The organism is Flavobacterium sp. DW-iso2 (assembly GCF_058725285.1).
On sequence record NZ_JBZXDY010000015.1, the window covers coordinates 715 to 86,792 of the forward strand.

Below are 86,078 nucleotides of genomic sequence, written 5' to 3' on the forward strand. Positions count from 1 at the left end.
GAAATTGTAGTCCGTGGGGGAATCGAACCCCCCTTTCCTGGATGAAAACCAGAGATCCTAACCGATAGATGAACGGACCATTTCCTTTTAAAGTTCAGGAATACTTTTTAGCAAGACAAAAATTGTAGTCCGTGGGGGAATCGAACCCCCCTTTCCTGGATGAAAACCAGAGATCCTAACCGATAGATGAACGGACCGTGCTTCTGTATTGCGGATGCAAAAATACAACTATTTTTTAGATGTACAATAGCAGAGGCAAAAAAAATATTTTTTTTTAATACGCCTTAGCAAACAGAACCCTTCTAACAGAAGGATTACCAGTGAGAATACAGCTTCCCGAGGCTAACACGCCATCTAAAGGAATACATCTGATAGTAGCTTTAGTCAGATCCTTGATTTTCTCTTCAGTCGCTGCTGTCCCATCCCAATGCGCTGATACAAAACCACCTTTGTCATCTAAAACCGATTTAAACTCTTCAAAACTGTTCACTTCAGTGATATGAGTGTCTCTATAATTTAATGCTTTATTAAACAAATCTGCTTGAATTTCTTCCAACAAATCGCTGATATAAGTTGCAATTCCATCTTTAGATTGTACTTCCTTTGTTAAAGTATCTCTTCTAGCTACTTCAAAAGTTCCGTTTTCTAAGTCTTTTGGTCCAACTGCAATTCGAATAGGCACCCCTTTCAATTCCCATTCTGCAAATTTAAATCCAGGTTTTTGAGTTGTTCTATCATCGTATTTCACCGAAACATGCAGTTTTTTCAACTCTGCCATTAAAAAATTGACCTCAGTAGTGATTTCTGCTAACTGCTCGTCCGTTTTATGTATTGGTACAATTACAACCTGAATAGGTGCTAAATTAGGTGGCAAAACCAATCCTTTATCATCAGAATGTGTCATTACTAAAGCTCCCATCAATCGTGTTGAAACTCCCCATGAAGTTCCCCATACATATTCTTGTTTCCCTTCGGCATTTGCAAACTTAACATCAAAGGCTTTTGCAAAATTTTGCCCCAAGAAATGCGAAGTACCTGCTTGTAATGCTTTTCCGTCTTGCATTAATGCTTCAATACAATAGGTCTCTTCTGCTCCAGCAAAACGCTCTGTCTCCGTTTTGATTCCTTTTATAACTGGAATAGCCATGAAATTTTCGGCAAACTCAGCATATACGTTCATCATTTTCTCTGATTCTTCAACAGCCTCACTTCTTGTAGCATGTGCCGTATGCCCTTCTTGCCACAAAAACTCAGCAGTTCTCAAGAACAATCGAGTTCTCATTTCCCACCGAACTACATTAGCCCATTGATTGATTAACAAAGGTAAATCTCTATACGATTGCACCCATCCTTTGTAAGTAGACCAAATAATCGCTTCACTTGTAGGTCGAACAATTAGCTCTTCTTCTAGTTTAGCGTTAGGATCTACCATTAACTTACCTGGTTTGTCAGGATCGTTCTTTAACCTGTAATGCGTGACGATCGCACACTCTTTTGCAAATCCTTCTGCATTCTTCTCTTCTGCCTCAAACATGCTTTTAGGAACAAATAAAGGGAAATAGGCATTTTCATGACCTGTTTCTTTAAACATTCGATCCAACTCTGCTTGCATTTTTTCCCAAATGGCATACCCGTATGGCTTAATCACCATGCAGCCTCTAACTCCCGAATTCTCAGCTAAATCAGCTTTTACAACCAGTTCGTTATACCATTTTGAATAATCTTCTGATCTTGTAGTAAGGTTCTTACTCATATTGAATAGTTTGGCACAAATTTTGCATTAATTTATTTATCTAAATAGTTTAGCAAAACTAACTATTTTTGTACTTCACAACAATAAAAAACCTTACAGATATGAAAACTATTATTTTTTCATCCAAAAAAGCCTTCCTTTTCGCTCTTATTGGAATTTTGAGTCTTTTGACAGTCTCTTGTGGCTCTTATCAAAACAGCTCTTACTACGAAAGAGATGGGATTTACGATAACACTTCAAATCGAGCAGTGAATATGGAACCCCAAAGAACCCAGAGCAATCAATACAAAGATTTTTTTGGATCTTTGCAAAACAACGATCAAAATACTGAGATTTTTACAGATATAGACAATTACAGCGATTATAACCCTGGAAACTACTCTACGCAAGATAATACCAATTATGCTGGTTGGGGCAGTAACTCTCAAAGTGTAAGTATCAATGTTTATGATAACAATTGGGGCATGAACAATTGGTATGGAAACAATTGGGGATGGAATGGTGGTTTCGGCTGGGGTATGAACAATTGGTACGGAAACAACTGGGGATGGAATGGTGGTTTCGGCTGGGGCATGAACAATTGGTACGGAAACAACTGGGGTTGGAATGGCGGATATGGATTTAATAACTATGGCTGGAACAATTGGTACGGAAACAACTGGGGGTATAATAATTACTACACCAATCGTAATTACTCTAACAATACAAGCAGAAGAGGTTCTTCCTATTCAAATTCTACAAACACAAGCAGAAATTACAACCCAACTTCAAGAACTTTTTCTCAGGACAGAAGCAGAACCAATAGAAGTTCTAACAACATTGATTTTAGAAGAAGTACAAATACAAACAGAACAAACGGTAATTTTAATAGAAGTAATACAAACCAGAACAACTCTTATAATACTCCTAGCAGAAGTAGAACCAATACAAATAGTTCTAGAAGAGAAAATACGGCTCCAACTAGAACATACACTCCTGCATCTAATAGTTCCAGAAACCAAAGCTACTCTCCGAGCAGATCTAGCTCTTCAGGTTCCAGTAGCGGCAGATCATCTGGAGGAAGTTCAAGACGAGGTGGGCGTTAAAACACGATGATCTTTAGACTTTTATATTAAAAACTTTATTTGTAAAAAAAAATGAAAAAATATTTATTTATATTAATCGTAGGTTTGACATTTAGTACTGTAAAATCACAAGAGGTTACTGACGCATTGCGTTACTCTCAAGATAACCTAAACGGAACAGCTCGCTTTAGAGCAATGGGAGGTGCATTTGGCGCTCTTGGAGGTGACCTGTCTTCTTTAAATGTTAATCCTGCGGGATCGGCAGTTTTCATCAATAACGAAGTCACCGTCACTTTAAGCAATAACGACATAAAAAACAATTCCAATTATTTCGGAACAACAACTACTGATAATAGTAATTCCTTTGACTTAAATCAGGCTGGAGGCATTTTTGTTTTCAACAATCAAAACCCAAGTAGCGACTGGAGAAAGTTCTCAGTGTCCGTAAATTATGAAAACACCAATAATTTTAATAATTCTATTTTCTCAGCAGGTACCAACCCAAACAATTCTGTTGACGGTTATTTTTTAAACTACGCCAATGGTGTTCCGTTAAGCACTCTTGAAAATTCAAGCTATGGCAGTTTAAATAATGGCGCACAACAAGCGTTTCTAGCATACAATGCTTATATTATTAATCCATTAAGTAATGATCCAAACAACACCGCCTACAGTTCAAATGTACCAGGAGGCGGAAACTATTACCAAGAGAACTCAATTACCACTGAGGGCTACAACGGAAAACTCTCTTTTAATGCCGCTACCTCCTATAAAGATAAACTATATATAGGTATAAACTTGAATTCGCATTTTACTGATTTTAGAAAATACAGTAGTTTTTACGAAGACAATAACGCTCCTTTAACTCCTGATTATACTGTCTCTAAATTGCGATTTGATAATGATTTATATACTTACGGAACAGGATTTTCTTTTCAACTGGGAGCAATTGCAAAAGTTACTAATGAAATTCGCTTAGGTTTAGCATATGAATCTTCAACATGGTATCACTTGAGCGATGAATTATCTCAGAAACTGGTTTCTGTAAGCAGCAGTTCAACAGCAGATGACATCAATGATGTTTCAGATCCAAGAATCACTAATGTTTATGCCCCATACAAGTTACAAACACCAAGCAAACTTACAGGAAGTTTTGCCTATGTTTTTGGAACAACAGGTTTAATAAGTATTGATTATGCTATAAAAGATTACAGTAAAACGAAATTCAAACCTGAAAGCGATTTGTATTACAATGGTTTGAACAACTATATGATTAACACACTGGACAATACGGGAGAGTTAAGAATAGGTGCTGAATATAAAATTGAAAAATTGAGTTTAAGAGCCGGATACCGTTTTGAGCAAAGTCCCTATAAGAATAAAACAACCGTAGGTGATTTAACTGGATACTCTGGAGGTTTAGGTTATAATTTTGGCTCGACCAAAGTTGATTTATCTTACGCTTACGCAAAAAGAGATTCACAACAAGGGTTCTTTGCACAAGGTTTTACTGATGGACCCACTATCAATACCATCACAAATAATGTAGCATTAACATTACTATTTGAACTGTAATTGATCGCTCAAAAAAAGAATATTAAACCGTCTTGTTCCTTTTTTAGCAAGACGGTTTTTTTTTAGCCCTAATAGAATGATATCCAACGCATTTTTTTTGCGTGGATATAGCGTATAGCAGGAATAGCTCCATAAATATATACTAAAAGAAAGTCAAACAAAGTTCTGTTTGAATAAAAAACCGTAATTTTGCACTCCAATTTACAAATCTATGAGAACCAAGTCATTAAAAAAGAATAAAATAAACGTGATCACTCTAGGGTGCTCTAAAAACATATACGACAGCGAAGTGCTGATGGGTCAACTACGCGCAAACGGAAAGGATGTTGCACATGAAGCTCCAGTTGCCGAAGAAGGAAACATTATTGTTATTAATACCTGCGGATTTATTGACAATGCAAAGGCTGAATCAGTAAACATGATTTTAGAATATGCAGATAAAAAAGAAAGAGGATTAGTAGATAAAGTATTTGTTACCGGATGTTTATCAGAACGCTACAGACCTGATTTAGAAAAAGAAATACCTAATGTAGATCAATATTTTGGCACGACTGAATTGCCTGCATTATTGAAAGCTTTGGGTGCTGATTATAAACATGAGCTATTGGGAGAACGGTTAACCACTACTCCAAAAAATTATGCCTATTTAAAGATTGCCGAAGGTTGCGACAGACCATGTAGTTTTTGTGCTATTCCAATTATGCGAGGAAAACACGTATCGCAAACTATTGAGAAACTAGTCAAAGAAGCCGAAGGATTAGCAAGAGATGGCGTAAAAGAGTTGATCTTAATTGCACAGGACTTAACTTATTATGGTCTTGATATTTATAAAAAACGTAATCTTGGCGAATTGCTGGAAGCCTTAGTAAAAGTAGAAGGAATCGAATGGATTCGTTTGCACTATGCCTTCCCGACCGGTTTCCCTATGGATGTTTTGGAAATCATGAAGCGCGAGCCTAAGATTTGTAATTATATTGACATACCTCTGCAACATATTTCAGATTCTATATTGAAATCAATGCGTCGTGGAACAACGCAAGAGAAAACAACTAAATTATTAAAGGATTTCCGTGCTGCAGTTCCAGAAATGGCAATTCGTACGACTCTAATCGTAGGATACCCAGGAGAAACACAAGAAGATTTTAACATCTTAAAAGACTGGGTTCAGGAAATGAAATTTGACAGAATGGGTTGTTTTGCTTATTCTCATGAAGAAAACACGCACGCATATTTGTTAGAAGACGATGTTCCAGCTGATGTAAAACAAGACCGTGCAAATGAAATAATGGAATTACAATCTCAAATTTCATGGGATTTAAACCAATTAAAACTAGGTAAAACATTCAAATGTATTATCGACAGAAAGGAAGGTAGTCATTTTGTAGGAAGAACGGAATTTGACAGTCCCGATGTAGATAACGAAGTACTAATTGACGCCTCAAAACATTATTTAAAAACAGGAGACTTCGCAATGATAAAAATCATTGAAGCCACTGAATTTGATTTATACGGAGAACCTGCTTAAATTTTAATTATTCCGTAACAGCCGCTATTTAACAATCTTTTTTTTAAAATAACTATGAAAACAATTCAAATATTATTCGTTTTGACATTTATGTTATTATCCATCGATACTGTTTCGGCACAATATGGAAACAACAGCTATGGTGGTGGTGGTTATGGAAACAACGGATATGGCGGCAATGGAAGAATGAACCAAATGAATCAAGGCCAAAGTCAGGAAAAACCCAAAGAAATTCCTGTCGAGGTAACTGTCGGCAAGATAATGGTCAAATTAACTCCAGAACTTACGCTGGATGCATTGCAAGAAATTGCCATATCAAATGTTTTAAAAGAAAGCATCAGATCACAAGGTATTTTATTAAATGCCGAAACTGGACAAGAACAAAAAACAAAAGAAATTCAAGCCCTTTCAGAAACTACAGACCGCAAAATTAATGAGTTTTTAAATGAGGATCAAAAAATAAAATACAAAGCATTGAACGAAGAAAGTAGTACTAAAAAAAAATCAAGAAGAAATAGATAATTATTTTTTCAACCGAAAAAGCCCCTTTACCCTTTTATAGTATGCAAAAATATTTTTACTCCCTAATCATTGCTGTTGTTATTGCTTCATGTTCTACGAATCCCTACAAGGCAAGCGAAAAAGAATATGACACTAAACTAAAGACTTTTAAAGAAGCAATTTCAAATAAAGAGCCTGAGCCGTTACCCATCGTTTCAAAAACAATAATAAGTATAGATAATGTATACACAAAACAACTGTATACCTTTAAGGACACTATTTCCAAAATGGGATCTACCGCTTTAGACAACGGCATCCATACTGAATGGATAGGCACCGTAAATTTCAATTTACGAAAACCCAATTACATTATCATTCACCACACAGCACAAGACTCTATTCAACAAACGATAAAAACGTTTACTGTGACCAGAACTCAAGTAAGTGCACACTATATTATTGCAGATGATGGTAGCGTAGTACAAATGTTGAATGATTATTTGCGTGCATGGCACGCCGGAAGAGGTTCATGGGGTAAAGACACAGATATCAACTCCTCATCGATAGGAATTGAACTTGATAATAATGGAACCGAAGCTTTTTCTGAAGCTCAAATTACCAGCTTAATGTCTCTTTTAAGCAAATTAAAGAAAGAGTATAACATTCCAACTCAAAATATCATAGGTCATTCAGACATCGCTCCTACCCGTAAAAATGATCCAAGTGCACTATTCCCATGGAATATATTAGCTGAAAACGGATTTGGTGTTTGGAAGAGTGACACCTTGGAAACAGCTCCACTTAATTTCAATCCAGAACTAGCACTTCGAATCATAGGATACGACACTAAAAATCTTCCCGCCGCTATTAAAGCATTTAAGTTACATTTTGTCCAAACAGAAGTTGATTCAATTTTAAACGAAAATACTATAAATACCATTTACTCGATTTACAACAAACAGTAAATAGTAATTAAAATACATCCTAAAACAGTTCTATGACAGCTCAAAGAACTGTTTCTTTTATATCTGAGTTTATATCGTCCCTTATCAAAATTAAGTTATTATAATAAAAAAACTGCCAACATACTAATTAGAGTACCTTGGCAGTCAAAAAAAAAATTATAAATTTAGAATCCGTAGACCATTGCTAAAGCAAATTGAGATGCAGATTTTGTAGGATCTCCACTAGATTTTTCAAAAATCTCTTCAGAACCGCTATCTAATCTAAACTCAGGAATAAAAGTCAAGCCACCCGCTTTTAAATTAGCTGAAAATGTTAACGCAGTTACTGAATCATCCCCAGAACCTTCTTTGAATTTAAAATACTCACCCCGTAAACCTAAACTAAATTTATCGCTTACATCTACTGCAGGATATAAAGCTACACCTGTATAACCGACTTTACCATCATTTGAGAAATCAGCAGCATTTAAACCTAATTTGAACTTATCAGCCAATTTGAAAGAAGCCGTTAAGTCAATTATAGTGCCACTAACAGAACCATCCATAAAGTTAAGATAAGCACTTATTCCTTCAGTTGGGGCAAAAGATAATTGAGCTCCGAATGCGTTTAAACCTTTAATTGGGTCTGCTTTATAAGAATTCCAAGAATCGTTAAAAGCTCCCACCATTAAACCTACTTTATCAGAAATTGCGTAATTTGCTTTAACTCCTGCATTTTGAAATGGTCCATTAGTAAACAAATACGAGGTTGAATAATGAAAATTTGCCAATGGTGATATTACTTCATATCCAATAAAAGTACCCATATAACCCGCTGTGAAACTTAATTTCTCAGTTGCAGCATAAGTTGCATATAAGTTTTGAATGTGAAAAGTATTTCCATCAGTTCCATCACCATTAGGTATAGACTGAAATTGACCTCTTGGACCAAAAGAAACTTCACCCACAAAAGATGCTTTACCCGTAGTTTTTTTCAAAGCGATATCAAGCATCCCTAAAGAAACTGAATTTTGATCAGTTGCAAAACTCGTTCCTATATTTTCCTTCTTAGCAAAATCATATTTATAATAAACGTCTGCAGAACCTGAAATTTCTAGTGGAGTATCCTGTGCAAATGCTATGTTCCCCGTCAGCGCTAAAGCTAAAATTACAATTACTTTTTTCATCATCATTTTGTTTTGGTTATTTATTATTTTGGTTATTCATTATACTTAAATTGCCATTTATCGGCTCTCTTCTGGGACGAATTTATTAACTTTTATTATACTTGAATAAATTAATTATGACTTTTTGATTTGATTTTGAAAGAATTATAGATAACAAAAAATCACTTCGAAAAAACAAGAAATATCTAATTTTGCCGATATAAAACTACTAAATTCACAATCTCATTTTTACAAAAAACATCACTATTTTATATTTATTAATACGACACCCCCTATTTTACCTGTATTAAAATAATTAAAAACAACATTTAACCGTACATAACCCCTATTAAATTACACCTTAATAAATAATATTATAATATCAGTGACGTTAAAAATATTCGAATTTAGATACAGAAAAATAAAATCACACAGCTATTAAATTTCATCTTCAGCTCTAAATTGAAAGAAAAAATAAAATATACTATAGTGTTAAACTGTCACATTGATCATTAAAACACGACACATAAAACACCCGTGGAAACCATCCTATTGAATTACATTTCAAAGACTTTCGATACTTCTAAAACCACAAATAAATTATATAAGTTTCTGATACTAGATCAGTATAGAAAATTCAAATTGCGAGTTGTAAATTCAGTTCTATATTGCGAGATTCATCGAAATTATTCCAAACCAAGCGCTTAATTATGGTTTTTGATACTCCGAAAACCATTTTACATGGGAAAACTGTTAATGCTGTGAAGAAAACATCAAACCCATTTTTTAATTTGCAAAAAAAATAGTACGCACGAAAAAAGCGATTGAGAATAGAATTTACCCTATTCAACAATCGCTTATCATATAAATTCATGTCGTAGCTTTACTTTATTTAAAAATACCCTCAAACATACAGTAGCTTAATTACGATTTCTCTGACTCTATAAATTAAAAATATTATAAACAATAATCCGATTTCCGTAATTAATATATAGTTGCTTTCTATTATCCTGATTTTTCCTTGTTATTATAGAAAGAGTACAATCATCTCCATTATTATCCTTACAGGTAAAGGAATAAACAACATCTGTATCATTTTCCTCAATTGGCTGATACGATATAATTTCAAATAATTGAATAATTTCCGAGTAAATTACGATTCTATTTTTATTGGTATCTAATGAAACGACAACATTTACCAATTGTAAGTCAGACCATTTTACCCATTTCCCTTTTTCGTTTTTTTCCAAAACACTAACGCCTGAAGTTTTGAATTTGTAATTCTGACAATAGACCTGTGGTAACCCTATTCCTAAGAATAATAAAACTATATACAATTTAATTTTCGTCATTATTTCACTAATTAAAAATCAAGAGCTACTATTTCTTTTCTTGCCGCATTATAATCTTCCATCATTTCTAAAATGATTCCTTCTGCTGACTTTATTTCATATATCAAGCCCGCAATTTGACCAATTTCCAGCTCACCTTCAACTAGATCCCCTTCAAACATCCCTCGTTTTGCCCTTGCTCTACCTAACAATGTCACTAATTCATCCTTTGTTGGACATTTCTCATATAAATTTTGCAAATCCTGAAAGAATTTGTTTTTTATTAATCGGACTGGCGCCAATTCCTTTAACGTAAGCTGGGTACCCCCTTCTTTCGTTTCTATTATCGTTTTCTTAAAATTGTCATGTGCCGATGATTCTATCGATGCCGCAAACCTACTACCCACCTGAACACCATCTGCTCCCAATACCATTGCTGCAAGCATACCGCGCCCGTTTGCAATACCTCCTGCTGCAATAACAGGAATTTTTATTTGCTCTTTTACCATCGGAATTAGCGTAAAAGTAGTAGTTTCATCCCTTCCATTATGACCTCCCGCCTCAAAACCTTCGGCAACTATAGCGTCAACACCAGCGTTTTGTGCTTTTAAGGCAAATAAAGTACTACTAACTACATGCACTACCGTGATACCATTTTCTTTTAAATACGGAGTCCATGTTTTTGGATTTCCTGCCGAGGTAAAAACAATTTTAACTCCTTCTTCGACAATAATTTTCATGATTTCTTCAATGTTGGGATACAACATCGGAACATTCACTCCAAAAGGCTTGGATGTTTCTTTTTTACATTTCTGAATGTGTTCACGTAATACTTCCGGATACATAGACCCCGCTCCTATCAATCCTAATCCTCCCGCATTACTTACCGCACTGGCGAGTTTATGTCCACTTACCCATATCATTCCTGCTTGAATAATCGGATATTTTATATTAAAAAGTTTTGTAATTGTATTCATTTACTAGCTTGTATATTATTGTTTTATTATTTTTTCGATTTTCGAAAAAGTCTCTGATTCAATTTTATAAATATAAATTCCGTTGCTTAATGACTTCAATGAAAAAGTATCCACTTTATTATTCACTTGATGTTCTAAAACTTTCTGTCCTAAAACAGTATAAAAAACAACCATTCCTTTATTAAAACTTTCTGGAAATTCAACCGAAATAAAATCAGACGTTGGATTTGGATAAGCAACAAAATAATTCTTAGCAGGATTTTTTTCAGAAAGAGTTAAAGCCAAACTAAAATCAGGAATGCCATAACCATATTGAGCTGTCGGTACCGTATACCTATCTGCAGATTGAATAATTAATGCTATGATTTCTCTATTTGTTTTCGTGGGGAATGCCTGCCAAAAGGAAGCGACCATCCCTGCCATTATGGGCCCGGAAAACGAAGTTCCATTTGCAGTTACGATATCACCATATTGATTAGATAAAACTGCGGATACTCCTTGCGCCATTATATCTGGTTTTATCCTTCCGTCGTAAGATGGCCCAATCGAGCTAAAAGAAGCTCTTGTTTCTTCTGAATTAACAGCCCCAATTGCAAGAACAGATACTGCATCGGCTGGAGTTCCGATATGAGCATTAGAAGTATTGCCTTCATTACCGGCAGAAGCAACAACAATCATTCCTCTACTAAAAGCAATTTCAGCTCCTCTAGATATAAAAGCTGTAGTTCCATTCATCTCACTATAGCTATGGCTATACGCGGCATTGTCGTATTCGAAGTACCCCAAAGACGTACTTATAATATCCACCCCTAAACTATCTGCTTTTTCAGCCGCCTCAACCCAAAGTGATTCCTCAACTGGGTTCTCGCTTCTAACATCCTCTGTAATAAATAAGTAGTAAGAAGCATCTGGAGCAGTTCCTACCAATTTATTTTCCGTATAACCTCCCATAGTTGAAAGGACTGATGTTCCGTGAGAGTCTGAAGTATACACATCTGAGTCTCTCGATACAAAATTATAACCTCCTAGAATTTTATTATTATCTCTCAATCTCTGAAAAGGCTGCGTTGTATTTACTCCTAAAAATCCTGCATCTAGTATTGCGACTACCTTTCCATCACCAGTATAATTTTGTTTATGCAATACGTCGCCGTTAAGCATCTTAATTTGATTATCAGATGAACCGTAAGCATAATCTATTTTTGTCTTTCTGGTCTTACGTTGGTCTTTTTGCTTAAATAGTTTCGCTGTTTTCCCTACTTGATTTAATGTTTTGTTAGCAAAATCTACTTTATCCACAAAAGCGAATCCTTTTAACGAATTAATTAAGGCTTGAGAACCTCGCACATGAAGCGCATTCATCCATTTTGATTTTGCCATAACAGAAATCCCCGATACTGATTTAACCTGACTTATGTAAGTGGCATCAACAGGAACATCTTTAAAATCGATTGCTATATTTTGAGTTATTCTTCTATCCAAAGCTCTTTGAGATAGCATCAGTAAAGGGGATTCAAAATAGGATTGCTGCTTAGATTTAGCATTGAAATAAACCCATGCCTCTTCCTGAGAAAAAGCTACTGTACTAAGGGATAATAATAAGAATAGAAAAAACTTTTTCATAGTCAACTTTTGCATTAGACAAAACAGTACTATCCAATAATAAACTCATAAAACAAAATGAATGAATCAAGTGAAAAGGCATATTGCCATTTATTTTAGAAATAAAGCACTAATCTAAGAAATAACTCCCGAACCAACTAATTCATCTTCTATATACCAGGCAACAAACTGTCCTTCTGTAATAGCTGATTGTGGTTCCCGAAAAGAAACATACATTCCGTTTTCAAATTGATGTAAAGTAGCTGCTTGCAATGGCTGTCTGTAGCGTATTCTTGCCATAACTTCCATTTCTTCGCCATTATCCAAAGTCATATCCGTGCGAATCCAGTGTACTTCAGATTTTTCTATAAACAAGCCTTTTCTAAACAATCCTGGATGCTGACTACTCAAACCGGTGTAAATTGTATTAGTCTCTACATTAGTAGCAATAATAAACAAAGGGTCTTTATTCCCTCCCACATTTAGTCCTTTTCGTTGACCAATGGTGAAATAATGAGCCCCTTGATGCTTCCCTACTACTTTCCCCATTTCTGGAGTGTATACTTTTTTATTCGAAGCCAATGCTAATGCTTGTTCGGCAGATAATCCTTCTTGCACTTCAATGGCATATATAGAATCATCTTTATCAATTTGTATAATCGAACCTTCTTTTGGCTGCAATTTTTGCTGCAAAAATTCCGGCAAACGAACTTTACCTATAAAACACAACCCTTGAGAATCTTTCTTTTCGGCAGTTACCAATTCCATTTCAGCAGCAATTTCACGCACTTCAGGTTTGGTTAACTCACCTATAGGAAATAACGATTTCGATAATTGTTCTTGTGACAATTGACATAGAAAATACGATTGATCTTTATTATTATCAGCACCGGCACGTAATTGATATACCGTTTCACCATTGACTTCAATTTCACTTTTTCTACAATAATGACCTGTAGCAACATAATCCGCTCCCAAGCTTAAAGCAATTTTCATGAAAACGTCAAATTTTATTTCGCGATTACAAAGTACATCAGGGTTTGGAGTTCTTCCCTTCTCATATTCATTGAACATGTAATCCACAATTTTCTCCTTATATTCTTCACTTAAATCGACTGTTTGAAAAGGAATTCCTAATTTTTCAGCAACTAACAATGCATCATTACTGTCTTCTAACCATGGGCAATCGTTTGAAATGGTAACCGAATCATCATGCCAATTTTTCATAAAAAGACCTATCACTTCATATCCTTGTTGCTGTAGCAAATACGCAGCAACACTTGAATCCACACCTCCAGAAAGTCCTACTACAACTCGCTTCATTTTATACTCTTTATTAATTTTTACAAGACTGCAAAGTTACAATGTTTTTATTACAACAACTGTTCTACAATAAACTTAATTCCCCTTGGATTTCGCTGCATTACCAGGAGTGCTCATGTTCATTTCTTTGACAAGTTCTCCATTTGTATAAAATTGCCAAATCCCCGCTTTCTTCCCGTTGATGAATTTCCCTTTTGAGACTACATTACCTTGAGTGTCTTTAAAAATGGCTAATCCATTATATTCATTATTTTTATAAACCGATTCTTCAAGTACAATTCCATTCTCTGAGAAACTCTTGTAGCTACCGTCTTTTGCATTGCTTCTATAATTTATTTCTTCAGCAATTTTGCCGCTAGGGTAATATACAGATCGCAAACCTTCTAGCTTACCCCTCTTATAATTTTCGACAGTCATAACCGTTTTCGAAGCCTGATGATAGTATTTCCATTCCCCTTCAAACAACTTATTGAACACCTTACCTTCACTTACCTTATTTTTTGCCTGATCATAAAACACCGTATACGCTGAATTATCTCTACCATTAAATTCTCTGGTAGCTATTATTGATTTTGCTTTAGTGTCGTCATAAAAACTAAATACTCCTACTTCTTTACCATGTTCGAAAGTGCCTTCGTATTTTGGTCTTTTAGAATCTACGTAAAACCCCTTCCAAACTCCATTTTTTTTACCTTTTTCATCGACCTTATTATAATCTAGTTGAGCGACGGTAATATGACTCGAGAATATTAAAAATAGAAGAAAATAAAATTTATACTCTTTCATTGTATTGTATGGTTTAAGGCTATTATTATAAAAACAAAATTACTCCTTTTATATCTAAACGTTTTTATATTTTATTTTATTATCCAACAATTTATGAATGCCTTTGACAAATTCAAAATAACATCCGAATAAATTAAATAAAACACCAAACTATATTTCTTTACGACGAATTGCGATAACGTGGAGTCCTATTTTCGAATGAAACCTAAATGAAGCTAAAGAAAAAAACACCTAATATCGAAAGAACCTTACTAAAACAGCATTGGTTTTTGTTTAACATTATAAAATCAGGTAAAAAACTAATTTTTTAAAAAAAAATCATATAAACTTGATTATTAGTGCTATAGTTATTTATAAAGGAGAAAATTATAAAGATAAACAGTTTTAAAAAAAAACATAAATTTTAATTTTGTTTACTATTTTTTATATAAAAATTAAACAAAATACAAAAAACTATAATTACTTTAGCTCAAACATTTAAATATAAATATTATGAAAAATCTATTTAAAACTAAAATTTTTACTTTGATTGTCTGTCTCTCTATCTTTGCAACTTCTTGTAGTGATGATAACAATAATGAGACTCCTCCCGTAGACAACACGATAACAGGAATCGCTTCAAAAACAGCTGATTTCAGTATTCTAGTTCAAGCATTAACAAAAGCGGAACTAGCAACGACCTTACAAGGAAGCGGACCATTTACAGTATTCGCTCCAACTAACGCAGCATTTACAGCATTTCTTACCGCAGGCGGATACGCAAGTATAAATGATGTTCCAAAAGCTGCGCTAACACAAGTTTTACTGAATCACGTTGTTAGCGGCGCGGTAAAATCAACAGATTTAACAACCACTTATATCAAAACTTTGGCCAAAGGAACTGCCTCTACTACAAACAACTTAAGCATGTTTGTTAATACTGCCTCTGGTAACGTAAAACTAAACGGTGTTGCCACCGTTACAACTGCTGATATTATCGCTTCTAATGGTGTTATACATATCGTTGATAAAGTAATCGATTTACCTACAATTGTAACTCACGCTACAGCCAATCCTAATTTCACCTCCTTAGTTGGTGCTTTGACGGGAGCAGGACAACCGGATTTCGTAACCATTTTGTCTGAAGTAGGACCATTTACAGTATTCGCTCCTACTAACAATGCTTTTACATCTCTAAATACGGAGTTAGCTCCTGGAGGAATAGCAAGTGTTTCTGCAGCTAATTTGACAAAAGTATTACAATACCATGTTGTATCAGGAAACATTCTTGCGGCTAGTTTAACCGAAGGTCAAATTGTTTCTACATTACAAACACCGCAAACTTTTACAATTCAACTGACAGGAGGAGCTACAATAAAAGATGCAAATAACAGAATATCAACTATTGTAGCGACTGATGTACAATGTTCTAATGGAGTTATTCATGTACTAAACAAAGTTTTATTACCTACTTTATAAAAACCAAAATAATTATAAAACAAAAAAGCTCCCAAAATTGGGAGCTTTTATTATGAAATAGAAATTACTATTTCTTTTGATCTTTTGCTTTTTGAGCCTCAGCTTGCTCCATAACTTCTTGAAGTTTACGTTGGAACTTACCTTGTTTCTTAGGCTCTTTTTTCTTGTTCTCTTGAATTTGAGCATGAATCTTATCACTATCAATAATATAATTCTTAATTACAAGCATGATTCCTATTGTAATTGTATTCGAAACAAAATAATACAAACTCAACCCAGAAGCATAACTATTAAAGAAAAACAACATCATTAATGGCGAAACATAAATCATGATTTTCATCATTTTTGCCATGTCAGGCATACCTTCCTGTGTAGGAGCAGCCATTTGTTGATCTCCAGTTGTCATTTTCATATAAAAGAAAATAGCTATAGAGGCAAGAATGGGAAACAAACTAATATGACTACCGTATGCCGGAATGTGAAACGGTAACTCATAAATAGAGTCAAAAGAAGATAAATCGTCTGCCCAAAGGAATCCTTTTTGTCTTAAACTTATTGCCGAAGGAAAGAATTGAAATAAAGCATAAAATATCGGGGCTTGCATCAGTCCCGGTATACAACCAGCCATTGGATTCACACCCGCTTTATTGTAAAGCTTCATTGTTTCCTGCTGCTTTTTCATTGGGTCTTTTTTGAATTTTTCCCCAAGTTCATTAATTTCAGGTCTCAATACTTTCATTTTTGCCTGTGACAAAAATGATTTATATGTGATAGGTGACATCGCTAATTTAACTAGCACTGTAAACAATATAATAGCCCAACCGTGTTGAATAAACAAACTTAAGAAACCATACATTGGTATAAAGGCATGACGGTTGATCCATCCAAAAATCCCCCAACCCAAAGCAACAATATCTTCTAAGTTTTTATCATATGATTTCAACAAAGTATAATCAGTTGGCCCGTAGTACCAATTCATTTTTTGATCAATCTCTCCGTTTTTGAACACTAAAGGAATAACTGCCTTGAATTGTTTTGTAAAAACCGTATCAATTTTATCGTCATTAACTAAATTATTTGAAAATAATTCCGCTTTAGACAAAGGCACATCTGAAACTAAAATAGAAGTGAAAAAGTGTTGCTTATAAGCAATATAAGATACATCACTAACCGTTTCTGTCTCGTCATTACCTAATCCTAAATAATTACTTTTCCCATCTTCATGTTCGTAATAAAGTTCAGAATAGCGATTTTCATAGCTAATACTCTTTTCATTTGTGTACGTTTTTAAGTCCCATTCCAGGTTTAAAGGTTTTGAAGTATTCAAGACTTTACTCAATCCTTGCGACTGAATATCAAAGTCTAACATATAATCATCCGCTTTAAGTACATATTTATACTCTAAATATTCAGTAGCGCCCGCTTTTAAACGCATCGATAAAACTTGATCTTCACCGTTTTTTGTCAATGTCGGTTCAAAAAACAAATCTTTTGTATTTAAGGTACGATTATCACTAGTAAGCAACTGAATGTTTAAACTTGCGTTATTATCTTTTACTAATTTTACTAATTCTCCAGATCCTTTTTTAAATCTTTCAAAGTTTTTTAAAGTAGCCTCTACAATATACCCCCCCTTATTAGCAATTTTAAGCGAAACTAATTTATTCTCAATAGTAGTAAAACCTCCTTTAGCTGATGGTAAAGCAGCAGAATAAGCAAAATTTCCAAGCTTTTTTTCTAATTGTGCTAATTGAGTAGAATCGCCGGTAGAAGCGACAGCAACTGTAGCTTCGGCAACCACTTTATCATTTAACTCTTTCGCTTTAGCCTCTTTAACCACCAATTCCTTTTGCGCTTTCTCAGCAGCAATTACTTTAGGATCTGGTTGATTTTGATACATTATCCAAAGTAATATTCCAAAAATCAATACAAAACCAATTATCGAATTCGGGTCAAATTTCTTTTGTTCCATTATTATAAAAATTATTTATGTTTTATTGCTTATCGTTTCCCAATAAACAAAGGTTAGATTCTACTATCGTGTTGAAATACTAAAATTATTTCTTTTTTGCTTTTACAGCAGCGGCTACAAAATTCACAAAAATAGGATGTGGGTTTGCAACGGTACTTTTATATTCCGGATGGTATTGTACACCTATGAAAAAAGGATGATTTTCTAATTCCACGATCTCAACCAATCCTGTATCTGGATTCATTCCAGATGCTTTCAAACCAGCCTTTTCCAACACATCAACATAAGCACTGTTATATTCATAACGATGACGGTGACGTTCAGAAATTGTCGATTCTCCGTAAATTTTATACGCTAATGAGTCCGTCTTGATGTCACATTTCCAAGCTCCAAGACGCATTGTCCCTCCCTTATCAGTTACATTCTTTTGCTCTTCCATTAAATTAACGACTGGATGTTTAGTATCCTCATTCATTTCTGTCGAATTGGCATCAGCATAACCTAAAACATTTCTTGAGTATTCGATAACTGCCATTTGCATTCCCAAACAAATTCCGAAAAACGGAACTTTATTTTCACGTGCATAACGAACCGCTTCTATCTTTCCTTCAATCCCTCTTTCTCCAAAACCTGGGGCCACTAGTATACCATCAAGATCTTTTAATTTATCTTCAATATTTGAGGCATCAATATACTCAGAATGAATTGAAATTATATTTACTTTAGTCTCATTTGAAGCTCCTGCATGAATAAATGATTCTAAAATTGATTTGTAACAATCCTGCATTTCTACATATTTACCAATCAAGCCGATGTTTATAGTATGCTTTGGATTTTTTATTCTGCGTAAAAAGGTGTTCCAATTTTTTAAATCTGGAGCTGCTTTTTTAGGTAAGTCTAATTTCTTTAAAGCAACAACATCAAGACCTTCTTCTAACATCAAATTAGGTACTTCATAAATCGTAGCTGCATCAATAGATTGAATAACTGCTTCTCTTTTAACATTACAAAACAAGGCTAATTTATTGCGAATTTCATCAGAAATTTCATGCTCCGTTCTACAAACTAAGATGTCCGCTTTTATTCCGCTCTCCATTAAAGTTTTCACTGAATGCTGTGTAGGTTTTGTTTTCAACTCTCCTGCAGCGGCTAAATAAGGCACTAAAGTTAAGTGAATAACAATTGCATTATGCTCTCCTAAATCCCAAACCAGTTGACGAACTGATTCTATATAAGGTAAGGATTCAATATCCCCAACTGTTCCTCCAATTTCGGTTATAACAATATCAAAATCACCTGAATTACCAAGGATTTGCATTCTGTCTTTTATTTCATTGGTAATATGAGGAACTACTTGCACCGTTTTTCCAAGGAATTCTCCTCTTCTTTCTTTTTCAATAACTGAAAGATAAATTCTTCCTGTAGTAACATTATTTGCTTGAGAAGTAGGAACATTCAAGAAACGTTCGTAATGTCCTAAATCTAAATCAGTTTCAGCGCCATCATCCGTCACATAACATTCTCCATGTTCATATGGGTTTAAAGTACCCGGATCAACATTTAAATAGGGGTCGAACTTTTGGATAGTCGTCCGATACCCTCGTGCTTGTAACAATTTTGCCAAAGATGCTGCGATTATACCTTTCCCTAAAGAAGAAGTCACACCGCCAGTAACAAAAATATATTTCGTTTGATTCATGCTGTTGTTGTTTGTTTTGTAGTTGTGTCAAAAACTTGGCAAAAATACGATTATAAATTGAGAATATGCTAATTTGAAAATGAGATAATTTGGAAAAATGACAATTGCTTAACAAAACCCATTTTAAACAATAAACCTCACTAATTTCTTAAATTAGTGAGGTTTTGAATACCTTTTTTTAATATTTCTTATTAATTCTTCTAGTCCATTAAGCTTTAACTCATATATAAGTTTTAATTGCTCGCCTAATTCTCCTTTCGGAAACCCTTTGTTGTTATACCATACTACGTAGTACTCAGGTAAATCAATTAAAAACTTCCCTTCATACTTTCCAAAAGGCATTTTCGTATGGGCTAATTTTATAAGTTGTTGTTGATTTTTATCCATAAACATAGTCGTGGGAGATTTGAAGTTAGAAGTGGCAGTTAGAAAATTAAAAACTCTAACGCCTAACCTCTAATCTATTTAATTATTTCCAATTAAAAATGATTCGTTTTTCGATTTCAGTATTTAAACTTAAAAAAACAGGACAAGTCATCGCAGTTTTTTCTAGAATGGTTTGAATTTTTTGATCTGCACTTATGTTCATATCAAAAACAATCTCTATTGCCCCAATTCGCCTTGGCTCCGCGTTCATGATTTTTGTTACTAAAGCTGTCGCTCCAGTAAAATCCACATTCATAACGCGGGCTTTTATCCCCATAACAGTCATCATACAACTTGCTAAAGCATTTGCAACGGTATCGGTAGGCGAAAATGCTTCTCCTTTTCCGTTGTTATCCAAAGGAGCATCTGAAACAATTTCACTTCCTGATTGAACATGTATTGACGATGTTCTTAGGTCTCCTAAGTAGGTTACTTTTGATGTCATTTGTGTTATTATTTGTTATTTTGGTCACATGTAATTCGCATTTGACTTCTATTCGTGCTGCATAACATTTCCGTTATGCTAATGTAATTAGTTTGCTTCTTTTATCGTCATATCTGTATCATAATACAAAATAAAAACACCTTTATTTGTGTACCCGCCATCCTCTTTTTTATAGTATTCAAACTTATTCTCGCCTCGTTTTGTCGCTGCTGAATTTACAGTATCTTCAAAACTTTTATTTTGAACTAATCGAATCATGGTATCAAAAGTCAAATCAAAACCACGAGTAGCATAATCACTTGGGAAAATATTATTTACTTTTCTATATTTCTTTTCAAAAATTGCCGCTTCAGGAGACACATAGTCACTAGTTACCGACGGATACATTAGTTTTAATTTTGTAAGATTTAAATATTTAATTTCATCTGTATCTAATGTTTCATTAGGCTCTAAAATCACCAACTGCACCTGATAAGCTGGCATAGAACTCAACATAGCGGCTATAGTAGTTTTTATCATCCAGGTATTCCCTGTTTCCATTACTACATAATTCAATTTATCCTTGACCAACATACTTTTAAGACTTTCCGCTGATAAACTTCCATTATCTTTAAAGGCAACAAAGGGAACTTCTTTTTGATATTGTTTTATGTATTGTACAATAGATTCTTTTTTCTTGTCTACCACAGCAATAATATTACCATTCTTTGATCGCATATAATCAAACATAGCACCCTTAATTACTTCATTTGTAGGTATCGTTTGGTATAAGTTGCCATACGGATTTCCAACATCTTTTGAAAGTGGAGAAATAACAGGTACATTATTAACACTCAATAACTGCGCTGCTGTTTCTGCATTACTTTGATAAAACGGGCCAATAATAGCATTAGCATTCACAAGATTTCTATTCTGAATTATTGAGACAACTTCAGAACTGTTTTTAGTTTCACGAGAGTCATAAATATCAACATCAATAGGATAACCCAGAGTTTTAGCTGAATCTATAGCAATTAAAGCACCTGCATAAAAATCTAAAGTCATATTTAAAAACTTATCTTTTTTCAAACGTGTAAAAGTAGAATTTATAGTATCACTTTCTATATTTGCCATATTAAAAGGCAAAAGTAAAACCATTCTTTTACGATTACTATAAATGACTTTTTCTGATAATAACTTATATTCTTTTTTATCCTCGATTGAAACAGGCACTTTTGATGGCACTTTTAAAACCATACCAATTTCAACTCCTTCAATGAGTTCTGGATTTAGGGCAATAAGCTCTTCTTGAGTCATCTCAAACATTTTTGACAAGCTGTATAATGTTTCTTTTGGTTTTACCTCATATGAAATATACTCGACAATCGTTAAAGCTTTTTTCAAGTCTTGTTTCTCCTTTTCGCCTTTCGGCTCTGCTTTCACAGTTACTTTTTCTAGAACATTTTCTGTAACTTTTTCTGCTTTTGGAGCCATTCCCTTAATTATCAAACGATATCCAATAGGTAAATTATCAACCACTTCAGGATTGCGTTTCTCCAATTCCTGAATAGAAATACCATATTTTTTAGCTATAGAATATTTTGTTTCCTTTGCCAACACATCATGATAAATAAATTTATCATGATCTACAACAGTATTATTTGGGGTATTTTTTGAAGGAATAGTAAGTGTTTGCCCAATTTGCAGCCCCTCATTTTCAAGAAATGGGTTCGCTCTTTTCAAATCTTCGTCAGAAATCCCATATTTCTTTTCGATTCCATACAATGTCTCTTTTGCGATTACATCATGAGATTGGGATTGCACATTTGTTTTAGTCGGTACACTTAAAATCTGCTTACCTGATTTATTTGGAATCAGCAAGACACTGTTTGGTTTAAGACCACTTTGTGCATCAGGGTTTAATTGGTAAATATCAAATGGTGTAACTTTATATTTTTGTGCTATTTGATAGATTGTTTCTCCTTTCTCCACTTTATGCGTTATCGCTTTTCCTTGTGAAAAAACATTTGCGGTAAATAAGAAAACAGTTATGTAGATTGCAAAAAAATACTTCATCATATTAGGTGTATAAATTATTTGTTCAAAGATAACAAAAACGGTACCAAATTTTAATGAAAAAATTGGTACCGTTTATATAAAGACTATTAAAAATTAAAATTTTTAATGTAAAATATCAATGTGACTTATTCCCATTCAATTGTTGCAGGCGGTTTTGAACTAATGTCATATACCACTCTATTCACTCCTTTAACTTTATTGATAATATCATTCGATACTTTCATTAGGAAATCATAAGGTAAATGTACCCAGTCAGCCGTCATACCATCTGTAGACTCAACAGCTCGAAGCGCAACTACTTTTTCATAAGTACGCTCGTCTCCCATTACCCCTACACTATTTACAGGAAGAAGGATCGCTCCAGCTTGCCATACTTTGTCATACAGCCCCCAAGATTTCAATCCATCAATAAAGACTTTATCTACATCTTGTAAAATTTGTACTTTCTCAGGAGTAATATCTCCCAAAATACGAATTGATAATCCAGGTCCAGGAAAAGGATGTCTTCCTAATAACTCAGGATCAATTCCTAATGAAGCCCCAACTCTGCGTACTTCATCTTTAAAAAGCATACGAAGCGGTTCTACAATTTTTAATTTCATATAATCAGGCAAACCACCTACATTATGATGCGATTTAATTGTAGCTGAAGGTCCTTTGACAGAAACCGACTCAATTACATCAGGATATATGGTTCCTTGTGCTAACCATTTTACGTCTTCAATTAAATGAGATTCATCATCAAAAACTTCTATAAATACTCGACCGATAATTTTACGTTTGGTTTCCGGATCACTTACTCCTGCCAATTCTGACAAGAAACGATCTCCAGCATCTACTCCTTTAACGTTTAATCCCATTCCTTTGTATTGATCCAATACACTTTGGTACTCGTTTTTACGAAGTAAACCATTATTCACAAAAACACAATATAGGTTTTCGCCAATAGCTTGATGCAATAAGACCGCTGCCACAGTAGAATCTACTCCACCAGAAAGTCCTAAAACCACTTTGTCATTTCCAACTTTCTCTTTCAATTCCGCCACCATCTCTTCTACAAAAGCATTTGGAGTGAAATTTTGAGGAACTTCAGCGATTTTTACTAAAAAGTTCTCTAACATCTTTGAACCATCGGTTGAATGAAAAACTTCTGGATGGTATTGAATAGCATAGGTAGTTTCACCTTCAATTTTGTAAGCAGCAAATTCCACATCATGTGTACTTGCCAACTTCACACCGTTTTTAGGCAAAGCTTTAATACTATCGCTATGACTCATCCAAACTTGGCTATTCTCTGAAACACCTTCAAAGAAAACTTCATTCTCTTTAATATAAGATAAATTAGCTCTACCATATTCTCTCGTATTTGAAGCCGCTACTTCCCCACCGCTAAAGTGAGCTAAGTATTGCGCTCCGTAACATACGGCAAGCATAGGTAATTTACCTCTAATTTGAGATAAATCTGGATGTGGCGCATCTTCTCCTCTAACAGAAAAAGGGCTTCCTCCAAGAATTACGGCTTTATAACTTGATAAATCACTCGGAAAATGATTGTATGGGAAAATTTCGCAGAATATATTTAATTCGCGAACTCTACGCGCAATAAGCTGAGTATATTGCGATCCGAAATCTAAAATAAGTACGTTGTGTTGCATGCGCAAAAATACTTTTTATATTCGGAATTGAAAAATTGAATTTTGAAAAATATCTATTTATTTTTTCGACTACTATTCTATCACATTTTTTATGTCCAAAAAAAATAACTTTTGACCTATAATCTTAAAACAGGCTATTCCTATTTTGATCCAAAATTAGTATGCTTTTAAAGTAGTATCTTTGCAATTAAAAAGTAAAACTACATTTTAAAATAAACTTCTAAATTTATAAAAGATGAAAATAAAATCATTTATCGTTATCACCCTTTTGGCCCTATTTGTATTTTCATGCAGTGTAGTTGACAAGTTATTGACTTTTACCGTTTCAAATCAAACTGAGTTCACAATTGCCAGTAATTTTCCGCTTAATATTGTAAGTGGTATAGCAACACCTGACGTTCCTACTAACTCAAGTAAAGAATTTGAAAACAACAATACTAAAGCTAATCTAGTAAAAGATGTTAAATTAAAAGAATTAAAACTAAGTATAACAGATCCAAACGATAAAACTTTTAGCTTTTTAAAATCAATCCACATCTATATTTCAACAGATGCTAATGATGAAATAGAGTTAGCATATTTAGATAATATTAGCGCTACAACAAATACAATATTACTTACACCAACTTCGCAAAAACTAGACAAATATATCAAGGCTTCAAGTTACAAATTGCGAGCAGAAGCAGTCATCAAAGAAACATTGACTACAGATATTACAGTAAAAGCAGATATGAAGTTCAGTGTAACCGCGGATCCTTTTTAGTTCGAAGAAGACAATTTTTATTCTTTTATAAATGTAAAATTAGATTTGACTCCTGTGTCAAAATTATTCCACAAGTCAGACAGCAGTAAATTTCCTTCTTTATCATAAATATAAAAAGCTCCTGTATTTCCTCCCAACGACCCACGGTTTAAAGCTTCTAGCTCTAAATAATTAAGACCCTCTTGGAGTTCTATTTTGATGTCTTTGAAACTTGATTCTAAGTATAAATTATTTGCTAAAACAGTACCCTTATAATTGTGAATAACGGTAGCTTTAATCAAATCTCCATCAATTGCACCATAGTCTCTTACTCGAATCGTTAAAGATTTTGACTTTGTACGAATGATTCCAAAATCCAAGTCTTTTAGGTTTAAATAAGAAGTATTCTCTTTTAATCCATTATTGACTAATGATTTTTCAATATTCTTATTCATTTTATCTCTCACTTCATCACCTGGATTAATAAAATCATTGGTTTGAATCATAGAAATAGGATCAGGATCACCAATTTTAAAATTAGTACTCTGAAATTTGACTTCAGGCTTTTTTAAAATATTAGGAGCAACAATATCTGGTGGAGCAACTGGCGCAGGAATCGCTTTTTTAGTTTTAATGCTTGTATCCAAAGGTGGAATCGCTTTAAACTTAGAACTAAACTCAGTTTGAGAATAGCCATTTATTGCAAAACACATCATAATAACCAATAAAACCTGTTTCATATTATACCCCTTTGTTTTTAAACACTCTCAATATCAAGTTGCGGCAAATATACCAAGCTTTCTAATTAGAAAACAAAACCTCGAACGAACATTAGAAAAAATTTAACCCTATTTAACTGAAAGACATCCTACATTAATAGTTCAATCCATATTCTTTATTAAAAACCACATTTATTGCTTATCGACAATTATTGTCGCCTTGTATCCTTCTCCAATGTTCCATTGACTCGAAGAAATAAGCTTTCCTTTATCGTCATAAACCTGAAATTCTGCAGTATTAGGTGCGGCAAAACCTTCATTTAATGCCTCAAAATCAATTGTATTAATCCCTTTTTCGAGTTTCAGTTCAAACCCTTTAAAGTCTCCATCCAGTAAAACTTCATATTCTACGACCTTATAATTTACATAAATCCTAATTCTATCGCCATCAACATAGGCGCCATCACGATATCTGACCCTTGCCGTTTTAGAATTTGTTTTAAAAATCCCTAAATCTTGGTTTCTTTTATACACTTCTGATGCAACAATAACATCATTCTTTGGTACTCTAAAATTATTTTCTGCTATACCAGCAGGAACATAAGGTACAACTCGAGGTGGATCCGGAATTTGCGGAACTATTGGTTTAATTTTCAAATCCTTACTTTTAGGAGGAATCGCTTTAAACTTACCTTTAAATCCTTCCTGAGCATAACAATTGATATTCGTCCCTAAAATGAAAACAAAGAAGAGAATTCGAACAATTCCGTTTGTATATTTATAAATCATCTGTACATTTTTTTAAAAAATAAAAAACCAATAGTATATAAAAAAATAAAAATGGCGTAGTTTAATCTCCTACTATAACTTTAAATATTCAAAAATAGTATACTGTAGCGTTTATAATATGATAAATCCCAACCAGCAAAATCAAACCTTTTTTTATAAAATCAGTATTTTTTATTTTATTATTTTTTATAAATTGCAAAAAATATACCAAAGTTTATAATCGAATCACATTCCTAAAATAACAAACTAAAAAAACGCAATAAAATGAAAAGAGAAAACATATTAACAGGTTCTCCTTGGGAAGACAAAATGGGTTATTGTCGTGCTGTACGAATTGGAAACATCATTGAAGTATCAGGAACGGTGGCTATTGTGGATGGGGTAAAAGTAAAATCTGACGATGCTTACGCTCAAACACTTAACATCCTTGAAAGAGTAGAAAAAGTACTTGAAGATTTAAATGCGAGCATGAAAGATGTTATTCGTACCCGAATTTTCACTACTGACATCACTTCATTTGAGGCAGTTGCTACAGCACATGCTCAATTTTTTAAGGATATAAAACCTACTACGGGTTTCTATGAAATTAGCAAATTAGTAGCTCCTGAATATCTCGTGGAAATTGAATTTACTGCTGTACTTTCTGAAAAATAAAATAGTTCGGAAGGATTGTAATACTTTAGCCAAAAATTGCTTGGGTAATCCCACTATTAACAAGAATGAATTCAGAAAAAATAAAAAAAAATATAGTAGTTGCTCTCAAGTGGATTTCCATTTGTGTTTTGATAGGCTTTTTGTCAGGCTCAGCATCCGCCTTTTTATTAGTGACGCTGGAATGGGCAGCACAATATAGAGAACAGCACAACTGGATTATTTGGCTCTTGCCAATTGGTGGCTTATTGATTGGATTAGGATATCACTATTACGGTCAAGAAGCTATAAAAGGCAATAATTTACTATTAGAAGAATACGAAACGCCAAAAAAGACGATTCCTTTAATAATGGCTCCGTTAGTGCTTATCGGCACGATAATCACTCATTTATTTGGTGGGTCAGCCGGTCGTGAAGGAACGGCGGTGCAGATGGGTGGTGCAATAGCTGATCAATTTACCGATCTATTTAAACTCGATAATTCAGAAAGAAAAACACTTATTATTTTAGGAATCAGTGCCGGGTTTGCTTCCGTTTTTGGGACACCGTTAGCAGGGGCTTTATTTGCTTTAGAGGTTTTATATTTCAGTAAAATCAATTACAAAAGCATTGTTTTATCCTTTATAGTAGCCTTTATAGCTTACTACACAGTCGAGTTTTGGGCAGTAAAACACACCCATTATTCCATTCCTATCGTTCCTAGTTTTACTTTAACGCTATTGCTTTGGATTATTCCTATTAGTGTTTTGTTTGGTTTGGCAGCCATGCTTTTTTCAAGAAGCATCCATTTTTGGGGTACTTTATTTTCGAAAACAATACAATATCCCCCACTACGTCCATTTGTTGGAGGGATTATATTTGCATTTGCTATGTATTTCATCGGAACTACAAAATACCAAGGCTTAGGAGTTCCTATTATTGTTGAGTCTTTCTCGAATCCAAGTGAATATTATGACTTTCTACTCAAAATATTGTTTACTGGTTTTACATTAGGTGCTGGTTTTAAAGGGGGCGAAGTTACCCCGTTATTTTTTATTGGCGCCACATTAGGAAGTGCCTTATCCATTTTTGTCCCAATGCCTATAGCACTTTTGGCAGGAATGGGATTTGTGGCTGTATTTTCAGGGGCTACACACACACCTATTGCCTGCACCGTTATGGGAATGGAACTCTTTGGAATAGAAAGCGGATTATTTATTGGGCTTGCTTGTTTTATAGCTTATTTGGCATCGGGATCAGTAGGTATTTACCAATCACAAATAGTAAAAGGGCCTAAGCATCTTTTATACCAAAAGTTTAAAAGAAGAAGATTAGACAATTTTTGATCTAAAAAACAACGTTAATTTCTAAATATTTTCAACATTACATTAAAAAAATGTAAATTCGCACACTATGAAAATACAAGACATTCAAGCGATACAGTTGTTATTAGCAACACCAAAAAAAATTGCAATTATTCCACATAGAGGTCCTGACGGGGATGCTATGGGTTCTACCTTAGGATTATATCACTTTTTATTGAAAAATAATCATGAGCCTATCGTGATTGCTCCAAATGAATTTCCGGATTTCCTCGCTTGGCTTCCAGGCTCAGAAACCGTTAAAATATTCGAAAAAGACAAAGAAAACTGTACTAAAATACTAGAAGCTGTAGACCTTATTTTTACGTTAGACTTCAATGCTTTGCACCGCGTGGGTGGCGATATGGAAACTGTTTTAGCCGCGATGAAGGCGCCATTTATCATGATTGATCATCATCAAAAACCAGACGATTATGCTGCTTACACGTATTCAGACACCTCTTTTGGTTCCACTTGCGAAATGCTTTACAACTTCATTTCCTTTCTTGGTAAAAAAGAAGACATCGACAAGATTATAGGAACCTGTATTTATACTGGAATCCTGACTGATTCCGGTTCTTTTCGATTCCCAGGCACTACAGGAAACACGCATAGAATTGTTGCCGAATTAATTGATTTAGGTGTTGAAAATACTAAAATACCCACTTTGCTTTTTGAAAATAGTTCGTATAGCAGATTGCAATTATTGGGTAGAGCGCTTCAAAACTTGAAAGTAATATCAGAACATCAAACAAGCTATACTACGCTTACACAGGATGAATTAAATACCTTTGGTTATGTGAAAGGCGATACTGAAGGCATCGTAAACTATGGTTTGAGCATAAAAGGAATTATTTTTACTGCCATTTTTATCGAAAACAAAGACGAAAAAATAATCAAAATATCTTTTCGTTCACAAGGAGACTTTGATGTCAATCAATTTGCAAGAGATCATTTTCAAGGTGGAGGACATCGCAATGCTGCTGGAGGAAAATCAGAAGTATCAATGGAAGAAACTGTACGCAAATTTGACGAATTAATAACAAAACTAACGATATAACCCATCATGAAATTTAGTCCTATTGTCGTAATTATCTTATTTTTATCACTTATGGTTTCCAGTTGCAAACAGCACCAGGAAGCACGAAGACCTATTTCACAAACTTCAGGGAGTTTCATGAAAAAATCAGTGGTAAGAAATAAAAAATTAGTGGCTGGTGAAGAAGATCAGATCAAAAAACTGATGAAAAGCAATCCAGAAGTGAATTATATTGCCTCTTCAAAAGGCTATTGGTATTCCTATGACACTCAAAATGAAATAGACACGCTAACTCCAAAAAAAGGAGATGTGGTGTTCTTTGACTATGAAATAAAAGATCTTAACGGTGCTATCATATATTCTGAATTAGAATTAAGACCACAAACCTATTATGTCGACAAACAAGAAATAATGATGGGATTAAGAGACGGTATTAAACTAATGCATAAAAACGAGAAAGTTAATTTTCTTTTTCCATCGCATATGGGATTTGGCTATCATGGAGACAATAAAAGAATAGGTGTAAACCAACCTTTGATTTGCACCGTGACCCTGCATGATTTTAAACCAGAAGCCGTATATAAAAAACAAATAGTACCCAAATCAACCCCTATTAATCCTGCTGTAAAAACAGTAACGACAGACAGTACCCAACCAGTACCGGCTCCAATAAAAAAAACAATCCCAACTCCGATAAAACAAAAAGACACTTTAAAACAGTAAGTTAACCACTATCATTATGAAAAAAAGAATCTTATTCGTATTACTCACAATCGCCACATTGTTTTCCTGCAATGAGGAAAACAGCAACCTTCCAGATGGTTTATATGCCAAAATACAAACTAACAAAGGTGATATAATAGTAGCTTTAGATTATAATAAAGCACCTATAACGGTCGCTAATTTTGTTACTTTGGCCGAAGGTAAAAATGATTTTGTCACTAATAACAACCTGAAAGCTAAACCCTTTTATGATGGATTAAGATTCCATAGAGTGATTAAAGATTTCATGATACAAACAGGAGATCCATTAGGTACAGGTTCAGGTGATGCTGGGTATAAATTTAAAGATGAAATTACTGATATGCGCTTTGGTGCAGGTGGCGTTTTGGCAATGGCAAATAACGGCCCAGCCACTAACAGCAGTCAGTTTTTCATTACACACGTTGCAACCCCATGGTTAGACGGCAAACATACTATTTTTGGACATGTAGTCGATAAAGGGATGGATGTCGTAAACTTGATTGAGCAAAGTGATTTAGTTAATAAAGTTACAATTATCCGAAAAGGAGAAGCCGCAAAAAAATTTAATGCAGAGAAAACTTTTTATGACTACTTCTCTGTGGAATCTGAAAAGCAAAAGCAAAAACTGGCTTTAGAAGAACAAAGTAAAAAAAAATACGATGAGAAATATAAAGATGTCCGTGAAGACAAGGTAAAATATTTTAATGCTTTAAGAAGCAAAGCTACAAAAACATCTACAGGACTAAAATATGTAATTACAACCAAAGCAGCTGGCAAAAAACCAGCAAAAGGCACAACAGTATATATTCATTATGCAGGTTTTCTAGAAGATGGTCATCTTTTTGATACAAGTATAGAAAATGTTGCTCAAACCTACGGGAAATTTGACCCTGATAGAGCTGCTCAAAATGGATATCAACCAATTCCATTTCAAGCTGGAAAAAAGGATGGGTTGATTCCTGGATTCATTGAAGGATTAGAAAAATTATCTTTTGGTGACAAAGCAATTTTGTTCATACCATCACACCTAGCATATGGCGCTGGCGGTGCAGGAGATGTAATTCCTCCCAATGCAAATATTGTTTTTGAAATAGAATTATTGGAAACAATGCCTCAATAATCGAATAGAAATATATAATTAGTCCTTAAATAAATATAAAATGAAACTTAAATTTTTATTTTTAGTATGCATCGGAATGTTAAATGCGCAGGCTCAGACCACAAAAAAAACTATCCCTGTTAAGAAATCTAGCACAACCGTTAAGACTGTAGTAAAAACTCCAGTTATTGAAGGTATTTTTGCCACTTTTTCAACAACAAAAGGCGACATCACAACTCAGTTAGAATACGAAAAAACACCTATTACAGTTGCCAATTTTATTTCGCTTGTTGAAGGAAAAAACACTCTTGTGACTGACGATAAACTAAAAGGAAAATCTTTTTATGATGGATTAAAATTTCATCGTGTAATCCCGAACTTCATGATTCAAGGAGGCGATCCTACAGGAAGTGGAGCTGGCAGTACTGGCTATGCTTTCAAAGATGAATTTACTGATCTGAAGTTTGACAAAGGTGGCATTTTGGCTATGGCTAACTCAGGCCCAGCCACTAACTCAAGTCAATTCTTTATAACTCATAAAGATACACCATGGCTAAATGGCAAGCATACCATTTTTGGACATGTAACTGAGGGTATGAATGTCGTGAATGCAATCGCTCAAGGTGATGTGATTACTAAGATCACTATTACACGCAAAGGTACTCTTGCAAAAAAGTTTGATGCTCCAAAAGTATTTTCTGAATATTTTCTAAACAAAGAAGAAGAGGCTAAAAAACAAGCTTTAATTGAAGCAGAAAGTAAGAAAGCCTCTATTGAAAAATACGCACCGGTAATTGCTTCAAAAAAGGCATATTTTGCAACTGTAAAAGCAACTGCGACGACAACTCCTTCCGGACTGACTTACAAAATAGTTCAAAAAGGAACAGATGTAAAACCAATTGATGGTAGCACTTTCTATTTTCACTATGCCGGTTATTTTGAAGATGGAAATTTATTTGACAGCAGCTATGAAGACGTAAATAAATCGTACGGTAAATACGATGAAAATAGAGCTGCACAAAACGGATATCAAGCCTTTCCTTTTCAGGCTGGGAAAAAAGACGGTATGATTCCTGGATTTTTAGAAGGATTAAGCCTAATGTCTTATGGAGACAAAGCGGTATTATTTATTCCTTCTAATTTGGCTTATGGAGCACAAGGCGCTGGTGGTGTTATACCGCCAAATACAACGCTAATTTTTGAATTGGAGATGTTCGAAAAACCGACAGGTCCAAAACAATAAAAAAAGACTATAAGAGAGATTTTAAAAACATAAACCCGATACATTTTTAGATGTATCGGGTTTTTATCATTTAATGGGTTTCTTTAACTATTATTTACTCTTAAACTTCCAATCAAATTCATCTTTCTGATTGATGATAGCTCCCACTTCAACTTTTACAACCTCATCAAATTCTGTTTGAAAGATAATCCAATTGTCTTCGTTAAAATAGTTTTCGAAAGTATCAAATTCTTCCTGAGTAAATTTAGCTACTCCTTTTGCAACCAATTCTTTTTTGACTTCACTAATTTTTCTATTAATCACTTTATGTCCAAACAACTCCAAGTTTGGATTAGAAGCTACCATATAACCTAGTCTAAAGTCTTCCTCTTTGTAGAATGTCAAACGGATTTTGAGAGTGTTGTAAGCAAAAATGACGTTATCATCTTCGTCTTTATAGTTTCTATCCGGCTTACCGTATATTGCAGTAACATCCTTTTGTTTCATCCCGAAAATGAGTTGATCAATTCCGTTTTTTAAGTTTATTTTCATCTGATTCTATTTTACCGCAAAGTTCGCAAAGTTTTTGGCAAATTGCGCTATGTTTTATTTTTTTATCATTTTCAATGTCTTCTTAATAGTAGCAATTCTTGCGAGGTCTACATGCTTGTAACCATTTTGCAATTCATTGCTTTTTCCCTATCTTTATGAGACTATAAACATTTAGCTTAATCTAATTCCCAACATCCTGAATTCAAAGCAGCTTAATCACTGCTAGAAACATTGCTAACACCAACCTCTCAGAAGAACATTCGAAAGATTGGATTCACAGGACAGCACGATTTTTTGTGTCAAACATTAAATTATTCGAAAATGGATTTCATAAAAGTAGCATCGCTTTCTGAACTTCCAGAAGGCAGCAGTAAAATAGTAAAAGTAAAAAATTCAAAAGTGGCTCTGTTTCATTTCAACGGAAAAATAACGGCTATTGGTAATGCCTGTTTACATAAAGGAGGTCCGCTAGGCTTAGGATGTATTGAAAAGAAATACGATGGTACTTACGTAACCTGTCCTTGGCATGGCTGGGAATATAATATCCAAACGGGTACAGCACCGCCAGGATACAAAGACCAGCAGGCAGTTTATGAAATAAAAATAAAGGGAGATGCGGTTCTAATAAGCGAAGAACCCATAATTAAAGCCAAAAAAGCAACACACGATTTAAGTGCCTTGGACGATTTAATTCATCTAAAATACCAGACCACGGCAACTTCTATAAACATATTAGGAATCTCAACCACCAATATGAATGATGATCTGGTACGGTTCAGCACATCCGAAAATGCGCTTGAAAAAGCCTTGGCGTATGCAACTGAAAAATATGGAGCCGAAACAAAAATGATAAAGCTAAGGCAATTGAACTTTCGGCATTGCGAAGGCTATTATTCTCAGCATATGAATGCTTGTACCTGGCCCTGTAGTGTGACTGAAATGGATGTCAAAGATGGCATGACGCAGGTCTATCGCGACATGGTATTGTGGGCTGATGTAGTTTTGGTGGCTACTCCCATTCGCTGGGGAAATGCTTCTTCTTTATACTACAAAATGGCAGAAAGATTGAATACGGTGCAAAATCAAATTACTCTCAAGAAAAAAATATTAATACAAAACAAAGTCGCAGCTTTCATTATCACTGGAGGCCAAGACAATATCCAAGCTGTCGCAGGTCAATTAATGGTGTTTTTTACTGATTTGGGATTTGTCTTTCCTCCATTCAGTTTCTTGGGTTGGAGCAGAGGATGGACAGCGGAAGACATGGACAAGAATGTCCTACAATTTAAAAAGAGTGAGTATATAAAGCGCACTACCAAAGAAATGATAGATAACTGTGTCGAAACTCTATCTCAAATAAAAAAAAGAGATCTTTTCAAAATAATCGCTCCAAAACCACATCGACAAGATTCTCTATCCGCAGATATTGACAATCCAGAGATGAATATTTAGAGTTAGACGCCAGTACTACTCTAAAAAAATTGTTTAAAAAAGCTGTTTTTCATGGCTGCTAATTCAGCTACTGAGACTTGCTGCCCCCAATACTAAAAACAGACTTCCAGCTATTACATAATATGCTACATCAACGGACGAAACGTTATTTTTGTTTAACTTAGCCTTCAAAAAAACAAATACAACATCCCCAATTTTCTCGTAACTGCTGGCATACCCATAAAACGATCCGTTCGGATCTTAAGGATTACTAAAATTCAGTTAGAACAAATGATTTATATATGAAACTCCCCATTCAAGATAAAAAATTTATTTTACTACTTTCAGCCGTAACAATCGTTATCATTTTAGAAATTTTATCTATTATTGGTATACACATCCCTATGCCTTACGGCCCTTTTATTTTCGCCGTATTTATCATCGGTATTGGTCACGCCGTTTTGATAAATGGTATAAAAGCGATTTTTAAACTTAAATTCAGCAGCATCAATTTACTAATGACAATTGCTGTTGTAGCGGCCTTTTATTTGGGAGAATACCCTGAAGCGGCAGTTGTTATTGTACTCTATGTTTTGGGCGAACGGCTTGAAGATATAGGTCTTGAGAACTCAAAATCGGCATTAGACCAATTAGTAAACATAGCCCCAAAAACCGCTTTTGTCAAATCAGAAAATAAAAATGTTCCCGTAAACAAAGTTGCTGTAGGCACTATCATTCAAGTGAAACCCGGTGAAATGATTCCGCTAGACGGAAAAATAGTATCAGGAGAAACAACCGTTGATGAAGCGGCTATTACTGGAGAACCCATGCCGAAAGACAAGCATCCAGGCGATATTTTATTTGCAGGAACACTTAACAAAAATGGTTTTGTCGAAATGGAAACCACAACACTTTCTATAGATACCACCTTCGCAAAAATAATTCGTCTGACTTTTGAAGCAGCTGCATCTAGAAGTGACACCCAGAAATTCATTCAACGTTTTTCTAAATTCTATACGCCTACTATAATCGCGATGGCAGTTTTGGTCTTTGCAATACCAGTATTTATACTAAACTTAGACTTTGACCTTTGGTTGAAACAAGCCATTACGCTCTTAGTGATTGCCTGCCCCTGCGCACTTGTAATCTCTACACCCGTTGCCATCTACGCTGCTATAGGAAATGCTTCCGCAAAAGGAGCCCTGGTAAAAGGTGGGAAATACATCGAGGCCATGGCTCAGATAAAAGCGATTGCCTTAGACAAAACGAGAACCATCACTTATGGAACTCCAATCGTTTCCGATGTTTTTCCGCTAAATGGAACCAGCCGTGAAGAGCTTTTATCCTGTACCGCCGGAACAGAACTTTTCTCTGAACATCCATTGGCGCAAGCCATTGTCACAGCAAGCAAAGCGGAGGGTTTTGAACCGCATAAAGCCGAAGGTTTTAAAAGCATCATGGGAAAAGGGGCAATTGCACGATGTTTAGTTTGTGAGGATGAAACTGTTTTTGTGGGTAAACTTGACTTCATTAGAGAATATCACGAAGTAACTGAAGAAGCTGAAAAAATTGTCGAACAATTAGCTTCAGAAGGCAAAACAAGCGTTGTCGTTAGTTTTGGTCAAGGTGTCGCCGGTATTATAGGTTTGACTGATGCTATAAAACCCGATAGCATTACCGCCATAAAACAATTACAAGCGCTTAATATTGAGTTAATAATGCTAACAGGAGACAGCGAAAAAGCAGCTCATTTTGTGGCCAATACCGTCGGTATCAAAAAAGTATTTGGGGGCTTACTTCCGGAAAACAAATCGGATAAAATGGCGGCTCTTTTAAAAGAATATGGTAACGTGGCCATGGTTGGAGACGGCATAAACGATGCACCAGCTCTGGCATTAAGTACCGTGGGAATTGCAATGGGAGCTGCCGGAAGCGATACGGCCATTGAAACAGCCAATATTGCCCTGATGAACGACAAACTTTCCCTTATCCCGTTTCTAATTCGTCTCAGCAAAAAAACCCTCTTAAGAATAAAAATCAATACTATAGGAGCCATCGCCGTGAAAGTAATTTTTATCACATTGGCCTTTCTGGGATACAGCAATTTGGTTTTCGCGATTGCTGCAGATGTAGGAGTTACTTTGGTTGTGATTTTATTGAGTCTGAACTTGATGAAATTTGAAAACAAATAAAGACCAACTATCACCTTAATTTATATATATAACGACCTTCTATTTCTAGTGCAAAACATTAACTAAAGGCTACTAAAAATTACGAACTAATTTTCAGCACTTCAAATTCACAATTTTATTCCATTCAGATCTTTTTTGTGTGGTATTTCACTCTAAAAAAAATAATTTTGAGATAATAAATTGGATATAATTCACTAACTTTCATAATGATAAGCAAGCGAACTTCTCTTTATCAAGCTTTTTAGAAATCAAATTAAAATGTTAGTCCATGAAAATATCATTTGAAAAAAAAGTCTTTATTGGGTTTGTCATAAATGTTCTGGTAGTCATTGCTTCTGGATGGATTTTCATTTCCCGACTTAACAAGCAAAGAGATAAAACAATGGATTCGATATTGGATTGGGTAGAGGTTGCTTTATTTGCGCTATCCATCATTTTATTAATTGTTGTCTACTTTATTATTAATTCGCAATTAAAAGCTAAGCAGACATCTCAAAAATTACTATTCGACAACAGGCAATTACTTCAGTCAATTATTGACAATACATCCAATCCCATTTTTATAAAAAGAATAAACGGCGAATATCTTTTGATTAACAAACAATTTGGGGATCTATTTAAAATATCGAATGATGAAATCATAGGAAAAACAGACTATGATTTTTTACCAGAAAGTGTTGCTGAAGCCTACAGAAACTCAGACATTGAGGTCGTAAAAAAACTACGCGAATTAAAGACCGAAGAAACCATCCAGCAAAAAGATGGCAAGCATACTTACATAGCTGTAAAATTCCCTTTGTATGACTCAACGGGTAGGATTTACGCGATTGGAGGAATATCTACTGATATTACCGAAAGAAAGAAGATGGAAGAATCCTTAGTTGCATCAGACAAGTTCTTTACTATGTCTGCAGAAATGATGATTATTGCTTCATCAACACACTTTGTTAAAGTAAATCCGGCCACTATCAAAATACTAGGCTATTCTGAAGAAGAACTATTAAGCCAGCCTTTTCTAAACTTTGTCTATAAAGAAGACAAAACGAATACAGAAGGGGAAGTTGTTAAACTAGAAACTGGAGCAACTACAAAACAGTTTAAAAACAGATATATAGGTAAAGACGGATCTATCAAATGGATTCAGTGGTCTACTTTCCCTGATGTAAAAACGGGTTTATTGTATGCCGTTGCAAGTGATGTAACGCAATTAGTCGAAAATGAAAAATCATTAAATGCAGCTGATAATTTTTTCAATATCTCACTAGACATTATGATTATTGCTTCAAGGGAAAAATTTGAAAAAATAAATCCTACAATGGTTAAAACATTAGGATACTCAGAAGAGGAGCTATTAAAACATCCCTTTCTCGATTTTGTACATCCAGATGATAAAGAAAGCACTCAAAAGGAAATTGAAACGATTCGAGATGGGTCTCAAATACTTGAGTTTAAAAACCGATGGATCTGTAAAGACGGTTCATTTAAATGGCTCATTTGGTCTGCCATTGCTGATCCAAAAACGAGATTAATGTATGCCGTTGCACGCGACATTACAACACTTGTACAATTAGAAAAAGAACAACAACAAGCAATTGATGAGCTCTATGAAAATGAGGAAAAATTGCGACTGATTCTTGAGAATATAAGTGAAGGCGTTATCGTGGCAGATTCTCAAAAAAAGGTAATCATGGCAAATTATATTGCAAATGAAATGTTTGGAATTGAAGAAGATGATCTTATATCAGCTAACATTTCAGATCATTTTGAGCTTTATTTCCCTGATGAAAAAACAATTTTTCCTTCTCAAAACTTACCTATGGAACGAGCATTAAACGGAGAAGTTACAAATGATATTGACATTGTGCTTTGGGACTCTGACAAACGTGAAAAAAAACGAGTTCTTATTAGCGGGAGACCATTAATCGACCTAGACAATAATGTAGTTGCAGCGGTAGTTACCATAAAAGATATCAGTAAATACAAACACTTAGAGGAAGAATTAAAAAAAACAGAAACAAAATACCGACAACTAATAGGTTTTAGAAAAACAGAGGATAAAAAAGAGGAAATAAAAGAAGACGGCAAAGAAAAAGAATCGAAGCTTGGAGATTAGTTCAATTCCTTTACAATACCAACAAGGCGCTGCTTAACATTGCTAAACCATTCCTCTCTAAGAATGCTTAAAATAATAGTATCACGTCGTATGTCGCTATTATAAGTTGGCATGTGATTTCGCAATATGCCTTCTTCAATGCAGCCGATACTTTTCATCGCGGCAATACTTCTTTTATTATCATTATCAGCTCTAAACTCGACACGTTCCATTCCAAGTGTTTCAAAAGCAAATTGTAATAATAAAAGTTTACAGTGCTTGTTTAATCCTGTTCCTCGAAAAGCTGCACCGTACCAAGTATACCCTAATTGCAGTGTTTTATGAGCAAAATTAATATCATAAAAACGAGTGCTACCAGCATACTTACCAGATTTTTTATCGAAAACAATAAACGGAAACTCTATTTTTCTTTCTTTTGCAGCTAATGCTATCTGAATGTACTTCTCTAAATTCTCTTTTCCGTTTGCACGTACTAAAGAATAACACCAAGTATCAGGCTCGTTAATTGAAAAATCTAATAAATTATTAAAATCACTTTCTAGAAGTGGACGAAGTAAAACCGCTTCATTTTCAAGAATTAAGTCAGGGAAAGGATCCAAATTCATTTGCTAAGTATCAGAAATTAGTATTTTGGTAGTTTTTACTTCAATTCTATATTATGCGTTATATTTATAAAATAGAACTACTCTGGCGCATACATTTCATCGTAGCGCATAGGAACTTGTGGGTCATACAATGGACATTTATATTCTTCCATAATATTCACTAATTGATCCATTGTTTTCCCTTCGGTACCATAGCAATCAATCTGTATACTTTGTGGCGTTGTTAGTACTTGAAAAGCTCCTGGTCCACTATTGTTTTTCCAACTATTCTCATCTACCTTTTCCCATTTTGAAAATACAGAAGCAATTCTATTCAAAATTACCTGAACAGGAAGTTCTTCTAGGCCTTCAATTGCAGTTTCTTCATCGAGTGCTTCATACACTTCTTGATGGTTTAAGTAAACCTCCTCTAAATATTTCCAAAAAATTAATTCGTACATATCATTGTGTTTTTTAGCCCCGATGGAAACGGCATCCTGTTGTGGTCTCGTCTATTTACGAGACCACAACAGATATAGTGAACAGCGGGATTAGCTCCTAATTATATTAATATTCGAAAGTTCCGTATTCGCTGCTGATTGTCAATTTTTTAGTATCTGCTGCTTCTACCCTTCCTACGATTTGTGCATCGACATTGAATGATTTTGAAATAGCGATAATATCCTGAGCAACTGCTTCAGGAACATATATTTCCATACGGTGGCCACAGTTAAAAACTTGGTACATTTCTTTCCAATCTGTTTTAGACTGTTCTTGTATCAATTTAAATAAAGGAGGAACCGGGAATAAATTATCTTTAATGATGTGCAGGTTATCTACGAAATGGAGAATTTTTGTTTGCGCTCCTCCACTGCAATGTACCATACCATGAATGGCAGCAGCGTCGTATTTATCTAAAATATTCTTGATAATAGGTGCATAAGTTCGCGTTGGTGAAAGTACTAACTGTCCTGCATCGATAGGAGAATTCTCTACGGAATCAGTCAATTTCACTTGTCCTGAATAAATTAAGTCTTCGGGTACCGCCGCATCAAAACTTTCTGGGTATTTGGTAGCCAAATATTTCCCAAATACATCATGACGAGCAGAAGTTAATCCATTACTTCCCATTCCGCCATTATAGCTTTTTTCGTAAGATGCCTGACCAAAAGAAGCCAAACCTACAATCACATCCCCTGCTTTGATATTAGCATTGTCTATGACTTTAGAACGTTTCATTCTTGCCGTGACAGTAGAATCCACGATTATAGTGCGAACGATATCTCCCACATCAGCAGTTTCTCCACCGGTGGAATGAATGGTTACTCCAAAAGAATCCAACTCTTTAATTAATTCTTCTGTTCCATTGATAATAGCAGAAATTACATCAGCAGTGATAAGGTTTTTGTTTCTACCAATAGTAGAAGACAACAAAATATTATCAGTCGCTCCCACACACAATAAATCATCAATATTCATGATTAAAGCATCTTGAGCAATCCCTTTCCAAACGGAAATATCCCCTGTTTCTTTCCAATACATATACGCTAGAGACGATTTAGTTCCTGCTCCATCTGCATGCATTATCAAACAATATTCGTCGTCTTGAGTAAGGTAATCCGGCACAATTTTACAAAATGCTTGAGGAAACAAACCTTTATCAATGTTTTTTATGGCGTTATGCACATCTTCTTTGGATGCCGAAACACCGCGAAGTGCATATCGTTTACTAGTATCTGAGCTCATGTAGTGTAGTTGTGTAAGCTGCTTTGAAGCAACTGGGTTGTGCGGCAAAGATAATTATTTTTTTTGGGTTTTGACTATTGGCCGGAAGTAAGTATTTAATGTAAATCTTTCGATTCTATTAGAATAATGGATAAAAAAATGCCTGCCCAAAATGGACAGGCATCATCTGAATTAACAATTTAACAATTTATTATTTCCAATCTGGCATCGACCCAATAGGTATCACAACGGTGCGCGTTAGTGAATTATTGATGCTTATTTTTTGAATACTTTTTACAGATATCCCATCATTAGAAGTACTTGTAAAAATAACTTCAGCTTCATTTGGCGAAAACCTCGCATCCAAGTCATTATAGCCATTTACCTTTTGATTGTTCAGTTGTGTAGAAGTATTTGTCAAATGATTGTAGAGAATTATTTGGGAATCAAGTCTTCTATAATTTGCGTCTTGGTACCCTGAGACATCTCTCGTATACACAATTTTTTGATTATCCGTTGAAAAATCCAATCCACTAACAGCTCCATTTAACCCAGAAAGAACTGAATATAGCACTGTTCCCGATGTATCAATTACATATATCTCTACATTATATCCTGCTAAATCATTCACTTTAACTGCTATTTGAGTGCCATCCTGACTCCAGTCACATTCAGAAATAAATTTGCCGTTAGGAGTCTGAAACAGCTGTACTACCCCTCCTCCATTAGCATTAATGCGATATAATTTATCAAAATTCGGATAGATTAATTGGCTTCCATTTGCACTCCAACTATAACTGACGTTCTCCATATTAAATCCGGCAATTGGAACTGAATTAGTCACTTTAAATACGTTTGAACCATCAGGATCCATCGTATAAATTTGATTTTGAGAACCATCAGAGCTGATATAGGCAATTTTATTGATTTGAAGATTTTTTCTCGGTCGGTAACTATTCACTTCGGATGGAGAAAGTTGCAATTCATTCCCTGCATCATCAGCGGTAAAAATTACATTATTATTATTAACTTTTTTGACAAACAAGTATCTAGGATTAGGAAAAGCTAAAGTCGTAAATGAATTTGTCACGCTATTAACTGGTAAATTAATCCCATCTGAAGCAGACACTTGCCAATAATATTTAGTACTATAACTTAATCCTGATATATCTAAAGTTGGTGTTTTAATATCAGTATAGGTAATTACTGCATCGGTAGTTCCATTCCTAAGTGTTACCGAATAGGTCAAAGGATCTACCTCATTATCTGTTGCCGTCCAAGTCAAATTTAATGCTAATGCTTGATTTTTTACATTATCAATTGGTGAGGTTAAAACAGGAATTCCCGGTGGTTTGTTATTAGCAGTAGCAATCTCTAATTCAAATACTATCTGAGTTGTGTTACCTATTGTAACGACAACTGGTTCAAATTTATCCGTATATCCATCTTTTTTTGCCTGAAAAGAATACTTTCCAACTGCAACTTTATCATAAGTAAAATAACCATCTTTATCTGAAAAGAAAGTGCTTGAAGTTGGAGTTGTTGAAATCCTAGCATTTTCTATTGGCTCAAATGTCCCCGCTTTTACGACTCTCCCTTTTACGACTCCAAACCCTCCGTCAAGACTTATTGGTTCTTCAGTACAAGAAGCTAAAAGAACAAAACACATTAAAATTTGTATGGCTGTTTTTTTCATTTGAAGTTGTTTTATTTTTATTAAACATCAGATTTATTTACTATTACTGAATACTATAATTATTTGCTTGAGTAGTGTTTTTCAAAAAGAGTCATCTATCTAATCTTCTTCTTGATTTTTTGATGGAAATAGTATGTCAATCCCACTCCAAAACGCCAAAAATAATCGTCTCTTTTGCCATGGACTACAAAATCAACATTGTCAGAAAAAGTTACATTATGTTCCCCATAAAATTTAAAACCAAAATTATCATTAATCAAATATTCCATACCTGCTCCATATTGAATTTTAGAAAAATTATTCTCAAATTTTTTGTCAAAACCTGTACCCGCTCCTAGAAAAACATAAGGTGTAAAAACGTCATAGGGCAAAATAAAATACTCTAAATTTAGATCTAATGAAGCATATCCTTTATCAAAGGAATTTTTATTTCCAAGCCAGAAAGCATTAGCTGACGCACTTAAGTCAAAATGAGGAGTGAAAAAGTATTTTACCGCACCACGAACCATCGGTTTTGCTACTGGACTTGGATAGTCTCCTTGCATATAAGTTGCCCCACCCACTAATTCAATTCCAACCTTAGATCGCTTTTCTTCCTTGTGCCTTCCGTAAAGCAATGCTACATCATCTTCTTCTTTCTCTTTTTTATAAGATTCTAAAAAAGCCGCTACTTCAGGCGTTGTAGCATCAACCGACCAAATATTATCTTTAATACCATCAACAATTAGTCCTTCAACAGCTTTTTCAATTGCCTCAGTAACTGCAAGCTGTATAGGTTCATTTCTGGTAAAGCCAGTTTCTACCTCAAGAAGTCTTTTAAGATTTACATATTTAAACAAATTAGCATCTACGCTTTGTGACAAGATTGTTTTTGAAACGTATACGGTATTCAATATTTTTCCATTTGATGTAGAGACTAATCTAAGGTAGATAGAGACTCTATCTTGTCTATATCTTGTGGATGCTCCAGTGCCAAAGTATCTAGCGCCAAAACCTCCTGTGATAATATTACTGTCGTAGGATATGATACCTCCTTCAAGTAATACGCCCGCAAACAATAGAGGACTTAGCTGAATATCTTTTGGATCTGCTGTCTTTTCTACATATTCCTGCCTGGTGGCTCTTATGATATTCCTCTCATTTAGAAGATTTCCTAAATTTTCTCTTTCAATAGGGACAAACCACTTAGAATCGCCCAAAGCTTTAATTAGGATAGAAGTTGCTCCTTGAGTCACAGCGGTACTGAATGTACTTCCTGCTTCAGAAGCTTTGTATTGTCCTGTTTGATCTTTGAATTTGTAGACACCTACAACAATTTGTTCTTTTGGTTTAGGAAGAAGAGCTAGTGAAGAAGTCGCTGGCGTATTTTCACCATAAACTGCTTTTTGAATTCCAAGTGGTTGATTAAAATAGGCCCCACAGCCGGATAATAGAAAAGAGCATAGCAGAGTAATCGACATGTATTTATTCATAATTGACTATTTATAGATTTGGAAGCAACTGAAGCTTAAAGTATTTTGTGGTGAATTTAAAATCTACCAAACAAAAATTTTAGTACTACTATTTTCAAAATTATAATTCAAATGTCTAAATCGGTATTAATTGCCTGGGATAAACACCTGAGTTTTCTCACCAGTATCAGTATCTAATATATCAACTACCAGTCCTAGATTTGACGGATAGATATTTACAGCCAAACTACCAAAAGTGTAGGATCCAGGCACTATTCCTTGATCGCCAAATTGACTTTGAAATAACGAGCTAGACACTTGACTTAGTAATTGACTATTGAGACTGCTTTTAAATTGCTCGAGCGCTGATAATGTTGGTGAAGGATCAACCGGCTCTCTAAATTTATTTTGTGACTCTGCAGAATTTAACAGCCAGGTGTAATTAAATGTATCGCCGCCGAAAGCGGGATTTATTGGTTTATAAACCAAATCTTGAGCATTGGAGTTAATTCCAAAACAAAAGATGCACAGTATTGTAATGTATACTTTCATAGGATATAATTTAAATAACATTTAAAAATTTAGATAAGTAACAATTGAATAAGCTATAATTTTATAGAAGTAAAATCTTTACGAATATTAATATTGAAAAATACTTTTACTTTGACTTTCCAATTTTTTAAAATACTTAAAAACTTCTGAAGCAGAGTATTCTGCAGCCTCTTGTAAATATTCTTCATCTGGTTTAGTTATAAATTCAGCTATAACTTCTCCTTCCACAATTACCATAATTTTTGTTGTCCTTCCAAATGTTAACTCCTCCTGAATCACAACGATTTTACCAGCACCTATCTTTAACTTGGTGAATTCTTTATAAAAGAGATCATAAAAATCATTTCCTAATTTTGTTTTGGTATCATTTGAAATAATCCCCATCATCTCAAGTCCATTATTAAGTTTCAAACTCCCGTCTTTCAAATAATCTTTTTTTTTTCATTTTCGACAACAATTCTGTCTTTTCCGATGAGAATGTCTTTTTCATTATAAATAAATAATGAAATAATGATTTGATCCTCTTTACTTACGTTGATTTTGGTACTTGAAAGCGATATTTTTTTTAAAGGTTCTAAAGTAAAGCGACCACTTTGCTTATTAATGGCTGAATTAGTATTTGAAGTGTTTTTCTTTTGAACTGCGAGTTCAAAAGATATGTTTTTATATTCTGATTTTAAATTCTCAACCATTCCTGTTATAGACAAAGCATCTTCTACTTTTTCAACTTCGATCTTGGCCGTAACTTCCTTATATTCCTCCTGTGAGAATGCAGCTTGAATATTAAAAATTAAAAAAATGCCGATACAGCTGCTTGATAATAAATATTTCATAGTCTAATAATTAAATATAAATACACTTCCAGAATTTCCTTGTTGCGTAATTTTTAAATCTTTGGATATTGAATTTGTTCCACTATTGACAAATTTTAAATTATTCCCCTCTTGGTTTATAACCATATCAATAGATTTACCATAGTAAGCTGAAACATCACTGATAAAATTATTTTTACCAGACTGCACTATAGTTTGATTTAATTGTTTTGCATCTTTATAAACTTCTAAACTATTATTAGATCCATCTTGAAATATTACTAACTTGGACTTAGAACTACGAATATGTAAATCTACTTCATTAGCATTTCCCATTTGAGAAATTTGAACGATATTGCGGTTTAATAGATAACTCGTATTAGATTTAACGTTATCTAACCCAATATTCCCTAGCGTAATAGTTTCTTTATTCAACAACTTAGTAATTGCAGTAGCATTATTGGATTCCATTTCTTGAGCATTTACAAGGAATGAGCATAAAAGTACTAACACAAATAGATAGATATTTTTTATTGCTTCCATGACTTCTAGATTAATAATTATTTAAAAGAATTAAAATTTATTAAAGATTATAGTTGTTATATTACTGCTTTAGTCAAACAAAAAATTTAATTTTCATTTAAGGTTTAAACGTAAATTAATAATCAAAACTAACCTCTTTATAAAAAATTATAGGTGGAATTATTTAATTAACCCCACCTATAATAAAAGTTTATGTTAGTTTCTTTGTTTTACATAAGCCATGTTATCTTGTCCACATTGTGCAATAGTACTAGTTTGATCCCAACCTCTTTGAACAGTATGTGCGTCATTATTTCTACCATATTGTTCAATTGTAGAATCAAGTCTACAACCATCTTGCTCAATATTTGCATAAAGACCTCTACCACTTTGATTGATCTCAGCTTTGTTATAATCTCCGTCTTGATCAATCATAGCAGTGTTATCTTTACCACATTGGTCTATTTTAGCTTTGTTATGTTCACCATCTTGTACAATTGAAGCATCGTTACCTTTACCAGATTGATCAATACGAGCTTTGTTATGATCACCATCTTGATCAATCGAAGCATCATTATGACCACTACCATTACCGTATCCAGATCCTCCTCTAGTAGTGGAGGCTACTCTGTCATCACCACCTTGATGTTCTCCATCGTCACCATACTCGCCGCCACAGTCACCGGATTGGCATGGATTCACTATGTTACAAGTTGGACAATCATCACCACTATCACCATTTTGATTAATTACTACTGTATTGTCCTTACTATCACATTCTTGGGTAATACTTGCGGTATCATTGTTACCTGTTTGATTGATTGTAGCACTATTGTCTCTTCCAAATTGCCATATGGTCGCATCATTGTTGTTACCATCCTGATCAACCTTCGCAAAATTATTGCGACCGCCTTGTGTTACATCAGACATATTTTTCTTTCCGTCTTGAAGAACTTTGATTTCATTGTGTCTTCCTTGTTGCTCGATGTCACTTTGATTGTTTTGAGAAAATCCAACCGCTGACAATAGCATCGCTGAGATGCATAAAACTACTTTTTTCATAATACATATATTTAATTGGTTATTAATACAAGTTATTATGTAGGTTCTAAAAAGTGATATGGGTTATCCTTTTTTTACGTAATAAATAACAAGGATTTTAGTATAAATAACTACCCTTATTTGATTACTACATATCAAAGATAGAAAATGTATTTAGAAATCTAATAACATAAACACCTGTTTTTAAGACAATTAACCTATTTTTCGATGAAACGCAACCCTATATCGATAAAATACAAGTTTTTTAAAAATGATTGTAAGAAAAATTCTATTCCATCACCAATTCGAAGACAAACACAATATTATATACATATTTAACATGAGTCACATTATAATATTAGCAAGTAAAAACTTAAAAATTTTGCCTTTAAACTACTGTTCCCTAAAACGGCTCTGTCATAAAATCATTATTTACACAAACAAAAAGGCTCTGAATAAATGAATTAGGACTACTTATTAGTATTAATGTTTTACCTATTTAATAACGATAAATATTGATCTTAAAATAAGAGTCTCGAAAAAGTAAGACTTCACTAAACCCTGTCTTCAAGCAAAATATTTATTTCAAGAAAAGGAATAATCATTTATTTACTAATTTGACTCCATAAAAAAATGCCTATCCAAAACGGATAGGCATTTCTAATATTAAGATTGTTTGTCTACTATTTCGTAAACAACAACTCTCTGTATTTAGTTAAAGTCCATAGTTCATTGTCAACTAAAAGCTCTAGTTTATCACAATGCTCACGAATCACTTCAAAGTATGGTTTTACTTCATCACAGTATGCTTCAGCCATTTCTTGACCATCAGTCAATACATTCGCTTTCTTTCTTTCGTTAGTCATCTCTACTACCTTAGAATTTATTCCTTCGATATGTCTAGAAATCTCTTTGATTAAAATAATTTGTTCTTTAGCTACTTTTTCAAAATCAGCTCCAAAGATATTTTTCAACCCACTCACATTTTCAATCAAAGTGTTTTGGTAACGAATAGCAGTTGGAATTACGTGGTTTGTTGCAATGTCTCCTAAAACTCTACCTTCAATTTGAATTTTCTTAGTATACTCTTCTAATTCAATTTCGTAACGCGCTTCAACTTCAATATGATTCATGATTCCAAGATCAGAAAACAAATCTAATGCTTGTTTAGATGCTCTTGCTTTCAAAGCTAGCGGAGTCGTTTTGAAGTTACTCAATCCTCTTTTCCCGGCTTCTATTTCCCATGCTTCGCTATATCCATCTCCTTCAAAAAGGATTTTTTTAGAATGTTTGATATACTCCCTCAAAACATTGAAAATCGCATCGTCTTTCTTCATGTCTTTAGACTCAATCAAAGCGTCAACCTCTTTCTTGAAATCTCTTAATTGTTTTGCAACAATCGCATTCAAGGTAGTCATTGAATTAGAACAGTTTGAATTAGAACCTACCGCTCTAAACTCAAATTTATTTCCCGTAAAAGCAAATGGTGAAGTTCTATTTCTGTCTGTATTATCTAAAAGAACATCAGGAATTTTACCTACTACATTTAATTTTAAATCTGTTTTTTCTTCTGGAGATAATTTACCAGCCGTTACACCTTCTAATTCAGCTAATACTTTAGTCAATTGTTCTCCAATAAATACAGAGATAATTGCTGGAGGCGCTTCATTTGCTCCTAATCTATGATCATTACCCGCAGTTGCAATAGCTCCTCTTAACAAAGCTTCATTGTCATTTACTGCTTTTATAGTATTGATAAAGAAAGTCAAAAACTGCAAATTGCTCATTGGCGTTTTACTTGGACTCAACAAGTTTACACCTGTATCTGTTGCCAATGACCAGTTATTATGTTTCCCTGAACCGTTCACTCCTTTAAATGGTTTTTCATGAAATAAAACTTTCAAATCATGACGCTCTGCTACTTTTTCCATTACGTCCATCAACAAACAGTTGTGATCAACAGCAAGGTTTGTTTCTTCAAAAATAGGTGCCAACTCAAATTGATTTGGTGCTACTTCATTGTGACGTGTTTTTACTGGTATTCCAAGCAACATGCATTCTTGCTCAAGATCTCTCATATAAGTAAGGGCACGAGTAGGAATTGAACCAAAATAATGGTCGTCTAATTGTTGTCCTTTAGCTGATGTATGTCCTAATAAAGTTCTCCCCGTCATCATAAGGTCTGGACGAGAAAGTGCTAACGCTCTGTCAATCAAGAAATATTCTTGTTCCCATCCTAGAGTTGCAGTAACTTTTTTTACATTTTTATCAAAATATTTACATACCTCAGTAGCTGCTTCATCCATAACCTGCAAAGCGCGCAATAAAGGTGTTTTATAATCTAAAGCTTCTCCTGTGTAAGAGATAAAAACCGTTGGAATACATAATGTAGTTCCAAAAATGAATGCTGGAGATGTAGGATCCCAAGCTGTATATCCTCTTGCTTCAAAAGTATTTCTAATTCCTCCATTAGGGAAACTAGAGGCATCTGGTTCTTGCTGCACTAATTGTGCTCCTCCAAATTTTTCTACTGGATCACTACCATCATATGAAGTTTCAAAGAAAGCATCATGTTTCTCAGCAGTAGCCCCTGTCAATGGTTGAAACCAGTGTGTGTAATGAGTTACTCCTTTAGACAAGGCCCATTCTTTCATACCCATTGCAATATAGTCTGCTAATTTTCTGTCTATTTTAGTTCCATGCTGCACCGCACCTTGAACTCCCTTAAAAGCATCTGAAGTTAAATACTGCTTCATCGCTTTATCATTAAACACATTTGAACCGAAAAGAATTGATTTTCTTCCAGTTTCTTCAAATTTAATTGGTTTTCTAGTTGAAGCTTCTCTCAAAGCTTGGAATCGTATTGTTGACATAAAAATTATATTTAAAAAATTAAACCCCTATTATTGAGGTGCAAATATAATTCAAATAATGTTTTTATAAAATTTTACCTCTAATTTTTTAGGGTAAAACCACTTAAATTGCTGTTTTCTTAAAAATACCCTGTTTTAATGACAACCTCTTAATTTTAGGCTCATATATTTTCAAATTGATATTTCAACAAAACTAGAAGGCTCTAATTACACTAAAATTCAAGTTTCTATGAATAAATCTCAAAGTTCGCAATCAAAAAGTATCTTTGTAAAACTATAAATAACTTGATTTATGATGGTCTGGATTTCTTTCTTTGTTATCGTTTTTATAATTCTCGCACTGGATTTAGGCGTTTTTAATAAAACCCCTCACATTATTAGTACAAAAGAGGCTACCAAATGGACAATAATTTGGGTGACACTTTCTTTTCTCTTTTCTGGGGTTATTTACTGGATATATGCTAATGATTACATTTCTAACCCAGACGAACTGAAACCTCTTGCCGCATCGATAAAATTCATTACTGGATATTTAATCGAATTGTCTTTAAGTGTGGATAACATATTTGTAATTGCTATTATATTTTCGGCATTTAAGATTCCACAAAAATACCAACATAGAGTTTTATTCTGGGGCATATTGGGCGCCATCGTTTTTAGAGGATTGATGATATTTTTTGGTGTTTTATTGATTCATAAATTCTTTTGGGCCACCTATCTTTTTGGCTTCTTCCTAATTTTCACCGCAATGAAAATGCTATTTACAAATGGCGAAGAAAAATTTGAACCTAAAAAATCATTTGTATATAAAAGCCTAAAAAAGTTAATTCCCATTTCAAATCATATCGATAAAGAACATTTTTTTGTAAAAAGACGGCACATCACTGCTGCCACTCCTTTATTTGTGGCATTAGTTGTTATTGAAGTCATGGATGTTGTATTCGCCATTGATAGCGTTCCTGCAATTCTCGCCATTACAAGCGATCCATTTTTAGTTTTTAGTTCTAATATTTTTGCCATTTTAGGATTGCGTTCTATGTATTTCTTTTTGGCCAATATGCTAGAAAAATTCAGCTATTTAGAATATAGTCTAATTGCCATATTAAGTTTTGTAGGCCTTAAAATGTTACTCCATGAACTTATTGATATTCCAGAGTGGGGTTCTTTAGTTTTTATAGCCGTTGCTCTTTTAAGTGGAATAATAGTGTCATTGAGAATGAATAAAGGAGAAGATTCTGAACGTAATATCTAATCCAAAGAATGACTACCTCCTTCTAATAAGTGGAGATTAAGCAAAAAAAAAGGAAATCTTGCGATTTCCTTTTTTTTTATGAATTCAATATATTTCTTAATTTCTTTTTTTAACATTACTATCATCAATATTATATCTTTTAATAACAGCGTTGTAGTCTGAATAATCTGGTTTAATTACTGATTTATTTGTATTTACCCCATCATCCCCAGGAATAATAACAACTCTGAATGTTTTACCCAATCTAAAACTAGTTGGTAATTGAGCTCGATCAAAGTTTGCATCAATCAAAATGGTAAATTGGTCAAAGGAGAAATTATAATTATATTGTGCCGTACCTCCTGCAAAATAATAAATTTGTGGTAATAATGCCCAAGTATCGATTCCTCCATTAGTATTAATTAATTCATAAATCAAAAGATTATCTCCTGAATAAATCTTTGGATTTAATGCATATGTAACTTTATAACCATTTGCTAAGGTAAAGTCAGGCCCCACTTCAAAAACTTCTGCAATCAATCCGTCCTGGCCATTTTGTCCATCAAGCCCGTCATATCCTGGAGGCCCTTCTGGTCCTGTACAACTCGAAAATAGTATCGCTCCAAAAATGCCTAAAAGTGTAATTATTTTTTTCATGGGTATATTTATTAAAAATAGTTTGTTCTATTAATATTTTCAAATCATTAATCGTACCAAAGTCACATTTTGAATCATTATATTTAGATTCCAAAGTATTTATAACTGGTCTTAAACACCAATTAGATTTTAAAACTGTAGCAGCATTAGCGCTTCGCTTTTTATTTTGATGTAAAATAAGGAAACCTCTCAGTTTCCCTATTTTCTTTTTTAAAGATCAATTTTCTGAATTTGGTTGTCCTTTATGTTTAAGGCCGTAATCACATCTGAATAACTATTTTTGTTTATTGAATTAGCAAAACTTGCGGGAACAACAACAATTCTAATTACCTGATTTATCCTAAAATTAGTAGACACAGATTGTAAATCGTTACCAATCATATAAATATTTACATCGCGATTGGTATAATCAAATCTAAAACCAAAATCCAATGCTCCATTATTAAAATAGTAGGTTTCTGGTAATAATTCCCACAAATCTCCCTGTGAGTTAACGCCAGATAATCGATAGGTCAAAACCACATCTGAAGAATAAATTGGAGGATTAAAGGTCACCAATCTACTGTAATTATTAGTCGAACTGAATGAAGTAGTTACTTCAAAAACTTCAGTGGTCGCAATAGGTGTAATAGGTGCAACTTCAAAACTACCTGTTGTTGTACAACTTTGCAAAGTAAAAATTCCTGCAATGGCTAAAAGTGTAATTATCTTTTTCATTTTTTTAAATTTAAGGGGTTTCTTATTTTCGTATATTCATTAACTATGCCAAAATTTATATTGTAAAAAAAAACACAGCATTGAAACATGGAAAAAAAACTAAAATTACACATGGTTATGCTAGGCTGCACGCCGGCTGGACGACTTACGGAACAACATGATATTTTCTTTGGAATTGGAGCTTCCCTAAAAGATTTGATCCCAGAAATGAAAGCTTTTTGGCCCGAGGCCAAAGGAAAAATCCATATCGATGCTTGGCGCGAAGTTTCAGTCGCGGACAATTTTTCGATTGAAATTATAACTAAAGAAACCGCTGAAAATACCAATTTAGACCATTTGTTTTTTATCAACTTAGGAGGTTATAAGGAAAATGAGTTTGAAGAGTACCATTACAAACTGCTAACCGTTGCTACATCTTTAGGGCTCGCCTCCAAGAAGTCCAGAAAAACCACATTTTACAAGCATTGTGGTTTTAAGGGTGCCGGCGTCTCACATATCGACGATAAATACGGAATCGATATTGACGATATATATAAGGTAACTGACATCTTGGATAGTCAACTCAAAGAAAAATATTCCATAAAAATAACCAAATCAGGAACAAAACTGCACGAAGACGTTTTGCATATTGGGTATTTAAAAATATCCGGGATTAAGTAAATTATTCCATTAAAGGACATGTTTTGTCAAAACAGCTTGAACAAAATTATGTTTATTTTAATACCTCTTTATGACTTGTCCCTGCATATAAGTTGTAATTTTAAAGTAATAATAAAAATTACAATTACAAAGTTATGGAAAAGAGAATAGCTATTTTAGCAACAAACGGATTTGAAGAAGTTGAATTAAGTTCCCCTAAAGAATATCTAGAAAAACAAGGTTGGAAAGCCGAAATTGTGAGTCCAGAAAACGGAAGCATAAAATCATGGGCTTCTACTGACTGGGGAAAAGATTATAAAGTTGATCAAGAATTAAAAAATGTTAAAGCTGCTGATTATGACGCTTTAGTTTTACCCGGTGGAGTTATTAATCCAGATATACTGCGTACAAATGATAGCGCCTTGCATTTTATAAAAGAATTTTTTAAAGCGGGAAAACCAGTAGCCGCAATCTGTCACGGTCCACAAATTTTAATTAGTGCCGGACTGGTGAAAGGACGAAAAATGACCTCCTATCCTTCTATAAAAGTAGATTTAATAAATGCTGGCGCAGAATGGCATGATTTAGAAGTAGTTGTAGACAATGGTCTTGTTACGAGCCGAAACCCTGATGACTTAGATGCTTTCAATAAAAAAATTGTTGAAGAGATTAAAGAAGGAAAGCACCAACAAATACTCTAAATAAATAAGACAAAAAAAAATGCGGAAAATATCTTCCGCATTTTTTTTCTTCTTGTAAGTATTGACAACCTTTTCTAAACTCTTTTTTTTTACGAGATCCCGATAGTCAGCGGAATAAACGATTTACACACTTTTTTCGCTAGAAAAGATCCCGATTGAACATCGGGATAAGCGATTCACACCCTTTTTTGCTCTGCAAAAAGTGGTTTTCTGCTTACATATTTCTTCTATATTGTCCACCTACTTCAAATAATGCAGCAGTGATTTGTCCCAAAGAACAAACCTTAGTCGCTTCCATTAAATGATCGAATAAGTTTTCGTTATTAATAGCTGCTTCTTGAATCGTATTCAAAATCTCATCTACTTTGTCATGATTTGCTTTGTGCAAATTATCCAACATCGTGATTTGGTATTGCTTCTCTTCTTCAGTAGCCCGAATCACCTCAGCAGGAATCACCGTTGGAGACCCTTTAGAACTCAAGAACGTATTCACTCCAATGATTGGAAATTCCCCTGTATGTTTCAACGTTTCATAATACAAACTCTCTTCTTGAATTTTAGAACGTTGGTACATGGTTTCCATAGCACCTAGAACACCTCCACGCTCAGTGATTCTATCGAATTCTAATAATACGGCAGCTTCAACCAAATCCGTTAATTCTTCGATGATAAAAGCACCTTGAATTGGATTTTCATTTTTGGCTAGACCTAATTCTTTATTGATAATCAACTGAATTGCCATCGCACGACGCACTGATTCTTCCGTTGGCGTAGTAATCGCTTCATCATAAGCATTCGTATGCAATGAATTACAGTTATCATAAATCGCGTACAAGGCTTGTAAAGTCGTACGAATATCATTGAAATCAATTTCTTGTGCGTGTAATGAACGACCTGATGTTTGAATATGGTATTTCAACATTTGAGCGCGTTCGTTAGCACCATATTTATTTTTCATGGCTTTCGCCCAAATTTTACGTGCTACACGACCAATAACTGCATATTCAGGATCTACTCCATTCGAAAAGAAGAAAGATAAGTTAGGTCCGAAATCGTTGATACTCATTCCGCGACTCAAATAGTACTCTACATACGTAAATCCATTTGAAAGTGTGAATGCTAATTGTGTAATTGGATTTGCACCTGCTTCGGCAATGTGATATCCTGAAATTGAAACCGAATAAAAGTTCCTTACGTTTTTAGTTATGAAATATTCCTGAACATCACCCATTAAACGCAACGCAAATTCAGTAGAGAAAATACAAGTGTTTTGTGCCTGATCTTCTTTTAAAATATCTGCTTGAACCGTTCCACGAACTTGTGACAAGGTTCTCGCTTTTATTTCATTATAAACATCCATAGGTAAAACCTGATCTCCAGTCACACCCAAAAGCATCAATCCTAAACCGCTATTTCCAGCCGGTAAATCACCTTGATAATGTGGTCTTTCGACCCCTTTTCCTTTATATATAGCATTGATTTTTACGGCAACTTCTTTTTCTAAACCGTTTTGATTAATATAATATTCGCATTGTTGATCGATGGCGGCATTCATGAAAAAACCTAACAACATAGGTGCTGGCCCATTGATAGTCATACTTACTGATGTCATGGCATGAACCAAATCAAAACCAGAATACAATTTTTTAGCATCATCCAAACAACAGATAGAAACTCCAGCATTCCCGATTTTTCCGTAAATATCAGGACGGATGTGAGGATCATTCCCATATAATGTCACACTGTCAAAAGCGGTGGACAATCGTTTTGCAGGCAATCCTGCACTTACGTAATGAAAACGTTTGTTTGTTCTTTCTGGCCCACCTTCACCTGCAAACATACGAGAAGGATCTTCTCCTTCACGTTTAAAAGGATATAAACCTGCGGTAAAAGGAAATTCTCCCGGAACATTTTCCTGTAAACACCAACGTAGAATATCTCCCCAAGCTTGGTACTTTGGTAAGGCAATTTTTGGGATTTGAGAATGAGAAAGGGACTCAGTATGTGTCGCCATTTTTATTTCTCTATCACGCACTTTAAAAGTATAAATCGGATTTTTATATTTATTTACTTTTTCATTCCAAGTCAATATAATTTCCCAATTGTACGGATCTAAATCCATTTTTACTTTATCAAACTGATTCAGTAAAAGGTTCAGAAAAATTCTGTGTTCATCATGTTGCTCTGTAGCGCTTGGCAATACGGATGAATCGTCAATTCCAGCTTTTGTAATAACAGGTACTTTTCCTGAAACTGTTTCCAAAGTTTTGAAAATACCGTATAATTTTTGAGCTACTTGTTCCTGAGTCACTGCAGTTTCATCATAATGACGATTACTTTCGGCGATTTCAGATAGGTAACGGGTTCTATGTGGAGGAATAACGTAAATCTTCTCGCTCATTTCACGAGTGATTTCGAATGTTGATTTCAAATCGGAATTTGTTTTCTCAACAACCTTATCCATAATCGCTTTGTACAACGTATTCATTCCTGGGTCATTGAACTGTGAAGCAATAGTTCCAAAAACGGGCATTTCATCAGGATTCACATCCCATAGATTATGGTTGCGTTGGTATTGTTTTTTCACGTCTCGGATCGCATCTAAAGCTCCGCGTTTGTCAAACTTATTTAATGCTACTAAATCAGCAAAATCAAGCATGTCGATTTTCTCCAATTGAGTTGCAGCACCAAACTCAGGTGTCATAACATATAATGACACATCAGAATGGTCCATGATTTCCGTATCCGATTGACCAATACCAGAAGTCTCTAAAATGATAATATCATACTTAGCAGCCTTGATCACTTGGATTGCCTCTGCTACATATTTTGACAATGCCAAATTAGATTGACGCGTTGCCAAAGATCGCATAAAAACTCTAGGACTATTAATCGCATTCATTCGGATTCTGTCTCCTAGAAGTGCTCCTCCCGTTTTTCGTTTTGATGGATCTACAGAAATCAAACCAATCGTTTTTTCTGGAAAATCGATTAGAAAACGACGAACCAACTCATCCACCAAAGATGATTTTCCTGAGCCTCCTGTTCCCGTAATTCCAAGAACTGGTGTAGTGCAGGTTTCATTCATTTTATGAATAGCATCCAAAGCGGGTTTTGCTATTTCTGGAAAATTCTCAGCCGCAGAAATAATTCTGGCGATGGCTGTTGGATTTTTTGATGCTAATTGTTCTAATTCATTGGTCAACTTATCTCCTGTTGGAAAATCGGAACGCTCGACCAAATCATTTATCATTCCTTGTAACCCCATAGAACGACCATCATCTGGCGCGTAAATACGGGTAATCCCATAGGCTTGCAATTCAGCAATTTCAGAAGGTAGAATCACTCCACCACCGCCGCCAAATATCTTAATGTGACCGGCTCCTTTTTCTACAAGCAAATCATACATATATTTAAAATACTCCATATGACCTCCTTGATAGGACGTCAAAGCAATCGCATTTGCATCTTCTTGAATAGCGGTATTGACCACTTCTTCGACACTGCGATCATGACCAAGATGAATTACCTCAACACCTGTAGATTGGATAATTCGTCTCATGATGTTTATGGCTGCATCGTGACCGTCAAAAAGAGAGGCTGCAGTAACAATTCTTACTTTATTCTTAGGGATATAGGGTGTTTGTGGATTCATTTTGAGAATATGATAATTTTAGTGCTGCAATTTACAATTTTTTTTACTGATTGTTTCCCCTTCGTTATTTTATGTTAACTAAATAATTAGATAAACCTTTGATAATTATAAAAGCTTAATTATAACACCTAGATACCAATTGCTAGATTAAAAGAGTATTAATTTAAAGTTTAATGATAAAACCTATTTTCTCAGGCTTAATCAAATATAAACTAAAATTAAATTTATTGCTTTTTACTATAAATAATACTAAAAATTTGACAATCATTGATTAGAATTATACTTTTGAAACAAAAAAACATGAAAAAAATCACCTTATTCTTATTATTAACTGTAATTACTAGTGCTTCCTATGCTCAAAAAGCAGATACAGAGAAGAAAAAAATTAAAATTAACATTCCGAAATCTGAATTATTCAAAGACATTAAGACTTACAACATTATCATTCAAGGCGATGATACTTGGAACGCTGATTTTGCTAACAAGAAAAAAAATACCTATGAAAATAATCTAACAAAAAACACTATCGAAGATTATTCTAAAAAAGACACCATTAATCCAGATGTTAGAGTTTTAATGGGATACAAAGGCGCTACTTATAAAAAAGCGAGTAATGGTCAATATTTATTAGATGGAGATTTCAAATATTTAGTTTTAGGAAAAAATAACGAAATACTATATGAGAAAGGATCTAATGCTATGTTATATTCTCCTACTTATAATGGAAAACCATACATAAGTTTAGCAAATGATCTAAATAATATCGGGTATAAATATTTAACTGATAATAACATCATCGTTAGCGAAAAAGAGATTGATTTTAACTATGGTTTTTTTGATAAAGCAGAAGAATTCACTGAACTTGCCGCATTTAACACTAAAACAGATGAGTTTTTAAAAAAGATAGAAACTAATTCAACAGATCGAACATACTTAAATGAAATGGAAAAATTTTATTTGACTTATGTAGGCAAAGAATATAAAAAAATAAAACCAAAAGATTACAACAAGGTTATCTACCTTAATCTATCAATTACTCAACTACTTCTAAACGACTTCGACAAATCTTTAGACTATTTAGAAACAGCTAAACAAGGTGCCGGAATGTTCAGTATGTGGCCAACAGAGGCGAAAGCTACTATCGATAGCTTTATTACCGTTAATTCAAAAAACTCTGGTGTAAAAGTTGATAACCTAACCTATGATTCAGCTTATTATATTTACATCAACGGTAGTGTAATGCAAAATGGAAAAACACAAACTGGAAAATTAAAAGTAGATCGCTTTACAAATGCTTCAGAAGGAAGTATCTTGAGTTCTAACGATCCTACAAAACCAAAAGTATGGATTTATAAAGATAATGGTGAAGTTGATTTTATTTTTATTGACGATAAAACGACTATAACGACAAACAATGGGATTGAGTTAATTTACATTCCTTACCACAGCAACTTCATATTAGTCGAAAAAACTGCAGATTCATGTTATAAAAAATTCGAATCTAATTCTAATTTAATCTACTGCAATCAAGTCGGAAAATTTGAATTAAAAAAATAGTACTTCATCTTAATTTCAATAAGAAAGGGATTTAGCATCGGTTAAATCCCTTTCTTCATTTAAGTCGATTAAATATTCCTCTAGATAAGTCAGTTTTTTTGATATAAATCACCTAAAAAGTAACATTATAGTTGACATAAACAGCTTCTTAAATAAAACCTAAACTTTATGCTCCAAAAACAATTAATGGCTTCGTATTTGAATAAGTAGTATTTTTGGCTGAAACCAAATGGCAACAAAGCTGAAGTAAACAAATAAAATGATGAATATGAAAAAATTTTTGCTTTTAACAATGGTATTTTCTCTTTTTGGTTGCGCTGAGATGCAACAGGTCATGAATCAGTTCCCACAGACGGACGGCACGGGTTTTCTTGATATTTCAGGAGGGTTGAAAGAAGCCCTGAATAACGGTATTTCTAAACAAGTAACTAAGTTGACTGCCACTGATGGTTTTTACAAAAATGAAGCGGTGAAGATTCTTTTACCGGAAGAATTGAGGAAAGTAGATGCTGGATTAAGAAGCATTGGTCTTAGCTCTTTGGCCGATGAAGGTCTTAAAGTATTGAATCGTGCGGCAGAAGATGCGGTGAAAGAAGCGACTCCTATATTTATAAACGCAGTAACCAGCATGTCATTTGCAGATGCTAGAGGAATCTTGATGGGGAACGAAAGTTCAGCTACTAATTATTTACAAAACAGTACTTCTACTGCTTTATACGGGAAGTTTAATCCTGTAATAAAAAATTCATTCACTAAAGTGGGTGCTGATAAAGTGTGGACGAACATCATCACTAAATACAATAGCATTCCACTGGTAAATAAGGTAAACCCTGATTTGACAGATTATGTAACGAATCAAGCAATGAAAGGAGTTTTTAAAATGGTAGCTGTCGAAGAAAAAAACATCAGAACAAATCTTAGCTCCAGAACCTCTGTTTTATTACAAAGAGTTTTTGCGTTGCAGGACAAAAAGATATAATTCTTTGGCTTACACCAATGCTATTTAAAATTCACACAAAAAAACAGAGGTAACCAGAGATTTAAAACATCTTTTATCTCTTTATTTTAAGCAAAATGGTTTAGTTTTGATTTTCATTTCATATGCTATTATGAAACATGGAAATCAGAACCAAACTTTTTTTGTTACCAAAAAAAGAATTTAAAACACCAAAAGAACCATCTATAATGCAAAAAATCACCCTACTTATTCATTGCAAAGATCAAAAAGGAATTATTGCAACCGTAACTAATTTTATACTGAAAGTAGAAGGAAATATCACTTATTTAGACCAGCATGTTGATGTGGAGCAAAATGTGTTTTTTATGCGACTTGAAAGTGAACTCACAAATCCATCTAGCAGCGTAGAAGCTATAAGAGCCGATTTTCAGCAAACCATTGCTACTGATTTCGATATGTCTTGGGATCTCTACGACAAGGAAGTAAAACCTAAAATGGCATTGTTTGTTTCCAAATACAATCATTGTTTGTATGATATTTTAGGACGTTACAGTGCTGGAGAATTGAATGTGGAAATTCCTTTGATTATATCCAATCATATGGACTTAAAACCCATCGCTGATCAATTCAACATTCCGTTTTATCATGTTCCTTTTACTAAAGACAACAAGGCAGAAGGTGAAAAACAACAGATTGAATTACTCCAGAAACACGAAATCAATTTTATTGTACTAGCGCGTTACATGCAGATCATAACACCTGATTTGATTTCGCTGTACGAAAATAAAATCATCAATATTCATCATTCGTTTTTACCTGCTTTTCCTGGGGCTAAACCCTATCATTCGGCTTTTAAAAGAGGAGTAAAAATCATTGGTGCCACCAGTCATTACGTTACCGAAGAACTAGATGAAGGCCCCATTATTGAGCAGGACATCACTAGGGTTTCACATATCAATTCTGTAGATGATTTTATTATGAAAGGAAAAGATTTGGAGCGCACTGTTTTGGCAAGAGCCATAAAACTACATGCCGAAAGAAAAGTGATGGTTTACTCCAATAAAACGGTAGTTTTTTATTAACTAGGTTCTAATAAAATCACAAAAGTTAAAACTATTTTAGAACAAAGTGGAATTGATTAAATTTGGCAATAAATTTAAAAAAAATGAAAAAATTAGTATTACTGTTATTGTTGGTTCCTTTAATTAGTTCCGCACAATTTAAAGATTTGTTAAAAAAAGCTACCGATAAAGCTGCTACTATTAGCAGTTCAAATTCAGGTTTAGATATTGCTGCTGGACTAAAAGAAGCGCTAAACAAAGGAGTTACAGAGCAAGTTTCTAAATTAACAAAGGATGACGGATTTTATAAAAATGAAGCCGTAAAAATATTAATGCCTGAGGAATTAGCTAGAGTAGACAAAACTTTACGTAAAATGGGGATGAGCAGCTTAGCAGACGACGGAATAAAAGCACTGAATCGTGCTGCCGAAGATGCTGTAAAAGAAGCTACACCAATTTTTGTTTCTGCCATAAAAAACATGAGCATCGCTGATGCTAAAAGTATTTTGTTAGGCGCTGACAATTCCGCGACCAATTATCTACAAACTAGTACAACAACCGCATTATACATGAAGTTCAGTCCAGTGGTACAAACCTCTATTGGAAAAGTTGGCGCTGATGTAGTTTGGGCAAACATTATTACAAAATACAATACGCTTCCACTAGTATCTAGAATAAATCCAGATATTACAGATTACGTTACCAATAAAGCACTTGATGGTGTTTTTAAAATGATTACGGTCGAAGAAAAAAATATAAGAAGTAATTTAAACGCCAGAACTTCTGACACTCTTAAAAAAGTTTTTGCTTTACAAGATAAAAACTAAACCTCTATGGACTTAAAGTCCATAGATTTGGTTGTCAGACTTAAAGTCTGCATGTTGTATTGCTAATATTTACCGCAGATTCGCAAATTATTTTATATCAATTATTTTAAAATTTGCGAATCTGCGGTGTTAACATTTTTTAGAAGCTAAAGCGAGATGCACTGAAAGTACATAGTTTTAAACTCTATTTGAGACCAATAAAATTTACCAAAAAAGTAAGCTTAAATCTTAACTTTTGTACAACAAACTAATAACAAAAACTTAACAACGAACAACTCGCAAATGTACCATCTTTGCAGAGTAATAAACTGGTTATTTATTATTTGGTTTTGGTTAGTTAAAGAACTGCCGGTATTCATAGAGTACCGGCATTTTTTATTTAGTTCCGCCCAAAAAAGAAAGAACCGCATCGTTAAAAACATTAGGTTGCTCGACGTTTACCACATGACCACAATTGACCACAACAAATAATTTTGAGGACCTATAATGACTCTCGACTACTTTTCTCACTGATGGTAAAAACATATAATCTTCTTCACCCATAACATAAAGAGTAGGGATATTTAATTCGACCTGACGAAACCACTTAAGAATAGGGTTAATTTCAGCTGTAAGCTTGAACCATTTTAGAAATTCTTTATGGTATAATTTCTTTGCCTCATTTATAAAAAGAATACGCGATTGTTTGTGGTTTTTTTTTGGCATAATCACAAAGGCAAAGAATCGGTATAAAACCAAGTAAGGCAAAACATACTTAAATGTATTTCCCAAACGCATTAATATCTGGGAACGAAAATTCATTTTTAAGATTGCACCACCAAGGATCATACTTTGTACTCTTTGTGGATGCATTTCAGCTAATTGCCTGATCAGAATCGTGCCCAGTGAAATTCCAACAAAATGTGATTTTTCAATTTTTAGAAAATCTAAAACCTCCAGAATATCATTGGCAAGCGCCGAAAAAGTATATTTTTGTTTGAAAGCGGTTTTTAGCGAGGATTTAGAATTTCCATGACCGCGCAAATCCAATAACAACACATTATACTGTTTTTGAAAATCCCTGATTTGTTTGAACCAAATCGATGAACTTCCACCTGCACCATGCACAAAAGTTACCCATTGGGTACTATTCGAATTCTCGTAAATGGTATAGTTAAGCACGTTTTTTTTTGTAAAAATAGTACTTTAATTTTAAATCCCACTCTTAACCATTTTTATTGCTTGTTTTCTAATAGTATAACGTAAATTTGCCGAAAAAATACCACCATGATTGGATTGCTGCAAGAGAAAAGTGAAATTGAAAAACTCCAAAAAGAATACAAAATGTTTTCTGAATTAAATTTTAATATCGATACTGATCTACTTTTAAAAGTAACAATTCCTGAAGAAGAATTGGTTCTAGAAGAATCTGAGTATTAAATAAATTAGAAGTTTAAAATTATTTAAACCTATTTCAAAACAAAAAAGGGATTCTGATAACTATCAGAATCCCTTTTTTTAGTTTACAAAACTACTAGAGTGAATTTATAAATTCAAATAGCTTGTTCCTCTCGGTTGCAGCTAGTTTTTTAAAGCTATCCTTTGCTTTCTGAGCTTCGCCACCATGCCATAGAATCGCTTCGGTAACATTTCTAGCTCTACCATCATGCAATAAATTAGTATGTTTGTTTACGGTATTGATCAAACCAATTCCCCACAAAGGCTGCGTTCTCCATTCGTTACCAGAAGCCTCAAAATCGGGGGCGTTATCCGCTAAACCAGCTCCCATATCATGCAACAATAAATCTGTATAAGGTCTAATGGTTTGATTACGCAAGGCTGTAATCGCATGTGAATTTCCCGTTTGTACTTTAGCGATATGACAGCTCGTACAATTAATTGTTTCGAATATTCTCTTTCCTTCTAAAACGTTTTGTTCTTTGTAATTTCTTCTGCCAGGAACCGCAAGCGTACTCGAATATAAGGCTACTTTATTTAGATTAGAGTCTGTGATTTCAGGTGTTCCTCCGTTAGCTATTGCATCACAATCTACGCCAGGCGGACAGTTTTCTGTTGGAAATAAACTAGACGTAAGTCCGATATCACCCGAAAAAGCAGCAGCTACTTGCTGCCGAACATTGGGTTGGTTTGCTTTCCAGCCAAAGCGCCCTATTTTTTTTGAATTTGAAGCAATGTCGTAAACATAGTTTAGTTTTCCTGATATTCCGTCCTTATTATTGTCGTTAGGATCTGCCCATTTAAGTAATGTACTTTCATCAATTGCTTCTAATAAGCCTAAACCGATCATTTGATTGGCTACTCTAGGAGATACTTTTATACCTGAAGCAAATGCACCGTAACCTAAACTATTAATTTGATAATTGGGTTTTCTAAGTACTACTAAAGTTCCATCATCAAAAGTTTCCGTTATGTCCTCATAAACAATGTTAAATTTTCCTTTTACGGTTTGTCCTAAAATGGCATTATCTTGCAGTTGTCCTCCATAAATAGGATCCGAAAAAGAGCTGCCGTTACTGTTGACACCAGTTACACTTAAACGCAACAATAAACCATGTGCCGTTTCTCCATCTACTAAAGGAGGTCTTCCTCGACCATCTTTAAAATGGCATCCAGAACAGGAAACTGCATTAAAAAAAGGCCCTAAACCATCTCTAGCAGTTGTAGAGGCCGGCGCTGTAACCCAGCTTTGACGAAAAAAGGAATTCCCGATTCCGAAATCACCTTGTTCGTCAAAAGTCAAATTAGGTGCCGAAAAGCCAAAAGCCTCTTCAGTAGCATTAAAAAAGGTAGTTTCACCTCCTGAGTATTGTTCCCCTTCTTCGGCAGTAAGCGGAATGTATTTATCATCACTATTAGTACAGCTATAGAATTGAAAACCAATTAACAAAAACAAAATCTTTACACTATTCTTCATTATTTTAAAACAGAAAAAAGTGTCCTTAAAAAAAGGACACTTTAAATTATACAAATATTCTTAAATTACCCATTAACAATAATTCCTATCTTTACAGCTCCAGCCAATAAATTCGCGCCTAAATTTTTAAGTGCTACAACAGCAACATTAACCTTAGCACCTTCAACAGAGTCGATTCCACCAGAAATGGCTAAATCAAATGGGGTTATAATCGCTGCTACTTTATTTAAAGAAGCAGTTACAGCCACATTAGTATCATTGTAAACAGCTACATTAGCTTGCATCACTAAATCTTCTAACGAAGGACCGTCAATAATGCCATATTTTCCTTGGTAAACATTAATAACACCTTGTAAATTCAAAGCAATATCTCTGTGTGTATTATCACTAAAACAAGAATGTTCATCTTCTTGATCTGCATTTCCTAAAGCAACATACATACGCTCAACAGGCAATTCAGCCGAAACAAGCGTTGTTATTCCCAAGTAAATATTCTTGATTGCTTGATCATCAGATAATGCTAAAAACGTTTTTCTATATGGTCCGTCTACCTTCCATTGGTTTACCATATAATCTAAATTATCCGTCAATAAATCAGCACAAACTTTTAGATATGTAGCTCTTCGACTTTGAAATGTAGCAGTTCCACCTACAACATAATCGGTATAAGGTCTTAAACCTGCTTTTTTCTCAGAAGGAGCAGATAAATCTTGTCCCCACAGTAAAAATTCAATAGCATGATATCCTACGCTAATATTCTTTTCTCCACCATTTTCATTTTCAGCTTCTAAAAATGCTTTATCAATAATGGGGAATAAAACTGGATTGTTAATAATTCCTGAAGCACTTGCTCCATCTACATAGTCAATATAATTTTCATCTAAAGGCCAAGCATTCATTAGACTTTCTGGTCCGTTTTCATCATCAACGGGACCATTTGCAAAACGAAAAGCTTCCGTTGTTCCGTAACTCTCTCTTGATTGTTTCCATTTTGATTTAGCTGTATCAAAATTAGCTTGAGTTGGAGCATTCGTAAAAGTATTTATCGCTGTTTCTAAAACAACAGCATCATCATAAGCTTGTTTATAATTGGCGTAAGCAATAGCAGCATAGTTTGCTACAACCTGTTTTTTAGTGACATTAGAATCGGTTGAATTATCGTCATCATTATTACATGAGAATATTAAACCACCGATTAGTAAAAATAATGATGTTCTCAAAAGCGCTTTATTCATTTTATTATTATTTAGATTAATTAAATTTAAGGCGAAAGTATTTACTTTTATTTAAACGTCAAAATGTTATCTAGATTAATTTTAAATAAAAATGAAGTAATATTTATAACAATCTTGCTAACTGAATCTTAGTGTATACTAGGAAATAAATTTCTTTATATTCTAAAAACCTCCATCGTTAAGCAATAGCAACATCTTGTACAACTGTTTAATCACAACAGATAAATATTATTTAGAAAAATTCTAAACAAAGTTTTGGAATTCTAAAATTGAGTTATATATTTGCACAAAACTATTCTTATTCAATCTAAATAAACAACTGTTATGACACTTAATAAAGTTCTACTCTCAACGTTACTATTGACAGCGTTAACAATCACTTCATGTTCAAATGATGATACTACAGAACAAAAACCTAATTATAGCGTTCCAGCAACGTACACCTTTGAAAGAAGTAGTACTACAACCGTAGACTTTTCTGGACAAAGTAGTCGTTTACTTATGCTTGAGGAAATGGGAAATAGCATTAAAATTGCCGCTACAAATGGAACAGCTGTAAGTCAAACCCTTTTAAGCAATATGTATTCTAATACCAACAACGCTTTTGAAAATATCGCTTTAAATACTTCTGGAAAACAATTAAAAGATAAAACTGCAGCATCAAAAGACTACTTTCAATTATTTTTAGGTGGTGGAACAACTACTGAAAAAGTAAGTGTTCAATCTTTCTTTGAAACTCAATTAACTTTAGCAAATACAGCAAGTCTAGGTACAACAGCTTCAGCAGGTGTAGCAGGTTCCTATCTTGATGGAACTAGCAAAAGATTGTTTGCTGCCAATGGATTAGAACCACAACAAGTTCTATTAAAAGGAATGATGGGCGCTTGCTTTATGGATCAAATCGTCAATAACTATTTAAGTAAAAACAAATTAGACGAAGGAACAAATAAAATAAATAACACCAATAAAGTTTTAGAAGACAGTAAAACGTACACTACAATGGAACATACTTGGGATGAGGCTTACGGTTACATCTATGGTGTGGATGGTACAAAATTTTGGAGTAGCTACATAGATCAAGTAAATGCTGATACTGATTTCAATACTGTAAAAGCAGATATCAACCTAGCTTTTCGTACCGGTAGAGCAGCGATTGTAGCTAATGACTACGCTACACGTGATGCACAAATTGACATAATAAAAGCTAAACTAGCATTAGTTCCTGCAGTTAGAGCTGTTTTCTATCTTCAAGAAGGAAAAGGAAAATTAATTACTGATAAAGGTGCTAAAGCGTTTCACGCACTTTCAGAAGCATACGGTTTTATAATTTCATTGCGATATACGAACAAACCAGGTACGGACAAACCTTATTTTACAAAAGCAGAAGTTGATGCAATGTTAGCTACTATGGTAAGCGGTACAAATGGATTTTGGGACATTGATACGCTTGGAACAAAATTAGACAGCATATCAGCGCAAATTGCAACTAAATTTGGATTCACAGTTACACAAGCTGCTACAGTAAATTAATTTAGAATTAATACAAATAAGTACAATTGGTTTTGTATTTTTGCACAAAATTTATTAAAATGAAAAAACTATTTATACTCCTTGGTGCTTTACTAACTATCGCAGCTTGTTCATCAAATGACAGCAGCGAAACTAGTACGGATGGTAATAATTACAACCGAACGCTACTTTTAACAAACTGGGCAGACAACATTATCATTCCTAGCTATGTTAATTACCAAGCTAAAATAGAAGTATTAGCCACTAATATCAATACCTTCAATACTGTCTCAACTGAAGCAAATCTTCAAGCGGTAAGAGCCTCATGGATAGAAGCCTATAAAGCGTATCAATATGTTGCTATATACAGTTTTGGTAAATCAGAGGAAATCAACTTAAAAGAGAGCGCTAACACCTACCCTACTAATGCCACAGCTATTGAGGCTAATGTTACTGCCGGTGGATACAATCTGGCATTGTTGTCTCAATTTGACAAACAAGGTTTCCCTGCTTTGGATTATTTGATTAATGGATCAAATACTACTGATGCGTTAATTGTAGCTCGTTATACTACTAACGTAAATGCAGCAAACTATAAAAAATACTTAACCGATGTCGTTACGCGCTTAAAGTCAAGTGCAGACACTGTATTAGCAGACTGGAATTCAAGTTATAGAAACAGTTACATTGCCAATAGCGGAACTTCTGTAAGCAGTTCGGTAAACATTACTACAAATAACTTCGTAAAGAATTTAGAGAAAAATGTACGTTCTGGAAAACTTGGAATTCCAGCAGGGGTTTTCTCTGGCGGGGTAAAATACCCAGAGAAAGTAGAAGGTTTTTATAAAAACGATGTTTCAAAAGAGTTGTTAAACACGGCCATTCAAGCTTCACAAGATTTCTTTAACGGAAAACACTTTAATAAAACCACCTCAGGAGAAGGTTTAGCATCTTATTTGGATTACCTTAAAACTGTTCGTAACGGCCAAAATCTGAGCACGATTATCAACAATCAATTTACCGCTATTTTTGCAGTAAATGCTACTCTAAACAACAGCTTCTCAAGTCAGATAAATACAGATAATGCAAAAATGATCCTAGCTTACGATGCGTTACAACAAAATGTAATCTATACTAAACTAGACATGATGCAAGCTTTAAACATTACTATTGACTATGTTGATGGAGACGGTGATTAATTATGAGTAACCAAATTAAAAAATATCTGAATACCTATTCAAATGCCTCGACGCTAGCTTTCTTTAGGCTAGCGTTTGGTTTAATGATGCTATTGAGTTTAATTCGCTTTGCTAGTTACGGATGGATTAAGAAATTCTATATTGATCCGCAATTTCATTTTACGTATTACGGGTTTCAGTGGGTAAAACCTTTTGGGAACTACACCTATTTACTTTTTATCATTGCTGGAATCGCTGCTTTATTTGTTGCAATAGGATATAAATACAAGTGGGCTATCGCTGCCTTTTTCTTGAGCTTTACCTACATCGAACTACTAGACAAGACAACTTACCTTAATCATTATTATTTCATCACTATTATTAGTCTTGTGCTGTTATTTTTACCAGCAAACTGTTATTTTTCAGTGGATGCTTTAAAGAATGAAAAAAACCGATTTGAGAAAATCCCACGTTGGAATATTGACATTTTAAAATTATTATTGGCTATTGTTTACTTCTATGCTGGTTTAGCAAAACTAAACTCTGACTGGTTATTACAAGCTATGCCTCTTAAAATATGGTTGCCTAATAACTCTAATCTCCCATTAATAGGTTCATTACTAAATGAAAACTGGGTACATTATGTTTTTAGCTGGACTGGAGCTATCTATGATCTCGGAATTGTATTTTTATTACTTTACAAAAGAACCCGAATATTCGGTTTTATTTTAGTTGTTGTATTTCATATTCTAACTAAAATATTATTCCCAATTGGCGTTTTCCCTTATGTAATGATCATCAGTTCTTTGATTTTCTTTGATGCTAATTTCCATAAAAAAGCATTGTCCTTTTTAGGGAAACTGATTTCCATTCCTATTTTAATATTCGAAAATGGAAAAGAAAAAATACCCAATCTTAACTCTCTATATAAAACAAAATTAGTTTTTATAAGCTGCTTTATTGCGTTTCAGTTATTATTCCCTTTTCGTTATTTATGTTATCCCAATGAGTTGTTTTGGACTGAAGAAGGTTTCCGATTCACGTGGCGCGTTATGTTGATGGAAAAAGCAGGATATGCCACGTTTAAAGTAAAAGATGCTGTTTCTAAAAAGGAAATTACCATCAACAACAGTCACTTTTTGACCACATTTCAAGAAAAACAAATGGCTTTCCAGCCCGATTTCATTTTGGAATATGCTCATTATTTACACGATTATTATCAAAAACAAGGCCTTAATAATCCGGAAGTTTATGTAGAAAGCTATGTAGCACTAAACGGAAGATTAAGCCAAAAATATATAGACCCAAAAATAAATCTAGCAAACGAAAATGAAAATTTCAAACACAAAACTTGGATACTGCCTTTCAATGACACGATTAAGGGATTTTAGTATTCTCATCTTTTTATTGTTTTCTGTAGGTAGTTTTGCCCAAAATAAAATTGCGGGTGTAGTTACTGATGGAAACGGAAAAAAATTAATAGCTGTAGAAATATACAATAAAACGTCCAATACGAAAGTATTTACAGACGCTTTAGGCGCTTTTGAAATTGATTTAAAAAAATCAGGAAGTTTTGATTTTGTTTTCTTCAAAGAGGGTTATTCCATAGTAGAACAAAACAGTATTACGACCGGAAGCACTCTAACGATTGTATTGAATAAAATCAACAACCTTTCTGAAGTAATCATCAAGAAACAAAACGAAAAAATATTTGCACTTCACAAGCTGAAAGATATTGAGGGCACTGCTATTTATGCCGGTAAAAAGACTGAGGTCGTATCTATAAATAAATTGACGGCTAATAAAGCAACCAACAATGCCCGTCAAATATTTGCTCAAGTAGTGGGCCTAACAATTAACGAAAGCTCCGATGGTGGACTACAACTAAGTATAGGTGGTCGTGGATTAGACCCAAACAGAACCTCAAATTTCAACACGCGCCAAAACGGTTACGATATTAGCGCAGATGTCCTAGGGTACCCTGAAAGTTATTACGCTACACCTACAGAAGCTTTAGAAGAAATACAAGTCGTTCGAGGAGCTGCCTCTTTGCAATACGGAACCCAGTTTGGAGGTTTGGTGAACTTCAAGATAAAATCACCGGTTAAAAAACCTTTTGAATTTACATCTCGAAATACGGTAGGATCTTATGGTTTGTTTACCAATTTTACTTCCCTAAGCGGAACGAACAAAAAATTCAGCTACTACAGTTTTTATAATTACAAACAAGGAAATGGTTTTAGACCCAACTCCGAGTTTGAAAGCAAGAATTATTATGCTAATCTCAACTATCAATTGAATGACAAAACCTCTTTGCATTTTGATTATACCTATTTTAATTACTTAGCTCAACAAGCTGGTGGTTTAACTGATTTCATGTTCAACCAAGATCCCAAACAAAGCAACAGAACCAGAAACTGGTTTGCAGTAGACTGGAATCTATTTGCTTTAAAATTAGAGCATAAGTTCAATAACGATGCTGACTTTTCCTTACAGTTATTTGGTTTAGATGCCAGTAGAAAAACGGTGGGATATCGCTCAAACCGTGTTTCAAGTTCTGATTCTGAAGGAACCGTTCGGGATTTAATCGTAGGCGATTTTGTGAACTGGGGAGCCGAAGCACGTTACTTAAAACGCTACAGCATTAACGATAATAGAAGTGCCTTTTTAATTGGAGCTAAATACTACCAATCAAAAAATACCGGATTACAAGGACCGGGTAGCTCAGATAGTGATGCCAATTTTAATTTAGCCAATAACGAATTTCCGTTCTATGCAAACCAGTCAGATTATACGTTCCCGAACTTAAATCTTGCTGTTTTTGGAGAAAATATTTTCAAAATATCCTCGAATTTTTCTATTACACCTGGCTTTAGATTTGAAAAAATACGTACGCAAGCCGAAGGGTATTACCGAAAAATAAACCTAGACTTAGCTGGAAATGTTATCCTTGACGAAAATCAACAAGAGAATAATGTCAAAGACAGGAATTTTGTATTATTAGGTGTTGGATTGAGTTACAAGCCTCAAAACCAAATTGAATTTTACGGAAACCTGTCTCAAAATTACCGCTCAGTGACTTTTAACGACATCCGTACCGTGAGTCCAAGTAATGTGATTGATCCCAATATAAGCGATGAAAAAGGATTTACTTCAGACATTGGTGTACGTGGACAACTAGGCAACAAAGTAACTTTTGACGCCAGTATTTACGGCTTGTATTACAACGACAAAATTGGTGAATATGAAACCCGTAATCCAAATGGATCTGCGGCTGTAGTACGTTACCGTTCTAATATAGGTACTGCCGTTACTTATGGTTTTGAAACCATGTTTGACTGGAGTTTAAACAAAACTTTCTTTGAACGAAAAGAAAACTTTATCTGGAATGTGTTTTCTAACATCGCCTTAACCGATTCACAATACTTAAAATCGGATGCGCCCAATATAGAAGGAAACAAAGTCGAATTTGTCCCTCTTTTTAACATCAAAACTGGAACAGGAATTGGATATAAAAATTTCATGTCTAGCCTGCAATTTACCTATGTTTCTTCGCAATATACAGAAGCGAACAATAGCAAAACAGACATCAATGATAACACTTACGGGATATTTGGAGAAATCCCTTCTTATTATGTTGCCGACTTTTCTGCCTCTTACAAATGGAAAAAATGGAAACTAGAAGCTGGAGTAACTAATTTCACAAATAACAGTTATTTTACAAGAAGAGCTACAGGATACCCTGGGCCGGGAATCATTCCATCAGACGCTAGAACTTTTTATACTACTCTGGAGTTTGTATTTTAAAACATCGAAGAAGTATTAAAATTTAAAACCATTTATAAATTAAGGATCAGATCTTAATTTATAAATGGTTTTTTAATAATGGCAAAAGGAGAATTGTCACTTCAGGAAAAATAAAAACTATTTTTCTAAATTTTTATGCAGCATTTTGAAATAATCAAAGGCTTTTAAAAGTCGGCTGCCGTACCAAGAGAACATTTCGCCATCTACTAGAATTGTTTGCACTTTGTTCGTGTATTGTCCTATTTCGTATCCATCCTCTTTCTTAAACGGAAAAGGTTCAGACGAAAGAAAAACAATTTCTGGATCACCTTCTGTCTTCATTTTCTCCAGTTCGACTTCGGGGTAACGTCCTTTGTCATCGTATATGTTTTTAAAGTGATTCAGCTTCAACAATTCATTGATGAAATTGTCTGAACCCGCAACCATATAAGGATTCTTCCAAATAAAATAAGCTACTTTCCTGATTGGAATGTCTTTGATGAAGTTTCTAAAATCGCTCAAGGCAAAAGCCAATTTATCATTCCATTTCTGTGCTTCGGTTCTACAATTTAAAAGTTGGCCAAAATCAGTTATCATCTGAAAATTATCTTCTATGGTAATGATATTGGTCACCCAAACCGGGCATATTTCACTTAGTCTTTCAACAATTTCCTGGGTGTTCTCTTCCTTATTGCAAATGATAAGATCCGGATTTAATAAACGGATTTTTTCGAAATGCACTTTTTTGGTACCTCCAACAAGTTTTTTGGTTGATTTAAAATGATACGGATGCACACAGAATTTAGTAATCCCGATGATTTTTGCTTCCTGACCCAAATCATAAAGTAATTCCGTTTGAGAAGGAACTAACGAAATGATACGCTGAGGCGAAGTTTCAAAAGTATGTGTCGTTCCGAGTTGATCTGTTAGGGTTTTCATATTGTTTTATTTAAACAAAAAGGTTTTTTTAACCGCAAAGTTCGCAAAGGTTTCGCAAGCGGCACAAAGATTTTAAACCATTTAGGTATTTAAAAAAATTAAGGCTTTATAAATTTAAACACAAAGATTTTCTTAACCGCAAAGTACGCAAAGCTTTCGCAAGCGGCACAAAGATTTTAAACCAATTAGGTATTTAGAAAAATTAAGGCTTTATAAATTTAAACACAAAGAGCACGAAGCCTTTTCTATGTTTGTATGTTTCTGTGTTTTAATATTTTTTAATCGCAAATAGCAATAGCTTATGCTAAACAATCCACTAAATGAAACTTAATATCTTAATGGTTGAAAAAACATTTCAATTTTAAATTGAGCACAAGCTTAAAAAATTAACGATCCTTTTTTATAGACAATCACATGAACTTTAAACTAATTATTCCTTCCATTTCCTGCTGCATTTTCAAAGCTTCTGCTCTTGCTTTTTCGGCAAAATCAGTTCCATTTGAAGCATATATAATTCCTCTCGAAGAATTAATCAGCAATCCTACATTGGCATTCATTCCGTATTTGCATACTTCAGATAAACTTCCTCCCTGTGCTCCTACTCCGGGAACAAGTAAGAAACTGTCTGGAACAATCTTACGGATTTCAGTGAAATATTCTGCTTTAGTAGCACCAACCACATACATTAGGTTTTCACTGTTTTTCCAAGATGTAGAAGTTTCTAGCACTTGCTTGTACAATTCCTTTCCGTCCACAGTAAGCGTTTGAAAGTCAAAAGCACCTTCATTAGAGGTTAAGGCAAGCATAATGGTATGTTTGTTTTCAAAAGCAAGGAATGGCTCTACTGAATCCTTTCCCATATAGGGAGCAACGGTAACGCTATCGAAGTTTAAATCCTCAAAGAAAGCTTTAGCATACATTGAAGAGGTATTTCCTATATCACCACGTTTAGCATCGGCAATCGTGAAAATATTTGGATAGGTTTCGTTGATATAATTGATCGTTTTTTGTAACGACATCCATCCTTTAATTCCATACGCTTCATAGAAAGCGGTGTTGGGTTTATAGGAAACACATAAATCATGAGTCGCATCAATTATCGCTTTGTTGAATTCGAAAATGGGATCTTCGAGTTCTAAAAGATGTTGCGGAATTTTATCTAAATCAACATCTAATCCTACGGCTAGAAATGATTTTTTAATTTTGATTTGATCTATAAGTTGTTGTGTAGTCATAAAAAAGTTTAAAGTTTAAAAATTTAAAGTTTCAGGTTTTCCCATAAGACCTTAATTGCACTTTCTTGAATTATATTCTATTCTCTAGCCCCGATAGCAGTGGAAATCCTTTTCTTTTTTATTTAAAAAAGAAAAGATTGTAACGAATAGCGGGAAATTGCTCCAAAAAAAAAGCCTCAATAAATGAGGCTATTATATTAAAAAACTTCGCTAGCTTCTTTTAATTTTTCCATGTTGTTAACTAACGCTAGTTCGTCAACAATTTTCTGAATGTCACCATTCATGATATTTCCTAGATCATATAAAGTCAATCCTACTCGGTGATCCGTTACACGACCTTGTGCGTAGTTATACGTACGAATCTTTGCCGAACGGTCACCAGAACTCACTTGAGAAGTACGTTTAGTAGCATCTTCGGCTTGTTTTTTAGCTAATTCCTGCTCGTATAAACGGGAACGCAAAACGCCAAATGCCTTGTCTTTATTTTTATGTTGTGATTTTTGATCCTGACATTGCGCTACTAATCCTGTTGGAATATGCGTTAAACGAACCGCTGATTTAGTTGTATTTACCGATTGTCCACCTGGTCCTGAAGAACAGAAAAAATCTACACGAACATCATTCATATCGATTTGCACATCAAATTCCTCTGCTTCTGGTAAAACCATAACAGTCGCTGCTGATGTATGCACACGTCCTTGAGTTTCTGTTTGTGGCACACGTTGTACACGGTGCACACCAGCTTCAAACTTCAAAGTTCCATAAACATCTTCCCCAGTAACTTCAAAAATCACCTCTTTAAATCCACCAGATGTACCTTCATTCATATCGACAACTGAGGTTCTCCAACCGCGGTTCTCACAGTATTTAGTGTACATACGGAACAAATCACCTGCAAAAATACTCGCTTCATCCCCACCGGTACCGGCACGAATCTCCACCATTACATTCTTAGCATCTTCAGGATCTTTAGGGATCAACATGAATTTAATTTCTTCCTCTAATTCCGGTAATCTTTCTTTTGCCTCCTCGAGCTGCATCTTGGCCATCTCGGTCATGTCTGCATCACTATTGTCGGCTATGATTTCATTTGCTTCTTCGATATTAGCTATTAAAAGCACGTATTCATCGCGCTTTTCAGCCAAAGCTTTCAAAGTCTTATATTCTTGATTCAATTGCACATAACGCTTCTGATCAGAAATAACATCCGGCTGAATGATTAAATCCGAAATCTCATCGAAACGTTGTTTTACTATTTGAAGTCTATCTAACATATTATTAGTCCTTATATTTGGAGTGCAAAATTACGAAAAATAGTTTATAGTTAACTCTAGTTTCCTGACAGTTTTTTTTGGAGCATTTTCCAGCTATCCGCTCTATCTTTTTAGGGTTTAATTCCTCCGTCATTCAACCCTAAAAAGGATGCCGCTTTTATCTGGGCTATTTACGATCTTTTTTCATAATTTCGCACCGTCATTGTAGTACAACTCAATCTCAAAACGCTATGTATAAAAAAATCACTTTACTGCTGCTTATAACAATCGCTATTTCCTGCAAAAAATCAGAGGACACTGGAACTGACGACAACGAAAAAGATAAAATCAAAATGGCACGTTGGCTATTAGGGCAATGGGAAACCAAATCTACTGACGGAACACTCACTGAAACTTGGAAAAAAGCAAACGACAGCACCTATAATGGGCACTCTTTTTTTCTAAAAGGAAAAGATACCATTCATTACGAAACCATCGTGTTGCAACAAATAGAAGAGCAATTAAGTTATAACGCCAATGTAAGAGGCCAAAACGATGATAAACCAGTAGCCTTCGTTCTTACAGAAACGAAAGAAAACCAACTTATTTTTGAAAACCCAACGCACGATTATCCGCAAAAAATCAGTTATACCCAAGTTTCTAAAGACAGCCTAGTTGCTGAAATATCAGGCATTCAATCAGGGAAACCCAGCTCTGAAAAATATATTATGCTAAGGACTAAATAGAACAGTAAACCTTATTAATTCGATAGTATTTGAATAAAATAAGTAAAACCATATCCAGTAATATTAACGTTACCAATCTAAAGAATCATGCTTAAAATCATTAAAATATTACCTATTCTAATTTATTTTCTATCGTTTAATGGATTTGCAATGCAAATTTTCGTTGAGACGCCCGAGGGTAAAACAATTGCCTTAGAGGTCGAAGCAAACGACACCGTTGAAAATATAAAAGCTAAAATTCAAGATAAAGAAGGCATATCTCCTTCTGATCAAATATTAAAATTTGCTGGACAAATTTTAGAAGAAGGAAGAACTTTGGCCGATTACAACATCCAAAAGGAAAGTTTTCTTCAATTGTCCCTATATTCTTCTCTTGGCGTTGCTGATCTACAACTAGAAAACAACAAATTAAATCTTAATCCTAACCCTTCTACTAATTCCATAAAAATATCAGGATTAACAAAATCAGAAAAATATACTATTTTCAATAGCTTAGGAGCTAAAATAATGAGTGGTGAAGTTTCAAATAATCAAAACATCAATATTGCGAACTTAAATAATGGATTATACTTCTTACAATTTGAAAACAGTCAAACTAAAAAATTTATAAAAAATTAGTAGTTCTTACTAAATTTACAATGTCGTATTTTTTCTACTGTTTATATTTTAAAACTAAAAATAGTCTTTGTTATTTTTTATTAAATGATAAATGTCGGAATATAAGAAATTCGTTCTGCGATAAGTTCCCTTCATACTCCAAGCATTCCTTATTTAAAGTCACAATTAAAGTGCATATTATCAATTCTATTTTCGTTATCGAGTAAACTTAAAAGTAACGGCTTTGTCCAGTATTTAAAATAAAAACAAGCTATACCCAAGTTTCAAAAGACAGCCTTGTCGCTGAAATATCAGGCATTCAATCAGGGAAACCCAGTTCTGAAAAATATATTATGCTAAGGACTAAATAGAAAAACTAGTACACTTCATAGAAACGGCCTTGCTTTAATAAAGTAAGGTTTTTTTTGGTTTAATACACTAAAAATTAGCCGACCAGATAAAAACTATTCGAACAATTGTAAATAAAATAATATATATTTGAATATGAATATTTCGCGACTGTTTATTGCCTCTTTTTAAGTTAGCTAACATTTTACAACAACATTATGAAAAAAAACATTGTACTGATCATTGGGATTGTGCTTATCGCTATAAATTGCCCCTCGCTGGCGCGAGTGTTATACAATAAACTTGAACGCTAGTGCGAGCGTCCCGCTCGTACCCACAAACAGAAGTGATCTATTTTTATTTTAAAAACAATGAGCAGAAAATATAAATTTAGAGAAAAATCATCGAAAATAATCCGTAAGACTCGATCCTGAAAGAGCGAACAGTCGAAGAAAAGCAGACAAAAATCGATGCGTTGGATGTTTGAGAGAGCAGGAAAAAAGAATAGAAATTTTGGCAACAAAATAATAAACCAATTGAGATTTGGTCATCAAAAAATATTTGAACACAAATTAAAATACATTCATAACAATCCAGTTGCAATAGGATTTGTAACGAACCCTATAGATTGGGAATATAGTAGTGTAAGAAATCATGTTAATAATGACCACACAATTTTGGAAATAGACCTGAATTAGAGTGTGGGCACGAGAGAAGCTCGCGCTAGCGGAGACTATTAACAAAAATGACGAGTAAAAAAGAGCTAAAAATGGATACATATAGAACAGAATTTAGAGAAAATAATTATATTTATTTAAAGCGTCAGGCAGAAGAATTATTAATATATGCCGAAGAATTTAAAAATTCAAATGCTTTAATTTATGCTTGTTTAGATTCAAGAATTGCACTTGAAACATTAGACCTAAAAAAAATTCTATTAAGTGCTGATTCATCCGAAATAGCAACAATAATTGAAGATTCAAAACCGAAAAATGGAATCGAAAAAAACGGTAAAAAACAAGGAAGTTTAAAAGAAAGATATCAATTATTCTATCAAGCAGTTTGTGAAATTTTAGGAGTTAATGACAAATATTATGATTTCAAACATTCTAAAGAATTACAATATAAACTGAGCACATATATACATTCCTATTATATGACTCAAGAGGAAATTAATTATGATTCTGAAATAATGCAAAATGCAATTTTGTTAATTAAAGAAGTTCATAATTTTATAAAGTCATCATTATATTTTGATGGAAAAGATTGGATTGCTCACGGCGCAAAAATAACAACAATTCCAGAAGACGATAAAACCTTATTAGAAGAATGGAAAAATAATTCGAAAATGGAATATGATGAATTAAAATTCAAATTGAAAGAAAATTTAATGTCTAGATAAAAATAATTACAGCCCCCAACATCCGCTATCCCGAGTATTCCTACTTTATTTTAAAGATTGCTATGCATACTATTTTTGCCTTCGAGAATACCTTATAAAACTAGGCTTTATCCCTTAAATACTAACTCAAAAATGAAATACCGTTTATCATTACTAACGCTTTTGACTATTACACTGTCATATAGTCAAGAGATGGAAAAGATCATCTTAAAAGATTGTGATACAAATGACCTGTATATTAATGACGGAGATTCAACAACTTTATATTATTTAAAATCAGTCCCAACAACTGAAATTAAAGGCGTCCTTGTGATTCTACCATCAGGAGGTGAGACCACTGAAAATCTATTAAAACAAATAACATTACACCACCTCGCGGTTGAAAAAGGTTTATTAGTACTTATTCCTTCTATTAACTTTGGAACAGAAAATAGAGATGCAGAATTTCACATCTTGGACAAAATTTTTAGTGAAATAGTAAAGGAATATAGTGTTTCTAAAGATAATTTTATTTTAGGAGGCTTATCAAATGGCGGAATGATTTCCTTGAGTTATGCCGAAAAAGCAGTTAAATATCCGGGTACCAATTTTCTAGTGCCTAAAGGGATTTTTGCTTTAGACAGTCCGTTAGACAAAGCGCATCTGTATCAATACTGTGAAAGGGAAATTGAAAGAAATTATAATGAAGCAGGAGTTGATGAAGGAAAATGGATAATAGAGAGATATAAAAAATTATACGGCACACCTTATAAACATCCTGAAAAATACATAGAAGCGTCGATTTATTCCTATGGCGCAAAAGAAGGCGGAAATGCAAAATACTTGAAACAGATTCCATTGCGAATGTATACAGATTTTGATGTTGAATGGTTAATGAAGGAACGTCATCGTGATTTGTATGATTGGAATGGAACTGATATTATAGCAATGGTTAATCTGTTAAAAGTTATGGGGAATGCTGATGCAAATGTAATCATCAGCTATGGCAAAGGGTTTAAATTAGATGGAAGTAAACACCCACATTCCTGGTCAATAATGGATTCTCAAGATTGCCTTAATTGGATTAGTAACTTACTTGAAAGGTAAAAAAAACTAGCCATTTCTAGCCATTTCTGCTTCTCAAACTTCATGCAAATAAAAATTTTCATACCTTAGTTTCGTTCCTAACAAATTAGTATACTTATAAAATAATGACAATGAAAAATCTTTTTGATATAGTCGAAGCAACAGAAATCATAAATCGCATAAACCAACTAACTCCAACGACGAAAAATTTATGGGGAAAAATGAATGTATCACAAATGCTTGCCCATTGCACGGTAACCTATGAAATGGTTTATACGGACAAATACCCCAAACCAAATTCCTTTAAAATATTTTTATTAAAAACATTTGTAAAAAAAGCCGTTGTAAGTGATAAGCCATATCCTAAAAATGGTAGAACAGCACCTCAATTTTTAATTACAAATACAATAGAATTTGAAGAGTCGAAAAAGAAATTAGTTGAATATATTAAAAAAACGCAAACTTTAGGAGAAAGCCATTTTGACAATAAAGAATCTCACTCTTTTGGAAAATTGACTACGCAGGAATGGAACAACTTGTTTTACAAACATCTTAACCATCATCTAACACAATTTGGAGTATAAAAACTCGGGAAATAGCCTGTTACTAAAAACCACTCTTTTGTTGTACTTAAAGAAGTTCCAATGAAACCTTTGATCAACAGAGCTGGTACTACGAAGTATTCCTTTTTAAAATTTAAGATTGCTGCTCATTAATTCTATTTTTACTTTCGATAAACCTCCGGGTGCCAGGATATTATTTTTAGTTTACCAACATAAAAACAAAACGTAAAAAACTTTGCGCCGTACCACCTTCACGACCAAAAGATTCCCTTCATAACTCCTGGAAATTTCTCTTTATTACCAACTTCTAAATTCCTAATTTACAAATTCAAAACTCGCTGTGCGAAGTCTCCTGACTTCGTACCGAATCCAATAAGCTAGCAACAAGAAGCAACTTTTTATTAAAAGTAAAAACATCCGCTCTCCGAAGTATTCCTACTTTATTTTAAACATCGCTATGCTATTTATCTTCGCTTATGAAAATTACTTTTTACAGAAATTTATTACTATCCGCTTCCTAACTGAACAGAAGTCTTTAATTCCAAGATTTGCATTTTTTATGAATTATTTACAATTGTTATTTTTGTAGAGTCTCTATAGTACGCTATATTTACTTTAATAAATAAAAACTTTCAAAAATGAAATACGATACTATATTAGAAACCATTGGACATACTCCCCACGTAAAAATAAATAGATTGTTTGGACCCAACCATAATATTTGGATTAAATTAGAAAAAACAAACCCCGGAGCCAGCATAAAAGACCGAATCGCTTTGTCTATGATTGAAGATGCAGAGCAAAAAGGATTACTGAAAAAAGACAGTGTTATTATCGAAGCGACCTCAGGAAATACTGGTATAGGTTTAGCCATGGTTGCCGCGGTAAAAGGCTACCGTTTAATATTGGTAATGCCCGAATCCATGTCGGTAGAAAGAAGACGTTTAATGAGCATTTACGGTGCTGAATTCGTGTTAACACCCCGCGAACTAGGAATGAACGGAGCCATAGCGAAAGCAAAGGAACTATCTGAAGAGATGTCTAATGCTTGGTTACCGCTTCAATTTGACAATCCAGCTAACATTGAAATTCACAAAATAACAACTGCACAAGAGATCTTGAAAGATTTTCCTGATGGTTTAGATTATATGATCACGGGCGTAGGGACAGGTGGTCACATCACCGGTTGTGCTGAAATCCTGAAAAAACATTATCCAAATCTTAAGGTTTTTGCCGTAGAGCCAGAAGCATCACCAGTTATTAGCGGTGGCGCTCCCGGTCCTCATCCTCTTCAAGGTATTGGCGCAGGATTTATCCCTACTAATTTACATACAGATCTCTTGGATGGAGCCATTCAAGTGAGTAAAGACGAGGCCTATGACTACACTCGAAGAGCTGCCCAAGAAGAAGGAATTCTAATAGGTATTTCCTCTGGAGCTTCCTTAGCGGCAGTAGCCAAAAAACTTTCTGAAATTCCTGAAAATGCTAAAGTCCTTACTTTTTGCTATGATACTGGAGAACACTATTTGAGTGTAGAAGGTCTTTTTGAATAATAAAATTATTGACAAAGCAACTATAATAAAAAACCGATTTGTGAAAGCAAGTCGGTTTCTTTATGTCCTTTTTCTGGGCATGTCCCTGCTTCCACTAGCGTTGCAGCAGCGTCAGGCTGTACGCTACAATCTTTGTTACACTAAGTTTCACAAAGGATTTCCACTACCATCCTTCATGCAAAACAACTACTTTAATTATTACAAAAAAAGACTAATTCTTTTGAAATAAACTAATTGCAACAAATAACAAACTTGATCAAACCCTCTTTGAAAAATACCGAAAATTTCATCTAAGATTTCAGTCTACATTGACAATCCCTAACTTTTCATTTATTAATTTTTCATCATTGGCGTCAAATAGTGGTCTATGAAAATCATTTAGTTTAGAAAGCATATTTATTAAAATGATTTTTTCCTGCTCAGTCAGATCGCCTGAAACAAGTTCACCCATTTTTTCTAATTGACCTCTAACTGCCTGTATTTCTTGCAAACCAGCAGCAGTAATTGATAGAAGCTTGCTTCTTTTGTCATTTGGATTATCCGTTTCCTTAATTAATTTCTGACGTAGTAATCTTTTTAAAATTTCGTTTCCAGAGGATTTTTCAGTTGCATTTTTCCGAATTACATCCCCTTTCATTAATTGTTTGTCTGGCAATAAACTTGCCATAAAACTAAGGTCATCAATGGAATAAATTACTGAATTTTTAAATATTTTTCGAGAATAAAATGTCGCATATTTATAAATAAAATAAATGTACATCGTGAGAGCTGGTTTTGCTTTTTTAGATAAAACGACTTCGCTTTCTTTATTGACTTTTGCTTCTAGCGACAACCATTTGGCAAAATGCTCATCATCCCATTGTTCGCCCTCAGCGAGTTGATTTTCGTATTTTTCTGTCCAATCAATTAGCTTTTTTATATTAGAATACATATTCATTTTAGTATTTTATAAAGCAAAATTAAATAAATAAAGTTTGGTATAATAATAAATTACACTATTTTTGCGTAAAAATAGTATTTCATCAAACTAAATTAGAGGCTAATGTATAAAAGTAAAGTAGAATTTACCGTTCCTTTTTTCAAAAAAATCACTGTTTTACTCGTTATATTTCTGCTTGCTGGATCTGCTTATTCTCAAAACATGGGAAGTATCAGCGGAACAATACTTCAGAAAAATAACCAGCAGTCTTTGGTTGGTGTAAATATTAACGTTACAGGTACCAATCTATCCACAGTAACTGATTCTATTGGAAGATTTAGAATTTTAAATATCCCTGTTAAAACATACAACCTGAGCATAAGTACAGTAGGTTTTAAAACAGTGACTCTTTATAATATTGTGGTGAATAGCGGTAACGAAAAAGTTTTCACGATAGAACTTGAGCAAGAATATTCAGTTTTGGACGAAGTTATCATAAACTCTAATAAACGCAGTGTTCGTGCCGCCACACTCGAAACGCCGCTTAGTGTTCAAAAATTAACCGCAGAAGAAATTAGAAGCAATCCAGGAGGAAGTTTTGATATTAGTAAAGTCATTCAAACTTTGCCAGGCGTTGGCGGAGGACAAGGCGGAGGAACATTTCGGAACGACATTATTATTCGTGGTGGCGCTCCGAACGAAAATGTATTTTATTTAGATGGAATTGAAATCCCTGTTATCAATCACTTTCAAACGCAAGGCGGAAGTGGCGGGCCACAAGGAATTTTAAACGTATTTTTTATTGAGGATGTCAAATTAAGCTCCTCAGCTTTTGATGCTAAGTATGACAATGTTTTGAGTAGTGTATTTCAATTTAAACAAAAAGTAGGTAATGCAAATAAATTTCAGGGGAATATTCGAGCTAGTATTCTAGAATCGGCGATTACATTAGAAGGTCCTTTATCGGCAAACAAAAAAACAACTTTTTTACTATCTGCCCGAAAATCCTATTTTCAACTTCTAGTAAAAGCAATTGACGCTCCGTTTCTTCCTGATTTTTCTGACTTTCAAACCAAAATAACCCATAAGATTAATGATAAAATGACTTTCAATTTTATCGGAATTGGTGCAATTGATAATTTCAAATTTCTAACTCCTAAAGAGGCAACTCCAGAAAAAATATATCAAGCGAATTCTAATGCAAGCATTCAGCAATGGAATTACACAATTGGTGCATCATTAAGAAGAAGCGTAACCGATGGGTTTTGGAATTTAGCTTTGAGCAGAACACGTTTTAACAACAACCTTCAAAAATTTGAAGACAATCAAAACCCAACACCACAAACACAAACGCTGGATTTTGTTAGTAATGAAACCGAAACCAAACTGCGTTTTGATATTAATAAGAGCAAAAATAGTTGGAAAATAGCTTATGGCGCATCAGCACAATTGGCAGAATATGACAACAATACATTTGCAGTACTACAAAAAGAAGTTCGAGACAGCAATAACAACATTGTTCAAAATCAAGTAAATCAAAATTTTACAAGTCCGTTGAAACCTTTTGCAAGATTAGGTTCTTTTGTGCAAGTTGGAAAAAGAGCGTTTGATAATAGACTAGGAATTAGTGGTGGCGTTCGTACTGACATGAATACTTTCACCACAACAGGAATGAACGGACTTAAAACTTTATCGCCGCGACTTTCTTTGAGTTATGTTTTGGCCGATAAATGGACAGTGAATGCTTCTAGTGGAATTTATTACAAATTGCCAGTATACACGATTTTAGGCTATGCAAATAATAATGATGAATTAGTCAACAAAGAGGCAAAATACACCCGTTCAACGCACTACACGACTGGTTTTGAATTTTTACCAAATAACGGATTGCGATTTACAGTAGAAGGTTTTTTTAAACAGTATAGCAATGTTGCGATTTCGTTCAGAGACGGAATTTCTTTAGCAAATCTTGGAACAGATTTTACAGCTTTAGGTAACGAGGCGGTCAATACAAATGGAAAAGGGCAGTCATATGGTTTAGAATTTTTCGCACAGAAAAAATTAACAGATAAGTTTTTTGGAATACTTTCTTATACTTATTACCGCAGTTTGTATAGTGGTGCCGATGGACGATTGATTGCTAGTAGCTGGGATAATAAACATTTATTGTCTGTAACCTGGGGTTATAAATTTGAACATAACTGGGAATTAGGTTTGAAATTCCGCTATCAAGGCGGTGCACCATTTACGCCATTTGATGAAAATGCTTCAAGACTCAATTTTCTATCTCAAGGACGAGGAACATTAGATTACACAAGATTAAACTCCCAGCGTTTAGGCGGCTTCAACAGTAGTGATGTTAGAATTGACAAAAAGTTCAATTTCAAAAAATTAACTATCGATTTATTTTTGGATGTAACCAATTGGTATGTAGCAAAAAATCCGGTAATACCAGAATATACTTGGGAAAGAACAGCCGACAATAGTACTTTTAAAACTACTGACGGATTTGCGATAAAGGCAGATGGAAGTAATGCAATACCAACACGAGTAAAAAATGATGACCCACAAGTAATACCTAATCTTGGTGTAATTGTTGAATTTTAATCATTAATGTCCGATAAAAAATAAAATCGTAATATTTTATTTTTTATCTATTTGATTTTCATTGTTTTAATTTTCAT

The 86,078-nt window shown here is 34.0% G+C and carries 72 protein-coding genes and 2 tRNA genes; 35 read left to right on the top strand and 39 right to left on the bottom strand.

Features of this window, described 5'->3' with window-relative positions; genetic code table 11:
* Positions 1-7: 7 nt before the first annotated feature.
* From AC4PRO_RS11235 to proS, 3 genes are all read right to left on the bottom strand, one after another.
* Positions 8-79 (bottom strand) — tRNA-Glu (locus tag AC4PRO_RS11235).
* Between the two features lie 46 nt (positions 80-125).
* Positions 126-197, bottom strand: a tRNA-Glu gene (locus AC4PRO_RS11240).
* A gap of 77 nt (positions 198-274) precedes the next feature.
* Positions 275-1,753 carry a proline--tRNA ligase gene (gene proS / locus AC4PRO_RS11245; RefSeq protein ID WP_492117407.1) on the bottom strand — a complete coding sequence of 493 codons (1,479 nt, stop codon included), beginning with the start codon at positions 1,751-1,753 and terminating at the stop codon, positions 275-277.
* Between the two features lie 101 nt (positions 1,754-1,854).
* Here proS and AC4PRO_RS11250 point away from each other — a divergent pair, with 101 nt between their 5' ends.
* From AC4PRO_RS11250 to AC4PRO_RS11270, 5 genes are all read left to right on the top strand, one after another.
* The gene (locus tag AC4PRO_RS11250) at positions 1,855-2,838 is read left to right on the top strand and encodes a hypothetical protein (protein WP_492117408.1); all 984 of its coding nucleotides are present in this window, start codon (positions 1,855-1,857) and stop codon (positions 2,836-2,838) included.
* Positions 2,839-2,889: 51 nt separating this feature from the next.
* Complete coding sequence (locus AC4PRO_RS11255; RefSeq protein ID WP_492117409.1) at positions 2,890-4,392, top strand: OmpP1/FadL family transporter; 1,503 nt, start codon at positions 2,890-2,892, stop codon at positions 4,390-4,392.
* Between the two features lie 211 nt (positions 4,393-4,603).
* Entirely contained in the window at positions 4,604-5,917 is a 1,314-nt protein-coding gene (rimO, locus tag AC4PRO_RS11260) for a 30S ribosomal protein S12 methylthiotransferase RimO (protein WP_074722942.1), read from the top strand.
* Positions 5,918-5,971: 54 nt separating this feature from the next.
* Positions 5,972-6,439, top strand: coding sequence for a hypothetical protein (locus AC4PRO_RS11265; protein WP_492117410.1), 468 nt, complete (start codon positions 5,972-5,974; stop codon positions 6,437-6,439).
* Positions 6,440-6,480: 41 nt separating this feature from the next.
* Positions 6,481-7,383 (top strand): N-acetylmuramoyl-L-alanine amidase, encoded by a 903-nt coding sequence (locus AC4PRO_RS11270; protein WP_492117411.1) that lies wholly within the window; start codon positions 6,481-6,483, stop codon positions 7,381-7,383.
* A gap of 164 nt (positions 7,384-7,547) precedes the next feature.
* On the opposite strand, the gene AC4PRO_RS11275 is transcribed toward AC4PRO_RS11270, so the two are convergent.
* The 6 genes from AC4PRO_RS11275 to AC4PRO_RS11300 all read right to left on the bottom strand — a co-directional run bounded on the left by AC4PRO_RS11275 (position 7,548) and on the right by AC4PRO_RS11300 (position 14,547).
* Positions 7,548-8,549, bottom strand: coding sequence for an outer membrane beta-barrel protein (locus tag AC4PRO_RS11275; protein WP_492117412.1), 1,002 nt, complete (start codon positions 8,547-8,549; stop codon positions 7,548-7,550).
* A gap of 920 nt (positions 8,550-9,469) precedes the next feature.
* Positions 9,470-9,880, bottom strand: coding sequence for a hypothetical protein (locus tag AC4PRO_RS11280; RefSeq protein WP_492117413.1), 411 nt, complete (start codon positions 9,878-9,880; stop codon positions 9,470-9,472).
* Positions 9,881-9,891: 11 nt separating this feature from the next.
* A complete protein-coding gene (locus AC4PRO_RS11285) occupies positions 9,892-10,836 on the bottom strand; it encodes an NAD(P)H-dependent flavin oxidoreductase (protein WP_074722946.1) in 945 nt (314 codons plus the stop codon).
* Between the two features lie 15 nt (positions 10,837-10,851).
* Positions 10,852-12,459 carry a S8 family serine peptidase gene (locus AC4PRO_RS11290; RefSeq protein WP_492117414.1) on the bottom strand — a complete coding sequence of 536 codons (1,608 nt, stop codon included), beginning with the start codon at positions 12,457-12,459 and terminating at the stop codon, positions 10,852-10,854.
* 114 nt (positions 12,460-12,573) lie between these two features.
* Positions 12,574-13,761 (bottom strand): tRNA 2-thiouridine(34) synthase MnmA, encoded by a 1,188-nt coding sequence (gene mnmA / locus AC4PRO_RS11295; RefSeq protein ID WP_492117415.1) that lies wholly within the window; start codon positions 13,759-13,761, stop codon positions 12,574-12,576.
* Positions 13,762-13,836: 75 nt separating this feature from the next.
* On the bottom strand, positions 13,837-14,547 hold the full coding sequence (locus tag AC4PRO_RS11300; RefSeq protein ID WP_492117416.1) for a toxin-antitoxin system YwqK family antitoxin: 711 nt from the start codon (positions 14,545-14,547) through the stop codon (positions 13,837-13,839).
* Positions 14,548-15,039: 492 nt separating this feature from the next.
* Between AC4PRO_RS11300 and AC4PRO_RS11305 the strand changes: the two genes are divergently transcribed.
* Complete coding sequence (locus tag AC4PRO_RS11305; RefSeq protein ID WP_492117417.1) at positions 15,040-16,005, top strand: fasciclin domain-containing protein; 966 nt, start codon at positions 15,040-15,042, stop codon at positions 16,003-16,005.
* Positions 16,006-16,072: 67 nt separating this feature from the next.
* On the opposite strand, the gene yidC is transcribed toward AC4PRO_RS11305, so the two are convergent.
* The 6 genes from yidC to guaA all read right to left on the bottom strand — a co-directional run bounded on the left by yidC (position 16,073) and on the right by guaA (position 24,260).
* Positions 16,073-17,977, bottom strand: a complete 1,905-nt coding sequence (gene yidC, locus AC4PRO_RS11310) for a membrane protein insertase YidC (protein WP_492117418.1) — start codon at positions 17,975-17,977, stop codon at positions 16,073-16,075.
* A gap of 85 nt (positions 17,978-18,062) precedes the next feature.
* Complete coding sequence (gene pyrG, locus AC4PRO_RS11315) at positions 18,063-19,676, bottom strand: CTP synthase (RefSeq protein WP_492117419.1); 1,614 nt, start codon at positions 19,674-19,676, stop codon at positions 18,063-18,065.
* A 153-nt stretch (positions 19,677-19,829) separates the two neighbouring features.
* Positions 19,830-20,063: a DUF3820 family protein gene (locus AC4PRO_RS11320; RefSeq protein WP_492117457.1), complete on the bottom strand. Its 234-nt coding sequence runs from the start codon at positions 20,061-20,063 to the stop codon at positions 19,830-19,832.
* A gap of 82 nt (positions 20,064-20,145) precedes the next feature.
* The gene (locus AC4PRO_RS11325; protein WP_074722954.1) at positions 20,146-20,547 is read right to left on the bottom strand and encodes an OsmC family protein; all 402 of its coding nucleotides are present in this window, start codon (positions 20,545-20,547) and stop codon (positions 20,146-20,148) included.
* An 87-nt stretch (positions 20,548-20,634) separates the two neighbouring features.
* The gene (locus AC4PRO_RS11330; protein ID WP_492117458.1) at positions 20,635-22,602 is read right to left on the bottom strand and encodes an amino acid ABC transporter substrate-binding protein; all 1,968 of its coding nucleotides are present in this window, start codon (positions 22,600-22,602) and stop codon (positions 20,635-20,637) included.
* Between the two features lie 128 nt (positions 22,603-22,730).
* Positions 22,731-24,260 carry a glutamine-hydrolyzing GMP synthase gene (gene guaA, locus AC4PRO_RS11335; RefSeq protein WP_074722955.1) on the bottom strand — a complete coding sequence of 510 codons (1,530 nt, stop codon included), beginning with the start codon at positions 24,258-24,260 and terminating at the stop codon, positions 22,731-22,733.
* Positions 24,261-24,495: 235 nt separating this feature from the next.
* Here guaA and AC4PRO_RS11340 point away from each other — a divergent pair, with 235 nt between their 5' ends.
* Complete coding sequence (locus AC4PRO_RS11340; RefSeq protein ID WP_492117420.1) at positions 24,496-25,023, top strand: hypothetical protein; 528 nt, start codon at positions 24,496-24,498, stop codon at positions 25,021-25,023.
* A 17-nt stretch (positions 25,024-25,040) separates the two neighbouring features.
* Here the strand turns inward: AC4PRO_RS11340 and AC4PRO_RS11345 are convergent, their stop codons facing one another.
* Positions 25,041-25,742, bottom strand: coding sequence for a hypothetical protein (locus AC4PRO_RS11345; RefSeq protein ID WP_074722957.1), 702 nt, complete (start codon positions 25,740-25,742; stop codon positions 25,041-25,043).
* Between the two features lie 171 nt (positions 25,743-25,913).
* Positions 25,914-26,510, bottom strand: a complete 597-nt coding sequence (locus AC4PRO_RS11350) for a hypothetical protein (RefSeq protein WP_492117421.1) — start codon at positions 26,508-26,510, stop codon at positions 25,914-25,916.
* A 264-nt stretch (positions 26,511-26,774) separates the two neighbouring features.
* Between AC4PRO_RS11350 and AC4PRO_RS11355 the strand changes: the two genes are divergently transcribed.
* The 6 genes from AC4PRO_RS11355 to AC4PRO_RS11380 all read left to right on the top strand — a co-directional run bounded on the left by AC4PRO_RS11355 (position 26,775) and on the right by AC4PRO_RS11380 (position 32,626).
* Positions 26,775-27,164 (top strand): RidA family protein, encoded by a 390-nt coding sequence (locus AC4PRO_RS11355; RefSeq protein ID WP_492117422.1) that lies wholly within the window; start codon positions 26,775-26,777, stop codon positions 27,162-27,164.
* A 65-nt stretch (positions 27,165-27,229) separates the two neighbouring features.
* Positions 27,230-28,486, top strand: coding sequence for a voltage-gated chloride channel family protein (locus AC4PRO_RS11360; RefSeq protein WP_492117423.1), 1,257 nt, complete (start codon positions 27,230-27,232; stop codon positions 28,484-28,486).
* Positions 28,487-28,553: 67 nt separating this feature from the next.
* Positions 28,554-29,561, top strand: a complete 1,008-nt coding sequence (locus AC4PRO_RS11365; RefSeq protein ID WP_492117424.1) for a DHH family phosphoesterase — start codon at positions 28,554-28,556, stop codon at positions 29,559-29,561.
* 6 nt (positions 29,562-29,567) lie between these two features.
* Entirely contained in the window at positions 29,568-30,263 is a 696-nt protein-coding gene (gene gldI / locus AC4PRO_RS11370) for a gliding motility-associated peptidyl-prolyl isomerase GldI (RefSeq protein WP_492117425.1), read from the top strand.
* A gap of 16 nt (positions 30,264-30,279) precedes the next feature.
* Positions 30,280-31,404, top strand: coding sequence for a peptidylprolyl isomerase (locus tag AC4PRO_RS11375; RefSeq protein WP_492117426.1), 1,125 nt, complete (start codon positions 30,280-30,282; stop codon positions 31,402-31,404).
* Positions 31,405-31,444: 40 nt separating this feature from the next.
* Entirely contained in the window at positions 31,445-32,626 is a 1,182-nt protein-coding gene (locus AC4PRO_RS11380) for a peptidylprolyl isomerase (protein WP_492117427.1), read from the top strand.
* Between the two features lie 90 nt (positions 32,627-32,716).
* Here AC4PRO_RS11380 and AC4PRO_RS11385 read toward each other — a convergent pair whose 3' ends face one another.
* Positions 32,717-33,157, bottom strand: coding sequence for a hypothetical protein (locus tag AC4PRO_RS11385; RefSeq protein WP_074722965.1), 441 nt, complete (start codon positions 33,155-33,157; stop codon positions 32,717-32,719).
* Between the two features lie 321 nt (positions 33,158-33,478).
* Between AC4PRO_RS11385 and AC4PRO_RS11390 the strand changes: the two genes are divergently transcribed.
* The 3 genes from AC4PRO_RS11390 (at position 33,479) to AC4PRO_RS11400 (ending at position 38,893) form a co-directional block, all read left to right on the top strand.
* Positions 33,479-34,609, top strand: a complete 1,131-nt coding sequence (locus AC4PRO_RS11390) for a Rieske 2Fe-2S domain-containing protein (protein ID WP_492117428.1) — start codon at positions 33,479-33,481, stop codon at positions 34,607-34,609.
* Between the two features lie 281 nt (positions 34,610-34,890).
* A complete protein-coding gene (locus AC4PRO_RS11395; RefSeq protein WP_492117429.1) occupies positions 34,891-36,780 on the top strand; it encodes a heavy metal translocating P-type ATPase in 1,890 nt (629 codons plus the stop codon).
* 268 nt (positions 36,781-37,048) lie between these two features.
* Positions 37,049-38,893: a PAS domain-containing protein gene (locus AC4PRO_RS11400; protein ID WP_492117430.1), complete on the top strand. Its 1,845-nt coding sequence runs from the start codon at positions 37,049-37,051 to the stop codon at positions 38,891-38,893.
* On the opposite strand, the gene AC4PRO_RS11405 is transcribed toward AC4PRO_RS11400, so the two are convergent.
* From AC4PRO_RS11405 to AC4PRO_RS11455, 11 genes are all read right to left on the bottom strand, one after another.
* Positions 38,890-39,498 carry a GNAT family N-acetyltransferase gene (locus AC4PRO_RS11405; RefSeq protein WP_492117431.1) on the bottom strand — a complete coding sequence of 203 codons (609 nt, stop codon included), beginning with the start codon at positions 39,496-39,498 and terminating at the stop codon, positions 38,890-38,892. The genes AC4PRO_RS11400 and AC4PRO_RS11405 overlap by 4 nt on opposite strands.
* A gap of 77 nt (positions 39,499-39,575) precedes the next feature.
* Positions 39,576-39,938: a hypothetical protein gene (locus AC4PRO_RS11410; protein ID WP_074722970.1), complete on the bottom strand. Its 363-nt coding sequence runs from the start codon at positions 39,936-39,938 to the stop codon at positions 39,576-39,578.
* 106 nt (positions 39,939-40,044) lie between these two features.
* The gene (locus AC4PRO_RS11415) at positions 40,045-41,223 is read right to left on the bottom strand and encodes an AIR synthase related protein (protein WP_074722971.1); all 1,179 of its coding nucleotides are present in this window, start codon (positions 41,221-41,223) and stop codon (positions 40,045-40,047) included.
* Between the two features lie 190 nt (positions 41,224-41,413).
* Positions 41,414-42,898, bottom strand: a complete 1,485-nt coding sequence (locus AC4PRO_RS11420) for a carboxypeptidase regulatory-like domain-containing protein (protein WP_492117432.1) — start codon at positions 42,896-42,898, stop codon at positions 41,414-41,416.
* A 95-nt stretch (positions 42,899-42,993) separates the two neighbouring features.
* Entirely contained in the window at positions 42,994-44,370 is a 1,377-nt protein-coding gene (locus AC4PRO_RS11425) for a CsgG/HfaB family protein (RefSeq protein WP_492117433.1), read from the bottom strand.
* A gap of 126 nt (positions 44,371-44,496) precedes the next feature.
* A complete protein-coding gene (locus AC4PRO_RS11430) occupies positions 44,497-44,901 on the bottom strand; it encodes a curli assembly protein CsgF (RefSeq protein WP_074722974.1) in 405 nt (134 codons plus the stop codon).
* 87 nt (positions 44,902-44,988) lie between these two features.
* Positions 44,989-45,327: a CsgE family curli-type amyloid fiber assembly protein gene (locus tag AC4PRO_RS11435; protein WP_139174217.1), complete on the bottom strand. Its 339-nt coding sequence runs from the start codon at positions 45,325-45,327 to the stop codon at positions 44,989-44,991.
* Positions 45,324-45,734 carry a hypothetical protein gene (locus AC4PRO_RS11440; protein ID WP_074722976.1) on the bottom strand — a complete coding sequence of 137 codons (411 nt, stop codon included), beginning with the start codon at positions 45,732-45,734 and terminating at the stop codon, positions 45,324-45,326. The genes AC4PRO_RS11435 and AC4PRO_RS11440 overlap by 4 nt, the downstream gene beginning before the upstream one ends.
* A 3-nt stretch (positions 45,735-45,737) precedes the next feature.
* Positions 45,738-46,256 carry a hypothetical protein gene (locus tag AC4PRO_RS11445; protein WP_074722977.1) on the bottom strand — a complete coding sequence of 173 codons (519 nt, stop codon included), beginning with the start codon at positions 46,254-46,256 and terminating at the stop codon, positions 45,738-45,740.
* Between the two features lie 195 nt (positions 46,257-46,451).
* A complete protein-coding gene (locus AC4PRO_RS11450; RefSeq protein ID WP_074722978.1) occupies positions 46,452-47,297 on the bottom strand; it encodes a hypothetical protein in 846 nt (281 codons plus the stop codon).
* A 662-nt stretch (positions 47,298-47,959) separates the two neighbouring features.
* The gene (locus tag AC4PRO_RS11455) at positions 47,960-50,149 is read right to left on the bottom strand and encodes a glutamine synthetase III family protein (protein ID WP_074722979.1); all 2,190 of its coding nucleotides are present in this window, start codon (positions 50,147-50,149) and stop codon (positions 47,960-47,962) included.
* A 292-nt stretch (positions 50,150-50,441) separates the two neighbouring features.
* Here AC4PRO_RS11455 and AC4PRO_RS11460 point away from each other — a divergent pair, with 292 nt between their 5' ends.
* On the top strand, positions 50,442-51,401 hold the full coding sequence (locus AC4PRO_RS11460) for a TerC family protein (protein WP_074722980.1): 960 nt from the start codon (positions 50,442-50,444) through the stop codon (positions 51,399-51,401).
* Between the two features lie 96 nt (positions 51,402-51,497).
* Here the strand turns inward: AC4PRO_RS11460 and AC4PRO_RS11465 are convergent, their stop codons facing one another.
* Positions 51,498-52,037, bottom strand: a complete 540-nt coding sequence (locus tag AC4PRO_RS11465; protein ID WP_492117434.1) for a hypothetical protein — start codon at positions 52,035-52,037, stop codon at positions 51,498-51,500.
* Positions 52,038-52,247: 210 nt separating this feature from the next.
* Entirely contained in the window at positions 52,248-52,754 is a 507-nt protein-coding gene (locus AC4PRO_RS11470; protein WP_074722982.1) for a hypothetical protein, read from the bottom strand.
* Positions 52,755-52,841: 87 nt separating this feature from the next.
* On the opposite strand from AC4PRO_RS11470, the gene AC4PRO_RS11475 reads away from it, so the two are divergent.
* Together AC4PRO_RS11475 and AC4PRO_RS11480 are read left to right on the top strand one after the other, a co-directional pair.
* Positions 52,842-53,414, top strand: a complete 573-nt coding sequence (locus tag AC4PRO_RS11475; RefSeq protein ID WP_492117435.1) for a DUF1543 domain-containing protein — start codon at positions 52,842-52,844, stop codon at positions 53,412-53,414.
* Between the two features lie 134 nt (positions 53,415-53,548).
* The gene (locus AC4PRO_RS11480) at positions 53,549-54,094 is read left to right on the top strand and encodes a type 1 glutamine amidotransferase domain-containing protein (RefSeq protein ID WP_492117436.1); all 546 of its coding nucleotides are present in this window, start codon (positions 53,549-53,551) and stop codon (positions 54,092-54,094) included.
* 214 nt (positions 54,095-54,308) lie between these two features.
* Here the strand turns inward: AC4PRO_RS11480 and AC4PRO_RS11485 are convergent, their stop codons facing one another.
* On the bottom strand, positions 54,309-57,749 hold the full coding sequence (locus AC4PRO_RS11485; protein WP_492117437.1) for a methylmalonyl-CoA mutase family protein: 3,441 nt from the start codon (positions 57,747-57,749) through the stop codon (positions 54,309-54,311).
* 300 nt (positions 57,750-58,049) lie between these two features.
* Between AC4PRO_RS11485 and AC4PRO_RS11490 the strand changes: the two genes are divergently transcribed.
* The 4 genes from AC4PRO_RS11490 to AC4PRO_RS11505 all read left to right on the top strand — a co-directional run bounded on the left by AC4PRO_RS11490 (position 58,050) and on the right by AC4PRO_RS11505 (position 62,152).
* Entirely contained in the window at positions 58,050-59,306 is a 1,257-nt protein-coding gene (locus AC4PRO_RS11490; protein ID WP_492117438.1) for a hypothetical protein, read from the top strand.
* Between the two features lie 268 nt (positions 59,307-59,574).
* Positions 59,575-60,285, top strand: coding sequence for a DUF4197 domain-containing protein (locus AC4PRO_RS11495; RefSeq protein ID WP_492117439.1), 711 nt, complete (start codon positions 59,575-59,577; stop codon positions 60,283-60,285).
* Positions 60,286-60,491: 206 nt separating this feature from the next.
* Positions 60,492-61,346, top strand: a complete 855-nt coding sequence (purU, locus tag AC4PRO_RS11500; protein WP_492117440.1) for a formyltetrahydrofolate deformylase — start codon at positions 60,492-60,494, stop codon at positions 61,344-61,346.
* Between the two features lie 83 nt (positions 61,347-61,429).
* The gene (locus AC4PRO_RS11505; protein WP_492117441.1) at positions 61,430-62,152 is read left to right on the top strand and encodes a DUF4197 domain-containing protein; all 723 of its coding nucleotides are present in this window, start codon (positions 61,430-61,432) and stop codon (positions 62,150-62,152) included.
* Between the two features lie 375 nt (positions 62,153-62,527).
* On the opposite strand, the gene AC4PRO_RS11510 is transcribed toward AC4PRO_RS11505, so the two are convergent.
* Positions 62,528-63,313, bottom strand: coding sequence for an alpha/beta fold hydrolase (locus AC4PRO_RS11510; protein WP_492117442.1), 786 nt, complete (start codon positions 63,311-63,313; stop codon positions 62,528-62,530).
* A gap of 105 nt (positions 63,314-63,418) precedes the next feature.
* Here AC4PRO_RS11510 and AC4PRO_RS11515 point away from each other — a divergent pair, with 105 nt between their 5' ends.
* Positions 63,419-63,571, top strand: a complete 153-nt coding sequence (locus tag AC4PRO_RS11515; protein ID WP_492117443.1) for a hypothetical protein — start codon at positions 63,419-63,421, stop codon at positions 63,569-63,571.
* Between the two features lie 94 nt (positions 63,572-63,665).
* Here AC4PRO_RS11515 and AC4PRO_RS11520 read toward each other — a convergent pair whose 3' ends face one another.
* Both AC4PRO_RS11520 and AC4PRO_RS11525 read right to left on the bottom strand, forming a co-directional pair.
* Positions 63,666-65,066: a di-heme oxidoreductase family protein gene (locus AC4PRO_RS11520; protein WP_492117444.1), complete on the bottom strand. Its 1,401-nt coding sequence runs from the start codon at positions 65,064-65,066 to the stop codon at positions 63,666-63,668.
* Positions 65,067-65,131: 65 nt separating this feature from the next.
* The gene (locus tag AC4PRO_RS11525) at positions 65,132-66,301 is read right to left on the bottom strand and encodes an imelysin family protein (RefSeq protein ID WP_492117445.1); all 1,170 of its coding nucleotides are present in this window, start codon (positions 66,299-66,301) and stop codon (positions 65,132-65,134) included.
* Between the two features lie 324 nt (positions 66,302-66,625).
* Between AC4PRO_RS11525 and AC4PRO_RS11530 the strand changes: the two genes are divergently transcribed.
* The 4 genes from AC4PRO_RS11530 to AC4PRO_RS11545 are packed head-to-tail and all read left to right on the top strand — an operon-like array spanning position 66,626 to position 72,795.
* Positions 66,626-67,831, top strand: a complete 1,206-nt coding sequence (locus AC4PRO_RS11530; protein WP_492117446.1) for a DUF4856 domain-containing protein — start codon at positions 66,626-66,628, stop codon at positions 67,829-67,831.
* A gap of 59 nt (positions 67,832-67,890) precedes the next feature.
* A complete protein-coding gene (locus AC4PRO_RS11535) occupies positions 67,891-69,009 on the top strand; it encodes an imelysin family protein (protein WP_492117447.1) in 1,119 nt (372 codons plus the stop codon).
* A gap of 2 nt (positions 69,010-69,011) precedes the next feature.
* Positions 69,012-70,379 (top strand): HTTM domain-containing protein, encoded by a 1,368-nt coding sequence (locus AC4PRO_RS11540; protein ID WP_492117448.1) that lies wholly within the window; start codon positions 69,012-69,014, stop codon positions 70,377-70,379.
* The gene (locus tag AC4PRO_RS11545; protein ID WP_492117449.1) at positions 70,318-72,795 is read left to right on the top strand and encodes a TonB-dependent receptor domain-containing protein; all 2,478 of its coding nucleotides are present in this window, start codon (positions 70,318-70,320) and stop codon (positions 72,793-72,795) included. The genes AC4PRO_RS11540 and AC4PRO_RS11545 overlap by 62 nt, the downstream gene beginning before the upstream one ends.
* Before the next feature lie 117 nt (positions 72,796-72,912).
* On the opposite strand, the gene AC4PRO_RS11550 is transcribed toward AC4PRO_RS11545, so the two are convergent.
* From AC4PRO_RS11550 to prfA, 3 genes are all read right to left on the bottom strand, one after another.
* Positions 72,913-73,713, bottom strand: a complete 801-nt coding sequence (locus AC4PRO_RS11550; RefSeq protein WP_074722994.1) for an ABC transporter substrate-binding protein — start codon at positions 73,711-73,713, stop codon at positions 72,913-72,915.
* 410 nt (positions 73,714-74,123) lie between these two features.
* Complete coding sequence (gene pyrF, locus AC4PRO_RS11555) at positions 74,124-74,948, bottom strand: orotidine-5'-phosphate decarboxylase (RefSeq protein WP_492117450.1); 825 nt, start codon at positions 74,946-74,948, stop codon at positions 74,124-74,126.
* 197 nt (positions 74,949-75,145) lie between these two features.
* Positions 75,146-76,222, bottom strand: a complete 1,077-nt coding sequence (prfA, locus tag AC4PRO_RS11560; RefSeq protein WP_074722996.1) for a peptide chain release factor 1 — start codon at positions 76,220-76,222, stop codon at positions 75,146-75,148.
* A 230-nt stretch (positions 76,223-76,452) separates the two neighbouring features.
* Between prfA and AC4PRO_RS11565 the strand changes: the two genes are divergently transcribed.
* The 6 genes from AC4PRO_RS11565 (at position 76,453) to cysK (ending at position 82,475) form a co-directional block, all read left to right on the top strand.
* Entirely contained in the window at positions 76,453-76,947 is a 495-nt protein-coding gene (locus tag AC4PRO_RS11565) for a DUF6265 family protein (protein WP_492117451.1), read from the top strand.
* Between the two features lie 87 nt (positions 76,948-77,034).
* Positions 77,035-77,565 carry a ubiquitin-like protein gene (locus tag AC4PRO_RS11570; protein ID WP_492117452.1) on the top strand — a complete coding sequence of 177 codons (531 nt, stop codon included), beginning with the start codon at positions 77,035-77,037 and terminating at the stop codon, positions 77,563-77,565.
* A gap of 1,096 nt (positions 77,566-78,661) precedes the next feature.
* The gene (locus tag AC4PRO_RS11575; protein WP_492117453.1) at positions 78,662-79,294 is read left to right on the top strand and encodes a hypothetical protein; all 633 of its coding nucleotides are present in this window, start codon (positions 78,662-78,664) and stop codon (positions 79,292-79,294) included.
* A gap of 132 nt (positions 79,295-79,426) precedes the next feature.
* On the top strand, positions 79,427-80,380 hold the full coding sequence (locus AC4PRO_RS11580; protein ID WP_492117454.1) for a hypothetical protein: 954 nt from the start codon (positions 79,427-79,429) through the stop codon (positions 80,378-80,380).
* A gap of 110 nt (positions 80,381-80,490) precedes the next feature.
* Positions 80,491-80,943 carry a DUF1569 domain-containing protein gene (locus tag AC4PRO_RS11585; protein ID WP_074723000.1) on the top strand — a complete coding sequence of 151 codons (453 nt, stop codon included), beginning with the start codon at positions 80,491-80,493 and terminating at the stop codon, positions 80,941-80,943.
* Positions 80,944-81,560: 617 nt separating this feature from the next.
* Positions 81,561-82,475 carry a cysteine synthase A gene (gene cysK / locus AC4PRO_RS11590; protein ID WP_492117455.1) on the top strand — a complete coding sequence of 305 codons (915 nt, stop codon included), beginning with the start codon at positions 81,561-81,563 and terminating at the stop codon, positions 82,473-82,475.
* Positions 82,476-82,773: 298 nt separating this feature from the next.
* Here cysK and AC4PRO_RS11595 read toward each other — a convergent pair whose 3' ends face one another.
* Positions 82,774-83,412, bottom strand: coding sequence for a MarR family winged helix-turn-helix transcriptional regulator (locus tag AC4PRO_RS11595; RefSeq protein ID WP_492117456.1), 639 nt, complete (start codon positions 83,410-83,412; stop codon positions 82,774-82,776).
* A 105-nt stretch (positions 83,413-83,517) separates the two neighbouring features.
* Between AC4PRO_RS11595 and AC4PRO_RS11600 the strand changes: the two genes are divergently transcribed.
* Complete coding sequence (locus AC4PRO_RS11600; RefSeq protein WP_074723003.1) at positions 83,518-86,001, top strand: TonB-dependent receptor; 2,484 nt, start codon at positions 83,518-83,520, stop codon at positions 85,999-86,001.
* The last annotated feature ends 77 nt before the right edge of the window (positions 86,002-86,078 follow it).

Bases quoted from the DNA above. Each gene is read 5' to 3' on its own strand.
- AC4PRO_RS11280 (WP_492117413.1), bottom strand. From the start codon at position 9,880: ATGACGAAAATTAAATTGTATATAGTTTTATTATTCTTAGGAATAGGG.
- AC4PRO_RS11255 (WP_492117409.1), top strand. From the start codon at position 2,890: ATGAAAAAATATTTATTTATATTAATCGTAGGTTTGACATTTAGTACT.
- AC4PRO_RS11485 (WP_492117437.1), bottom strand. From the start codon at position 57,749: ATGAATCCACAAACACCCTATATCCCTAAGAATAAAGTAAGAATTGTT.
- AC4PRO_RS11275 (WP_492117412.1), bottom strand. From the start codon at position 8,549: ATGAAAAAAGTAATTGTAATTTTAGCTTTAGCGCTGACGGGGAACATA.
- AC4PRO_RS11330 (WP_492117458.1), bottom strand. From the start codon at position 22,602: ATGAAGTATTTTTTTGCAATCTACATAACTGTTTTCTTATTTACCGCA.
- AC4PRO_RS11595 (WP_492117456.1), bottom strand. From the start codon at position 83,412: ATGAATATGTATTCTAATATAAAAAAGCTAATTGATTGGACAGAAAAA.
- proS (WP_492117407.1), bottom strand. From the start codon at position 1,753: ATGAGTAAGAACCTTACTACAAGATCAGAAGATTATTCAAAATGGTAT.
- AC4PRO_RS11325 (WP_074722954.1), bottom strand. From the start codon at position 20,547: ATGACATCAAAAGTAACCTACTTAGGAGACCTAAGAACATCGTCAATA.
- AC4PRO_RS11580 (WP_492117454.1), top strand. From the start codon at position 79,427: ATGAAATACCGTTTATCATTACTAACGCTTTTGACTATTACACTGTCA.
- guaA (WP_074722955.1), bottom strand. From the start codon at position 24,260: ATGCAACACAACGTACTTATTTTAGATTTCGGATCGCAATATACTCAG.
- AC4PRO_RS11265 (WP_492117410.1), top strand. From the start codon at position 5,972: ATGAAAACAATTCAAATATTATTCGTTTTGACATTTATGTTATTATCC.
- AC4PRO_RS11475 (WP_492117435.1), top strand. From the start codon at position 52,842: ATGGAAAAAAAACTAAAATTACACATGGTTATGCTAGGCTGCACGCCG.
- AC4PRO_RS11390 (WP_492117428.1), top strand. From the start codon at position 33,479: ATGGATTTCATAAAAGTAGCATCGCTTTCTGAACTTCCAGAAGGCAGC.
- AC4PRO_RS11570 (WP_492117452.1), top strand. From the start codon at position 77,035: ATGCTTAAAATCATTAAAATATTACCTATTCTAATTTATTTTCTATCG.
- cysK (WP_492117455.1), top strand. From the start codon at position 81,561: ATGAAATACGATACTATATTAGAAACCATTGGACATACTCCCCACGTA.
- rimO (WP_074722942.1), top strand. From the start codon at position 4,604: ATGAGAACCAAGTCATTAAAAAAGAATAAAATAAACGTGATCACTCTA.
- AC4PRO_RS11385 (WP_074722965.1), bottom strand. From the start codon at position 33,157: ATGAAAATAAACTTAAAAAACGGAATTGATCAACTCATTTTCGGGATG.
- AC4PRO_RS11285 (WP_074722946.1), bottom strand. From the start codon at position 10,836: ATGAATACAATTACAAAACTTTTTAATATAAAATATCCGATTATTCAA.
- AC4PRO_RS11340 (WP_492117420.1), top strand. From the start codon at position 24,496: ATGAAAATAAAATCATTTATCGTTATCACCCTTTTGGCCCTATTTGTA.
- mnmA (WP_492117415.1), bottom strand. From the start codon at position 13,761: ATGAAGCGAGTTGTAGTAGGACTTTCTGGAGGTGTGGATTCAAGTGTT.
- AC4PRO_RS11520 (WP_492117444.1), bottom strand. From the start codon at position 65,066: ATGAAGAATAGTGTAAAGATTTTGTTTTTGTTAATTGGTTTTCAATTC.
- AC4PRO_RS11400 (WP_492117430.1), top strand. From the start codon at position 37,049: ATGAAAATATCATTTGAAAAAAAAGTCTTTATTGGGTTTGTCATAAAT.
- AC4PRO_RS11445 (WP_074722977.1), bottom strand. From the start codon at position 46,256: ATGGAAGCAATAAAAAATATCTATCTATTTGTGTTAGTACTTTTATGC.
- pyrF (WP_492117450.1), bottom strand. From the start codon at position 74,948: ATGACTACACAACAACTTATAGATCAAATCAAAATTAAAAAATCATTT.
- AC4PRO_RS11300 (WP_492117416.1), bottom strand. From the start codon at position 14,547: ATGAAAGAGTATAAATTTTATTTTCTTCTATTTTTAATATTCTCGAGT.
- AC4PRO_RS11345 (WP_074722957.1), bottom strand. From the start codon at position 25,742: ATGAAACAGGTTTTATTGGTTATTATGATGTGTTTTGCAATAAATGGC.
- AC4PRO_RS11375 (WP_492117426.1), top strand. From the start codon at position 30,280: ATGAAAAAAAGAATCTTATTCGTATTACTCACAATCGCCACATTGTTT.
- AC4PRO_RS11360 (WP_492117423.1), top strand. From the start codon at position 27,230: ATGAATTCAGAAAAAATAAAAAAAAATATAGTAGTTGCTCTCAAGTGG.
- pyrG (WP_492117419.1), bottom strand. From the start codon at position 19,676: ATGAATCAAACGAAATATATTTTTGTTACTGGCGGTGTGACTTCTTCT.
- AC4PRO_RS11380 (WP_492117427.1), top strand. From the start codon at position 31,445: ATGAAACTTAAATTTTTATTTTTAGTATGCATCGGAATGTTAAATGCG.
- AC4PRO_RS11350 (WP_492117421.1), bottom strand. From the start codon at position 26,510: ATGATTTATAAATATACAAACGGAATTGTTCGAATTCTCTTCTTTGTT.
- AC4PRO_RS11530 (WP_492117446.1), top strand. From the start codon at position 66,626: ATGACACTTAATAAAGTTCTACTCTCAACGTTACTATTGACAGCGTTA.
- AC4PRO_RS11490 (WP_492117438.1), top strand. From the start codon at position 58,050: ATGAAAAAAATCACCTTATTCTTATTATTAACTGTAATTACTAGTGCT.
- AC4PRO_RS11425 (WP_492117433.1), bottom strand. From the start codon at position 44,370: ATGAATAAATACATGTCGATTACTCTGCTATGCTCTTTTCTATTATCC.
- AC4PRO_RS11465 (WP_492117434.1), bottom strand. From the start codon at position 52,037: ATGAAAAAAATAATTACACTTTTAGGCATTTTTGGAGCGATACTATTT.
- AC4PRO_RS11535 (WP_492117447.1), top strand. From the start codon at position 67,891: ATGAAAAAACTATTTATACTCCTTGGTGCTTTACTAACTATCGCAGCT.
- AC4PRO_RS11455 (WP_074722979.1), bottom strand. From the start codon at position 50,149: ATGTCAACAATACGATTCCAAGCTTTGAGAGAAGCTTCAACTAGAAAA.
- AC4PRO_RS11305 (WP_492117417.1), top strand. From the start codon at position 15,040: ATGAAAAATCTATTTAAAACTAAAATTTTTACTTTGATTGTCTGTCTC.
- AC4PRO_RS11405 (WP_492117431.1), bottom strand. From the start codon at position 39,498: ATGAATTTGGATCCTTTCCCTGACTTAATTCTTGAAAATGAAGCGGTT.
- AC4PRO_RS11540 (WP_492117448.1), top strand. From the start codon at position 69,012: ATGAGTAACCAAATTAAAAAATATCTGAATACCTATTCAAATGCCTCG.
- AC4PRO_RS11250 (WP_492117408.1), top strand. From the start codon at position 1,855: ATGAAAACTATTATTTTTTCATCCAAAAAAGCCTTCCTTTTCGCTCTT.
- AC4PRO_RS11470 (WP_074722982.1), bottom strand. From the start codon at position 52,754: ATGAAAAAGATAATTACACTTTTAGCCATTGCAGGAATTTTTACTTTG.
- AC4PRO_RS11600 (WP_074723003.1), top strand. From the start codon at position 83,518: ATGTATAAAAGTAAAGTAGAATTTACCGTTCCTTTTTTCAAAAAAATC.
- AC4PRO_RS11450 (WP_074722978.1), bottom strand. From the start codon at position 47,297: ATGAAAAAAGTAGTTTTATGCATCTCAGCGATGCTATTGTCAGCGGTT.
- AC4PRO_RS11420 (WP_492117432.1), bottom strand. From the start codon at position 42,898: ATGAAAAAAACAGCCATACAAATTTTAATGTGTTTTGTTCTTTTAGCT.
- AC4PRO_RS11480 (WP_492117436.1), top strand. From the start codon at position 53,549: ATGGAAAAGAGAATAGCTATTTTAGCAACAAACGGATTTGAAGAAGTT.
- AC4PRO_RS11550 (WP_074722994.1), bottom strand. From the start codon at position 73,713: ATGAAAACCCTAACAGATCAACTCGGAACGACACATACTTTTGAAACT.
- AC4PRO_RS11270 (WP_492117411.1), top strand. From the start codon at position 6,481: ATGCAAAAATATTTTTACTCCCTAATCATTGCTGTTGTTATTGCTTCA.
- AC4PRO_RS11575 (WP_492117453.1), top strand. From the start codon at position 78,662: ATGGATACATATAGAACAGAATTTAGAGAAAATAATTATATTTATTTA.
- AC4PRO_RS11355 (WP_492117422.1), top strand. From the start codon at position 26,775: ATGAAAAGAGAAAACATATTAACAGGTTCTCCTTGGGAAGACAAAATG.
- AC4PRO_RS11505 (WP_492117441.1), top strand. From the start codon at position 61,430: ATGAAAAAATTAGTATTACTGTTATTGTTGGTTCCTTTAATTAGTTCC.
- gldI (WP_492117425.1), top strand. From the start codon at position 29,568: ATGAAATTTAGTCCTATTGTCGTAATTATCTTATTTTTATCACTTATG.
- yidC (WP_492117418.1), bottom strand. From the start codon at position 17,977: ATGGAACAAAAGAAATTTGACCCGAATTCGATAATTGGTTTTGTATTG.
- AC4PRO_RS11515 (WP_492117443.1), top strand. From the start codon at position 63,419: ATGATTGGATTGCTGCAAGAGAAAAGTGAAATTGAAAAACTCCAAAAA.
- AC4PRO_RS11320 (WP_492117457.1), bottom strand. From the start codon at position 20,063: ATGGATAAAAATCAACAACAACTTATAAAATTAGCCCATACGAAAATG.
- AC4PRO_RS11395 (WP_492117429.1), top strand. From the start codon at position 34,891: ATGAAACTCCCCATTCAAGATAAAAAATTTATTTTACTACTTTCAGCC.
- AC4PRO_RS11495 (WP_492117439.1), top strand. From the start codon at position 59,575: ATGAAAAAATTTTTGCTTTTAACAATGGTATTTTCTCTTTTTGGTTGC.
- AC4PRO_RS11365 (WP_492117424.1), top strand. From the start codon at position 28,554: ATGAAAATACAAGACATTCAAGCGATACAGTTGTTATTAGCAACACCA.
- AC4PRO_RS11585 (WP_074723000.1), top strand. From the start codon at position 80,491: ATGAAAAATCTTTTTGATATAGTCGAAGCAACAGAAATCATAAATCGC.
- AC4PRO_RS11290 (WP_492117414.1), bottom strand. From the start codon at position 12,459: ATGAAAAAGTTTTTTCTATTCTTATTATTATCCCTTAGTACAGTAGCT.
- AC4PRO_RS11440 (WP_074722976.1), bottom strand. From the start codon at position 45,734: ATGAAATATTTATTATCAAGCAGCTGTATCGGCATTTTTTTAATTTTT.
- AC4PRO_RS11460 (WP_074722980.1), top strand. From the start codon at position 50,442: ATGATGGTCTGGATTTCTTTCTTTGTTATCGTTTTTATAATTCTCGCA.
- AC4PRO_RS11565 (WP_492117451.1), top strand. From the start codon at position 76,453: ATGTATAAAAAAATCACTTTACTGCTGCTTATAACAATCGCTATTTCC.
- prfA (WP_074722996.1), bottom strand. From the start codon at position 76,222: ATGTTAGATAGACTTCAAATAGTAAAACAACGTTTCGATGAGATTTCG.
- purU (WP_492117440.1), top strand. From the start codon at position 60,492: ATGCAAAAAATCACCCTACTTATTCATTGCAAAGATCAAAAAGGAATT.
- AC4PRO_RS11410 (WP_074722970.1), bottom strand. From the start codon at position 39,938: ATGTACGAATTAATTTTTTGGAAATATTTAGAGGAGGTTTACTTAAAC.
- AC4PRO_RS11430 (WP_074722974.1), bottom strand. From the start codon at position 44,901: ATGAAAGTATACATTACAATACTGTGCATCTTTTGTTTTGGAATTAAC.
- AC4PRO_RS11545 (WP_492117449.1), top strand. From the start codon at position 70,318: ATGAAAATTTCAAACACAAAACTTGGATACTGCCTTTCAATGACACGA.
- AC4PRO_RS11415 (WP_074722971.1), bottom strand. From the start codon at position 41,223: ATGAGCTCAGATACTAGTAAACGATATGCACTTCGCGGTGTTTCGGCA.
- AC4PRO_RS11525 (WP_492117445.1), bottom strand. From the start codon at position 66,301: ATGAATAAAGCGCTTTTGAGAACATCATTATTTTTACTAATCGGTGGT.